The organism is Treponema sp. TIM-1, from assembly GCF_046533115.1.
Classification (GTDB): Bacteria; Spirochaetota; Spirochaetia; order Treponematales; family Breznakiellaceae; genus JAIRMO01.
On the sequence record NZ_JAJQRC010000001.1, the window covers coordinates 230,686 to 323,162 of the forward strand.

General features: G+C 50.2%; 88 protein-coding genes, 3 tRNA genes, 1 other RNA gene and 4 pseudogenes (1 of these 96 running past the window's edge). 53 read left to right on the forward strand and 43 right to left on the reverse strand.

All coding sequences use genetic code 11. The features are described from left to right. The 8 genes from LQZ21_RS01015 to LQZ21_RS01050 form a co-directional block, all read left to right on the forward strand. Positions 1-73, forward strand: the 3' portion of a protein-coding gene (locus LQZ21_RS01015) for a sugar ABC transporter substrate-binding protein (protein ID WP_411042232.1). It extends 965 nt beyond the left edge of the window; 73 of the gene's 1,038 nt are visible here — the last part of the coding sequence; its start codon lies off the left edge, out of view; the stop codon is at positions 71-73. Between the two features lie 123 nt (positions 74-196). Next, positions 197-1,654, forward strand: a complete 1,458-nt coding sequence (locus LQZ21_RS01020) for a sugar ABC transporter ATP-binding protein (RefSeq protein WP_411042233.1) — start codon at positions 197-199, stop codon at positions 1,652-1,654. A gap of 34 nt (positions 1,655-1,688) precedes the next feature. Continuing rightward, entirely contained in the window at positions 1,689-2,660 is a 972-nt protein-coding gene (locus LQZ21_RS01025; protein ID WP_411042234.1) for an ABC transporter permease, read from the forward strand. 13 nt (positions 2,661-2,673) lie between these two features. Beyond that, entirely contained in the window at positions 2,674-3,633 is a 960-nt protein-coding gene (locus LQZ21_RS01030) for an ABC transporter permease (RefSeq protein WP_411042235.1), read from the forward strand. Positions 3,634-4,017: 384 nt separating this feature from the next. Beyond that, positions 4,018-5,154: a sugar ABC transporter substrate-binding protein gene (locus tag LQZ21_RS01035; RefSeq protein ID WP_411042236.1), complete on the forward strand. Its 1,137-nt coding sequence runs from the start codon at positions 4,018-4,020 to the stop codon at positions 5,152-5,154. Between the two features lie 114 nt (positions 5,155-5,268). Beyond that, complete coding sequence (locus LQZ21_RS01040; protein WP_411042237.1) at positions 5,269-6,288, forward strand: ABC transporter permease; 1,020 nt, start codon at positions 5,269-5,271, stop codon at positions 6,286-6,288. Positions 6,289-6,297: 9 nt separating this feature from the next. After that, the gene (locus LQZ21_RS01045; protein WP_411042238.1) at positions 6,298-7,827 is read left to right on the forward strand and encodes a sugar ABC transporter ATP-binding protein; all 1,530 of its coding nucleotides are present in this window, start codon (positions 6,298-6,300) and stop codon (positions 7,825-7,827) included. Positions 7,828-7,846: 19 nt separating this feature from the next. After that, complete coding sequence (locus LQZ21_RS01050; RefSeq protein ID WP_411042240.1) at positions 7,847-8,848, forward strand: ABC transporter permease; 1,002 nt, start codon at positions 7,847-7,849, stop codon at positions 8,846-8,848. Between the two features lie 129 nt (positions 8,849-8,977). Here LQZ21_RS01050 and LQZ21_RS01055 read toward each other — a convergent pair whose 3' ends face one another. Further along, a complete protein-coding gene (locus tag LQZ21_RS01055; RefSeq protein ID WP_411042242.1) occupies positions 8,978-9,742 on the reverse strand; it encodes an SDR family oxidoreductase in 765 nt (254 codons plus the stop codon). A 320-nt stretch (positions 9,743-10,062) separates the two neighbouring features. Here LQZ21_RS01055 and LQZ21_RS01060 point away from each other — a divergent pair, with 320 nt between their 5' ends. The 19 genes from LQZ21_RS01060 (at position 10,063) to LQZ21_RS01150 (ending at position 32,777) form a co-directional block, all read left to right on the forward strand. After that, on the forward strand, positions 10,063-11,208 hold the full coding sequence (locus tag LQZ21_RS01060) for a glycerol dehydrogenase (RefSeq protein WP_411042243.1): 1,146 nt from the start codon (positions 10,063-10,065) through the stop codon (positions 11,206-11,208). 42 nt (positions 11,209-11,250) lie between these two features. Continuing rightward, positions 11,251-12,141: an aldose 1-epimerase family protein gene (locus LQZ21_RS01065; protein ID WP_411042245.1), complete on the forward strand. Its 891-nt coding sequence runs from the start codon at positions 11,251-11,253 to the stop codon at positions 12,139-12,141. 98 nt (positions 12,142-12,239) lie between these two features. Then, complete coding sequence (locus LQZ21_RS01070) at positions 12,240-13,292, forward strand: zinc-dependent alcohol dehydrogenase (protein ID WP_411042246.1); 1,053 nt, start codon at positions 12,240-12,242, stop codon at positions 13,290-13,292. Between the two features lie 18 nt (positions 13,293-13,310). Beyond that, positions 13,311-14,297 carry an SMP-30/gluconolactonase/LRE family protein gene (locus LQZ21_RS01075; RefSeq protein WP_411042247.1) on the forward strand — a complete coding sequence of 329 codons (987 nt, stop codon included), beginning with the start codon at positions 13,311-13,313 and terminating at the stop codon, positions 14,295-14,297. A gap of 159 nt (positions 14,298-14,456) precedes the next feature. Continuing rightward, positions 14,457-16,001: a xylulokinase gene (xylB, locus tag LQZ21_RS01080; RefSeq protein WP_411042249.1), complete on the forward strand. Its 1,545-nt coding sequence runs from the start codon at positions 14,457-14,459 to the stop codon at positions 15,999-16,001. A gap of 107 nt (positions 16,002-16,108) precedes the next feature. Further along, positions 16,109-16,555, forward strand: a complete 447-nt coding sequence (locus tag LQZ21_RS01085) for a YkgJ family cysteine cluster protein (protein WP_411042251.1) — start codon at positions 16,109-16,111, stop codon at positions 16,553-16,555. 19 nt (positions 16,556-16,574) lie between these two features. Continuing rightward, entirely contained in the window at positions 16,575-17,516 is a 942-nt protein-coding gene (locus tag LQZ21_RS01090) for an MBL fold metallo-hydrolase (protein ID WP_411042252.1), read from the forward strand. A gap of 14 nt (positions 17,517-17,530) precedes the next feature. Then, positions 17,531-18,604: an endolytic transglycosylase MltG gene (gene mltG, locus LQZ21_RS01095; RefSeq protein WP_411042254.1), complete on the forward strand. Its 1,074-nt coding sequence runs from the start codon at positions 17,531-17,533 to the stop codon at positions 18,602-18,604. Next, complete coding sequence (gene dnaG / locus LQZ21_RS01100) at positions 18,601-20,406, forward strand: DNA primase (RefSeq protein ID WP_411042256.1); 1,806 nt, start codon at positions 18,601-18,603, stop codon at positions 20,404-20,406. The genes mltG and dnaG overlap by 4 nt, the downstream gene beginning before the upstream one ends. Next, positions 20,403-22,142 (forward strand): RNA polymerase sigma factor RpoD, encoded by a 1,740-nt coding sequence (gene rpoD, locus LQZ21_RS01105; protein WP_411042257.1) that lies wholly within the window; start codon positions 20,403-20,405, stop codon positions 22,140-22,142. The genes dnaG and rpoD overlap by 4 nt, the downstream gene beginning before the upstream one ends. A 185-nt stretch (positions 22,143-22,327) precedes the next feature. Next, on the forward strand, positions 22,328-23,170 hold the full coding sequence (locus tag LQZ21_RS01110) for a zinc ribbon domain-containing protein (protein WP_411042258.1): 843 nt from the start codon (positions 22,328-22,330) through the stop codon (positions 23,168-23,170). Between the two features lie 20 nt (positions 23,171-23,190). Next, positions 23,191-23,624: RNase P RNA component class A (gene rnpB / locus LQZ21_RS01115), an RNA gene on the forward strand. 118 nt (positions 23,625-23,742) lie between these two features. After that, a complete protein-coding gene (locus LQZ21_RS01120) occupies positions 23,743-24,741 on the forward strand; it encodes a tetratricopeptide repeat protein (protein WP_411042260.1) in 999 nt (332 codons plus the stop codon). Between the two features lie 38 nt (positions 24,742-24,779). Further along, positions 24,780-25,808, forward strand: a complete 1,029-nt coding sequence (locus tag LQZ21_RS01125; protein WP_411042262.1) for a rod shape-determining protein — start codon at positions 24,780-24,782, stop codon at positions 25,806-25,808. 46 nt (positions 25,809-25,854) lie between these two features. Beyond that, positions 25,855-26,697 carry a rod shape-determining protein MreC gene (mreC, locus tag LQZ21_RS01130; protein WP_411042264.1) on the forward strand — a complete coding sequence of 281 codons (843 nt, stop codon included), beginning with the start codon at positions 25,855-25,857 and terminating at the stop codon, positions 26,695-26,697. Beyond that, a complete protein-coding gene (gene mreD, locus LQZ21_RS01135) occupies positions 26,690-27,196 on the forward strand; it encodes a rod shape-determining protein MreD (protein WP_411042266.1) in 507 nt (168 codons plus the stop codon). The genes mreC and mreD overlap by 8 nt, the downstream gene beginning before the upstream one ends. Beyond that, complete coding sequence (gene mrdA, locus LQZ21_RS01140; RefSeq protein WP_411042268.1) at positions 27,196-29,076, forward strand: penicillin-binding protein 2; 1,881 nt, start codon at positions 27,196-27,198, stop codon at positions 29,074-29,076. Before mreD ends, mrdA begins: the two co-directional genes overlap by 1 nt. Further along, positions 29,076-30,386 carry a rod shape-determining protein RodA gene (gene rodA / locus LQZ21_RS01145; protein WP_411042269.1) on the forward strand — a complete coding sequence of 437 codons (1,311 nt, stop codon included), beginning with the start codon at positions 29,076-29,078 and terminating at the stop codon, positions 30,384-30,386. Before mrdA ends, rodA begins: the two co-directional genes overlap by 1 nt. A 3-nt stretch (positions 30,387-30,389) precedes the next feature. Further along, positions 30,390-32,777, forward strand: a complete 2,388-nt coding sequence (locus tag LQZ21_RS01150; protein ID WP_411042271.1) for a TIGR03936 family radical SAM-associated protein — start codon at positions 30,390-30,392, stop codon at positions 32,775-32,777. 128 nt (positions 32,778-32,905) lie between these two features. Here the strand turns inward: LQZ21_RS01150 and LQZ21_RS01155 are convergent, their stop codons facing one another. The 8 genes and pseudogenes from LQZ21_RS01155 to LQZ21_RS01190 all read right to left on the reverse strand — a co-directional run bounded on the left by LQZ21_RS01155 (position 32,906) and on the right by LQZ21_RS01190 (position 40,498). Then, on the reverse strand, positions 32,906-33,574 hold the full coding sequence (locus LQZ21_RS01155; protein WP_411042272.1) for a hypothetical protein: 669 nt from the start codon (positions 33,572-33,574) through the stop codon (positions 32,906-32,908). A 1-nt stretch (position 33,575) separates the two neighbouring features. Next, positions 33,576-34,280 carry a tetratricopeptide repeat protein gene (locus LQZ21_RS01160; RefSeq protein ID WP_411042274.1) on the reverse strand — a complete coding sequence of 235 codons (705 nt, stop codon included), beginning with the start codon at positions 34,278-34,280 and terminating at the stop codon, positions 33,576-33,578. A gap of 2 nt (positions 34,281-34,282) precedes the next feature. Next, positions 34,283-35,797 carry a sigma-54-dependent Fis family transcriptional regulator gene (locus LQZ21_RS01165; protein WP_411042276.1) on the reverse strand — a complete coding sequence of 505 codons (1,515 nt, stop codon included), beginning with the start codon at positions 35,795-35,797 and terminating at the stop codon, positions 34,283-34,285. Positions 35,798-35,811: 14 nt separating this feature from the next. Then, positions 35,812-38,169 (reverse strand): annotated as a pseudogene (rpsA, locus tag LQZ21_RS01170) (30S ribosomal protein S1). A 24-nt stretch (positions 38,170-38,193) separates the two neighbouring features. Beyond that, on the reverse strand, positions 38,194-38,784 hold the full coding sequence (gene ruvA / locus LQZ21_RS01175; RefSeq protein ID WP_411042278.1) for a Holliday junction branch migration protein RuvA: 591 nt from the start codon (positions 38,782-38,784) through the stop codon (positions 38,194-38,196). Positions 38,785-38,845: 61 nt separating this feature from the next. After that, positions 38,846-39,430 carry a crossover junction endodeoxyribonuclease RuvC gene (gene ruvC / locus LQZ21_RS01180; protein ID WP_411042280.1) on the reverse strand — a complete coding sequence of 195 codons (585 nt, stop codon included), beginning with the start codon at positions 39,428-39,430 and terminating at the stop codon, positions 38,846-38,848. Further along, positions 39,399-40,139, reverse strand: a complete 741-nt coding sequence (locus LQZ21_RS01185) for a YebC/PmpR family DNA-binding transcriptional regulator (protein WP_411042282.1) — start codon at positions 40,137-40,139, stop codon at positions 39,399-39,401. Before LQZ21_RS01185 ends, ruvC begins: the two co-directional genes overlap by 32 nt. 125 nt (positions 40,140-40,264) lie before the next feature. Next, entirely contained in the window at positions 40,265-40,498 is a 234-nt protein-coding gene (locus tag LQZ21_RS01190; RefSeq protein ID WP_411042284.1) for a hypothetical protein, read from the reverse strand. A 319-nt stretch (positions 40,499-40,817) separates the two neighbouring features. Here LQZ21_RS01190 and LQZ21_RS01195 point away from each other — a divergent pair, with 319 nt between their 5' ends. The 3 genes from LQZ21_RS01195 to hisS all read left to right on the forward strand — a co-directional run bounded on the left by LQZ21_RS01195 (position 40,818) and on the right by hisS (position 44,556). Continuing rightward, entirely contained in the window at positions 40,818-41,936 is a 1,119-nt protein-coding gene (locus tag LQZ21_RS01195) for an N-acetylneuraminate synthase family protein (RefSeq protein WP_411042286.1), read from the forward strand. A 444-nt stretch (positions 41,937-42,380) separates the two neighbouring features. Further along, positions 42,381-43,196 (forward strand): PilZN3 domain-containing protein, encoded by an 816-nt coding sequence (locus tag LQZ21_RS01200; protein ID WP_411042288.1) that lies wholly within the window; start codon positions 42,381-42,383, stop codon positions 43,194-43,196. 55 nt (positions 43,197-43,251) lie between these two features. Continuing rightward, positions 43,252-44,556 (forward strand): histidine--tRNA ligase, encoded by a 1,305-nt coding sequence (gene hisS, locus LQZ21_RS01205; RefSeq protein WP_411042290.1) that lies wholly within the window; start codon positions 43,252-43,254, stop codon positions 44,554-44,556. A 34-nt stretch (positions 44,557-44,590) separates the two neighbouring features. On the opposite strand, the gene LQZ21_RS01210 is transcribed toward hisS, so the two are convergent. Further along, a complete protein-coding gene (locus tag LQZ21_RS01210; protein ID WP_411042291.1) occupies positions 44,591-45,790 on the reverse strand; it encodes a pyridoxal phosphate-dependent aminotransferase in 1,200 nt (399 codons plus the stop codon). Between the two features lie 99 nt (positions 45,791-45,889). Next, positions 45,890-48,343 (reverse strand): bifunctional aspartate kinase/homoserine dehydrogenase I, encoded by a 2,454-nt coding sequence (thrA, locus tag LQZ21_RS01215; protein WP_411042292.1) that lies wholly within the window; start codon positions 48,341-48,343, stop codon positions 45,890-45,892. 145 nt (positions 48,344-48,488) lie between these two features. Here thrA and LQZ21_RS01220 point away from each other — a divergent pair. Beyond that, positions 48,489-48,560: transfer RNA gene (locus tag LQZ21_RS01220), tRNA-Glu, on the forward strand. 272 nt (positions 48,561-48,832) lie between these two features. Here LQZ21_RS01220 and LQZ21_RS01225 read toward each other — a convergent pair. The 7 genes and pseudogenes from LQZ21_RS01225 to LQZ21_RS01255 all read right to left on the reverse strand — a co-directional run bounded on the left by LQZ21_RS01225 (position 48,833) and on the right by LQZ21_RS01255 (position 51,354). Then, positions 48,833-49,237 (reverse strand): type II toxin-antitoxin system HicB family antitoxin, encoded by a 405-nt coding sequence (locus LQZ21_RS01225; protein WP_411042294.1) that lies wholly within the window; start codon positions 49,235-49,237, stop codon positions 48,833-48,835. Then, entirely contained in the window at positions 49,237-49,425 is a 189-nt protein-coding gene (locus LQZ21_RS01230) for a type II toxin-antitoxin system HicA family toxin (RefSeq protein WP_411042296.1), read from the reverse strand. The genes LQZ21_RS01225 and LQZ21_RS01230 overlap by 1 nt, the downstream gene beginning before the upstream one ends. 254 nt (positions 49,426-49,679) lie before the next feature. Next, positions 49,680-49,877: a type II toxin-antitoxin system HicB family antitoxin gene (locus tag LQZ21_RS01235; RefSeq protein ID WP_411042298.1), complete on the reverse strand. Its 198-nt coding sequence runs from the start codon at positions 49,875-49,877 to the stop codon at positions 49,680-49,682. An 8-nt stretch (positions 49,878-49,885) separates the two neighbouring features. Continuing rightward, positions 49,886-50,023, reverse strand: a pseudogene (locus LQZ21_RS01240) (type II toxin-antitoxin system HicA family toxin); the annotation flags it as partial. 143 nt (positions 50,024-50,166) lie between these two features. Beyond that, positions 50,167-50,454 (reverse strand): addiction module antidote protein, encoded by a 288-nt coding sequence (locus tag LQZ21_RS01245; RefSeq protein WP_411042300.1) that lies wholly within the window; start codon positions 50,452-50,454, stop codon positions 50,167-50,169. 2 nt (positions 50,455-50,456) lie between these two features. After that, positions 50,457-50,756, reverse strand: a complete 300-nt coding sequence (locus LQZ21_RS01250; RefSeq protein ID WP_411042302.1) for a type II toxin-antitoxin system RelE/ParE family toxin — start codon at positions 50,754-50,756, stop codon at positions 50,457-50,459. 250 nt (positions 50,757-51,006) lie between these two features. Next, positions 51,007-51,354: a helix-turn-helix domain-containing protein gene (locus tag LQZ21_RS01255; protein WP_411042304.1), complete on the reverse strand. Its 348-nt coding sequence runs from the start codon at positions 51,352-51,354 to the stop codon at positions 51,007-51,009. Between the two features lie 258 nt (positions 51,355-51,612). Here LQZ21_RS01255 and LQZ21_RS01260 point away from each other — a divergent pair, with 258 nt between their 5' ends. Further along, entirely contained in the window at positions 51,613-51,774 is a 162-nt protein-coding gene (locus tag LQZ21_RS01260) for a hypothetical protein (RefSeq protein WP_411042306.1), read from the forward strand. 507 nt (positions 51,775-52,281) lie between these two features. Here LQZ21_RS01260 and LQZ21_RS01265 read toward each other — a convergent pair. After that, on the reverse strand, positions 52,282-52,644 hold the full coding sequence (locus LQZ21_RS01265) for a hypothetical protein (protein WP_411042307.1): 363 nt from the start codon (positions 52,642-52,644) through the stop codon (positions 52,282-52,284). Between the two features lie 118 nt (positions 52,645-52,762). Continuing rightward, positions 52,763-52,942 carry a hypothetical protein gene (locus LQZ21_RS01270; protein ID WP_411042308.1) on the reverse strand — a complete coding sequence of 60 codons (180 nt, stop codon included), beginning with the start codon at positions 52,940-52,942 and terminating at the stop codon, positions 52,763-52,765. A 284-nt stretch (positions 52,943-53,226) separates the two neighbouring features. Between LQZ21_RS01270 and LQZ21_RS01275 the strand changes: the two genes are divergently transcribed. From LQZ21_RS01275 to LQZ21_RS01325, 11 genes and pseudogenes are all read left to right on the forward strand, one after another. Continuing rightward, entirely contained in the window at positions 53,227-53,565 is a 339-nt protein-coding gene (locus LQZ21_RS01275; RefSeq protein ID WP_411042310.1) for a helix-turn-helix domain-containing protein, read from the forward strand. Positions 53,566-53,918: 353 nt separating this feature from the next. Then, positions 53,919-54,953, forward strand: coding sequence for an anthranilate phosphoribosyltransferase (trpD, locus tag LQZ21_RS01280; protein WP_411042312.1), 1,035 nt, complete (start codon positions 53,919-53,921; stop codon positions 54,951-54,953). Next, positions 54,950-55,768 carry an indole-3-glycerol phosphate synthase TrpC gene (gene trpC, locus LQZ21_RS01285; protein WP_411042313.1) on the forward strand — a complete coding sequence of 273 codons (819 nt, stop codon included), beginning with the start codon at positions 54,950-54,952 and terminating at the stop codon, positions 55,766-55,768. The genes trpD and trpC overlap by 4 nt, the downstream gene beginning before the upstream one ends. Then, positions 55,755-56,447, forward strand: a complete 693-nt coding sequence (locus tag LQZ21_RS01290) for a phosphoribosylanthranilate isomerase (protein WP_411042315.1) — start codon at positions 55,755-55,757, stop codon at positions 56,445-56,447. Before trpC ends, LQZ21_RS01290 begins: the two co-directional genes overlap by 14 nt. After that, positions 56,444-57,628: a tryptophan synthase subunit beta gene (gene trpB, locus LQZ21_RS01295; protein ID WP_411042317.1), complete on the forward strand. Its 1,185-nt coding sequence runs from the start codon at positions 56,444-56,446 to the stop codon at positions 57,626-57,628. The genes LQZ21_RS01290 and trpB overlap by 4 nt, the downstream gene beginning before the upstream one ends. After that, positions 57,621-58,412, forward strand: a complete 792-nt coding sequence (gene trpA / locus LQZ21_RS01300; RefSeq protein WP_411042319.1) for a tryptophan synthase subunit alpha — start codon at positions 57,621-57,623, stop codon at positions 58,410-58,412. The genes trpB and trpA overlap by 8 nt, the downstream gene beginning before the upstream one ends. A gap of 111 nt (positions 58,413-58,523) precedes the next feature. After that, positions 58,524-59,174 carry a nucleotide exchange factor GrpE gene (locus LQZ21_RS01305; RefSeq protein ID WP_411042321.1) on the forward strand — a complete coding sequence of 217 codons (651 nt, stop codon included), beginning with the start codon at positions 58,524-58,526 and terminating at the stop codon, positions 59,172-59,174. Beyond that, positions 59,171-60,853: an Hsp70 family protein gene (locus LQZ21_RS01310; protein WP_411042323.1), complete on the forward strand. Its 1,683-nt coding sequence runs from the start codon at positions 59,171-59,173 to the stop codon at positions 60,851-60,853. Before LQZ21_RS01305 ends, LQZ21_RS01310 begins: the two co-directional genes overlap by 4 nt. Then, positions 60,850-61,278: a hypothetical protein gene (locus LQZ21_RS01315; RefSeq protein WP_411042325.1), complete on the forward strand. Its 429-nt coding sequence runs from the start codon at positions 60,850-60,852 to the stop codon at positions 61,276-61,278. The genes LQZ21_RS01310 and LQZ21_RS01315 overlap by 4 nt, the downstream gene beginning before the upstream one ends. A 14-nt stretch (positions 61,279-61,292) precedes the next feature. Further along, a pseudogene (locus LQZ21_RS01320) lies at positions 61,293-61,460 on the forward strand (DnaJ domain-containing protein); the annotation flags it as partial. 1,089 nt (positions 61,461-62,549) lie between these two features. Continuing rightward, positions 62,550-62,630 (forward strand): annotated as a pseudogene (locus LQZ21_RS01325) (SEC-C metal-binding domain-containing protein); the annotation flags it as partial. 87 nt (positions 62,631-62,717) lie between these two features. Here LQZ21_RS01325 and LQZ21_RS01330 read toward each other — a convergent pair. The 12 genes from LQZ21_RS01330 to LQZ21_RS01385 all read right to left on the reverse strand — a co-directional run bounded on the left by LQZ21_RS01330 (position 62,718) and on the right by LQZ21_RS01385 (position 69,625). Then, the gene (locus LQZ21_RS01330) at positions 62,718-62,969 is read right to left on the reverse strand and encodes a hypothetical protein (RefSeq protein WP_411042326.1); all 252 of its coding nucleotides are present in this window, start codon (positions 62,967-62,969) and stop codon (positions 62,718-62,720) included. Between the two features lie 17 nt (positions 62,970-62,986). After that, positions 62,987-65,071 (reverse strand): methyl-accepting chemotaxis protein, encoded by a 2,085-nt coding sequence (locus tag LQZ21_RS01335; RefSeq protein WP_411042328.1) that lies wholly within the window; start codon positions 65,069-65,071, stop codon positions 62,987-62,989. A gap of 104 nt (positions 65,072-65,175) precedes the next feature. Continuing rightward, a complete protein-coding gene (locus LQZ21_RS01340) occupies positions 65,176-65,496 on the reverse strand; it encodes a hypothetical protein (RefSeq protein WP_411042330.1) in 321 nt (106 codons plus the stop codon). Further along, the gene (locus tag LQZ21_RS01345; protein WP_411042332.1) at positions 65,472-65,912 is read right to left on the reverse strand and encodes an ATP-binding cassette domain-containing protein; all 441 of its coding nucleotides are present in this window, start codon (positions 65,910-65,912) and stop codon (positions 65,472-65,474) included. Before LQZ21_RS01345 ends, LQZ21_RS01340 begins: the two co-directional genes overlap by 25 nt. Next, positions 65,909-66,580, reverse strand: a complete 672-nt coding sequence (locus tag LQZ21_RS01350) for an ABC transporter transmembrane domain-containing protein (protein ID WP_411042334.1) — start codon at positions 66,578-66,580, stop codon at positions 65,909-65,911. The genes LQZ21_RS01345 and LQZ21_RS01350 overlap by 4 nt, the downstream gene beginning before the upstream one ends. A gap of 88 nt (positions 66,581-66,668) precedes the next feature. After that, positions 66,669-67,409 (reverse strand): deoxyribose-phosphate aldolase, encoded by a 741-nt coding sequence (gene deoC / locus LQZ21_RS01355; protein ID WP_411042336.1) that lies wholly within the window; start codon positions 67,407-67,409, stop codon positions 66,669-66,671. Next, positions 67,406-68,392, reverse strand: coding sequence for a Gfo/Idh/MocA family protein (locus LQZ21_RS01360; protein WP_411042338.1), 987 nt, complete (start codon positions 68,390-68,392; stop codon positions 67,406-67,408). The genes deoC and LQZ21_RS01360 overlap by 4 nt, the downstream gene beginning before the upstream one ends. Next, on the reverse strand, positions 68,373-68,552 hold the full coding sequence (locus LQZ21_RS01365) for a hypothetical protein (protein WP_411042340.1): 180 nt from the start codon (positions 68,550-68,552) through the stop codon (positions 68,373-68,375). The genes LQZ21_RS01360 and LQZ21_RS01365 overlap by 20 nt, the downstream gene beginning before the upstream one ends. Positions 68,553-68,614: 62 nt before the next feature. Next, positions 68,615-68,696: transfer RNA gene (locus LQZ21_RS01370), tRNA-Tyr, on the reverse strand. 32 nt (positions 68,697-68,728) lie between these two features. Further along, a tRNA-Thr gene (locus LQZ21_RS01375) sits at positions 68,729-68,802 on the reverse strand. 104 nt (positions 68,803-68,906) lie between these two features. Continuing rightward, positions 68,907-69,275, reverse strand: a complete 369-nt coding sequence (gene aroH, locus LQZ21_RS01380) for a chorismate mutase (protein ID WP_411042341.1) — start codon at positions 69,273-69,275, stop codon at positions 68,907-68,909. Further along, positions 69,272-69,625, reverse strand: a complete 354-nt coding sequence (locus LQZ21_RS01385) for a hypothetical protein (protein ID WP_411042342.1) — start codon at positions 69,623-69,625, stop codon at positions 69,272-69,274. The genes aroH and LQZ21_RS01385 overlap by 4 nt, the downstream gene beginning before the upstream one ends. Positions 69,626-69,779: 154 nt before the next feature. Here LQZ21_RS01385 and LQZ21_RS01390 point away from each other — a divergent pair, with 154 nt between their 5' ends. The 3 genes from LQZ21_RS01390 to ybaK all read left to right on the forward strand — a co-directional run bounded on the left by LQZ21_RS01390 (position 69,780) and on the right by ybaK (position 72,256). Further along, positions 69,780-70,574 (forward strand): hypothetical protein, encoded by a 795-nt coding sequence (locus LQZ21_RS01390; RefSeq protein ID WP_411042343.1) that lies wholly within the window; start codon positions 69,780-69,782, stop codon positions 70,572-70,574. A gap of 65 nt (positions 70,575-70,639) precedes the next feature. Then, positions 70,640-71,746, forward strand: a complete 1,107-nt coding sequence (locus LQZ21_RS01395) for a DUF362 domain-containing protein (RefSeq protein ID WP_411042344.1) — start codon at positions 70,640-70,642, stop codon at positions 71,744-71,746. A gap of 24 nt (positions 71,747-71,770) precedes the next feature. Further along, positions 71,771-72,256 carry a Cys-tRNA(Pro) deacylase gene (ybaK, locus tag LQZ21_RS01400; RefSeq protein WP_411042345.1) on the forward strand — a complete coding sequence of 162 codons (486 nt, stop codon included), beginning with the start codon at positions 71,771-71,773 and terminating at the stop codon, positions 72,254-72,256. Positions 72,257-72,272: 16 nt separating this feature from the next. On the opposite strand, the gene LQZ21_RS01405 is transcribed toward ybaK, so the two are convergent. Then, positions 72,273-72,911, reverse strand: a complete 639-nt coding sequence (locus LQZ21_RS01405; RefSeq protein WP_411042346.1) for a thiamine diphosphokinase — start codon at positions 72,909-72,911, stop codon at positions 72,273-72,275. A gap of 47 nt (positions 72,912-72,958) precedes the next feature. Here LQZ21_RS01405 and LQZ21_RS01410 point away from each other — a divergent pair, with 47 nt between their 5' ends. Next, positions 72,959-74,317 carry a CCA tRNA nucleotidyltransferase gene (locus LQZ21_RS01410; RefSeq protein ID WP_411042347.1) on the forward strand — a complete coding sequence of 453 codons (1,359 nt, stop codon included), beginning with the start codon at positions 72,959-72,961 and terminating at the stop codon, positions 74,315-74,317. 48 nt (positions 74,318-74,365) lie between these two features. Here the strand turns inward: LQZ21_RS01410 and LQZ21_RS01415 are convergent, their stop codons facing one another. The 10 genes from LQZ21_RS01415 to LQZ21_RS01460 all read right to left on the reverse strand — a co-directional run bounded on the left by LQZ21_RS01415 (position 74,366) and on the right by LQZ21_RS01460 (position 86,725). Continuing rightward, entirely contained in the window at positions 74,366-75,598 is a 1,233-nt protein-coding gene (locus LQZ21_RS01415) for a tetratricopeptide repeat protein (RefSeq protein ID WP_411042348.1), read from the reverse strand. A gap of 378 nt (positions 75,599-75,976) precedes the next feature. After that, the gene (locus LQZ21_RS01420; protein ID WP_411042349.1) at positions 75,977-76,993 is read right to left on the reverse strand and encodes a flagellar filament outer layer protein FlaA; all 1,017 of its coding nucleotides are present in this window, start codon (positions 76,991-76,993) and stop codon (positions 75,977-75,979) included. Positions 76,994-77,112: 119 nt separating this feature from the next. Further along, positions 77,113-77,601, reverse strand: a complete 489-nt coding sequence (locus tag LQZ21_RS01425; RefSeq protein WP_411042350.1) for a GerMN domain-containing protein — start codon at positions 77,599-77,601, stop codon at positions 77,113-77,115. Further along, positions 77,598-78,641 carry an N-acetylmuramoyl-L-alanine amidase family protein gene (locus LQZ21_RS01430; protein ID WP_411042351.1) on the reverse strand — a complete coding sequence of 348 codons (1,044 nt, stop codon included), beginning with the start codon at positions 78,639-78,641 and terminating at the stop codon, positions 77,598-77,600. The genes LQZ21_RS01425 and LQZ21_RS01430 overlap by 4 nt, the downstream gene beginning before the upstream one ends. Before the next feature lie 38 nt (positions 78,642-78,679). Next, the gene (locus LQZ21_RS01435) at positions 78,680-80,305 is read right to left on the reverse strand and encodes an ATP-grasp domain-containing protein (RefSeq protein ID WP_411042352.1); all 1,626 of its coding nucleotides are present in this window, start codon (positions 80,303-80,305) and stop codon (positions 78,680-78,682) included. Between the two features lie 16 nt (positions 80,306-80,321). Then, positions 80,322-82,208: a methyltransferase domain-containing protein gene (locus LQZ21_RS01440; RefSeq protein WP_411042353.1), complete on the reverse strand. Its 1,887-nt coding sequence runs from the start codon at positions 82,206-82,208 to the stop codon at positions 80,322-80,324. After that, on the reverse strand, positions 82,205-82,906 hold the full coding sequence (locus LQZ21_RS01445) for a cytidylyltransferase domain-containing protein (RefSeq protein WP_411042354.1): 702 nt from the start codon (positions 82,904-82,906) through the stop codon (positions 82,205-82,207). The genes LQZ21_RS01440 and LQZ21_RS01445 overlap by 4 nt, the downstream gene beginning before the upstream one ends. Further along, positions 82,903-83,865 (reverse strand): hypothetical protein, encoded by a 963-nt coding sequence (locus LQZ21_RS01450; RefSeq protein WP_411042355.1) that lies wholly within the window; start codon positions 83,863-83,865, stop codon positions 82,903-82,905. Before LQZ21_RS01450 ends, LQZ21_RS01445 begins: the two co-directional genes overlap by 4 nt. A gap of 7 nt (positions 83,866-83,872) precedes the next feature. Then, the gene (locus LQZ21_RS01455) at positions 83,873-85,402 is read right to left on the reverse strand and encodes a spiro-SPASM protein (protein ID WP_411042356.1); all 1,530 of its coding nucleotides are present in this window, start codon (positions 85,400-85,402) and stop codon (positions 83,873-83,875) included. Between the two features lie 153 nt (positions 85,403-85,555). Continuing rightward, positions 85,556-86,725 (reverse strand): phosphotransferase enzyme family protein, encoded by a 1,170-nt coding sequence (locus LQZ21_RS01460; protein ID WP_411042357.1) that lies wholly within the window; start codon positions 86,723-86,725, stop codon positions 85,556-85,558. Between the two features lie 108 nt (positions 86,726-86,833). Here LQZ21_RS01460 and LQZ21_RS01465 point away from each other — a divergent pair, with 108 nt between their 5' ends. From LQZ21_RS01465 to LQZ21_RS01490, 6 genes are all read left to right on the forward strand, one after another. Further along, positions 86,834-87,544, forward strand: coding sequence for an HAD family hydrolase (locus LQZ21_RS01465; RefSeq protein WP_411042358.1), 711 nt, complete (start codon positions 86,834-86,836; stop codon positions 87,542-87,544). A 381-nt stretch (positions 87,545-87,925) separates the two neighbouring features. After that, entirely contained in the window at positions 87,926-88,564 is a 639-nt protein-coding gene (locus LQZ21_RS01470) for a TerY-C metal binding domain-containing protein (RefSeq protein ID WP_411042359.1), read from the forward strand. Beyond that, on the forward strand, positions 88,561-89,889 hold the full coding sequence (locus LQZ21_RS01475) for a protein kinase domain-containing protein (protein WP_411042360.1): 1,329 nt from the start codon (positions 88,561-88,563) through the stop codon (positions 89,887-89,889). The genes LQZ21_RS01470 and LQZ21_RS01475 overlap by 4 nt, the downstream gene beginning before the upstream one ends. Then, on the forward strand, positions 89,876-90,601 hold the full coding sequence (locus LQZ21_RS01480; RefSeq protein ID WP_411042361.1) for a vWA domain-containing protein: 726 nt from the start codon (positions 89,876-89,878) through the stop codon (positions 90,599-90,601). The genes LQZ21_RS01475 and LQZ21_RS01480 overlap by 14 nt, the downstream gene beginning before the upstream one ends. A gap of 25 nt (positions 90,602-90,626) precedes the next feature. Then, positions 90,627-91,481: a PP2C family serine/threonine-protein phosphatase gene (locus LQZ21_RS01485; protein ID WP_411042362.1), complete on the forward strand. Its 855-nt coding sequence runs from the start codon at positions 90,627-90,629 to the stop codon at positions 91,479-91,481. Continuing rightward, positions 91,426-92,403: a DUF4011 domain-containing protein gene (locus tag LQZ21_RS01490; RefSeq protein WP_411042363.1), complete on the forward strand. Its 978-nt coding sequence runs from the start codon at positions 91,426-91,428 to the stop codon at positions 92,401-92,403. The genes LQZ21_RS01485 and LQZ21_RS01490 overlap by 56 nt, the downstream gene beginning before the upstream one ends. The last annotated feature ends 74 nt before the right edge of the window (positions 92,404-92,477 follow it).

Genomic DNA, 92,477 nt, shown 5'->3' on the forward strand with positions numbered 1-92,477 from the left:
TATCACTAAGGATAATGTCAACGACTTTGATCATAATCAGATGGACTCTTACGATACGCCGTTGTATCATTAGCCGATTGAACAAAACATGGGGGACCGCGTTGAACGGTTCCCCGTGTCCGCCCGGAGAATAAGCTCAATGTCCGATACCGATTTTTTAACAATCAGTAATATATCAAAAAGTTACGGCGTTATTATGGCGTTGCGGGACATACATTTTGCGATAAAAAAAGGTGAAATTCATACTATCCTCGGTGAGAACGGTGCGGGGAAAAGTACGCTGGTAAAAATAATCAGCGGGGAAGAAATACCTGACACGGGTTTTATAGAACTAGATGGTCAAAAACCAAAGTCCTACCGGCCGGCAGTGGCTCATTCGATGGGGATCCACATGGTGCATCAAGAACTGGCGGTCTTTGAAAACCTTACCGTGGCGGAGAATATCTATCCGAATTATGATTTTAAAAAAATGGGGAAGATTGATTATAAAAAACTGTATGAAGAAGCAAAGAAAAAGCTTGAAATGTTCGGGCTTAAAACCATCAAACCCGATACGCCCCTTGCGTCGGTAACTCTGGCGGGGCAGCAGATGGTGGAAATTCTTCGCTGTATTGTGGCCCAGCCCAAGGTGATTATCCTTGATGAACCAACTTCTGGCCTCAACAATCGTGAAACCGATTCTTTGATGAATATTTTGAAACACTTGAAAGATGAAGGTATAACCATTGTATATATCTCTCATCGGCTTAAGGAAATAATGCAGATTTCGGATCGCATTACGATCCTCAGGGACGGAAAACTGGTAACGACCCTGGTTAACGACGGCCGGATTACGGAAAACGATTTGATTAACAATATGGTCGGCAGAGATTTAAGCGGAAGCTTATATAAAATAAAGATAGAACCGGGAAACCCGGGAGGGGCTGTTGTACTCGAAGTGAGGGGGCTGGCAAAGAAGAATGCCCTTAATACGACGGATCTAGCCCTTCACCGGGGGGAGGTCCTTGGGGTGTTTGGACTTGAAGGATCAGGGGTAACCAAACTTTCAAGGATGATGTACGGCCTTGAACATAAAGATACCGGAGAAATTTTTGTCAAGGGGAAAAAGATCAATACGGTGAATCCCCGAAACATGATCCGTGAAAATGTGATGTACCTTAACAACAACCGGAAGCTTGCGGGACTCCTCCTCAATATGGCGGTAACCGATAATTTATCCCTTCCCATTCTTTCAAAAATTTCAACTAAATTCGGCTTTATCAATTTCAGAAACCGTGAAAAAATTTCTTTGGAGTATGTTGATAAATTCTCAATCGCCTTATCCTCGCTTAAAACACCGCCCCGGAATCTGAGCGGGGGTAATCAGCAAAAGGTAATGCTTTCCATGTGCCTTGTCCCGAAACCCGAAATCCTTATTGTCAATGAACCGACTCGGGGTATAGATGTGGGAGCCAAGACGGAGATACAGAAATTTTTGTTTGAGATAGCGGCGAAGGGCGTAGGCATTATTGTATTCAGTTCCGAACTGCCTGAGTTGATGTGCCTCTGTGACAGAATACTGATAATGCGGAATAATTCCATGGCAGGGGAGCTTTCCTGCGGCGAATATACCGAACAGGCGATAATGCGTTATGCAACAGTCGGAACTTTATGAGGGGAAACCGAATTCCCCAAAGGAGCTTGGCCCGATGACAGATTTGGTCCGCCGCCTCTCGGCTAATGGGAAAAGACGGTTTGATTTTGGTTCATGGATTATTATATATCTGACGCTGGTGTTGTTTGTATTTCTCTCCGTGGCGAAAGAAAATTTCTTAACCTTTAATAATGTCCACTCTATTTTATTCAACGTATCTTTTTATTACTTTGCCGCCATCGGGTTTACCCTGCTTATCATCATGGGTGAACTGGATATGTCGGTTGGTTCCCTGTTCGGTTTTGGCGGCGCCATGATGAGTTTTTTCGTTTTTTTATACAGGATGCCGGTGGTTCCCGCCATAATTCTTGCCATGCTTACCGCGGGGCTTATTGGGCTGGTAACGGGTTTTCTGATTGTAAAATTCAAGCTTAACTCCATGATGGTTACCATAGGGGTCATGATGGCGGTACGGGGCGTGGTTTGGATACTGGTGAACCGGTTCTCCGGCAGACAGCTTGCAATGGGGGCCCGGGGATTTGTTTCGATGAACGTTTTCGGCGTCCGCTGGACCATTATCGCGATGATCCTAAGCGCCCTTATCCTGGAGATATTTTTGTATAAGTCAAGGTTTTTGAAACAATTATATTATATAGGGCAAAACGTCAATACCAGTGTGCTTTACGGTCTTAATGCCGGCATTGTCAAATGTGTTTGTTTTGTTGTTTCCGCAATGTTTTCCGCCTTTGGCGGCGTCCTGATGACCGCACGACTTGCCCATCCGAATGTATCCGTAGGCAACAACCTGGAGGTTAATATTATTACCGCGGCGGTTATAGGGGGCGCTAGTATTTTTGGCGGAAGGGGCAGCATGGTCAGAACCATGCTGGGGATTTTCTTTGTCTTTACGCTGCAAAACGGCATGACCTCTTTTAATGTCCATACCTATGTACAGCATGTCATAATGGGCATTGTGCTTATTCTTGCGATATACCTTGATGTCAGCATGAACGTAAAAAGAGCGTAAAGAAGGTAATACCATGATAAAAGCCTTGTTAAAACGTGATGAGTTTATTTCGGCCGTCATTGTTGTTCTTTTGGTGATCTTGCTGACGGTGACGGGCGGCGTGTTCTGGACCCGGGGTAATCTGGATTCCCTGCAGGCAAGCATAGCTCCCATAACCATCATGGCCTTCGGTATGATGTTTCTTCTTATTTGTGGGTATTTTGATCTATCCATCGGTTCCACAATGCTGTTGGCCGGTATTCTCTCCGGTGAATTTTCCCTGGACGGCCTTCCCTTTGCGTTGAATATTACGCTGGTATTATTGGCCGGTCTGGTTCTGGGCTGCCTTAATGGATTTTTCGTTTCGATATTGAAGATTAACGCCCTCATCGCGACCATAGGAACCCAGTTTATCGGTTTTGGCGCCGCCATGACCTTGTGGGATCATGTCAGGACCCTTACCAAATTTTCACCGGATTTTATCGAATTGGGAGAGGGAAAAATAATCGGGCTCTATTATATGACGTGGATCATGCTGATTCTCCTTGTGGTGTTTACTTTATTTCTTAAACAAACGAGAGCGGGAAGGCATTTATACTTTGTAGGGGGCAACCGGGAGGCATCCCGCCTTATAGGCATCAATGATAGAAAGATCATTTTTATTTCTTTTGCCCTGTCAGGTTTTCTTGCCGCCCTGGGCGGTCTTTTAACAACGGCGCGTATTCAAAGTCCCAGCCAATATATTGGGGGGAGTATACATATGACCTGTATAATCGCCTGTGTTGTTGGGGGCGGCAGTTTTGCGGGGGGTAAAGGTTCCCCCCTGGGGGCGCTTTTCGGCGTTATGTTTATGTCCCTCTTGACCAATATGTTCAATCTTTTGCAGATGAAGACCCAGCTTCAGAATGTTATCGTGGGTCTTATTCTGGTGGCGGTGATTGTGATGGACGGTTATCTCAACCTAAAAAATTTACGGGAAATGGGAAAGGTTTAGCGACGATAAAAAATCGCACCCCTTGCAGGAAAAGCCGTATGCCTTTGCCATTCGTATAGACCCACCGAGAAAGCACTCCGGGGCGGATCGTTCCCCAACCTACTTGAAGGGAGGGCTTACCGGCCGACTGTGCCCTTTCCGGCGGGAAAACCGCTTCCCGCCGCCGTATATAATCCCTTGGCCTCCTCCCGAATCGGGAGACTCCGTTAAATACTCCTTGTATCAGGTAAGTTTTCCCCAAAGTGAAGTTTTTGGAAAATTCCATTCGTTTTTAAATTACGATTTCAGGAAAAGACTGTTGACAAAGACAAAAAGTCGTTTTATTATAGTTTTGTAATTATGTTAATATGTAATTACATAAACCTTATAAGGAGAGGAGAAGCAATGAAAAAATTTCTATTGGTTTTGAGCTGCCTTTTGATCATGGTCACGGCGACGGTCTTTGGCGGCGGGAAAAGCGATTCTTCGGCTGCTGGCGCCGGTACCGGTGCCGCCGCGGTTACCCAGACGGATCTGAAAAATTTTACTATTAACCCCGCTAATATTCCCAAAAACAAACTGAATACGACCGTATACCTGGCCGTTTCTATCCGTGGATTGGAGAATCCCTACATCGCCACCATCAATGAGGGCATGAAGATGTTCGGCACCTATCTAAGCAGCATCGGCCAGAAATATGAGATGCAGGTACTGGATTCGGGGGGATCCAACGACAAGGAAGTCGATAATATGCGCCAATTCGCCGCAAAGGCAAACGGCAATGCCATCGTTTATTCCGATCCTAATGAAAACGCCATCGCCTATCCTCTGGCGGAAGCCATGGCGGATTCCGGCGGTTATATCGGTACCGCCTGGAATAAACCCGACGATGTCGGACCCTTGGATCTGACTCCCAACTGGGTTATCCATACCTCCCCGGACAATGTTATAAATGGTTATAACATTTCCAAGGCTCTCTTTGACTATATGGGCGGCCGTGGCAAGATCTTCGTGGTTGAAGGCATGTTGGGGAATACCGCCGCTATTGCCCGTGCCCAGGGCCTTGAAAAGGCGCTTAAGGAATATCCCAATATTCAGGTGGTAAACCGGGATACCGGTAACTGGGCAACCGCCGAAGCCCTTCGGCTGGTTGAGACCTGGCTGACCCAAACCCCCGATGTGGGGGGTATCTGGTGCGCCAACGACAATATGGCCACCGGCGCTCTCCAAGCCCTTGACAAAGTCGGTAAAAAAGGGAAGGTCGGAGTCGTAGGGGTTGACGCCAATACGGACATCGTTGAAGCGGTCCGTGACGGTTATGCCATTGCGACGGTGTCTTCCAACGGCTATCTGCAGGGCGGATATACCCTGGCGATATGCTATGCCGCCTGGACCGGTCTCCTGGATGTCAAGAGCCTGCCCCGGGAGTACCGGGAGTTTGCGACTCCGGCGCTCCTCATTACCAAAAGTAACGCCCAGGAATATCTGACCAGTGTTCCGAAATTTGACTTCTCGCGTCCTTTTGATTGCAAGGCTGACTAAAAACGATTTTTTACGGGGTTTAACCCTCAGATCATGTTGATTCAGGAGGGCAGGGAAAGGTATAATAACCCTGCCCTCTTTTATTGTACATCTATAATATTGGAGATAAACGTCATGGCGGATAAAGCCCTATCTTCCCTGTCTATTACGGAAGAATTTTCCCTAAAAATACAAAAAAGTAACCGGAAAGAACGGATAATGCGGTTTGCGCCGATGATCGTGTTGGCTGTGATGATTCTGTTTTTTTCAATTGTTTGCGGTCATGATTTTGCATCGGTAAATAATTTCAAAGCGATCCTTAATCAACTGGCTATTCCCCTGCTGGTTGCCCTGGGGCTTACCTTTGTTATTATGATCGGTAGTATAGACCTTTCGATTGATGGTACGGTGGGAATGGCCGCTTCCCTATTGGGGGTTTTCGCTCTGAATAGCCGGTTCCCCTTTGATTTTGGGTTCGGCGCCGTTCTGCTGGCAGTCCTTGCCAGCATGATCGTCGGTTTGATCATTGGGCTTATTCATGTCTATTTCAGGATCCCGTCCTTCATGGTTTCATTTGCATTCATGTATGTATGCCGCGGCATCGGCCTCCTGTCCTATTCGGGACAGCCCCCTACCATATTGGATCCGGTTATGGCTCAGCTTCCCAAAATAGCCTTTTTGGGGGTCCCCTTTATAACCTGGGTGGCCCTGGCGATGCTGCTTATCTGTATATTTATTCAGGAATTTACTGCCTTTGGGCGTTATATTTACGCGGTCGGTACCGATGAATCGATCCTCCACGCGGTCGGGGTAAGCGTAAACCGGGTAAAGGTAAAGGTGTTTATGCTGGCCGGACTTTGTTTCGGTATTGCCGGTATGCTGGGGGCCATACGCCTGGGGCAAGGCCAAATTGGAGTCGGTACGGGGCTTATGTTTCCGGCCCAGACTGCAGTGGTTGTAGGCGGTACTTCCCTGGCCGGAGGGAAGGGAGGGGTTATCAATACCATAGTAGGGGTATTGATAATGACGGTTCTGGCCAACGGCCTTTTGATTATCGGGGTTAATCCTTATATCAGAACGGGGATTGAAGGCGTTATTATCCTCGCCGCAGTGGCCCTTACCGTAGCCCACGGTGCCAAGGTTATCAGTAAATAGGAGTACCGCATGAATAACGATAAACAACTGCTTTTCAGTGCAAAAAATATAGAAAAGCACTATGCGGCCACCCATGCCCTTCAAGGGGTAGAACTCGAAGTTTATGAGGGGGAGATTGTCGGGCTTGTCGGCGAAAACGGCGCTGGGAAATCCACCCTTCTAAAAATAATCATCGGTGCCGAAAGTCCAAGTAACGGAACCATGACCATACATGGGGTGCCCTATATTCCTAAAAACCCCATGGATGCAAATAGACATGGTGTCGGTATGGTATTTCAGGAACAGTCCCTGATCGTAAGCCTCTCGGTGGGACAGAATATCTTCTTTGGTCATGAAAAAGAATTCCGTACTCTGGGGGTAATAAACTGGTCAAAGCTCTACAAGCAGGCGGCGGAGGCCCTTGAGGAGATAGATATACGGAACATCAATCCCCGAAAGAAGGTCAGCGATCTGAATTTTGCCACCAGGCAGATGATCGAGGTTGCCAAAGTTATCAATGTAACCAAATCGGCGAATCAAAAATGTCTTATCCTGCTGGACGAACCGACCTCCGTACTCAGCGAGGAGGAAGCCCGGAATCTTTTTGTACAGATGCGTAAAATTGCGGACCGGGGGCACGGTGTTGTATTTATCTCCCACCGGCTGGATGAGGTTTTGGAGGTTACGGATCGAATATACGTTTACAAGGACGGGGCCAGTGTTGGGTCCCTGTCCACCAAAGATGCCGATGAGGCAAAGCTCTACGAGATGATGGTGGGACGTTCCACCTCTACCGAATATTACCAAATGGACAAACAGATCCGGCCCCAGGAAGAAGTAGTTTTGGATGTCAGGAACCTGGGCCTGCTGGGGGTATTCAAAAACATCAGTTTCCAACTCCACCGGGGGGAGATTCTCGGCCTTTGTGGGGTTATTGGTTCCGGTAAAGAGGAGATCTGCGAGGTCCTTTGCGGCGATGAAAAACCCACTTCAGGGGAAATAATCTTTAAGGGTAAACCGGTAAATTTTTCCTCGCCGGCGGTGGGGCTTAAGAACGGCATTCTCATGATCCCCAAGGAACGGCTTGTTGAAGGTATCATACGGACCGCTTCAATCGAAAACAATATCGCCCTCTCAAACCTTGATGAGCTTGCGGTGGCTTCCTTTGTTCCGGCTAAGACGATACGGCGGCAGGCGATGGAATGGATAAAACACATGCGGATAAAAGCTATCGGCCCCAAAGAACTCCTCATCCAGCTTTCCGGGGGCAACCAGCAAAAGGTCGTATTTTCCCGCGCCCTGGCAAGCAAATGTGACGTGTTGATTCTGAATCATCCAACCCGGGGGGTTGATGTAGGTGCCAAGGAAGAAATATATGCCACCATCCGCGATATCATGACGGGTGGGAAAGCGGTGATCCTCTTGGGCGATACCCTTGACGAGTGTATAGGGATGAGTAACCGTATTTTGGTTATGAAAGACGGACTTGTTACCGGTGACTTCGACGCTTCGACGGACAAAAAACCCAGCCAGGTCGATGTTGTCAGTGTTATGATGTAAGAAGGAGAAGAATATGCAGATGACTGAAAAATTAGATATTGGCCGCAGAATGCAGATACAGGATAAATTCATGCGGTACTTCAGCTTCTCCGCTATCGTGATTTTAATTATAGGTTTTACCCTTGCCCAGAACAGATTTTTAGGCCAGGCAAACCTCAAAACTCTGTTAAGCGATTCAGCGCCGCTTATCATCATGGCATCCGGTATGACCGCCATACTGTTGCTGGGTTCCATCGATCTATCCATGGGGGCAGCCTGTTCGGTAGCCAATGTTATCACCGTGCGGGTTCTCAACCTCCTGGGACCTTCCATCGGTTCCCCGATGCTTACCGCACTGGCGGCTCTGGTTGTGGTGCTTGCCTTTGGGGCATTTTCCGGGGTCCTTCTGGGGGTAATCCACGTAAAATTCAAAGTTCCTTCATTTATTGCGTCCCTGGGCTTTATGTCTTTGTGGCAGTCGGTGGCATTGCTCATCAGTAATGCCCCGGAGTCTGTCACCAAAGTCAACTGGGGCAGTGTAGGGTGGTTCAGGATCACCTTTGGAGTAATTGGCCTTCCCCTTGTACTGGCCTTGGTTTGTATTGTAGTACTGTACATGCTACAGAACAGGACCACCATGGGGCGTGCCTTGTACGCCATTGGCGGTAATGAACGGACTTCCCGTCTTGCGGGCCTGCATGTTGACCGGGTCAAGATCATCGCATTTATGATAAACGGTATGTGCGCCGCTCTGGGTGGTTATTTTTTGGCGGCAAAGCTGCGTAGTTCCGCTCCTAAAGTTGGTGACCCCTTTACCCTGTTGATTGTCGCATCGGTCGCCTTGGGCGGTACTTCTCTTACCGGGGGACGCGGTAATATCGCCGGGACTCTGCTTGGGGTGTTTATCGTATCGATCATTCAAAATGGCATGAATTTTATCGGGGTGGACGCTTACTGGCAGAATATTGTTTTCGGCCTCTTTATACTGGCCGCGGTGGCGATAACAGTGGATCGATCCACCCGGGGGCTGATCATTAAATAAGGAAAAGCCTCCAAAAATCGAAGTTTTTAGCGGTTCCCTCTACGGATGGTATGGTGGCGGGGTAGGGGCCTGACCGGCCGGCAGCCGGGAACCCCCGGCGCCGGGTAGCGCTTTAAACCGATCTATCTCTTAAACGAGGCTATAACCGCCGTCAACGATCAAATCAAGACCCGTCGTATAGGTTGAAGAGTCGCTGGCAAGGTAGATAACCGCGCTGATCAATTCCTCAGGTTTCCCCATCCGGTGAAGTGGCATTAGAGGCAGCCATGCGTCCTTTAGTTCCTGAGGCGTCTCGGTGGACATCGGGGTCGCGATGTATCCGGGGCTTAGGCTGTTGACCCTGATCCCCGCATCCGCCCATTCAATGGCCAGGGATTTGGTCATGTGAATGACCCCGGCTTTTGATGCGTTGTAAGAGGCCTGCCACTGGGGAATATTGACGATACTTCCCGACATGGAAGCCATATTAATGATACTGCCTTTGATTCCTTTCTCCATCATAACCCGGGCAGCGCTTCTTGCGACGATGTATTCCCCGGTCAAATTCACCTCGATCACCTGCCTCCATTCCGATATGGATGCTTCCAGGGTTCCCTTATGGATACAGATTCCGGCATTGTTAAAAACAACATCAATACGGCCGGAACGCTCACCTATTTTCGCGATAGCCGTGTCTACGGCTTTTTCATCAGACACATCCGCCTTGACCCAATAGGCGATATTCCCATCATCTTCTATTTCTTTAATGGCTTCCTTAGGCTCACTCCGCTGCAGGATCGCCACTTCCGCACCCGCTTTCGCAAGTCCCCGGGCCACAACTTGTCCAATGCCACGGCCTCCTCCGGTAACCAGGACTACCTTACCCTTTAAACTGAAAAGTTCTTCCAAAAACATACTGATAAACTCCTCCTTGTAATTGGTTCATCAAAAAATACCACAAAATGGAGACTTTCCCAAAATTTCAGTCTGGAGAAAGCAACCTTATATTTAGAAGAAAAAGCGGTCCTTTAGCCACTTTTTCCAAAGTTTTTCCCGAAATCAACCGGGTTTTAGGAAAGACTCAATAATCATATTTAAGGATCATAAATAAGATTTGTCAAGATATAATTACATAGATTGGTATTAAAAAACATTGACATATTTATGGTGTAATGATAGAATGTTATTACATTAAGAAATCTGAAAACTCAGGATACGACAAGGAGCTTATCATTATGAGCATGGAAAGACGCATTAACAATGTCAGATCCTTCGCATCTCCCGGAAAATATATTCAAGGCGAGGGAATTTTGAATAATATACGGGAATTTACCGATGCTTACGGTAAAGCGGTAATATTCATCATAGATATAAATCTGTTTGATGTTATGAAGAAGCGGCTTATAGATTTATATCTTCCCGAATATCGAATTGCCTGTCATGCAAAGGCCGGTGAAATTACGTTGGCGGCTTTGGATGCTTTTGAGAAGGAATTATCAAAAACCCCGGTTGATGTTTTTGTAGGGGTAGGGGGTGGTAAAACCATTGATACGACGAAGGTTCTGGCGGAGCGTTTTTCGACGCCCGTAATTATCGTTCCCACCGTGGCATCTACGGATGCACCCTGCAGCGGATTGTCGGTCATCTATAAAGACAACGGTGAGCATAGTCATGAAATATTTTTGAAAAAAGGGCCCGATGTGGTACTGGTGGACAGCACCGTTATCGCCAAAGCGCCGGTGCGTTTTCTTATATCGGGTATGGGTGATGCCTTGTCCACCTATTTTGAGGCAATGGCTAATGTACATTCAAATTATGTCAATATCGTAAGTTCCGAAGCTGGTTTTAGCATGGGCTCGTCCCTGGCTTCCCGGGAGATTGCACGGCTTTGTTACCGTGCATTACTTGCGAATGGACGCAAGGCCCTAATCGCCGCAAGGCAGGGTATTGTCACGGAGGCCCTGGAAAACATCATCGAAGTCAACACCTTGTTGAGCGGTATTGGATTTGAAAGTAATGGGACCGCCGCCGCCCATGCTGTCAACGACGGTCTAACCGCGATCCCTACTAAAGAAATATATTATCACGGTGAAAAGGTGGCCTTTGGGGTGCTTTGTGAAATGGCGATTGAAAATACGCCTGATGAGATCGTGAATGAGGTATACTCCTTCTGTATTGATGTGGGGCTGCCCGTTACCCTTGCCGGCCTCGGCATAGAGACGATAACCCCGGAGATCCTTGATACCATTGCCGAGGTGGCTTATCATAATGTTATTCATGCCGAACCTAAGGTCATAACCAGAGAAATTATCAAAAGTGCAATTTTGACAGCGGACGGTATCGGCAGGGCGTATCTGAGCGGAAAAAAAATTTTGGCATAAGGAAACTTAAAAAAAACATGAAGCGATGAGGAGAAAGAAACCATGGAGTATAAATTAAGAAATAAAAATTTTACCGCGGTATGCCTTTCACAGGGAGGAGAGCTTGTCTCAATGATCGGTAAAGAAGGGGTTGAATATTTGTGGAAGGGGGATGCCGCCTCGTGGTCCGGCCACTCGCCGAATCTGTTTCCAATAGTCGGTGCTTTAAAAGACGGTAAACACGAAGTTGACGGTAAGGTATACAATCTGCGCAAACACGGGTTTGCCCAATACCATGATTTCAGGATAGTTGAACAAGGGGACGTCTTTATTGTGTTTGAACTCAACGCTACGGAGGAAACCCGCAGGGAATATCCCTTTGAATTCAAATTTCAAATCCGTCACGAGCTGATCGCAGACGGCGCGATTACTACGTATCGTGTTGTTAATACCGGAGATGTTCCTCTTCCCTTTTGTATCGGTGCCCATCCGGGCTTGGCCTGCCCGCTATTTCCCGGGGAGCAGTTCAGCGACTATGAGCTGGTTTTCGGAAAGCCGGTTACCTTGTATACCCTTAAATGTCCCGATCTGAATCCCATTGATCCCGATGATATCCGTTGTTTGTTTGATGACCGCGCTACTCTGGGTTTGGACTATAGCTTGTTTGATTATGATGTACTCATCTTTCGGGATGTACCTTGCCGGGATTTATCGATACGTCACAAAAAGAAAAAGCACGGTATCAGAATGCTTTTCGAGGATTTCCCGGCTATCGGCCTATGGACGGCGCCCCATAAAGAGGCCCCGTATCTCTGTCTGGAGCCGTGGCAGGGTATACCGGCTGTCAAGGGGGAGGGACCTGCTATTAAGGACAAGGCCTATGCCGTTATATTACCGCCCGGCGGTGAAAGACAGTTTAGTTACAGCCTGCATATATTAGGAACCACCGAATAGGACGGGGGTATGCGGTTAGATTTGTTTTATAATATGTAATTACATATTGACAATATTATATTAATAATATTATTATTAATTCGTATTAAGGAGTTGGTATGAAAACGTTAATTGTTGATGAGTCCCATGTTTTATCAATACAAGAGATTCCTATTCCTGCATATAAGGACTGTCAAGCCCTGGTAAAAACCCTCAGCTGCGGGGTGTGTAACGGTACCGATATGAAGGTCATCCATGGCACTTTTAAGAATTTCAGTACCTATCCCGCTGCCCTGGGGCACGAAGGGGTTGGTAAAGTAGTAGAAGTAGGGAGCAAAGTCCGGAACCTCCGGGTAGGTGATATTGTCCTTTTACCCTTCCTTGAGGAGAAATCGGGAGAAATATACCCAGGGTGGGGCGCTTATTCCGAATATGCCGTGGTGGGAGATGCGGAAGCCTATATAGCAAACGGGATGGGACCGGGAACACCGGAATTCTCCGAAGGATACTTTGCCCAGACGGTAATCAAGCCAACGGATAAGGTTGATCCGGTGGAGGCGTCGATGATTGTCACCTTTCGGGAGGTATTAAGCGCCATACGGCGTTTTGGCTTTGAGCCGAATGAAAACGTACTTATCTTTGGTGCGGGGCCTGTAGGTCTCTGTTTTACTAAATTCTCAAAACTTCTTGGGTTAAAGACGGTTATTACCACCGATATTGATGATGAAAAGGTAGATTTTGCCAGACAGATGGGGGCTGATTATGCCTTTAACAGTCAGAAGGGTGATATCAAGGCCGAAGTAAAAAAGATGTTCCCCGACGGTATAGATTATATGGTTGACGCCGTGGGGATCAACCAACTCATCAATCAGGGGATGGAGCTTGTCCGGTATAACGGCAAAATATGCTGTTACGGCATTTCACCTAAACTCGGCATGGACCTAGATTGGAGTAAGGCGCCGTATAACTGGTCCCTTGATTTTATACAATGGCCCTCAAAAAAAGAGGAAGGGGATGCCCATGCCCAGATCATGGCATGGATCAACCTGGGGGTGTTGGATCCAAAAGATTTTATCTCCGATGTTTTTGATTTTGAGCATATTATTGACGCCTTTAAACTGGTGGAAGAACGGAAAAGTTCAACCAAAAAGATAGTGATCCGTTATTATTGAAAACCCAAGGAGGATGCCATGAGAGAATCAAAACTATTTTGTGCCTTGCCGGAATATATAAGTACCCCTGACAGCATGGCCATTGACCGGCACGGTAATCTGGTACTCTCCTGTCCAAATTTTGCGGAGACCGGTAGTTCCGGCTGTGTCGTAAAAATCAGCATGGAGGGTAAGGTTACCAAATGGTTTGACGTACCGGTTCATCCCGAAACCGGCGTTGCCCGGAATATGGGTATTGCCTTTGATGACGATTGGAATGTATACCTTTGCGATAATCAGGGCTGGAGTGAACGTCCTGAGCTTATCTTTAAAGGAAGGATCCTCAAAATTACCGTAGATGATAACGGAGTTATTGGTAAAACAACGGTGGTCGCCAAAAATATGGAACACCCTAACGGTATACGGATAAAAGACGGCTGTATGTATGTAACCAACAGCTACATGCATCCGGTAAAGCGGGATGACGGAAAACTCACCAGCGGGGTATACCGTTTTGCGCTAACCGAAGAAGAGGTCGATATAAAAAACGACTTAACCGACAAAAATCTTTTCGCGTCTTTTGTTACCCAAAATCCCTCCTGCCAATACGGCGTGGACGGGATCGTTTTTGACAGCCGGGGAAATCTGTATATCGGCAATTTCGGCGACGGGGAGGTCTTCCGTATCACCTTTAATCCTGACGGTTCCCTCAAGAGCAATATTTCATTTGCCAAAGATTCAACGCAGCTTCAGACAACCGACGGCATGATATTCGATGCCGAGGGAAACCTCTACATTGCCGATTTCAGCGTCAACGCCATTGCTAAAGTGAGTCTTGACGGCAGGGTAGAACGTATAGCCCAGAGCCCCGATTGTACGGGACTTGAGGGCGGATTGGACCAGCCCGGTGAGCCTATTATCTGGCACGGACGGATCATCGCTTCCTGTTTTGACCTGGTAACCGGACCGGATAAGGTAAATACGGCCCATGAGATGCCTGCAACCCTCGCAGAAATCGCCCTGTAGGGCAGGTGGAAAAGAGCGCGTTTTTTTGATATATTTTTAATTCGTTGTGAGGGTTTTATACCCCGCGGTTTTGCCGTGGTCATAAAGGTATGAAACGAATATAATACCTTATGAGTACAACCATACCTCCTATGCGGGATTGGTTGATTGAGGTGTAGGATGGGAAAATTTATTCTTGCCCATGATCTTGGTACAAGCGGCAATAAGGTTACCCTGTTTTCCCTTGACGGAAAACAGGGGGCGAGCTGTTTGTATGAATATCCGACCCGGTATCCAAAACAGAACTGGGTAGAACAGAATCCCGACGATTTTTGGAAAGCGGTGTGTCTTTCCACCCGGCAGCTTTTGGAGGAGACCCGTCTTTCCGGCAGCGATGTGGCGGCGGTTTGTTTCAGCGGGCAGATGATGGGATGCCTCCTGGTTGATTCCGAGGGTAATCCCCTGCGTCCCATGATCATCTGGGCGGATACCCGGGCGGGTACGCAGGAAGCGGAAATGGAGCAAAAGCTGGGGATGAATTATGTATACCGGACCACCGGGCACCGGATTAGCGCGTCCTATTCTGCGGCAAAACTCCTGTGGGTGCGGGATAATGAGCCTGAAGTTTACCACCGGGCGTATAAGATGCTTCACGCTAAAGATTATATCATCTACAAACTGACAGGAAAATTCGTTACCGATTACAGCGATGCTTCGGGGACTAATCTATTTGACCTCGTAAAGAAAAGGTGGGACAAAAACATCCTGGATACCCTGGGTATTTCGCCGGCTCTGCTCCCCGAGGCCCACCCTTCGACGGACAATGCCGGGGGCATTACGCTGGAAGCGGCCCGGGAAACGGGACTGGTTGAGGGAACTCCGGTCATCATTGGCGGGGGGGACGGAAGCTGCGCCTGTGTCGGCGCCGGCGTGGTGAGCGAGGGCAGCGCCTATAATGTGTTGGGCTCCTCATCGTGGATTTCCCTGGCAAGCGCTGCCCCGGTATATGATCCCGAATTACGGACCTTTACCTGGGTCCACCTCGATCCCGGGTTGTATACCCCCTGCGGTACCATGCAGGCGGCGGGGTATTCTTATAACTGGTATAAAAATACCCTCTGCGGGGGTGAGATCGCGGAGGCCGCCAAAAACGGGGGAAATCCTTACCGTCTCATTGATAATGGCGCATCCGAGGCGGCCCCCGGCGCCGGCGGGCTGCTCTACCTCCCCTACCTTTTGGGGGAACGCTCCCCCCGGTGGAATCATGAGGCCCGGGGCGCCTTTGTGGGGCTTTCTATTACCACCTCTAAGGGGGATATCTCCCGGGCGGTGCTTGAAGGAGTCGGCTTTAATCTCAAGATCATCCTGCAAATTCTTGAACAGGGCGCTGTCGCGCAGGGCGGTATTGATAAGGTGATCATGATTGGGGGTGGAGCCAAGGGCGCCGTATGGCTGCAAATTCTCGCCGATATATGGCAGAAACCCCTTGTCGTCCCCGTCTATACCGAAGAGGCGACAAGCCTTGGGGCGGCGGTTTGCGGAGGGGTAGGTATCGGCGCTTTCAAAGATTTTTCGGTTATCTGTCAATTTAATGGACCAGTCAAAACTATTACACCCCATCAGGAGCTTGCGCCGGTCTATGAAAAATTATTTGGAATTTTTAACCGTACCTATGATTCGCTCCTTGATGTTTACCACCGGCTTGCGTCGTTAAGGACGACCTAGGGAGCTGCAGGAAGATCCTCCGGCGTTAACCTCAAGTTGGGGGTAGTACCGAATCCCTTGTAATTTCTTATCAAAATAGGATACAATTCTGGTATTGGAGAGGGGGTATGCCGGAACAGCCTTTTTATCGCTGTGGGCTTTATTTTACCTGTACCCGTTGTTCGGCTTGCTGCCGGTATCAGCCGGGTTATGTATTTTTATCGAAAAAAGACGTGGAAATTCTGGCGGCGGAAGTAAAAATGGTTTATAATGAGTTCATAGAAGTTTACTGCCGGTGGGTCCCTCAAGGAGGAGGGCTGGAACGGCTTTCGCTGAAAGAAAAGTCCAATTATGACTGTATTTTTTGGAAAGACGGATGTTCGGTTTACAAAGGACGTCCCCTGCAATGTAGAAATTTTCCGTTTTGGTATTCCGTCCTTGTTTCTCGCGAGACATGGGAAACAGCGGCGGCATCGTGTCCGGGTATGGGAAAAGGTAACCATTATAACATGGATTATATCGAAGCATGTTTAGCCCAGGGAAGGGCGGAATCCATTATTACCAGAAAAATCTGATAGCCAGCAGGAGATAAAAATGCGCATCCATTTTTGGGGTGTCCGTGGATCCCTTCCGGCGCCGCAGATGCCGTCCCAGATAAAAAGTAAAATCTCGTCCATCCTGGAACGGTTAAAGCCTTCTGATATTGAATCTTCCGAAAGTAAAGAACGATTTTTGGCAGGGCTTCCCCCATGGCTTTTTGGTACGGTGGGGGGAAATACCCCCTGTGTTTCAATCAAAGTTGACAAATCCGATGGATTTATTGTTTTTGACAGCGGTTCGGGATTACGGGAAATGGGTATGGCCATGATCACGGAAAAGCCCAAGCCGATTCACTACCATATGTTTTATTCTCATTTTCATTGGGACCATATCCAGGGATTACCTTTTTTTAATCCTGCCTATGATCCCTCGGTATCCATTGATTTTTATTCCCCCATGGAAAACCTAAAGACCGCCCTCTGCGGACAGCTGGCCCCTCCCTACTTTCCGGTATCGATGGAATCCATGACGTCAAAAAGAACCTTCCACCGGATAACCGGAAAAGTGACGGTTAATTCGGTGGAAATTTCCTATAAAAAGATGAACCATCCCGGCGGTTCCTATGCTTACTCGGTAAATGACGGCAGGCACCGCTTTATCTATGCCACCGATACGGAATTATCCGCCGCTGATTTTATACGGCAGGATGAAAACACCCTTTTTTTTGCCGGGGCGGATATTATCGCGCTGGATTCTCAATACACCCTGGGGGAGGCAATTGAAAAATACAATTGGGGACACAGCGCTTTCAGTATGGCGGTGGATTTTGCCGCTAATTGGGGGATCAAACATGTGGTTTTGTTTCACCATGATCCTACCTATGATGATAGAAAGTTGGTCAATATCCTGCAATCCGCCCGGTTGTATACGGAGCGGATGGGTATAAAGGATATGGAAATTTCCCTGGCCACGGAAGGCTTGGAACTTACCTTATAACACCTGAGGGAGAAATGTCCCGTATTATTCATATTGTGGTTAGAACCGTATGTGTTTTTTGGGGGATGGCCTTATTATGCGCCCTCTTGGGTCTGGGGGCGGTGATTTATTTCAATGCTCCGCCGTCCCTCCAACCCCCAAGCGGCAGCCACGAGGCGCTGACCATAGAACCGGAGGGGAAGGTAATTTTGGAAGTCCGCAACGGGGAAAGCGCCGCTTCGGTGGGGCGGCGCTTGCTGGAAGCGGGGATTATCCGGAGCCACTATTTCTGGGATCTCCTTTTCTATATCGACAAACGCTACATAAAAGCCGGAACTTATCAGCTGACCCTGCCGGTAAGTCAGCTCGAAATACGGGCTATCCTGGTGGCGGGCCGGCAAATTCTCAAGCGGGTAACCATACCGGAAGGGGTTACCCTGAAAAAAATGGCCCGGATCCTGGCCAACGAGGGGATCTGTGACGAAGCGGGGTTCCTCGCCGCCGCGGCGAACCGGGAAATCCTCAATCACTATCGAATACTGGGGGATACCATGGAGGGCTATCTCTACCCGGATACCTATCTCTTTTCCCCGGGGTATCCTCCGGAACTGGTGGCTAAAGCCATGGCGGATACCTTTTTTAAACGGCTGGCGGAAATCCAACATGACCTGCCGGACTTAAGTCCTGAGGAACTCCATAAACGGGTGATCCTCGCTTCTATCGTGGAGCGGGAGTACCGCCTTGATGAGGAGGCCCCGATAATGGCGGGGGTATTCTATAACCGGCTTAACATAGGAATGGCCCTTCAGTCCTGCGCCACCGTGGAATACGTGATTACCGAAATTCAGGGGAAACCCCATCCGGAGGTTCTGTATACCCGAGATACCGAAATCAGGGACCCCTATAATACCTATATCAGGCCCGGATTACCCCCGGGACCTATTTCCGCCCCCGGTATGGTTGCCTTAAACGCGGTTTTTAACCCCCTTTCCAGCGATTATCTCTATTTTCGCCTGATAGATCCCGCCGTGGGCAGGCATTATTTTTCCAAAACCCTGGATGATCATATCAAAGCGGGAACACTCTATGTTAAGGGTCCTTCCCTATGAGTTATATTGCCGAAACCACCATCCGGGAGCTTAATGACCGGATGGACGCCGTGGCCCTGGTGGGGGATTATGTACGGCTTGAAAAACGGGGAAATCGGTATTGGGGGCTTTGCCCCTTTCATAACGAAAAAACCCCCTCTTTCACGGTGGATCCCGAACGGAAGATGTATTATTGTTTTGGCTGCCACGAGGGGGGAGGGGTGATAAATTTTATCATGGCCATGGAGAAACTCACCTTTCCCGAGGCGGTTGAAATCCTGGCAAAACGGCTGGGGATCGAAGTGGTCTATGAAAATACCGGGGGAAAGCCCAAGGATCCGGGGATTACCACCCGAATAGACGAACTTTCCGAGTTATACCGCCGGGTAGCGGTGAGTTTTAACCATTTTCTTATGGAAAAACCCCAGGGAAAGGCTGCGAAGGATTATATTTTAGCCAGGGCAATAAATAAAGAAACGATAAATCGGTTCCGTTTGGGCTATGCCCCGGCGGATAAGGCCTGGCTGTTCAATTTTCTTTCTCAAAAGGGATATACGGAAAACTTTCTTGCCCAAAGCGGTCTTTTTTTTAAAAATAACCCCCGGACGGCGTTTTTTAGTGACCGGCTGATGTTTCCCATCGCGGATCGGCAGGGGCGGACCACCGCCTTTGGGGGGCGGATCTTATCCGGGGACGGTCCCAAATATATCAACTCCTCGGAATCGGAGATCTATAAAAAGCGGGAAACCCTCTTTGCCATTGATTTAGCCCTGCCGGAACTCAGAAAAACCCGGGAGGTATACCTGGTTGAGGGGTATATGGATGTGATAGCCCTCCATCAGGCGGGGATCATCAACGCGGTGGCCCCCCTGGGAACGGCCTTTACCGATGAACAGGCCAAACTCTTACGGCGCTGGGTGGAGCGGATCTACCTTATTTTTGATACCGATGAGGCGGGGCAGGCCGCGGCGGTCAAGGCCATCATGACAAGCCGGAGAAATGCCCTGGTTTGTTCCGTGATATCCCTAAAAAACAACCGAGACTTAAAGGATCCTGCGGATATTTTAAAAGAAATGGGCCCGGAGGCGTTGCAAAATACTGTAAAATGTTTTATAAATGACCTTGAGTATCTTGTAATGCGCAGTAAGGCGCTATATGATCTTTCCGATTCCGAAGGGAAGGCTCAGGCGGTGGCTTTTCTGTTTCCGTACTTGGAAATTTTGGATTCGGAGGTGTCCCGGGAGGCATCTATAGAAGTTATTGCGGATGCATTTGGGGTTGAACGTCAGGCGGTACTTTCTGACTATGGTCATTATCGTCCCGGGGAACTGCGGTCGAAGAAGACGATGGTTCCCCAACAATCTGCCGGGTCCGGGGTAAAACCGGTTCGGATGAACGAAGAATTGTTTTTGCTGACCGTGGTTTTTTTTAACCCCGGATTGTATCCTAAGTTGCTTTCGGCTTTTACGATTGAGGAATTAAAGGATCCTCACGCTAAAGAGCTGTTTATCGCCCTGGATGAGTGGTATCGGAACGATTCTTCCGGGATGGATGATCTTCTGTCCCGGGTTAAGGACGAGGCTTTACGTAAATTTGTACTGGAACGGGGGACTTCCGAGGCCTTTTCCGTCCATGTGGAACAACTTGTTTCAGACGGAATAAGGCGGATAAAACAGAAACGGCTTGAACGCAGACGGGCCGAAATAGTAACGGAACTGCGTATCATGCGGCAGGGAGATATCGGACACCGGACAGCGGATCTCCTGGCCGAAAAAGTGCATATTGATGCCGAATTACATCGTTTTAAGGAACATAACGAATGACGGATTTGCAGCTTGATCCTGCTGTTTTGAAGTTGATTGAATACGCAAAGGAAAAGAAATCCCTTTCCTACGATGAACTTTCCGATTTTTTACCGGAACATATCGCCAATTCCGATAAAATAGAGCAGGTCCTCGCCCTCCTGGAAGCAAATAACGTTCAGCTTATTGAGGATGACGGTTCCGGAGAGGATGAAACCGAGTCGGATCCGCGTAAAAACGCGGAATCCGAAAAAAAACGGCTCGTATACAACGACAAAGAATCGTCGGTGGATGATCCTATCCGGCTTTACCTCAGGGAAATAGGCCGGGAAAACCTTCTGACCGCCGAACAGGAGATAGAACTCTCCAAACAGATGGAAGATGGGGAAAATATCATCAAGGGGGTGATAAAAAAATCCGGTATGATCATCCCCGAATTCTACCACATTGCGCTCCGGGCCTTTTCAAAAAAAGATCCCCGGGAATTAAGCCTTTCCAAAAAAGAAATCACCGAATACATGACCGAGCGCCGCAGGCTCAACCAATTTTATAAGGAAACCCTTCGGCTTATCGGCGGGGAGCTGAAAAATTATATCGAAATCAAGCGGCGGCTTTTAAGCCGGGGTTTGGACTTTTTTGATGATCAGGAACTCAATGAGATCCGCGGCCGGATTCTGGAGGTTATCGAGATTGCCGAAATCCATCCTGATGAAATTACCAGTTTTTCTGAAAAGTTCATTCAGGCGGCAAAAAAGATAAAACGGTATAAAAAAGAACAGGAACGGATAGAAAAACGGCTCCGGGTGGGATCCTTAAAGGAACTCCGTGCCTTGGGCCGGGGCTTGACCATCAAGGAGGAGCGGGAGCGGCTGGAAGAGGATCTGGGCCTTTTATCGGATGAAATAAAAGAACTTATCCGGCATATCCAGGTGACTGAAAAAAAACTCCGTCAGATGGAATCGGAATTTGAGGAATCCATCGAAAGTATCAACCAAATGGCCAAGGAAATAAGCCGGGGCCGTAATTTAATGAAAAGCGCTAAGGATAGACTTATTAAAGCGAATCTTCGCCTGGTAGTCTCCATTGCCAAAAAATATACCAACCGGGGGCTTCATTTTTTTGATTTGGTTCAGGAGGGGAATATCGGCCTTATCAAGGCGGTAGAAAAATTCGAGTATCAAAAGGGCTTTAAATTTTCCACCTACGCGACCTGGTGGATTCGACAGGCCATTACCCGGTCCATATCGGATCAGGCCCGGACCATCCGGGTTCCGGTCCACATGATAGAGCAGATCAACAAGGTGGTACGGGAATCCCGGCAGCTTATGCAGGTTTTGGGGAGGGAACCCACGGATGAAGAAATCGCCGAGCGCCTCGGCTGGACTACCCAACGGGTAAAATCGGTAAAAAACGTGGCCCGGGAGCCCATATCCCTGGAAACTCCCATTGGAGAAGAGGAGGATTCCCTTTTAGGAGATTTCATTGAGGATAAGGACGTAGAAAATCCGGCAAATCAGACCGCCTTTACCCTGCTTCAGGAACAGCTTTCCGGGGTACTATCCACCTTGCCCGCCAGGGAACAGGAGGTACTTAAAATGCGTTTCGGTCTTGATGACGGATATTCCCTCACCTTGGAAGAAGTGGGGCTGTATTTTAATGTCACCCGGGAACGGATCCGGCAGATTGAGGCCAAGGCCCTCCGCCGGCTTCGGCATCCGCGGAGGAGCCGGCGCCTAAAAGATTATTTGGATCATTAAAAAAGGATTGATTTTTCAAAATTTGACATTTGAGCCGGTTTTAAAACTTAAATTTTTTGAAACCGGCCTTGGGAAAAGCGGCTTAACGTCCGTTTTTTCTCCTAAATTTAAGGTCGCTGTTTCAAAATCACCGGTGCTGCCGGACAAAAGGATTCTGAAACAGCCTCATTTTTAAGGGGTAATCCATGGCTATGGAAGATGTGTTTGATAAGCTGCGTACCTTGCAGGATATTCTTTCAGAAAAAATAAGTTTAGAGCAGGACATTCAGGAAATTCCCAAACTTCTGTCAACCCAGGAGGAACTTTTAGCCCGGCTTAAGAAGACTTTTATTGAAAAAAATCAGGATTATGAAAAGGCAAAAAACGCGGAAATAGAATATCGTAACCTGTTGGTAGAAGCGGAAAGCGCCCGGGAACGGGCCGAAAAAAATATGGATTCCATCAGTACCCAGCGGGAATATGAGGCCCTGGATAAGGAAATTCGGGACGCCTCTGAAAAAGAACAACAATACCGTAAGGATCTTCAGCGGGAAGAGCGTCTTTTGGCGGACTTGGATGAACAAATAAAACAAAATACCGCCCTTATTGAACAGCAGGAACAGGAATTGGCGGAGCGCAAGGCGGGTATTGAGGCGGAGATAGCGGAAAAAACCGCCCAGGTTGAGAAACTGTTGGAGCGGGAAAGGGAGACAACCCCGGGCCTTGATCCGGAGGTGCTTTTTAAATTCGAGCGGATCGTCAAAAATAAAATGGGCCGGGGTATTGTGGCCATCAGGGGGGGGGTATGTATGGGATGCCACATGATCCTACCCGTCCAGTTTGCCAATACGGTGCGGATGGGAGAAGAAATCGTCTTTTGCCCCTATTGTTCCCGAATTCTCTTTTATGAAGAGTCCGAACAGGGGGAGGAAGATTTCTTCGATACCGAAGATGCGGGAAGTCTGTCTGACCTGGATGATATGGACGATGATGAATATGATGAGGATGAGGAGGAGGATGAAAAAATAAATATTGATTACGACGAATAGCCTGAAAACCTTAAGTTATAGCGATGAACCAGGTTGCCGCAGCCTAAAAGGCTCTGTACCCTTTAGGTTGAGGAAAGTCCGGGCTCCGTAGGGCATGATGCCGGGTAATTCCCGGGCGGGAAGATCCCAAGATCTTTCCGACAGAAAGTGCAACAGAAAAAATACCGCCCAGGGGCTTACGGCTTATGCCGTGAACCCTTGAGTAAGGGTGAAATGGCGGGGTAAGAGCCCACCGGGGGGCCGGTAACGGTTCCCGACGGGTTGTTGGGGTTTCCCGCAACCTCTGGCAAGCCTCATCAGGAGTAAAGTCAAGCAGCGGAAAACGGCCCGTTTTTTTCCGCGGGTAGACTGCAAGGATGCCGTATGTAAATACGGCGCCAGATAGATGGCAACCGGAATTTCCGCTTTTGGGCGGAAATTCGACACAGAACCCGGCTTATGGTTCATCGCTTTTTCTTTCCCCACGGCTATTTCAAAAGGTACCGACGGTACGTACGTAGGTTTATTCTGAATTCTGCCCGTTAGCTTTGTTGATTTTTTCTGCAAAAGAAAGTAATATAGTTTGTAATACTATGTTTAAACCACGTTCCTGGTCTGATTATGGCCGTTACGCCCACCGTAATCAGAAGGTTAACCGAGGGGTGATTATTATTTTTTTCAGTATCCTCATACTATCCGGGGGAGTGTTTTTTGGGAGCAGGAGAAGCAGGCTGGGGAATGATCGAAAAGAAATTCTGCGGCTTTGGGAAGAAGCTTCCTATGAAGAAGTTTTTAGGATAACCCAGGATAAATTACAAACGAATCCCCTGGATTATTTTTTGTTAACCACCCATGGTATGGTGGCTTATCAGCTTGCGGTTGCCCAGATCAATAATTATGATACCCTGGTCTATATAGATAGGTGTATCTGGTCATTACGGAAGGCCCTGCTGATTAATGACGGGGCAAAAGACGGCAGAATTTTCTATGTATTGGGCAAAGCTTATTACGAAAAAGGGGTGGGTTACGCGGATTTGGCGGTAAAATTTCTGGAAGCGGCCCGGGAAGTCTCCTACGATGCCCGGGATATTCCTGAATACTTAGGGCTTGCCTATGCGGGGATCCATGATTATCATAGTAGTGTCGCGGCTTTTAGTTTGGCTTTGAACCCGGCCAATGATTTTGAAAGAAGGGTTGAAAATAATTTGGAGGGTCCGCCGAATCCGGCGATTTCCGCTTACCCCCAGGATCTATTACTTTTAGCCATTGCCCGTTCCTATTTGGAGTTGGATGAATCCGATACGGCCAAGGCGTATCTTCTTCGCTGTATAGAAACGTCCATGGATTCCCAGGTTATTATCACTGCCCGGTTCCTTTTAGGGGGGCTTTTTGAAAATTCCGACGATAAGGAAGGCGCCATATCCCAATATCTTACTATTATCGAAGAATCGGGAGAAAACGCGGAAGCCCATTACCGCTTAGGCGAGTTATACGCTTCCATGGGTGATACCGCCAGGTCCCGTTTTGAATGGCGGACGGCTATGAGGATTGATCCGACCCACAAACAGGCAAGGATACGGCTGAATTTATAATTTTGAAGCAATGGGGCCTATGAGGCCCGGGAGGAAATATGTTTGGAAAAAGTTCTTCAGATATCGGCATCGATTTAGGAACCTGTAATACCCTTATTTATATACGCGGGAAAGGTATTGTCATCAACGAACCATCGGTGGTGGCGGTAGAACGGGGTACTAAACGGGTTATGGCCGTAGGAACCGACGCAAAAAATATGCTCTGGAGGACTCCGGGAAATATCATAGCCATCAGGCCCATGCGGGACGGGGTTATTGCCGATCTTGAATCCACGGAAAAGATGATCCGGTATTTTATTTCCAAGGTACTACCCCGGTACCGTTTTATAAAGCCCCGGATGGTTATCGGCATTCCCTCATGCATTACCGAGGTGGAACGCCGGGCGGTGGAAGAAAGCGCCTATAAGGCAGGGGCCCGGGAAGTGAAGGTTATTGAGGAAAGCCTGGCCGCCGCCATCGGCGCGGACATTCCCATCTTCGAACCCGCAGGACACATGATCTGTGATATTGGGGGGGGAACCACGGAAGTCTCGGTTATTTCCCTGGGCGGTATGGTGGTTACCAATGCCATACGTCTTGGGGGAGACGAATTTGACGAAGCGATTATTAAATATGTCCGTAGCGCCCATAACCTTATCATCGGTGAACAGACCGCGGAACGGTTGAAAATAGAGATCGGTAACGCCGCGCCGGATAAAACCATCGAAAAAGTTGAAATTAAAGGGACCGACGCCATTACCGGACTGCCCCGAAAGCTGGAAATTGATTCGGTCGAAGTTCGGGATGCCCTTAAAGACCCCATAACGCAAATAATTGATGAGATAAAATCAACCCTGGGGCAGACCCCGCCGGAATTGGCAGCGGATATTGTGGAGCGGGGGATAGTCATGACCGGCGGTGGTTCCCTCCTCAAGGGGTTTCCAAAACTCATCTCCAAGGAAACGGGGGTGCCGGTGATCCTCGCGGAACGTCCCCTGGACTGCGTTGCTCTGGGGGCGGGTAAATATTTTGAGAATGCCAAGGGTTTTGACAATACCCGCAGTATTTACGATAACCTGAACGGTTAGTTTTATGCGGATAAAAGCGTCTCCAGGACAAAAAAAACGTCCCAATATGGAAAGTTATGTTTTTATTGTCTTGGGCCTGGTATCCTTTTCGGTTCTCCTGGTTTCCACCCGGAGTTTTGTCATTGATTTTCAGGGTATCGGGTTATCCGCGTTTTCCGGCGTCCGGGGGGGAGTCCACTTGGTTGCTTCGTTTTTTTCCCAGACCGTCCTTTCCATACAGGAACTGGCCTCTTTACGGCGGGAATACGCGGAGTTAACCGATCGGATAACCCGGTATGAGCAGCTTGAGCGGAATGCCGCGGAGATCCGGCAGGAAAACAACCGCCTCCGGGAACAGCTAGGGTTTTCAGAAACCCTGGTTTACCGGCACGTCCCCGCCGAACTTATCGGCAGGGACCCGGACAATCTCTTTTCGGCCCTGGTTATCAATAAGGGAAAATATCACGGCCTGGCGAATAATATGCCGGTCATAGCCTTCCAGAACGGGATTCAGGCCCTGGTGGGTAAAATAGTCCAGGCAGGACAATTTGAAAGCCTGGTTATGCCCCTTTACGATACCAGCTCATATGTTTCATCCCGCCTTTCGGATTCCCGGTATGAGGGAATTGTGGAAGGCCAGGGGAGTTCCGATATGCCCCTGATCATGCGTTTTATCAGAAAACGGGCCCGAGACGAGATCAGCTTTGGGGATCTTATCACTTCCAGCGGAATCGGAGGGGTATTCCCTCCAGGAATTACCATCGGAAGGGTGAGTGAAATACATTACGAGGAATACGAAACTTCCATGGAAGTGGAATTGGAGCCCGCCATAGATTTTTCCAGGCTGGAATATGTCTTTGTGATTGAAACTGAAAAAAAGAATGAAGCCGGATGGGAAGGGGATGGGTAGGCGTGTTATTTGGGCGACGGTTTTCGCCCTTATTGCCGCTATTTTACAGTCCACTTTGCTTTCCCGTCTGGAAATTTACCATGCGATTCCGGATCTTGCCCTGGGCATTTTGGTATTCAGCGCGTATAATAACGGTACCATGACCGGACAACTGACGGGATTTTTTTCAGGATTTCTTATCGATTTTTTATCCGCCGCCCCCCTGGGATTTAACGCTTTTATCCGTACCATGGTAGGTTTTTTGACCGGGATTATGAAGGGAACCTTTTTTTTAGATATATTTTTTCTCCCCATGGCTTTATGTGCCGGGGCTACCCTGGTTAAGGCCCTTTTGGTTTTTTTACTCCACCTGCTTTTTGCCGGGGCTATTCCGGCTTATCCCCTCCGGGGACCTACCCTATGGGTGGAATTACTCCTCAACAGCCTTTCCGCCCCAATTTTATTTGGTTTCCTTAAATTTTTCAGATCCCTGCTGGTGATGGATCAGGGAGATCGATAATGGATTTTACCCCCCAATCACCCCCAATCCAGGAAAACACCGAAAAACGGATTAAAATACTCCAGTTTGTTTTTATAGGTATCTTTATCGTCTACGGTATCCGGCTTTTCGGTATGCAGATATTACGGGGTGAATTATACCGTTCCCGGGCTCAAGACATAGCCCGGCGGACCACCGTAATTCCCGCCCAACGGGGAGAAATTTACGACCGTCGTTTTGATCAACCCCTGGTCCTTAATGCCGATTCTTTTGCGGTAAATATCACCCCCGCGGAAGTCCCCCAGGGAAAGATACCGGCCCTTATTGAAGAACTTTCAGTAATTCTGGGAATTCCCCCGGATCAAATCGAAGGGAAGATACCTCCCCAATATTATTATCTTTTTCAGCCCCTGGAAGTCGCTTCCAACGTGGCGTATAATAAAATCGCCGTTATCGCGGAAAATGTAGATACCCTTCCCGGCGTTTCCTGGCAATCCAAACCTATCCGGAACTACATTGAAGCGGGAAGCCTCTCCCATATCATCGGTTATGTGGGGGATATAACCAAGGACGAACTAACCATGTTGTACAACAGCGGGTATAAACAGGGCGATGTTATCGGTAAAGCGGGTATCGAACGGCAGTATGATGAAATTTTGCGGGGCACGGACGGTCTGGAAACCCGTACCGTGGATGTTCGGGGCAGACGGATAACCGGAGGCCTGGCGAATGTCCGGGAACCTCCGGTTATGGGGAAAAATATTGTGCTTTCCATAGATCGTTCCATCCAGCTATTGGCGGAAAAAGCCCTGGGAGAACGGATGGGTTCGGTGGTGGTCATGCGCCCCCATACCGGTGAAATTCTCGCCATGGTTTCTTATCCCTGGTACGATCCGACGATTTTTATCCGTAATGATTCGACCGCCGAATACCAGGCCCTGATCGATGATCCCAACAAACCCTTTTTGAATCGGGCCATACAATCCAGCTATCCTCCGGCTTCAACCTTTAAAGTCATCATGACCACCGGTGTTTTACGGGAAAATGTCTTTTCACCGGATCAACTGGTGGACTGTTCCGGTGAAATACATTACGGGGACCGGCAGTGGCGTTGTCATATCCGAAAGCCCGGTCATGGACATCTTAATCTCCAGCAAGCCATGGCCCAATCCTGTGACATTTATTTTTGGGTGGTTGGCCGGGATTACCTTGGGATTGAACGGATCCTGGAATACGCAAAAGATTTTGGTTTTGGGGAACTTACCGATATCGACCTGCCGGGGGAAATATCCGGTTTTATCCCGACCCCCCAGTGGAAGGATCGCCGGTTTCATGAACGGTGGCTGGGGGGGGATACCATGAATATGTCCATCGGTCAGGGATATACCCTGGTTACCCCTATTCAAATGGCAAATATGATAGCCATGGTGGTTAATGACGGGGTAATTTATAAACCCCATATTCTTAAAGAGGTCCGGGACCCCTTGTCCGGGGCGGTGGAAACTACCATTGCCCCCGCCATCCTGCATAAAAGCGATGTGGAGCCGGCGGTTTTTGAAACCGTCCGCCGGAACATGCGGTCGGTTATCAGCGAAGGAACCGCCCGGTTTCCCCTTAACATACCAACCGTGGAAATTGCCGGAAAAACCGGAACCGGCGAAGTTGGTCTTCCGGATCAGTGGCATTCCTGGTTTGCCGCCTATGCGCCTTACCAGACGGATAATCCGGAAGAACAAATCGTGGTATCCGTTATAGTTGAAGCGGTTAATAAGTGGGAGTGGTGGGCGCCCTATGCGTCGGCCATCATCTTTCATGGTATTTTTTCCGGGCAGACCTATGAAGAATCGGTTTCCGCCTTGGGGCTTCAGTATCTGATGCCTATGCAAGGGCGCCGGGAATAATGAAATTACGGAATTTGCTGGAAATTGATTTTTCCCTTTTTTTTGCGGCCCTTATCCTGACGTTTTTTGGGATCCTTTTTATTTACTCTTCGGGAATCACTTCTACGGGGGTACTGGTTTCCAATGAGTATATACGGCAGATAGTATGGGCCATAGGCGGCACCATGATTGCCCTCTTTCTGGCGATGATAAATTACCGGCGCTTATACGATTTATCCCTCTATTTTTATTTGGGTACCCTCCTGCTACTTGTGTATACCTGTTTTTTCGGCCGCCTGGTAAACGGGGCTAGGGCATGGATAGGGATCGGCTCCTTTGGAATTCAACCGTCGGAATTCGCAAAAATCACCACGATTATTTTGCTGGCCCGGTATCTGGATTCTTCAAAAAAAAATCAAAAGCACCTGGTCCGGTTTGCCGTTTCCTGTATTATTGTTTTTATTCCCATGGGAATCGTCCTTCTGCAGCCTGATTTCGGTACGTCCCTGGTTTTTATTCCCATTCTCCTGGGCATGACCTTTGTTGCGGGCATATCCTTTCGGTATATTGTTTTTTTAAGCGCCTGTATTCTCTTTACGGGAATATTTATGGTACTACCCCTTTGGCAGAGTTACATATTGCAGGGCGCCATGCCCTTCCTCTCAATCATTCAGAATGTCCGGTTTGTGGCTATCAGTGTGGCCGCCTTGTTCCTGGTGATGGTTATCGCCTTGATCGGAGTGCGGTTGTATAAAAAACAATATTTTTTTTGGATTATATACGGAGCGGCGATTATTACCTTTTCCCTCGGGGCATCCTTTATATCCCATAAGGTATTAAAGGATTATCAGATCATGCGGCTCATCGTGTTTCTGGACCCCAATGTAGATCCCCGGGGGGCGGGGTGGAATATTATCCAATCCATTACCGCCATAGGTTCCGGAGGGCTTTTAGGTAAAGGGTATCTCCAGGGAACGCAAAGTCATTACCGTTTTCTTCCCCAACAAAGTACGGATTTTATTTTTTCTATTTTTGCCGAAGAATGGGGACTTCTGGGGGGAATTTTAGTGTTCACCCTGTTTCTCCTTATTTGTCTCAGGCTGATAAGAATTATGAAAACCACCGCGGATGTTTTTGGTTCCTTTATTGCGGCGGGCCTATCCGCCATGTATATTTTTCATTTTTTGGTCAATGTGGGGATGACCATGGGGATTATGCCCATCACCGGAATCCCCCTTTTATTTATGTCCTATGGCGGTTCCGCCCTCCTATCCGCCATGAGTGGTATAGGTTTATCCCTCAGCATCTATATCAGAAGGTATCAACATTAATTTATGGAGATCCGCTATATTGATCCCCTGGTGGAATTAGGCCCCTTATTATTGGAAGTTGAAAAGCCTGCCCGTTATATCGGCGGGGAATACGGAGCCATCATAAAACAGGAGGGGGCGTTCCGTACCCTCATTGCTTTTCCCGATCTTTACGAAATCGGCATGTCCAACCAGGCGCTGAAAATTCTCTATAACCGGCTTAACCGGCTGGAGGGGGTATCCTGTGACCGGGCCTTTGCCCCGGTACCTGACTTTGAAGCCCTGCTAAAGAAACAGGGGATCCCCCTTTACGGCCTGGATACCGGTATAGCCCTAAAGGATCTGGATATGCTCTGTTTTACCCTGGGTTATGAATTGGGTATTACCGGTGTGTTGACCATCCTGGACCTTGCCCATATTCCCCTCCGTGCTGCGGAACGGGGGGATGGGGATCCCATCATCGTCATGGGCGGTCCCTGTGTTTCCAATCCCCGGCCCTACGAGGGATTTATCGATGCTTTTTGGATAGGAGAGGCAGAGGCCGGTTTTTTTGAATTGATCCAAACCCTGGCAGACAAAAAAAAGACGGGGGAGGGGAGGGAAGGGCTGCTTTCCTTGCTTGTTTCCCATCCCCATATATGGACCCGGGGCAAGGCCGGGGCAAGCCGGGCGGTGGACAGCGCCTTTGCCCAACGGCCCCCGGAGGCGGCGGTATTTCCCGTTCCCAGTATGAAAATAATACAACACCACGGGGCGGTGGAGCTTATGCGGGGCTGCCCCAACGGCTGCCGTTTCTGCCATGCCGGGTACTGGTACCGGCCCATGCGTCAGAAACCGGCGGATACGATCCGGCAGGAAATCGCCGCCCTGATAGATCAGGGGGGATTCCGGGAGATAAGCCTCTCCTCCCTTTCTACCGGGGATTACCGGCACATCGACGATCTGGTCACCTCCCTTAACGCCGCCTACGCTTCCCGGTACATCTCCTTCCAGCTTCCCTCCCTCAGGGTTTCCACCTTTTCCCTGCCCTTGTTGGAAAAGGTGTCCGAGGTTAGGAAAAGCGGCCTAACCTTTGCCGTGGAAACTCCGGCGGATGCCTGGCAGCTATCGATAAACAAGGAGGTAAGCCGGGAACAGGTGGTCGCCATCCTCCGGGAGGCGAAAAAGCAGGGCTGGCGGGGGGCGAAGTTCTACTTTATGGTGGGCCTTCCCCTGGGGAACGGGGGGGGATGCGGTACCGAGGAGGGGGAGATCGTCGATTTTATCCTGGATGTCGCGGCCCGGACCGGGATGCACTTCCATATCAATGTGGGTACCTTTATCCCCAAACCCCATACCCCCTATCAGGGGGTCCCCCAGATCAGCGAAGTAGAGGCCCGGGAAAAGCTTGATTTTATCCGATCCCGGCTCAGACCCCGGGGACACAAGGTGGGTATTCAGGACCCCTTTGTTTCCACCCTGGAGGGGATCATATCCCGGGGAGACGAAAGGGTAGGGGACTTGATCGAAGACGCCTACCGTGAAGGCTGCCGTTTGGACGCCTGGGCCGAATACTTCCAGGGAGACCGCTGGACTTCCCTCCTGGAAAAGTATCGTCCCCTGGGGGAGGAGATCCTCGGGGCCCGTAAATCGGGAACCGCCCTTCCCTGGGATTGTATTGATTCCGGCACTAGCCGCGGTTTTCTTACCGAGGAATGGAAAAAATCAGCAGAAAAAGAAATTACTTTACCATGTATGAATAATTGTACTCATTTTTGCGGAAATTGTCATGGCGATAACAAGATAGTCGAAAATAATATACATAGTAAAGTAATTTCTGATGGTATTTCTCAGGGGTTTACGGCCCCGCAGATTAAGAAACCGGCTCCCGATACCTACCGAATCCTCTTTTCCTTTTCCAAGACCGGAAAGGGGGTGTTTCTTTCCCATCTCGGCGTAATAGAGGTCTTTTCCATGGCCTTTATCCGCTCCGGTATCCCGGTTCTTTTTACCGGAGGCTTCAATCCCCTCCCCAAACTCGACTTTGCCTCCCCCCTGGCCATGGGGATCGCCGGGGAAGGGGAGATCGCCAGCCTGGACACCGACTATCCCTTTGAGGCGGAATGTTTTAAGGATACCCTGAACCGGGCGCTTCCCCAGGGTTTTTCCGTGATCGAGGCGGTAAATCTCCTCATCCCCGGGGGGCTCAAGAAACATTCCCTGGCCTCCTTGCTCTGGGGTTATGAATACGAAGCCCCGGATTCCCACGGGCCGGACCTGGTTAAGGCAGGGGATGAAAAATCATACCGCCTTACCCAAAAAGGCCTCTACGGCCTTCGTCGCCGGGCCGTTCTGGCCAAGCCCCCGGGGGAAGATATTTCATCATCCTATTTTACCGTATACCGCGGCCTCTATCCGGAAAAGGTCCTCTGATTCTGCTAATTCTTTATATTATAAAGAATTAGCGATATGTTATAGTAGACAGAATATACATTATGAATAGTAATGAAGATTATGATTGGACGGTTCCAGGTTTTAAAACCGCCCTCTTCTTTTAGGGTTTAGGGTAAACGGAAAACACCGATAAACGTAGGCTTACTGTAAATAGTTGAATAATTATCACTTACCCCGACGGCGACAACATACATGGCGACATAGGTATACATGGGCCCGCTTCCGCCGGTGGTGGGCTGGACATCGCTATTTCTGGATGCGTTTTCGGCACTGTAAAGATCCGTTTGGTTCCGGAATAAGCGATCCGGGGCCGGGTTATATACCGCGGATGAACGTTGTATGGGATTGCCGTTGATTACGGGCGGATCTTGACCGAAATCAATGGTATAGGTTCCCGGCAAAAATTGAGTATCCAGGGTATAATACTTCCGATTGGTAAAGAGGGTTCCTACGTTGGTCGACGTGGAGGTATCGGGGTTTGTATACGGCTGTATCGTCGAATAATCACTATATAAATAGGAATTAACAGTAGAAAGCATTCCCTCTTCTATGGTTACTTCCAGTAAATTGCCGCTTACATATATCCGGTAATAAATAGCATAATTTCTAAAATAGTCCTCTACGCGTTGGGGAGGAGGCGGAAGCCTTACCGTTGCCAGGGTGTTTAACGTAATAGTGATCTCAGACCGATCAACCTGCTCAAGATAGATATAGTCATCCACACCGCAGCTTAAAAAAACAACGGTTATGCCTAGGATATACAGTAATTTTTTCATCTCAATCTTGTTCCTCGGATCTCAAAATATTCAGAGCTATCAGCCGGCTCTGTGCTAAATTTACCCAATCTCCCTCGCTTTGCCAACTGTTAATTACCCCTTGATAGGCTTCTATAGCGGCATCGTAGTTGTTTAAGGATTCTTCCAGCCTTCCTATGGCAAACTGAGCCCTATGGGCGGCGGGGAATTCCGAAAAGCCGGTACATTCGGTATAAAGGGCTATGGCCGTTTCTATACTCCCCTGCTCCTCCGCCGCCACCGCGGCATTATACAGCGCCACCGGGGCCAGATAGGTTTTCGGCGCTTTCCGGGCGGCATTGGTCCAGGCTTCCTGGGCTTCGGCCCAGGATTTTTTATCCCCATAGATGTTTCCTAACAGGGAATAGGCCCGGGCCCCGGCATAGGAAAAGATCCCCGACGCAAAAGTTTTCAACTCATCCTCCAAAGCCCGGACCTCCTCCTCCTTGGAAGGTTCGTTGATCTCGGAGCGAAGGGCCTCGTAGCGTTCCCTAAGACCTTCGACCTTGCCTATGGCCTTAGTTTGCAGGGTATCCCGGATGGCAATGGCGGCGATGAGCCCGCCGAAAATAACAATGATACCCAGCAGTACCGTAAATAAAATTTTACGATTATTTTGAACAAAGTCAACCAAAGTGTCATTTATTTTTTTATCCCGTTCCGCCTTTTCATTAATAGATGTTGCCATATTCAATGCTCCTTAGGATTAATATCGAGTTCTTTAATCAGCCTGGATAAATAGGTCCGTTGAATATCCAGGGCTTTAGCGGTTTCTGTCTGATTCCAATGGTTTTCTTTTAATATTTTTTGAATAAAATGGGCTTTAAATAGATTGATCGCCTTTTTCAGATTACGGTTTCCTCCCTCTCCATATTCCGATGAGGAAGGTTCGTTCTTAAGAAAAAGGACATCCCGCGCTATCCGCGGAGGTTTTCCGATAACACAGGCCCGTTCAATACAATTCTCCAACTCCCGGACGTTTCCCGGCCACGAATAGGACAACATGGCTTCCATGGCCTCGTCGGAAAAACCGTCGAATTGTTTTTTAATGGTACGGATACACTTTTTAAGAAAAAAAGCCGCCAGTTCCGGAATATCCTCAGGGCGCTGCCTGAGGGGAGGAATATACAGGGGCAGCACATTAAGACGATAATACAGATCACTGCGGAATTCCCCTTTTTTTACCAACTCGTCAATATCCTTATTGGTCGCCGCCAAGATTCTTACATTTACCCGCTGGGAAATATCGGATCCGACCTTTTCAAAGGTTTTTTCCTGAATTACCCGGAGCAGCTTTGCCTGTAACGATAGGGGTAAATCTCCAATTTCATCCAGAAATATGGTTCCCCCGTCGGCCATTTCAAACCGTCCCCGCCGGTTTCCCAGCGCATGGGTAAAGGCGCCCTTGACGTGCCCGAAGAGTTCACTCTCCAGGAGGCCCTCCGGCAACGCGGCGCAGTTTACCCGGATAAAGGGTTCCTTGCTCCGGGGGCTGCGGAGGTGTATCTGTTCGGCAAAAATCTCTTTACCCACCCCGCTTTCCCCCAAAATCAGGACCGACGAATCGGTTTTTGCTATCCGGTCAATAAGCTCAATTTTTTCCAGGGTCACCGGACTTTTCGCGATGACAGGATGGTACCCCTCTTCCGTATACAGCTCGTCCTGTAATAAACGGATCTCCTCCCGGGCCCGTTCCATACTGCGGGCATTTTGCAAGGCGATGGCCGCCTGGTTGGAAAAAATTTCAAGCCACTCCAATTCGTCCTGGATAAAATATTTATCGTTTTTTTTATTGATAAGCTCAATGACCCCGATACATTCATCTTTAACCCGCATGGGAACCGCCATCATGGTCTTACAGGGATACCCAATTTGCTTAAAAAGTTCAATAAGGTACCGGGCATCATTTTGCACGTCGTTAACGATAACGGATTTATTATGTTCAACCACCCATCCGGCAATACCCGCTCCGGCTTTCATGGTGTATTTTTTTACCTCCGCTCCCAAGCCCAAGGCGACCTCAAAATAAAGCTCCCCCGTCTCCCGATTAAGGAGCAGCAATGAGGATGCTTCTCCCTCACAGAGACGAGCCGCCGAATCAATAATCTGGGTCAAAAGCATATGTACATCAGAATAATCCGAATTAATAAGATTATTGATCTCGATTAGAGTATTAAATTTTTGGACATCAATGGTTGACAGCATACAAATGCGGTCTTCTAATTGGTACCCTTAGACTTTAAAAAATCTCCCAGGGTATACTTGGAATCCTCCGCCTCCTCCGCCGCCATATAACGGGAAAGTTCGTCCCGCTGAACCTTTTTTTGATAATCCCTGATTGAGAAGGCTACCATTGATTTTTCAGGCTGCAATTCCAGAACCACTGCCTTTATCTTGTCTCCAACCTGATATTTTTTAAGAGCCTCATCGGGATTTTCTTCCCGGTTCTCCGGGAGGTTTGATTTGTGGATAAGTCCTTCGATACCGCCGGGGACTTTAACAAAAATACCAAAATCCTTGATAGAAGACACTTCTCCTTCGACTAAACTTCCGGGTTTATAGGTTTTGGCAAAACTTTGCCAGGGATCTTCCGAAAGCTGTTTGATTCCAAGCCGTATATGGTGGTTTTCCTGGTCCACATCGATAACCATTACCTCCACCTCCTGGCCCACCGAGAGTTCGCTGCCGGGACGTTTCTTTTTGGTCCAGGAAAGATCATCCCCATGAAGGAAGCCGTCGATCCCCTCTTCCAGGTTGACAAAAGCCCCCGCATTGGTAATTTTTACGACCTTGCGGGAAAGCCTTGTACCCACGGGGTACTTTTCATTGATATCGTTCCATGGATTGGTGGTGACCTGTTTCAGCCCCAGGGACACCCTCCCCGCCTGGAGATCATATCCCAGGATCATACATTCCACTTCATCCCCAATGGCCAAAACTTCGCCGGGCTTCTGGATCTTCCGTACCCAGGAAAATTCCGAAATATGGGCTAAACCTTCGATGCCTTCCTCAAGCTCAATAAAGGCGCCGAAATCGGTTAATTTAGTTACCCTGCCCTTGACGATGTCATTGACATGGTATTTATCCTCAAAATGCACCCAGGGATCATCGGTAAAATGTTTGAGGGATAAGTTAATCCGTTTTTCCACCGGATCGATTCTGATAACCTTTAGGCGTATCTCCTGGCCTTTTTTTACAAAGTCCTTGGGCCGGGTTACATGGCCCCAGCTCATATCGTTGATATGGAGCAACCCGTCGAATCCCCCCAGATCAATAAAAGCGCCAAAGGAGGTAAAACTCTTTACCGTCCCGACAACCTCAGCGCCTATGGGGGTATTCACAAAGAAATCGGCCCGTTTACGCTCAATTTCTTCTTCGATCCATTTACGGCGGTTTATCACGATATTGACTTTACCGTCGGAATAAAGCCGCTCCACATAAAAAGAAGTCTTTATTCCCAGGAGTTTTTCCGGTTTATCGACCTTTTGGGCGTCTGATTGACTTATGGGGAGGAAGGCCCGTACTCCGGCCCCCAGATCCACGTCGTATCCGCCCTTAACCAGCTTTTCGATGGTTCCCTCAATAACCGTATGATCCTGAAAAGCCTGCCGGAGATTTTTCCAAAACAACTTAACATCCGCTTTTTGCTTGGAAACAATCACTTCTCCATGTTTATTCTCTTTGGTAATGAGAATAACCGAAACCACATCCCCGACATTGGGGATTTCGGTAAATTCCGCAATGGGAATCTTTCCCTCCGATTTGTAGCCCACATCGATAAAGACCTGGTCTGGGGTAACCTGGATAACAGATCCGTCGACCAGTTGTCCTTCTTCGAGCTGTTCAAGGGATTTAAGATACTCTTCCTGTAATTGTGTTTGGATATTGTCCGCGGAATTTTTAGACTCATCCATTTCCACTTCCATCTGAGCCATGGTTGATCCTTATAACTGTATTTTCTCTATTAATTTGTCATAAACTTGACTTATGGTCAAGTACGAAGTATCAAAATAAATTACTTCCGGGGCAATTTTAAGGCTTCCTTCGGCTTTATTTTTATCAATTTCATCCCGTTCCAGGATGGCGCGTTTTATTTCTTCAAGGCTGAGTTTGGAAACCCCCTGGTCATACCGCCTTTGGGCACGGGCATCCGCCGAAGCGTCCAGAAAAAAGCGGTATTCCGCCTGGGGAAAGACCACGGTGGTCATATCCCTCCCCTCCACCACCACGTTAAGTCCCTCGGCGAGCTTCCGGATAAGATCGTTTACCACGTGCCGGATGGGAACAATGGCGGATAGGGGGGCGGAATACCGGTCGATCTCGTCGGTATGGAGGAGGGAGACCACATTTTCCCCTTCCAGGTATACATCGTCGTTCCGGTAGTCAATCCGGGCTTTTTTCGCGTATTCCAGCGCCTTTTTTTCGTCCGTGGGATTGATATTATTCCGCAAACACCCCAGGGTAATGGCCCGGTAAAGGTTCCCCGAATTAATATAGGTAAACCCAAGACCCGCCGCTACCAGCCTGGCGATGGTACTTTTTCCTGCCCCTGCCGGTCCGTCTATGGCAATAACCATGCTCCTCCCCTCCTCCCTGGCCGGTCACATACCGCTGCTTAAATACATAATTGCCTGTTTAAAAAGCTGTTTTTCCTTTTCCGCTTCCGATACACCCGGGGTAAGGGCAGCCTCTGCCCTGCCTAGGGCCTCTACCGCCGCTTTTCGGTCATAACCCATGCCGATCAACGCCTCGGCCAACTCCCCGTAGACGGTCCGGGGCGCCTCCGCCGGGGAGGTGAGGCGGCCCTTTAAGGCCAGGATCATCTTTTGGGCGGTTTTTTTCCCCAGCCCCGGTACCGCTTCAAGCCGGCCGAGGTCCTCATTTTCCAAGGCCCGCTCCAGTTCTTCCTGACCTATCCCCCCCATGATCTTAATCGCCCCTTTGGGGCCTATCCCCTCTACCTTGAGGAGTTCCAGGAAGGTACTCCGGCGTTTATCATCGGAGAAGCCGAAAAGCCGCAGCTGATCCTCCCGGTGGTACAACCAGGTAAAAACCCTTCCCTCCTCTCCCACCGGGGGAAGCCGGCTTATATCCGTGGCGGGGACCGTAATATCCCATTCCATGCTTCCGGAGAGGATATAGAGGGCATCGGCATGTTTTTCGGTAATAATTCCCCGAATGCTGTTGAACATATCTCCACTATACCCCAGCGGAAGGGCCCATTTCAAGGAGTTTCCGGGGATTCTGTTTTCCTTAAAATAAGGATGAATGGGCGCAGCATACCGCCGCCCCCAGGGCATCCGCGGCATGATCCGGGGTGGGGATGGCCGCCAGTCCCAGGATCAAACGAACCATTTCCTGAATTTGCCCTTTGTCCGCGCTCCCCCTGCCCACCACGGCCTGCTTGATTAAGCGGGGGGTAAACTCCCTGACCGGTATTTCCCGTTCCGCCAGGGCCATAGCGAGTACCCCCCGGGCTTCGGCTACCGGCATGGCGCTGGTGATGTTCCGGCCAAAATAGAGGGTCTCGATGGCGGACTCCCCGGGTTTATACATATCCAATACGGAGCAAAAGGCTTTATAAATACAAAAAAGCCGTTCCGCTCCGGAACGGTCCGGGTGAGTTTCAATACAACCATGGGCAACATAAATAAGCCGCTGCCCATCAAAATCAACAATGCCCCAGCCGGAAGCGGCCAGTCCGGGGTCAATTCCAATGATCCGCCGGACCCGGCCTCCTGATATCCCCGGGGCCGGTAGAACCCTCGGCCCTTCCGCGGATTCAAACTCCGGAGGCGGGTTTTTTCTATTCCGCTTCAAAACCTTCGGGGATTTCAATATTGGAATATACGTTCTGCACGTCGTCGTTTTCTTCGAGCCTATCAATCAAGCGCAGGATTTTTGCGGTGGCATCATTGTCCAGGGTTACTCCCACTTCGGGAACCATGCTGATTTCGGCGTTGAGGGTTTCCAGCCCCTTCTCGTTCAGGGCGTTTAAGACCGTCTCAAAATCCTCGGGGACGGTGGTAACCTCAATGATCCCATCGGAAAGGGCCACATCCTCCGCCCCTCCCTCCAGGGCAGCCTCCATAATCTGATCTTCGGTGTACTTTTCCCCGTCAAAGGTAATGATGCCCTGCCGTTTAAAAAGCCGGGACACGGCGCCGGCGGTAGCCAGGTTACCGCCCGCCCGGGTCAGGATATTCCGCACATCTGCGGCGGCCCGGTTTTTGTTATCCGTAAGGACTTCGATTAGAATCGCCACTCCCCCCGGGGCATAGGCCTCGTAGGTAAGTTCTTCGTAATTGACCCCTTCCAGCTCCCCGGTACCCTTCTTGATAGCCCGGTCGATATTATCCTTAGGCATATTTGCCCCCCGGGCCTTTAAAACAGCGGTTCTTAACCGGGGGTTACCCTCAGGATCACCCCCGCCCATTCGGGCGGCAATAGAAATTTCTTTAATCAGCTTGGTGAACATTTGGCCGCGTTTTGCGTCCGCGGCGCCCTTCTTGTGTTTAATAGTCGCCCATTTACTGTGGCCGGACATGATAACTCCTTCTCCTGGATACGAATTTTCCGTACCCCTTTTATTTAGCATACGGGGTGTATACTCCCCGTACTTAAAACTTCTATAAAACTGAAGTTTTGGGAATGCAGCGATAACCTTCAAATTTACCGGGTTTCAAATTTACCGGTCTGCATAGCCTTTTCAATAGCATCTTTCACTAAACGATCGTACCATTCGTAGGTGAAGGGCTGTTTTGTCCTGATCACCGGTTTTAACGATAATTCCAGCTGATCTTTGCAGGATTCACAGAGCTCCCTATGGGCTAAATGAAAATAATTACGTCCCGCCACCGGTTGGGATATGTTTTTTTTGCAAACATCACAGGTTAAGGTCTTCATTACCATCTCCTTATTATGACGAATCGGGCTTGTCTCAAAATCCGGTTAAAACCGGCTTGAGAAAAAGCGGTCTAAAAGCCCAAATTAAGCCCGCCCGCTTTTCCCTTTAAATTTAAGGCCGCTTGACAAGCACGGCGTATATTTCAAAATTTGACCTTCTGAAACAAGCTCTATTTTATAATATCCTAATAAGTTTAAAATGTCGAGATATTATCAGGGATTTAAAAAAAATATATTGAAGCTTTTTTAAAAATGTCCCCTTTTGAAAAAAGCTCTATTTCCATCCCTCAAAACGACCGATTATAGGGGAAGATACCCGATGAAACCTAGAAACGATCCCCCCCATTTTATCATCAATACCATCCCCTATAACCGGAAAAAGGTACTGATCATCGCCGAATTAGGTACCTCCCATGGCGCGGACCCGATAAAAGCCAAAGAGCTGATCGATGCCGCGGCCAAAGCCGGGGCGGATGGTATAAAATTTCAAATTGTTTATGCCGATGAGATCCTCCATCCCAATACCGGTGAAGTTACCCTGCCCGGCGGAAAGATCCGCCTCTATGACCGGTTTAAACAACTTGAAACAAGCCCGGATTTTTACGCGGAATTAAAGGAATATGTGGAATCCCGGGGACTTTTGTTTCTGGCAACCCCCTTTGGCCTCCGAAGCGCCCGGGAGTTACGGGCCTTGCATCCGCAGATCCTCAAGGTCGCTTCGCCGGAACTCAACTATACCGCCCTGCTTGGTGAATTGGCTTCGTATCGTATACCGATGATGCTCTCCACCGGCGTATCCAAACTGGCGGATATTGAGGCCGCCCTGGATATTACCGGTCACGACCAGGTCTGTCTGCTCCACTGTGTTACCTCCTATCCCGCGCCGGAACGGGATTATAACCTCCGGGTCCTTCCGAATCTCGGCGTCCTCTTTGGGGTGAGTATGGGGATAAGCGATCACAGCCCGGATCCGGAGTTGGTTCCCGCCCTGGCCGTGGCTATGGGGGCGGCGGTGATTGAAAAACATTTCTGCCTGTCCAGGAACGATCCGGGACTTGATGACCCCATAGCCCTTCCTCCGGCGGAATTTTTCCGGATGACCGGGACCATTCGACGGGCCTCATCCATGGAAACCGGGGATATCGCGGACGCCCTCTCTAAAGAGCGGGGTAGCGAAATAGTGGAAGCCATCCTGGGGGACGGGGTCAAGCGGCTTGCCCCTTCGGAGGCGGCCAATTATGAAAAAACCAACCGCTCGATCCATGCCGTCCATGATATTCCCCGGGGAAAGATCATACATCCCGGGGATCTGGCCATCCTGCGGACAGAAAAAATACTCCGTCCCGGCCTGTCCCCTTCCTGGGAACCCCAGTTATACGGCAGAAAAGCCCTGAATTTTATTCCCGCCGGTCAGGGGGTACGCTTTGAGGATATATAATCGACCGTAAAGAACGCCGCTTTTTAGCCCCCGGTAGCATCCCTTGAAAAATTTCTAAATATCGACAAAAATATACTTATAGAAATTGAGGCTTTTTCCTATATTTAGTTAATTTGTCTTTTAAAATCATGGCCCGGGTGGGTTATAGGATTTTGAAGGGGCCCCAATTTTTTCACTTGAGTCAATTTCAATTCTTGGTTATTTTAAAATTAGGGATATTTCCCCCAATTAACTGGGTTTTGGAGATGGTTCGTGGTTTGTGAAAACCGGACATGAGACTGCTTTTTTTGAGATTTTTTCCAAAACCAACCGAGGTTTCGGAGAAGTTTTTTGTTTTATCGCCAATGAACCTTGATTCGCCGGCGATGAAATTGTAATGTTTTAGCGGAAATTGTTTGGAAACCGAAGGGTCCGGACAATTCCAATAAATTTGGAGCATATGATATGGCAAATTCTCTGACCGGACCGGCTCACTATTTAGAGAAATTTGGCGATCAGAGTGTCGTATGTAATAAATTCGCTTTAAACAAATTGGGGGTAGCCCAGGGGCAGTGTTTTTTAAAAATAGGTGAATATGTTATTCTCTGTGTGCCCTTTCAATTTGGGTTTAAACGTTCATTGTTTTTCGCCTCCCTTTCAAAGCAGGAATTACTCTTTTTTAAGCGGTATGTAAATGAAATTATAGGGCTTTCCATAACCTTTACCCGGGCCGGGAGGGGTGAACCGCTTAAATTTTTTATCCGCTGTAACCTGACTACCATAGGACATATGAAGGGAAGGGAAAATGTGGGGCTATTTGTGGTGGATTTTAAAAATACGCCTAATGATTTCGTTGTCATTATGGGGGAATTTTTGGAAAACCAGGAGCGGATGAAGGCCCAATATGAAGATTATGGCAAAACCGCTATACGAATAACCCCGTTAACCGCAAAAATGTTGGGCTACAATCTGTATGCCGCTGTTGTTGAACCGAATGCGGAGGTCCGGCGTATTCAAATTTCTAGTTTAAGTACCAAAACCATCGAACACCTGGAAGCGGCCGGTTCTTCCTACCGGTTCCCCGGAACCTCCGTGGCATACCAGCTTTTCTTTAAAAAGCACCGGATCATCATTAGCGGTACCATTGTTTCCGTAGTCACCCTCCCCCAGGGTATCATAAAAACCGTCTCAACCCTGGCATTTAGTCCGGAGCTGGTGGAAATAATAAATGATTATTGGTATAATTTTCATTCGAGCCCCGCGTTGGAAAAAGTCCGGTGAGTTTTTAAAATTTCCCCGGTGCCGGGGAAATCTGTTTTTCTGACGTGGGGTAGTTATGGCTGACCTTATCACACCAAAAATACTTAAGGGGTTTCGGGATTTTTTACCGGGGGCGGAGATTAAACGCCGGGATCTGGTTGAGCAGATAGAAAAGTCTTTTCGGGCCCATGGTTTTGTTCCCATTGATACGCCGGTATTGGAATATTCGGAGATACTCCTGGGAAAAGGAGGGGGGGAAACGGAAAAACAGATATACCGTTTCCATGATCACGGCGGCCGGGATGTGGCCCTGCGTTTTGATCTTACCGTACCCTTTGCCCGGTTTTTAGCGGAGCACCGGCCGGAACTTACCCTTCCCTTTAAGCGTTATCATATCGCCAAGGTGTGGCGGGGCGAAAACACCCAGCGGGGCAGATACCGGGAATTTACCCAATGTGACTTTGATATCGTGGGTAGTGACAGCCCCGCCGCGGATTTTGAGATCCTCCTGCTGATGCGGAATACCCTGTTGGCTGTCGGCGCCGGGGAGGCAACCATCCGCCTGAATCACCGGGGCTTTTTTAACCGGTTCCTTGCAAAAATCGATGCCGGAGAAAAATCGCCGGAAATTCTGCGGATCGTGGATAAACTTGCCAAAATAGGCAGAGACGAGACCGGGAAACTTCTGGCGGAGCTTTTGGGGGAAGAACGGGCCCGGGCGGTACTCGGCTATATTGAAACCAAGGGTTCCTATGAGGATACGTTACAGGCTATGATCCGCTTTGTCGGGGAGGACACCCCCGAATCGGACCGGCTTTGGATGCTCCGCCGTTTTATGAAGGATACCGGAACCACCGCTTCCTTTATGCTGGATCCTTCTATTACCCGGGGACTTGATTATTATACCGGGGTGGTTTACGAAACCTTTTTGAATGGGCTCCCGGAGATAGGTTCGGTGTGTTCCGGCGGCCGTTATGATAATTTAGTGGGCTTGTATTCCCGGGAAAAGATCTCCGGGGTTGGTTCCTCTATCGGTTTAGACCGGCTTATCGCCGCTTTAGAAACCCTGGAAATGACCGTGGAAAAAAACACCTACGCCCCCCTGGTGATTGCCTGTATCCGGGAAGAGGATGCCGGGGCATATCAAAGTTTAGCCGCTAGATTTCGCGGGGCGGGCATTGCCTGTGAGGTGTTTTTTGAACCGATAAAGCTTACCCAGCAGTTTATTTTAGCGGAAAAAAAAGGCGCCCCATGGGTTGTCATCCCCGACGGAGCGGCCCCCCTTGACCGTCCGCTTACGCTGCGGGAAATCGCCCAACGGCAAAACCGGGAGGGTCTTTCCTGGGAAGAGGCGGCCCGGATCATACAAGAAGACCGGTAGGGCCCTCAAAACCTAAAGGCCCCCTTGCACCGGATCAGAACCCGGCGGCCTGCCACTCGGCGGCGGCTTTTTTAAAGGCCCCCGCCGAGGCTGTTATCACCCCTTCGTCCACACAATAGGCAAAACGGACCCAGCCGGGTTTTCCAAAGCCCCTCCCCCCTACTCCCAGGATGAGGTGTTTTTTTAGATGGTTTACAAAGGCCCCATCATCCCCGCTTGTTCCGGGAACCTGGGCGAAGAGGTAAAACGCCCCCTCGGGTTCGGCATAGGAGATACCCGCGTCATCCAGCACCTTTTTAAAGGCATCCCGCCGCCGGGCATATACCTCCACATCCACCCGGGCATCGGTAAGCTCCGCCACGATCCGCTGCATCAAAGCCGGGGCGTTAACATAGCCCAAAACCCTGGTGCCGTAAATAAGGGCGGCCAGGACCTGATCCTGATCCCGAATCCCCGGATTTACCGCAATATACCCAATCCGTTCACCGGGCAGCGAAAGACTCTTGGAATAGGAGGTTACCACCAGGGATTCCTCATAGGCGGAAAGTATCGGGGGAACCCGGATTTGATTATAGGCGATCTCCCGGTAGGGTTCGTCGGCGATAAGATAGGGAAAACGACCGGTTTTTTTTCCGTGGTTCCGTAAAACATCCGCCAAGGCGGCGATGGTTTCTTCCGGGTAGATCCTGCCGGTAGGATTATGGGGGGAATTGATCAACACCGCGGCGGTTTTTTCCGAGAGTCCGGCCGCTATGGCAGGGATATTGAGGTTAAAATCGGGCAGGGAATCTACCTCGATGAGACGTCCCCCATGGTTTGCCGCATAGGCCTTGTATTCCATAAAATAGGGCCGGGAGACCACCACCTCATCCCCGGGATTGAGCAGGGCCTTGAGGACCACATTGAGCCCCCCCGCGGCCCCGACCGCCATGATGATATGGGCTCCCCCCAGGGTTACCCCCTGTTCCCGGGATGCTTTTTTTGCCAAGATTTCCCGTACCTCGGGAAATCCCGCATTGGGCATATAACCATGGGAACCTTTTTTATCCTCCTCCGCGAGTTTTACCAATATGTTATGAAACGCGGGGGGGGGATCAATATCGGGGTTTCCGATGGAAAAATCAAATACCTTATCGGCTCCGTATTGTTTTTTTAGCTGGGCCCCCTCTTCAAACATTTTTCGAATAAGGGATGATGAACTTAACGCTTCTTGTACCGCATTGGCTATGGGCATACTATCCTCCGTTTTATTTTTTCTGCTAAGGGGCGGTTTCAAAACCCCTCTGAATTTTGAAACCATCCCTATGAGGTATGAATACCTCTGGGCGGCTCCCTATACTAAGGTCCGGGCGATCCGAACAATATCGGCGAAGATCCCCCCGGCAGTTACCTGGGCCCCCGCGCCGGGGCCCTTTATTACCATGGGAAGGGCCGTATACCGATCCGTGGTGATCACCACAATATTGTCCGAATCGACCAGGGAACGAAAGGGACTGCCCTCGGGCTCGGCCCGGAGGGAAAGCCGGGCGGAACCTTCTTCTATATTTGCCACATACCGCAGGACCTTACCCTGGGTAGCCGCTTCGGCCCGGCGCTGTTCAAAGAGCCGGTCGGCTTTTTCCAGTTCCGTGAAAAATTCTTCCACCCCGGAGGCTTCAAAACACGCCGGGGGCAGGATGGGTTCGATGGAAACCGCGGAAAATTCCAGGGACATATCACATTCCCGGGCCAGGATCAGGGCTTTCCGGGCGGCATCCATGGCGTTAAGATCATCCCGGGGATCCGGTTCGGTATAGCCCTTGGCTTTTGCTTCCCGGACCAAGGCGGAGAAGGGTTTGGACCCGTCAAAGTTATTGAAGATAAAACTCAAGGTACCCGACAGAACCGCTTCGATCCGCCGGACCTTGTCCCCGGAAACCGCCAGATCCCGCAGGGTCGAAATGACCGGAAGGCCCGCGCAGACCGTGGTCTCATACAGATAGGGGATGCCCCGATCCCGGGAATAGCCGGTAAGGACCTTATAATAATCCAGGGTGCCGGAAACTCCCCGTTTATTGGGGGTGATCACGGGAATTGATGACCGCAGGATCTCGGCGTGCCGGGAAGCAATTTCATCACTGGCGGTACAATCGCAAAAAGCCGTATTGGGCAGGTTAAAGGCCTTCATCTTTTCCAAAAAAAAGGATAAATCAAAGGCTTCGGCCCCATCCAGGAGGGTTTTGGCCTTTCCCGGATCGATCCCTTCGGTATTAAAAAACATCTTCCGGGAATTGGCAATCCCCACCAGGTTGATACGGATCTGATGTTCATCGGCGAGGATTTCCCGGTGGACCGCGATTTGTTCCACTAAGGTTCCCCCGATAAGCCCGGTCCCCATGATGAAGAGGTTCACCGAACGGACCCCGGAAAGGAAAAAAGCCTCATGGATGGCGTTGAGGGCCTTGGCTTCATCCTGCCGGGATACTACGGTCGAAATGTTGAGTTCCGATGAACCCTGGGCAATGGCGATAACATTAACCCCATTTCTTCCCAGGGCATGAAAGACCTTTCCGGAAATTCCCGAAGTATTTTTCATCCGGGAACCTACCACGGCAATTATGGAAAGATCCTGCTCCACCACCGGCGGTTCAATAATCATGGAGGATATTTCCCAGGTAAGCTCATCTTTTATGGCTACCGAAGCGGCCTTTCCGTCCTGGGGCAGCACCGCAAAACAGATGGAATATTCGCTGGACCCTTGCGAGATGAGGATAATATTTATCTTTCGTTTTGCCAGGGCCCCGAAAAGACGGGAAGAAAACCCGGCAACCCCCGCCATACCGGAACCTTGCACCCTGACCAGGGCTACGTTTCCGATGGAACTGATCCCCCGGATGGGAAAGGGGCTGGGCTCCACTTCGTCCCGTATGATTGTTCCGGTTCCGGTAGGATTAAAGGTATTCCGGATTCTGATGGGAATACCCTTTTCCAGGGCCGGCCGTATGGTGGGAGGATGCAGAACCTTAGCGCCAAAATGGGAAAGCTCCATGGCTTCCACATAGGATATCTCTTCAATGGTAAAGGCGTTTTTTACCAGCCGGGGATCTGCGGTAAGAATACCGTCCACATCGGTCCATATTTCCACCATGTCGGCGTCTAGGGCGGCGCCAAAAATGGCCGCGGACAGGTCCGAACCGCCCCGTCCTAAGGTGGTGGTATGCCCCTCGGCGCTGGCCCCGATAAAACCGGTGGCTATTTGCAGGGCAGGCCTTTTTGCCAGGGCTGATTTGATATTAAAAAAACTTTCCCCCAAGAGAAAACGGGCGGACCCGTATTGCTCATCGGTGGTTATGAGGGTACGGGTATCAAGGTAATCAGAAGGAATCCCCGAAACCGTACATATCCGGGCAATCAAAGGCGCCGAAAGCCGTTCCCCAAAGCTCATAATCGTATCAAGGATCCGGGGAGAAAGTTCCCTGAGGATCATCACGCCATCCAAAATACGGTTCAGATCGGCAAAACAGGTATGGGTATACTTGTCCGCCTCCTCACGGATATCGCCTGTAAGAAAAAGAGCGCTCATATCCAGATGCCGCTTTCGCATGGTTTCTATGGTGATGGTATAGGTATTATCCCCCCGGGCGGCCTTTTCGGCAATCTCGATTAACTCGTTGGTTACACCGGAAAAAGCGGAAACCACCACCACCCGGACTTTACCGGAATGTTCATCATCCTTTAAAATCTCGATAAGTTTGCCTATCGCATCGGGGGAACCAACCGAGGTACCTCCGAATTTTAAAACGAGCATATAATCTCCCTTGACATGATCAACATAATTGATAGCCCTTTTCAACCGATTTATCAAGATGGGAGCATTCTGTAAAGCAGGGGACCATCAAATCCCATCCTTGACATTGCTCATCAATTTTTGTATGGTACTTTTAATTGTTTTTGTCTCCTTCGTCTAGTGGTTAGGACATCGGGTTTTCATCCCGACAACGGGGGTTCGACTCCCCCAGGAGATGGGAAAAACCGCCCCTAGGGCGGTTTTTTTATGGGTTTTGTTGCTATCGGGGAGTCGAAACGGAGCGATCCGCGGATCAGGCCAAGGCGAAAGCCTTGCGGGAGAGCGGCGGCGCACGGAAGCGCCGGGATTGCGGAGACGGCCTTCGGGCCCGAAACAGGATGTTGCGGGCCGGAAGGCGACTCCCCCAGGAGATGGGAAAAACCGCCCCCGGGCGGTTTTTTTATGGGTTTTGCAGGTTATCGGGGAGTCGAAACGGAGCGATCCGCGGCCTCAAGAAGCGGCATGCTCCCGTTCATAGATTGCGGTTAAGGAATCTTGTAGCACCTGGGAAAAATTAATATGCTTCCTTTCCGCAAAAGTATTGAGCCAGGCGGGTATGGTTAGGTTTTTCCGCACCGCCTTGTTGCCGTACTTTTCCGTATAGGCGTCTATATCCAGTACCAGAATACTGACAAAGCCCCCTGATTCGGGATGGATCGCTTCAATGGGGCTTGCCTTGGGAATGGGCTTGCCGTCCTCAAGTTCGGTAAGTACCCAGCCGGAAGCGGCATCGGTTCCCATGATGATAGCTTCGGCGAGAGAGGCCCCGCCGCTTACGCAGCCGGGAAGATCGGGAACCTCTACGGCATAGCCGCCTTCACCTTCATAGAAAATTGCGGGATATGTAAGTTTCATTATTTGCCCCCTATTCCTGCTTGTTTCAGGATAAATCTGATAATCACCGGCGCAATATCCCCGGAATGATACGGGATCGTTACCTTGCCCAGCTTTTTCGGGTGGATGTATTGATGATGGGAACCTTTAATGGTTTTCAAGGTCCAGCCATCGTTCAAAACCATCCTTTCAATTTCCTGAAACTTCATATTCTAAGCATACGCATTATGCGTATAAATAACAAGAGGTTTTTAGAATGTTTTTACCGGTCCGGGGGATACCTCCACGTTATATACCTGTTCCAAATGGCTCTGGATATCCCGGTTGGTCATCCCATAGGCATACTTCTGGTGCTTTCTGACCACAGACAACTACTAGGACGCGGTATTGAAGGCCGTCAACCTTGGCAGTGATACCGATACCACAGCGGCGGTAACGGGGGGTAACGAACAGCTTGAGGTAATCAAAGAGGCCCAGCCGGGAAATTGACTTTGGGCGCATAACAGTGTCCTTTACCGGCCTCCAGACAACCGTCAAGGGCTTCCTTTGCCATTGCCAGGGCTTCTTCATGGGAAAACCCACAGGTAACGATATTGGTCATATCGGGAAATTGAGCTATATATTCATCCCCGTCTTTCTCGATGGTGCAGTAGTAGGTCATATACCCCCCTATTCTATCCCCGCTTCTTTGAGAATTCTTTTTGCAAGATGCCCTATGTCTTTATTCCCATGAAAAGGAACCGAAACAGGACAGCAGCCGGCTTTGACAAAGACATGGTGGAAACTGTTGATTCTATCCAATGCCCATCCTACACCTTTAGCTTGTCTATAACTTCCCGTGCCGTCATATTTCTATAATTTAGTAACTTTACACGGTAAATTGTGCGAGGAAATAAAACCCGGTCGGGGTAAGAAATGCCTCTTTTTTGTTGAGATATTCCGCTGCTTTCTTATGGCGAAGTAATGCGTATACCGAACCCCAAAGAAGACAGAACCTTCAGGATTGTCCCAAAGGAGGGATTGCCGCCCGGTGAGAGGGACTTATAGAGACTTTCCCGGCCTCGGCCGGCATCATCGGCAATCTTCGACATACCACGGGCACGGGCAACGTCCCCGATTGCGGTAACGATAAGATCGGGATCACCGCTCTTGAAAATATCATCCAGATAGGCGGTTATTTGTTCCTCCGTTTCCAGATATTCCGCCGGATCCCATACGGTTGTTTTGATTGGTTTCATGCTTATACCTCCTCAAGATTTTGAATAATCTGTTTTGCGGCTTCTATATCCCTGCTCTGGGTTGACTTGTCGCCACCGCAAAGCAGAACAATCATTTCTTGCCCCCGCTGAGTGAAGTACACCCGGAAACCGGGGCCGTAATCGATACGCAATTCAGAGACACCATCCCCTACCGGCTTGCTGTCGCCAAAGTTGCCAGCCGAAATACGGCGGATACGGGCGTTGATAATCGCCTGTGTTACCTGGTCTTGTAAACTCCGTATCCAGGTTTTGAATTGTCCTGTTTCCCGTATCGTTATCATATCTTCATTGTATCCTATGGAATACTAAAGTCAATGGTTTTTTTCAGGGTTTTCCGGGGTATGGGAGGCCATATGGGGGGCCAGTCCAGGGCTTCTTTATGGGGGACTATAAACCCCTTCGCAATGAATCAATGCTTGCAAAAGCACTTTACAAGCCAAAAAACATCATATGCGGAAGGCGACGCACCTAGGAGATGAAAAAACCGCCCCCGGGCGGTTGAACATGGGAGATATAAGAATTGAAAACGGATTATTCTAAATTACTTTGTTTCTTATATTGTTTTAATAGTAGGCTTGACTGTTCAATTAAACAATCTTGTAGCCATTCGGGAAGTTGAGTATATATTTCAATAAGTCTTTCACGTCTAATATCGGGCGGCGGCGAATTGAAAATCTCTCCGTTCCCGGTTTTAATCCATTCTTTGTTGACATTGAATTGAGTTGATATGAGTTGCATTATCCTGTCGTTTAATTTTTTCTTTCCCAGTTCAATGTCGCCGTAGAAACTTTGGGTTATATATATTCGTTTGGAAAATTCCCTTTGGGACATACCTAATGACGTTCTAATCTGCTTTAACCGTTCATTTACGGTGTCCATGACTTTAATAATAACAGACCATGAGGAATTACTCAATGACAGGATTTGACCAAAAATGTATGAAAAAGTAGACGATTTCTGTTTCTGATAACTATCAAAAAGAATATTTTTTTGTGGATAACTCTATTGACAGACCTCTTAGATGTCTATACTATGACAGCATAGAGGTTTTTTTGAAAAGGGGGTAAATTTTGAACAATTTGAGGATTTTTTTTATATAATATCCGACCCCGAAAAAAGACTAGGGAGGAGTAGTCTATGACAGACAGAATTGAAGTTCTTCTGAAGAATTACGACCAAATGACTGACGAAGGGAAGGACGAACTATTGAGTATCGGGGAAAGGTATCTAAGAGATGTTGACCAGTTAGAAAATGATAAATTGAAGTTTGAGAATGGGAATATAAAAATATCAGGTTAAGTAAACTTTTCGTATGAGAGTTTGAAAATAGTCTGTGGAGACGTTACTACGATCGTATAGAAACCATTTCTTTTACAAGATATTTTGGTTATTTTACTCTTCCCGCAGGAGATTATACCATAGAGGTGTATGCAGTTGATTCCAAAGGCAATCAAAGCAATACCAAGAGCGTAGGTTTTGCGGTAAAATAAAACAAGTCTTATGGGGTGGTCTCACGCCGCCCCGTAATTTGAAGTTTTGGCCTGTCATATTTTGAGCGGTTTTTCTTCCCCTTAATTTTTCTTTACGATATTTAGGGCTGGGCAAGCCGGGTAAGTTTCTCGTAATTCTATATCTGGCAAGGAATTAAGAAAACCATTTTCTATTCAAAAAGGGATATGGATTTCAGGGTTAAATTTTAGAAGGCCATTTACACAAAAAATATGACAGGCTCTACCCCGAATTGCTCCGGGGTTGTTCATTTTTTTCAAAGTATTTCAATATATTTGAAATAGTCACAAATTTCTATTATTGCTTTTCAAATTCACCATACCACCAAAAACATCCTGTTCCGTTTTCAAACCGTATAGATGTTTTAGATTTGAATTCATAGGTTGTTGACCATTTAGTACCATCGTTTACAGAAAACACGATATTGGTGTCGTCATATGTAAAACTTCCATTTTTGCTTCCATTGTCCCAAGAATATACAAATGAATCACTGGTAAATTTAATTGTAGCATTTTCCGATGATGGATTAGGATGCTTCCATGTCCCTTCGAACTTTCTTGTCTGTGAATTGGATGTTGTTCCGTTATCACATGAACCAAGCATCAAACCCAATGCCAGCAAAGTTACCAACATGACCAAAATAGTAAGTTTCTTATTCATGATAGAAACTCCTTCGCGTTTTATGTCCGTCGACATATTTTTAAACTCTCATACGAAAGTTTAATTTAAAAATACTTCAGTTATGCTTGAACTTGACTTATATCAAGTAAATGAAATGTTATGGTTTTTCATTCTCAAACGTTCCTTTCCGTATTCCCTTTCTTGACTTCTCATCCATCACCAAACTTTTAATACTTAAAAGTTTCTTCCCGACTACTAATAACTTCTCTTTATTCTCATCCTTCAAGTTCGCGAAATTACTGGTCAAATCTATAACCTGTGTGTCTTCATTTTTCATAATCACCCCCTTCATTGGTCTCCGGTCTGTAAACAAACCGGGTATTATATAAAAAAAAACCGGAAAATATTCAAAATTAACGGTGGTATCCCACAAACACCCGCTTAGAGGGAATTTATCACCCGCCTATATAACTGTCAACCCCCTGATACCAGCCTGGATAAAATGAATATTTCTAACAATTTTAGTCATATATAAACTGTATAAAATATCATACGCATTCGATAAGTCTTGTTTATATCCTGTTTGTCTGGTATCTTAAGCTGTGGGAACTATGATTATATATGAAGACCATATATGAGCGGATAAAAGAAATCAGAGCCAGACTGGGAATATCTCAAGTTGAATTTTCGGAACGGATATTTGTAAGTAAAAGTTTTTACGGTGATATTGAAATTGGGAAAAAGAAAGTAAATGATAGGATTATTTTCATTGTCTGTAAACAGTTTAACGTCAATGAGGACTGGATTAGAACTGGAAAGGGTGATATGTTCATAGACACGCCTCCGGATATTAGATTGGAAAAGTTATTGGATATATATAACCGTCTTGACGGTTCATTACGGGATTGTCTTGTTGAACAGTCGAGAATATTATTGAAGTTACAGAAAGATAAAGAATAAAAAAGATAGTTTAAAAGTGAATGAAAGTTAGAATATATTATTGCTCACATAACTGCTACCCCCGGCTTTTACGTTATCAGCCAATACCGACCAGCAACGCTAATTCTTTATAGGATAAGGAAATAACACATTTTATCACTCCCCAGCATCAGGGGAATCCGCAAATTTGCATTTTTTAAGAAATTTTTCCCAGGTGCTTGACAAACAAGTTTTGTTACTATATAAAGAAACACATTAGATTGTTTCTGTTTATAGAAACAATACGCAAAGGGTGCTAGGATCTGTCAGCCCGATTTGAACGGCGTGGAGGTCCTAGCCGGGGAGTATAAAAAAACAGGTATAAGGAGTTTTACGTGATCAAAGAAGCGATTGCTCTGGCGGCCCGGCGGGAGAACCTGAGTTACGACATGGCCGAGGCGGTGATGGATGAAATTATGGGGGGAAGGGCCAGCGGGATTCAGATGGCGGCTTTTCTGACGGCCATGGCGGTGAAGGGGGAAACTATCGAGGAGATCACCGCGTCGGCGGCAGGGATGCGGAAGCACTGTATCCGTATCCTCCACGACATGGATGTACTGGAGATTGTGGGGACCGGCGGGGATTTTTCCAACTCCTTTAATATCTCTACGACATCGGCGATGGTTATTTCCGCCTCGGGGATTCCCGTGGCGAAGCATGGGAACCGGGCTGCCTCCAGTAAGTCCGGGGCCGCGGATGTGCTGGAAAGTCTGGGGGTGGATATTACCGTTTCCCCGGAGCGGAGTTTGGAACTGCTCAAGGGTATCGGCCTCTGCTTCCTCTTTGCCCAGAACTACCATATCTCCATGAAGTATGTGGCCCCGGTACGGAAGGAACTGGGGATTAGGACGATCTTTAATATCCTGGGACCCCTGGTGAATCCCGCAGGGGCGAACATGGAACTGCTGGGGGTCTACGATGCGGACCTGATTGAACCCATGGCCCGGGTACTTGCCAATCTGGGGGTGAAAAGCGCCCTGGTGGTCTATGGTCAGGATGGCTTTGATGAAATATCCGTCAGCGCCCCTACCAGCGTGTGTGAATTGCGGAACGGGGCGCTTAGGTCCTACACCATTGAGCCTGAACAGTTCGGCCTGAAACGCTGCAGTAAAGAAGACCTGGTCGGGGGTTCCCCGGCGGATAACGCGGCGATAACCAGGGCGATCTTATCCGGGGAAGAGGGGCCCAAACGGGATGCGGTACTGCTCAATTCCGCGGCGGCGATCTACATTGCCCGGCCCGGTCTGAGCATGGATGAGGCGGTGGGGATCGCCCGGAAAACCATCGACAGCGGCAGGGCCCGGGCCCAGTTGGAAAAGTTTATCGAGCTTTCTGTTGTCCCGGAACGGGAACAGGCGGGGGTTCTGTGATCCTGGACGAGATTGCCGCCGCGGCCCATAGGCGGGTTGCCCGGGCCAAGGAGACGCTGCCCCTGGGGGCGCTGCGGGAGGCCGCGTTGGCGGCGGACGGCACGCCATCGGGGAATACCGCGCCTCCCCTACTTTTTGACCGGGCCCTTTCCGCACCGGGACTCTCGTTCATCTGTGAAGTGAAGCGGGCCTCTCCCTCCCGGGGGCTCATTGCCGAAGACTTTCCCTACCTACAAATTGCCGGAGAATACGAGGAGGCTGGGGCGGCGGCTATTTCGGTGCTTACCGAACCGGAGTTTTTTTTAGGCAGCGACGCTTACCTGCGGGATATCGCCGCAACAGTGAAGGTCCCCCTGCTCCGCAAGGATTTTACCGTGGACCCCTATCAGATTTATCAGGCAAAAATCCTGGGGGCCTCGGCAGTTCTGCTGATCTGCGCCCTCCTTGAAACCTCCTCTTTACGGGAATATATTACCATTGCGGATACCCTGGGCCTTTCCTGCCTTGTCGAAGTCCATAATGGGGAGGAAATACAATCCGCTCTGGACGCAGGGGCCCGGATTATCGGAATCAACAACCGGGACCTTAAAACTTTTCAGGTTGATCCGGGGATTACCGGCCGGCTTCGGAAACTTGTCCCGCCGGATTGCCTGGCGGTTTCCGAAAGCGGCGTTAGGGCGGCGGCGGATATCCAGGTTCTGCGGGAACTGGGGATGGATGCGGTACTTATCGGCGAGGCCTTGATGCGCTCACCGGACAAAAAACAATTCCTGACGGAACTGCGGGGCCGGGGAAGCGATTATGACGAAAATTAAGATCTGCGGTCTCTTCCGGGAGGAGGATGTCGAGTATGCCAATGAGGCCGGCCCTGATTTTATCGGCTTTGTCTTTGCCCCCAGCCGCCGCCGGGTTAGTGCGGAACGAGCCGCCCGGCTGCGGTCAAGGCTGGCGGCGGGGATTATTCCGGTGGGAGTTTTTGTCCGGGCCCCGCCGGAGGAAATTACCCGCCGCTACCAGGAGGGACTTTTCGATATGGCCCAGCTTCATGGTGATGAGGACGGGGCCTATATTCGCCGGCTCAAGGAACTTTCCGCCGGGACCGGCCGGGGTCCGGTCCCGGTGATCAAGGCGGTGCGGGTGGAGGGCGCCGCCGATCTTGAACCTTGGCGGGATACTTCCACCAGCCCGGAGGTCAGGGACGCCGGAACGCCGGATTACCTGCTCCTTGACCGGGGAGGCGGCGGTACGGGGCAAGCCTTTGATTGGGACCTGTTGGGCCCCGGGACGGGGGAACAGGCCGGAGGGGACCGCGTTCCGGTCCTTGGACAGCCCTGGTTTTTGGCGGGGGGTGTTTCCCTAGATACCCTTGACCGGGCGCTGATATACCGGCCCTTCGCCATCGATGTCTCGAGCGGCGCGGAAACCGGCGGGATAAAAGACCGGGAAAAAATGATAGCGTTGGTCAAACGAATACGGGAGGAGTTAAAGCGGTGACAAAAGGCAGATTTGGTGATTATGGCGGGCAGTATATCCCCGAAACTTTGATGAACGAGATCATCAGGCTGGAAAAGGTATATAACCACTATAAGGAAGATCCTGATTTTCAGGCGGAACTGAGGGGGCTCCTAAAGGACTATGCCGGCCGGCCATCCCTTTTGTACTATGCCGAAAAGATGAGCAGGGATCTGGGGGGGGCGAAGGTTTATCTGAAGCGGGAGGACCTGAATCACACGGGGTCCCACAAGATCAACAATGTTCTGGGTCAGACCCTGCTGGCAAAGAAGATGGGAAAGACCCGGATCATTGCCGAAACCGGGGCGGGACAACACGGGGTTGCCGCCGCCACCGCCGCGGCCCTTTTAGCTATGGACTGTGAAATTTTCATGGGGAAGGAGGACACCGAGCGGCAGGCCCTGAATGTGTACCGCATGAAGCTCCTGGGGGCCAAGGTGAATGCCGTTACTTCCGGTACTCAGACCCTCAAGGACGCGGTAAACGAAACCATGCGGGAATGGGTCAGCCGGGTCGCCGATACCCACTATGTGCTGGGATCGGTGATGGGCCCCCACCCCTTCCCCACCATAGTCCGGGATTTCCAGAGCGTCATAGGCCGGGAGGCCCGGGGACAGATCCTGGAACGGGAGGGGAAACTCCCCGCCGCGGTGATCGCCTGTGTGGGGGGCGGCAGTAATGCCATGGGACTTTTTTATCATTTTATCCCCGACACGGCCGTACGGCTCATCGGCTGCGAGGCTGCCGGGAGCGGGATCGATACGGAACAGCACGCCGCCACCATGGCCCGGGGAAGGGTGGGGATTTTCCATGGGATGAAGTCCTACTTCTGCCAAAACGGGGATGGGCAGATCGCCCCGGTGTATTCGATCTCCGCGGGGCTGGACTACCCGGGGATAGGACCGGAACACGCGTATCTTCACGACACGGGGCGGGCGGAGTATGTGCCGGTCACCGACGAGGAGGCGGTCTCTGCCTTTGAGTACCTGGCCCGCAGCGAGGGGATCATCTGCGCTATCGAAAGCGCCCACGCTCTGGCCCATGCCAGGATCCTGGCGCCCAAATTGGGCAGGGACGAGAATATCATCATCTGTCTTTCCGGCCGGGGGGATAAGGATGTTTCGGCAATCGCAAAGTATCGCGGGGAGTTAATCAGTGAGTAGTATTACTAACGCTTTTCAAAACGGCAAGGCCTTTATCGGATTTGTGACCGGCGGGGACCCCGGCATCGAAAAGACCGAAGCCTTTGTCCTTGAGATGGTCAGGGCCGGGGCGGATCTGGTGGAAATCGGTATCCCCTTTTCGGACCCTATCGCCGAAGGCCCGGTGATCCAGCGGGCCAATATCCGTGCCCTTTCCTCGGGAACCACCACGGACAAACTCTTTAACCTGGTAGAAAAGCTGCGGCGGAACATCGAAACGCCCCTGGTGTTTCTTACCTATCTGAATCCGGTGTTCAGTTATGGTTATGACCGCTTTTTCAAAAGATGCCGGGATACCGGGGTGGATGGGATCATCATCCCTGACCTGCCCTTTGAGGAACAGGGGGAAGTTCGGGACATATCCGCCCGCTACGGGGTGGACCTTATCTCCCTTATCGCCCCCACATCGGAGGAGCGGATTCTGGAAATCGTCCGGACCGCCTCGGGATTTCTGTACCTGGTGTCGTCCCTGGGAGTCACGGGGGTTCGCGGGGAGATCACCACCGACCTGGCCGCCATTATCGCCCTGGTGAAGAAGGCTCAGACCCAGGGCGGCGCACCGCGGCTGCCGGCGGCCGTGGGTTTCGGCATCCATACACCCACCCAGGCGGCGGAGATCGCCCGCATCGCCGATGGAATCATCGTGGGAAGTGCTATCGTCAAAATTATCGAGGACCATGGCGAAGCCGCGGGGAAACCTATCTACGAATATGTTAAGGGAATGAAAGAGGCGATTGGATCCTAGGGACCCGTATACGGGAATAATTATGAGGTAATACGCCACTTGAGCATAATTATTCCTTCTGATAAAATTAAGATCATGTTATCCGCTCCGGTCAAAGGCTTGTTTTAGCCTATGTTGGACTTTGAAGCCGAACTTAACAAATTACTCTCCGGCGAGACCGGGAGACTCCCCCAATACGAACTTGTGGAACTTGCGGCGGCAGGTCAGAACCTGTTGACGGAACTCAACAAGCGGCAAACCGATGTTTCCCTGCAAATCGAAGAAATTTATGATTTGGTAAAAGAGCAGGAGGGCTTGCAGAAGCGGGTGGATGCCGAAAAGGCCCGGGCGAACCAGTTGGTTCTGGCGGCAATAGGCCTCGTCGACCTGCTTGAAGATTTTTGTACCTATGCGGGGCAGAGTGGCAGCGAAGAACTGAACCATCAGGCGCGTATTCTGTGGGAAAATGCCGGATCCATCCTTTCAAACTGCGGTATATTCCGCTTTGGGGAGGAAGGACAGCCCCTGAATCCGCAGATTCATACGGTCAAGGCAAGCGTCGAATCGCCGTTCCCCCCCGAGCAGGTGGTTCAGGTACTGCAAAGCGGCTACCTATATAGGGACATTCTGGTGCGGAAGGCCGCGGTAGTGGTGAGTCAAGGGCAGCAGGATGGGGCGGGGGAAACGGAAGCAGCGAATGCCGAAGCCGGGGATTACGATCCGGATAAAATCGAAGATGAAATTGAGTATCAACATAAACCAGAAGGAGAATTCGGCGAATGAGCAAAATAGTGGGCATAGATTTAGGAACCTCCACATCGGAAATTGCCTGTATTGTTGATGGAATCCCAAAGCTGCTTCCTAATACCCAAGGAAAGCTGGTTACCCCTTCGGTAGTGTATATCGGGCAGGATGGAACGGTTCTCGTAGGCGAGGAAGCCGCCGAATATCTTTTTACCCGGCCCGACTGTACCTTTATGGAGGTAAAGCGCCTCACCGGCAGCGGTAAAAAACTCAAAGCCCATGGCAAGGAGTACGCGCCGGAGGAGATTCAGGCCATGCTTCTTTCCTACCTGGTTCGATGCGCTGAAAGCAGCTTGAAAGAAAAAATTGACCGGGCGGTGATCACCGTACCGGCCTATTTTACCGATGTACAGCGGCGGGCAACCGCAAAGGCCGGGGAGCTTGCGGGCCTGCATGTGGAACGGATCATCAATGAACCCACCGCGGCGGCCCTGGACTACGGCCTTTCAAATCTCAAGGAATGTAAAAATGTGTTGGTCTACGATCTGGGTGGCGGTACCCTGGATGTTACGGTCCTTGAGCTTTTTGAAGGGGTCATTGATGTGAAGGCAAGCAGCGGCAACAATCACCTGGGCGGTAAAGATTTTGATGAAATCATCATGAGCCATCTCGCCGATCCCGCGAAGGATGAACGGGCCCTCATGCGGCTGAAAAAAGCTGCGGAGGACTGTAAAATCGCTTTGAGCAGCCAGGATGAGTATAAGGTTTCCCTCCCCTTTCTTTTGACCAGCAAGGACGGAAAGCCGGTTTCGGTAGAAAAGACCGTTCGCCGGGAGGATTTTGAAGCTTGGGTGTCGGAGAAGGTCAATTCCACCCGGGACCCCATGAAAAGCGCCCTGGAGGATGCGAAATTGACCCCCCAGGATTTACAGGTTATTCTTCTGGTAGGGGGTTCCACCCGGATCCCCTGTATAAAAAAACTGGTGGAGGAAACCCTTGGTGCGGTTCCCCGCTCTCTGGTGGATCCGGATTTGACGGTGGCCCGGGGTGCGGCGATTCAGGCAGGGCTTCTTGAGGGCAGCATTAACAACGAAGATCTGGTACTGACCGATGTCTGCCCCTATACCTTGGGGACGGCACCATTGCAGGATGGCCTCCTCGGTAAGCGGCCGGTCTTTGATCCCCTGATTCCCCGGAACACCACGATTCCCACGGAAAAAGTGAAGATCTACACGACCGCCGCCGATTACCAGACGAAGGTAATCATCGACGTGTATCAGGGGGAGTCCTCGGATCCGGATAATAACGAGCGGCTCGGGGAGGTCAGCCTCAAGGGAATTCCCCCCGCCAAGCGGGGAAAGGAACAAATTGAAGTAAGCTTCGGCTATGACATGAACGGTATCCTCCAGGTAAAGGCAAGCGTAGTTTCCACAGGCAAGCAGGTTTTCGCGGAAATCAGTACCACCGGGGTAAAGGCCAAGCCTCTTTTGGATCTGTCGAAATGGGAGCAGGCGGAGGGCGCCCGGCAGTTTCGTCCCCTGATACGTAAAGCGGAAAAGCTTATCGCTTCGGGCAAAGATCTGGGTGACGACGTGAGCCTCCTCGTGCGGCGGATCAAGGAGGCGATTCTGTTAAAGAACAAAGAACAAGCCGAAGAGTATCGGGACGAATTACTGATTATGGTTGAAGCGCTGGAAAAATTGGAAAAACTGTTATGACCACTACGGAGGGGATTGGGAGGCGCTATTACCTGCTGGGTCTTGCGGCGGCGGAACAGCGAAATTTGACTGCCGCCCTCCACTATGGGTCCTTTGCCCATATCCTGGATCCGGGGCTTGGTGATGCGGCGCGTCTTGCGGAAATTTGCCGGTATGAGCTTGGGGGGATGCCGGAGCCGGAAAGGTTTACTATACTTGCAGGGCAAAAGAAGTGGAAGGCGGCGGCTTTGGCGGCGAAAGGGGTTCCCCATCAAAGTGTACGGCTTCTTAACATACAGGGCTGCCTTTGGGCGCTGGCAAAACATTATGGCCGGGCGGCGGATTGTTTTGCCAGGGCATTAACAAAAGACCGCGGTAACCGACTTGCCGCGGATGCCCTCGCCGAATTTAGCCGGCGACGGAAGTGCTTTTGGAGGTTTTTTTGACCCTTTTTACTGAAGTGAAAAAAAGCCATTATGAAACGCTGGGTGTCGCAAAAACCGCTGCGGATGATGAGATAAAGCGGGCGTACTTCGGCTTGGTACGCAAATATCAGCCCGATCGTTTTCCCGAAGAATTCAAGGAAATCCGCGCCGCCTATGAAACCCTCAGCGACAAGGAGCAACGGGCTGAATACGATGCTATCGGTGATCTGCCATCTTCCGTTGCCCCCCTTTTCTACGAGGCGCAATGGTTCGATCGCTTCGGCAAGTACAATAAAGCGGCGGAATTTTACCAAATGATACTGAAACGTCATCCCGAACTGGACAATGTCAGGGAACAGTATGCCGAATCCCTCTCGGCGGATGACAAAACCGGTAAAGCTGCCGAAGTTTGGGAAGAACTCTGCCGCAGGCATCCTGAGAATCCCCGTTATGCCCGGGAACTGAGCCGCAGTTATATTGACCGCGGCTGGAACAAGAAAGCCCTTGCCGAAATACGGCGCGCCCTCACGTTGGACCGTACTTCCATGGACAGCTGGTTTTTGCTTATTTCCTGTACCATCCTGGGTTTAAGAAACGATCCGAATTCTTGGAATGAACTGCAACATGTTAGCGATGAAGCTCTTGAGGCAGTCAAAGACACCAAAACCGATGAATGGAAAAAAATCATCCTTTATGCCCATGCGTTTATGAGCGGTGGCATTGAAAAAAGTGAAATTGCCAGAGGCCATTTGCGGGAGATTATCCGCCTGATCCGTGACTGTGGTCAGAATGGGCGGGATGAAGGCCTGTATGCCTTTAAAGAAATACTGAAGCTTATTCCAAGCAACGGCCTGGCGGGTTTTTATCCTGAACTAAAGGAAATAGCCGATTTACTTTCGGATATGGATGTTGAACCAGCCTGGAGTAAGCTTGAGGTGATACGGCTGAATTTCGAAATCGAAGGCTTGGTGAAAAAAAAGTATTCTGAAATTTTCCGCGATCTTTTCAGAATATTAAATGCTGAATTTGAAGAAGATGATGACGAGCTTGAGATTATGACTATAGAGTGCATCATTCTCGAAGAAAGAAATATCTATGAGCCGCAGATTAGGCGTTTAAGACAGGAGTTTCCCGAACTCTACGCGCTGCACTATTCTTTTTTTCAGGAAGTGCTGCGTACCCGCGATCCGGATAAGATGTTGTATCAGCGTTTAAAAAAACATAACAAATTAAAAACTCAAGCCGGTATAAATGATGAAGATCCGGAATCTGCGCAGGAACAGCCTATCCGCCGCACCCAACCAAAAGTGGGCCGTAATGACCCCTGCCCCTGCGGCAGCGGCAAAAAATATAAACGATGCTGCGGGGCGTGAAGCTGCGGATCGTATCGTAAAGGACTGTTCCCCGGTAAAGCCTGCGGGGCTTTGTTGACTAGAATCCGCACTACTGATGGATTTTTTTCACGCCGTCCCCGCCGCGGCGAATTTCCCGCTCTTTGCCTTTTGCTGTTCCTGCCACATCCGGGCGTAGATTCCGTCCCCTACCGCAAGCTCATCGTGGGTTCCCTGTTCCGCCACCCGGCCTTCTTCCAGCACGATGATCCGGTCCGCGTTTTTTATTGACTGGAGCTGGTGGGTGATGACCACCAGGGTCTTGTTCGCCACCAGGCGGGACAGGGCCGCTTGAATTAAAATCTCGTTTTCCGGGTCCATGGTTTCCGGAAACTCCTTTAACCCCTCACCTTAAAAGGACTCACGGAATCTTCCAGGTCCCGCACCCCCGTCCTGGCGTGTTCCGCCGCCTGAACCACCAATTCCGAATTGGCGCCCAGCGCCCCGGCGCCTTCCTCGCACCGGGATACCTTGTCGTCCACACTCCGGCTCAACTCCGTAAGGTCCCGGCACGCTTCTACCGCGCTGGCCGCGCTGTTCTTCATCGCCGCCGCCCCGCTTTCCACATCCCGCGTTATGGCGTTAAGAACGTTAATGGTCTCCAATAACTGCCGGGAGCCGCCGTCCTGTTCTCCGACAGCGTTTTTCAAATCCCCGGAGAGCTTCTCCACCTGATGAATCAGATCGATCATACCGTCAAAGGACTGCTCCACATGGGAGGAGGATTCGGCGATTTCCTTGATCCGTTTCTGTACCGATAACAACGCTTCCCCGGAACTTTTTGCCTGCTGCGCGGTGGTTTCCGCCAGTTTGCGAATCTCCTGGGCCACCACGGCAAAGCCCTTCCCCGTTTCCCCCGCGTGGGCCGCCTCTATCGCCGCGTTCATCGAAAGCAGGTTTGTCTGCGTCGCCACATCGGAAATAACCTTGTTCATTTCCGCCAGGGCCTGGGATTCCTGTTCCACCAGCCTTGTGGCCGCCGCCGTTTCGGAAAGCCGCCGCTTTTCCTCAAGGGAAGAACGAACCAGTTCCTGAATATGGTTGTTGGTACTCACCATGTTGTTTTCTATGGAATGTATGCTCGCCGCCAATTCCTCTACCGCCGAGGAGGCCCCCCCGATTTGCCCGCTCTGTTCCCGGATCTTTCCGTCCAGGCGTTCTATTTCATCCATCACCTGGGTTACCGATGATTCGTTTCGGATGATGGACTCGTTTTCCCGGATGATATCCGTCCGTATCGATGCTACCGCATCTTTTACCGCGGAAACCGTTTCCTGTGTCACGGAAATTGACCGGGAAAGGTCGTCCGCCACGCTGCCGATTCGCCGGGAAGAGTCCTTGATCCTTTTTACGAGGGCGCTGATCCCTTCGGCAAACTGGTTAAACCCCGTGGAAAGGGCGGAAGCCTCCCGAGAGGCATAGTCCGGAGGCGCGGCGGTCAAATCTCCCCCGGCGATAACATTAAAGGAACTTACCAGATGCTTAAAGGGAGCCGTCAGGGCACGGCTGAAAATCAGGGCGGCCACACTGGCAATGAGGGCCAACATCAACACGATAAGGATCACCATCCGCAGAAGCCGGGCAGAGGCGTCACGGAGGGAAACCAAAGACCCTTCGGAAACCAGAAACCACCTGGTTCCCGGCACCGGAGCGGAACAGACAAACATATCCCCATAAAAAGAAACCCGCACATCCGCCGATAGAATGTTATCCTTCTCAAGGGCGTATCCGGATTCCTCAAAATAATTTTTTGCCATCACATAATCCGCATGGGGGTGGACAATAAAGGTTCCCTCCCCGTCAATCAGATAGGTGTTTCCATCCTCCGTGATTTTCCGGGAACCCACAATATCCCGCAGTTTATCCAGCAGCACATCCGCGGCGGTAACTCCGATGATCTCCCCCGCGGGGTTTCTGGATGTCCGGGCAAGGCTAATGATGATGCCGCCGGTGGACGAATCAAGAAAAGGTTCGGTCATAATGGTGGTATCCGGATTTTGCAAGGCCATAATAAACCAGGGGCGTATGGTCTGATCCCAGTCGGAAGGGGGCGTCCATCCACTGCCGTCCACAAAGTAGCCGTCCGGCCGGGTCTGGGATACCAGGGTGGCAAAATACAGATCTATGGCGTCAGGATTGTCCCGTAATATGTTTGAAAAAATGTCAAACATCAGTTCGCGGCCGGGAATAGCATGGGCCGCGGCCGCGGTATGGCTGGTCATGGCAAGAGACGGAGAAAGGGCATGCTGTATATCCGCATTGAGATACCGCATGGTTATCTCCGCCGTGGAACGGAGATTCTCCTCGGTAATTCTGTTGATATTGGACATAAAAACGGCTGAAAGAACAATGGAGATAAGAATCACCGGAATCAAACACAATACCAAGATCTGAAAAGCCAGGGATGCGTGTTTCTTTGTCATGGACAGCTCTCCTTTGCAACAATGACTGAAACCATCATAACAGGAAAGGAGAAAATGTACCAGACAGAACAAAAGTATGTATATCGGCCTTTGCCGTCATGCGTTCAAGAAAAAGGCATTGCCGCGGCGAATTTCCCGCTCTTTGCCTTTTGTTGTTCCTGCCACATCCGGGCGTAGATTCCGTCCCCCGCCGCAAGTTCGTCGTGGGCGCCCTGTTCCGCCACCCGGCCTTCTTCCAGCACGATGATCCGGTCCGCGTTTTTTACCGACTGGAGCCGGTGGGCGATGACCACCAGGGTTTTGTTCGCCACCAGGCGGGACAGGGCCGCCTGAATTAAAATCTCATTTTCCGGGTCCAGGCTGGCGGTGGCCTCGTCCAGTAAGATGACGGGAGCGTCTTTCAAAATGGCCCGGGCGATGGACACCGCTGTTTCTCGCCCCCGGAAAGGGTGCTGCCCCCCTCCCCCACTACGGTGTCGTAACCCCCGGGGAGGCGGCTGATAAAGTTGTGGCAGTGGGCGGCTTTGGCGGCGGCTTCAATTTCTTCCCGGCTGGCTTCCGGGCGGCCCAGGGCGATATTGGCGGTAATCGTATCGTGGAAAAGGTACACGTCCTGAAATACCACGGATATTTGGGAGAGGAGCCCTTCGCCGGTCATGTCTTTGATGGGGACGCCGCCTATGGAAATGGTTCCGCTGTCCGTGTCCCAGAAGCGGGCGATAAGCCGTGTCATGGTGGACTTGCCTGAACCAGACGGACCCACCAGAACGGTCATGCCGCCCGGCTTCATCTCGCAGGAAACATCGAACAGAACCTGCTTTTGGTTGTAGACAAAATTCACCCGGTCAAAATGGATCGTGTAATCGTTGTTGGAGCGGGGGTCGCCGGTTCGCTCAGGGGCTTTTCGTCCATCACTTCCTGAATACGCCGGGCGGAAACGGTTATGTAGAGCATCTCGCTGATAAAAACAAAGGCCATGAGCAGGGGATCGCAGATCCGCATACACACCACGAGGAACATGATGAGGACTTCCGCGGAAAGGTTCTGTCCGGGAACTTGCCCTAAAAGAAACCAGGTTCCCAGGACCATCACCGCGGGCAGGGCGGCGTGGAGTATGGCCCCGGCCAGCCCCGCAACGGGCCCGATCAGGGCTTCCTGCCGTATGCTTATCCGCTTTAAGTTGTCCGCCGCCTCCCGGAAGTTTTGAAACTTGCCGCCCCCCATGTTAAAAGCCTTAATCGGCTTGATACCCCCTATGTACTCCAGCATCTGGGAGTTGGCCTCGTTGATCGCCGCGTGGTGTTTTTTCCCGATGTGGTTTATCGCGTACCAGCCCAGCAGGGTCAGGGGCACCGAGATCAGCACCACCGCGGCGATGATCAGGGCAAGCCGCCAGTCGATAAAGCAGAGGGCCCCGATACCGATGAGCGGATTACCGTATCGGCCGGCAGTGAAGGTCTTCGGGGTGTTTTTGGGGAGGACCCCGGTGGAGGAGCCGAAATCCACCATGGCGTAGAAGGGCTGGTAGTTGTAGTTTGCTGTCCTCGCTTAAGAGGCGCATACCCGATACTTCTACTATTTTGATTATCCGGTTTGACTATCTGAGGTAAGCCAACTCCTGTACATTATCGGCGGCGGGAACGATAAGTTCTCCTCTGGCCTCCCGTTCCCGTGCTTCCTGTATCATCTTTGCTGTCGTGGTACAACCGAAACGGCTGACCCCTACGGCCCGGACCGCCAAGGCATCGTCAAGCTGCCGGACCCCGCCGGCGGCCTTTACCTGCATACCGGGCGGGGTATGGGCCCGCATGATCCTAAGGTCGGCGATCCTCGCCCCATAGGGGGCGTAACCCGTGGCAGTCTTGGTAAAATCCACTTTGGCGGCCACCGCAAGTTCGCAGGCTTTCTTTATCTGCTCCGCTGTAAGATAGGCGTTTTCAAAGATAACCTTTACCAGGGCCCCGGCCCGGTGGGCTTCCGCGCTGACCGCCTGAATATCATCCTGCACCAGATTATAATCACCGGAAAGGAAGCGGCCTATATTCATCACCATATCTACCTCGCCGCAGCCCTGTTCGATGGCCCGCCTGGTTTCCAGAACCTTTATTTCCGTCAGGCTGCTCCCATGGGGAAAGCCGATGACGGTGGTGGTAATTATCCCCGAATCCTTCAGGGTACCATAGGCCAGGGAGACATCACAGGGTTTTACACATACGGTGATGCACTTATATTCCATCGCGAGATGGCAGCCCGCCTCTACTTCCTGCCGGGTAAATTTCGGGTTGAGTAAGGAATGGTCGATCATCTTTGCAATGTCCAAAGCGGTAATGGTATTCATGGCGACTCCTGGGTAATATTTTCAAGAATATCGATAAGGGTGCTTATCTCGTCCCGGCGGTACAAGGTTTTATCCCCCATCCGGATGCGGTTCAGAAACAGACCCAACTCCTCATAGAAGATACCTGTGGGGGGAAGGTTGATCCCCGTGGAAACCTTGATCTTCTCCTCAATGTCGAATTCCTCTGGCGGACCCTCATCCTTATATGCGATAAGCTTATTACCATCGTATATTACCAGGGCCTTTTCAAAATACACCCGCCAGGAAGCGGTAAAGGGTATATCTGCATTGTACCAGGCCGCCTCAGCACAGACATTGAGGCCTTGATAACGGTAAAGGAAACGGTAATATTCCCGGTAGCCGATCCCCTCACGGCCGCCGGAAAAGACCTCGCAGCTTTCCGGCTTTCCAAAGAGGCTTATGATGAGGTCCAAATCGTGGATGTGGAGATCAAAGGGGAGGAGGCCACTTTTTTTCTTGTCGAAGATCCAGCCGCCGGCGGCCCATTGGGGACAGGCAGAGAGACGCAGGAAAACCGCGTCCAGGGCCTTGCCAAAACGGCAGTCCTCCACCATGGCATGAAGCACCTGGGAAGCGGGCTGAAACTGTACCACATGGCCCACAAAAAGAGGTACCCCCTTCTGTTCCGCCAGGCCGTACATCTCCCGGACATGGGCGCCGCTAAAGGCCAGGGGCTTTTCACAGATCACCGGGAGGCCCCGTCCCAGGGCCTCCATGACGCAGTCCCGGTGAAGAAAGGAGGGAACACAGATGTCCACCACATCGACGGTCTCGGCCTTGAGCAGAGACTCCAGATCTTCATAACAGGGGATACCCTTGGCCTTCGCCCGATCCCGTCCTGCTTCCGAGGGATCGCAGATCGCCGCCACTTCGCAGTCCTCCAGGTGTTGATAGGTAGCAAGATGTACCTGCCCTATGCCGCCCAGACCGACCAATCCAATCTTAAGTATTCCGGTCTTCATCAGGATAACTGCAGAGACCAGTGGTTCTGGCGATTTTGGCTGAACGGGGACTTTCAGGCAAACCATTCAGGAGCCATTCCTGGGCTATGGTGTCCGCTTTCTTCTCATCATTGGTTCCGGTATACCGGGTTTTGATAATTTTTTGGATAATAGCATCCATATGGTAGGGTAACATTATCTATGTCCATCTAACTCCTTATACCTCAAGGAATTAGCCTGCATTGGGGAGTGGAGGATTCGAACCTTCGAAGGCTGAGCCAACAGATTTACAGTCTGCCCCATTTGACCACTCTGGAAACTCCCCCAATTATAAACAATACGCCGTCCACTTAAACTAGCCATCTCCCGGAGTTGAACCGGGGACCTCGAGATTACAAGTCACGCGCTCTAGCCGGCTGAGCTAAGATGGCGTAAGTTCTTATATATGGGAGATATCCATGGATATATACCCATATAATGCTTTTATAAATACACTAAAAAATACCTAATGTCAAGGGAAAAAGGTGTTTTTTTGTCATGCCCGGTCCGGTCTAAGGATTTCGGCGCCGTTTCGGTATACGTGGCAAGGCCGGGCGGCCGGGGACAAATAACCATGGATAAGGACCCGGATAGTCCGTTCCAATCCCCCCCGGACAACTGCCTCCTGGAGGGCAAAAAGGGCTAAGTCCGCGGCCCGGCCGGAAAAACGGAGGGCGGCAGCGGGGTTTTTCGCGTCGATATCCCCGGTGACGGAAAAGATAACCGATACAATATCCGCTTCCCCCAGGTTATTTTTTGACAATAACTCATCATAAAGAGCCGAAACCTGCCGGATGATATCATCTTCCTCATTTTTACATTGGGTCGCCCCCCGAAGGGCAAAAAGCCGCCTTTCTCCCGTCATATACCGTTACCCCCGGAAATTACCACAATAAAGGTCGCCAATGCGGCTATGACCGCGCCAAAGGCTCCCATGCCAATATACCCCCCTATCCCCCAGAAAAACCGGTAATTTCTCCGGCGAAAAATAAACCAGAGGTCTAAGAGGATGCCGTAAATCGAACCTACCGCGAGAGAAAAACCCATTATTATGGCCAAACGGAGCATTATATACTGGGTAGTATCCATAAACCCCTGAATTGTCCCTATCCCGTATAAAAATACCGTAAAAATACACATGGTAAAAAAAAAGAAAACCGTCCGTTTGACCAAAATCGCGAGGATAGGTTTCTTTTTGGGTCGGGAAATACCCATCCCCAAACTCCTTTTTTCCAAAGCCTTTCCCAAAACCAACCGGATATTGGGGAAAGGCTCCGATTACTCCAGAAAATATTCCTGGGTTGTTGTTTTTAATATCATTTTAGCGTATCATATTATATATTATACCGAAAGGTTCCAGGAAAAGACCATGAAAAAATTATTGATAGTGCTGTTTTTTATTATTATCCTGGGGGCAGGAGCGTTCTTTTTGGGCTGGGCCCAATTAACAGTCCCGCCGGGTACTTATGGGGTAATGCGTTCCAAAACCCATGGGGTAGATTCGGAATTGATTCAAGAGGGTAAATTCCGCTGGGTCTGGTATAAATTAATACCGACCAATGTAGTTATCAGTAATTATTCCCTTAAACAGATCAATGTTTCCATTCAGTTTGAAGGGACGCTGCCATCGGCCTCAACCTATACGTCCCTATCGGGCCTTACGGCGGATTTTTCCTACCAATTGAGCGGTTCCCTTTCCTGTACCCTTAAGCCCGATGCCCTTCCCTCCCTCATAGCCGCTAAAAATATTACGGACGAAGACGATTTACGGGCCTATGAAAATAGCGTTGCGGAAGAATTGAAGAATTTTGTTATACAACGGCTCAGTTCCTATGCGAAAGAGGAAGAAAAGGTTGAGGAACTTTTGGGATTTGAATCCACGGACCGCCTGAAAAAAGATATAGCCGAGGCTTTTCCGGATTTGGATAATCTGTCCTGCTCCATTTATGCGGTCCATTTGCCGGATATAACCCTCTATCGTTCTATCCAGGCCTTGTCAAAGGATTACCTGGAACGGCAGCGTTATCTTCTACAGCCGGAAATAAACGTCCTGGCGGATAAGCACCTTGATTCCCTCCTGCGGTTCGACGAACTGACCAGGTACGGTGAATTACTCACCAAATATCCGGTATTACTGCAGTACCTCGCCATTGAAAACGACTAAGGTGGTATCCCGCAAAATCACCAGTATCCCCCCCTGTGGAGGAGAAAATCGCCGGGGAGATACTGATGGAGAAACATGAAATTCTGGTTTCCTACGGGGATGACCCGTATGTTATGACCTGCCATATCGCGGAGGCGGCAGGTTTGGCGGAACTTATCGGCGATAAAAAAAAGCGGGTGGGACTCAAACCGAACCTGGTGGTTTCCCGCCCGGCGGATGAAGGGGCCACCACCCATCCGGAGATTGCCGCGGGGCTTATCGCCTATTTAAAAGAAAAGGGCTTTCAAAACCTCGTGATCCTGGAAGGCTCCTGGGTGGGGGATAGGACTGCCGATGCCTTCGGCCTCTGCGGTTACCGAAAGCTCGCTCAAGAAACCGGGGTGGAACTTATCGACACCCAAAAAGATCCCTTCAATGCGTATGACTGCCGGGGTATGAAAATTGAAATTTGTGATAGCGCCCGGGCGGTGGATTTTATGATCAACCTTCCGGTGATGAAGGGCCACTGCCAAACCCTGCTGACCTGTGCCCTCAAAAACAACAAGGGAATCATGCCGGACCGGGAAAAACGGCGCTTCCACAGCCTGGGGCTCCACAAGCCTATCGCCCATCTCAATACCGTGGCCCGGAACGACTTTATCCTGGTGGATGGGATCTGCGGGGATCTTGATTTTGAGGAAGGGGGGAACCCCGTACCCGCGGGACGGATCTTCGCCGCCCGGGACCCGGTACTCTGCGATGCCTGGGCGGCGGAACAGATGGGCTACCGGGTGGAAGATATCCCCTATATAGGACTGGCGGAAAAACTCGGGGTTGGATCCGGCGATCTGAAAAAGGTCCTGATCCGGGAACTCTCCTCCCCTGACGCGTCCCGGTCCCTTGCGGCCGCCACCGGCCTTCCCCGTCCCGGCGGCAAGGTCCGCGGGCTCACCCCCTTTATTCAGGAGGACGCGGCGTGCAGCGCCTGTTACGCGGGCCTTATTTTCGCCCTTTCCCGGATGCGGCGGGAAGAACTGGCGCGGATCCGGGAAAAAATTGCCATAGGCCAGGGTTTCCGGGGGAAAAAGGGAAATATCGGAATAGGGCGCTGTACCGCGGGTTTTAACGCCTCCTGTCCCGGCTGCCCTCCCTCGGGGGCGGCGGCATTGTCCTTTTTGCGGGGTCTTGGTTGATCTGATCGGAGGGGGCGTAGCAGCATGGCAAAATCCGGTGCCAAGAGAACCAATGTCCTCCGCCTCCTGGATGCCGCGGGAATTCAGTATACGATAAGGGAGTACCCCGTGGATGAGTCCGACCTATCGGCCCTTCATGCCGCGGAAAAACTGGGAATGCCCCCGGAACGGGTTTTCAAGACCCTGGTTTTACAGGGAAGTTCCGGGGTGTATTGGGTATGTTGTATCCCCGCCGGGGAAGAATTGGATCTGAAAAAAACCGCCCGGGCTATGAGGGAAAAAAGCGCCGCCCTTATCCCCATAAAAGACCTGGAACCCCTAACCGGTTATATCCGGGGCGGCTGTTCCCCCATCGGCATGAAGAAGAAATTCCCTACCCTCATTGACGAAACCGCGGAACTTTTTGAGACCATCGGCGTCAGCGCCGGGACCCGGGGTATGCAGATTATCCTCAAGCCCGGGGATCTTATCCGGTTTACCGGATCCCTTACGGCGGATCTGACGGGATAGGGACCGGCGGCGGGGACTATTCCATACGGGAAAACTTGTTTTGGGGAAGGACCACCAGGAGCCGGCCTGCGGTTACTTTTATGGAAAAAAGCCCTTCCTGGGCGATATTACTGATACCGAAAAAACCCGGAGCCCAGGGTTGATCATCCAAGGGCCACCGCAGGCCCCGGCTTTCCACTTTCCAGGGACCGGCGCCCAGGGGAAAAACCGACACCAGGCTTCCCGGGGGAAGTTCCTGGGATAAAGTCCCGGCAACGGCGCGGATGTCCTCTTCCGCGGTGATCCAACGGACGGGGCTTGGGTCCCGTTCAAAAAGGGAACGGATGGCAAAAAGATGATCGATCCTCCCCCCTCCCCCGCCTAAAAGCCAGGTTTCGTCACAGCCCTTGTCCCAAAGGAGCCGCAGGGCCAGTTCCGTATCGGTATAGTCCTTGTCTTCCGGATACCGGAGGATCCGGCCCGCAGGATATTTTTTTAAACGCCCCAGGTCCGTAAGAGAATCCATGTCCCCCACTATCCAGTCGGGATGAATACCCGCATCCTCCGCGGCGATAAGCCCTGAATCGGCGGCAATGATAAGATCCGCCCCCCGGCTTAACCTGCGGCACTGCCCTGCCCCGGGCCCCAACCCTCCGATAAAGACGATACCCCGCAACGATCCTCCCTTTCCCTGAGAAATTAATTATAGTATAGTGCTTAACCATGGGCAATCCGTTTATTCATCCCATCCTTAAAGAGGTGGCCGCCGTATTTAGGGGGCGGGGAAAAAAGGTATATCTCGTGGGCGGAGCGGTTCGGGATCTGTTCCGCCATCACCGGGCCCAGGATTGGGATCTTGCCACCGATGCCCTACCCGAGGAAGTTATGACCATGTTCCGGCGGGTCATTCCTACGGGAATAAGCCACGGGACCGTTACCGTACACTATAAGGGACGTTCCCTGGAGATTACCACCTTCCGTACCGAGTCCGCCTATACCGACGGGCGCCATCCGGATCAGGTCCGGTATGCCGCGGCCATAGAAGAGGATCTGTCCCGCCGGGATTTTACCATGAACGCCCTGGCCTTTGCCCTACCCCAGGGACCGTTGGTGGATCCCTTTGGCGGGAGGGAGGACATCAAAAACCGGATTATCCGCTGTGTAGGATCGGGAGAAGAACGGTTTCGTGAGGATGGACTCAGGCCGCTCCGGGCAGTTCGGTTTGCCGCGCAACTGGGTTTTGAGGTGGAACCCCTCACCCTGGCGGCCATTCCCGGTGCCCTGGGGATCACCGCCCGGGTCGCCCCGGAACGGATCCGGGATGAACTGGACAAAATCATCGCCTCCGGGGAACCCTCCATTGCCTTTTTGCTTATGGAAAAAACCGGGCTCCTGGAACTTTTATTGCCCGAATTGGGATGCTGCCGGGGTATCCTTCAGAAGGGATTTCACCGCTTTGATGTGTTGGACCATTCCCTCCTGGCCTGTGATTATTCCGCCCGGAAAAAGGCCCCCGCCCAGGTACGGCTGGCAAGCCTCTTCCACGATATCGGTAAACCTCCGACCAGAAAAATGGATGAATCGGGAATATGGACCTTCTACCACCATGACCGGGAATCCGCCCTGCTGACCCGGAATATCCTCAGACGGTTCCGTTACCCCCATGCCTTCATAGAAGAGGTGGTTCACCTGGTGGCGGAACATATGTTTTTTTATGAAGAATCCTGGAGTGATGCGGCGGTACGACGGTTCATTATCCGGGTGGGGGAAGATAAAATCCGGGATCTCCTGGAAGTAAGAAGAGCCGATACCTATGCCACCGCCGGAATAGAACCCGGCGGGGACTTCCTGGTTCCCTTCATCAACCGCATCGATGGGGTATTGGCCCAGGGCCGGGCCTTTACCCTCAAGGACCTGGCGGTATCGGGCAAGGATTTACAGGATATCGGGGTAAAACCGGGGCCCCATATGGGGATAATCCTTCGGGAACTTCTGGAAACGGTAATAGACGACCCGGAACTCAATAACCGGGAAAGACTTTTGGAGATAGCGAAAAACATCAACCGCCGGTATACGCCCTAAAGACCGGTCCTCACGGGAAAAACATTATAAAAACTCAGGCCGGAAAACCTACATTTTCAACTTTTCCACGAGTAAGGCCTTGAATTTTTTAATCTGCTCGGAATCAGGATCCAATACCTGGGCGGCTTCGCAGTCCGCCAATGCCTGGGGATAGTCGCCCAGGTGGTAGTAGGCTTGTCCCCTGCGGTAGAAGCAGAAATTTTGGTAGGGGTTTATCTTGAGGGCGAGGGTAAAATCGTCAATAGCCGCGGCATATTGCTGTTCCACCGATCTGACCACTCCCCGGTAATAGGCGGCCTTATAAGATTTAGGGTCCAGTTCCAATGATCGGGAAAAATCTTCGACGGCGTCTTCATAATAGGATTGGGCAAAATTCGCCATCCCCCGGTGTTTATAGATAAGGGCGGCAATAAAATTATTGGGTTTCATTTCCAGAATACGGCTGTAGAACCGTATCGCATCATCAAATTTATTTTTATTATGGGCATAGAGGGCATTGAGGAGCAGATCATCAATGGATGCCTTTTCGGCCGGTAAAGATTCCATCCGGTATTCTTTTTCTTCTTCCACCTGCTGTTCTTCGCTGAATAAACGGTTGTCAATGGATTCCTCAATTTTTTTAAAAAAAGAACCCCGCCGTTTCTCCAATTCCTCGTTGAGCTGCCGTTGATAGTTTCTGATCTCCTGAAAAGTGATATCCGCCAGGGCGAGACTGGCATTAACCGCCGCCAATTTACGCTTCATCGGTTCGTCAAAGGGGGTAAATTCGGCCTTATATACCAGTTCATGTTCCACCTCCGCCCAGGCCTCTTGAAGAATGGTACGGATCTGGATCTCCACCACCTCTACTCCGCAAAATCCCCGTTCCTCCAGGATCGTATCGGGAACAGTTATCAATAAATGGGTGGATTCATATCCGAATTCTTTGAAGGTATAGTCGGCGCCCTTACGATCCACCTCAATCACATCGAACTTCTTTTTGATAACTTCCTCTACTATGGGGATATCATCGATAAACGGACATACGATCCGGATTCCGATCAAATCGGTAATCAGGGGCGGATCCTTAGAATGGGCATTTTCTTTGAGAAGTTTTATATATTTTTTATAATAACTGGAAAAATCTTTGATCCGTCCCTTAACGGTAGGACGGGACGGCAGGCGGAAGACCGCTTCTTCGATGAGATCCTCCAGATCCTTGGAAACCATGGCCCGAATTTCTTGGTGTTTTTCATAAATCCCCTGTAAGCTATTTCTATCAGGTAATCCGGTATTATTCATTGCCCTATTCCTAGCCGAAGTATTAAAAGCCCTGATTCGTTGCGAAGGGTACATACCCAAGAACCCGCTCACGCGGGGGAGCCTTGGGGCGGAACTAAGGGTATGTACCCTGAGTCAAATACCTTATGAGAACAACATACCCCGACCGCTTGCGGTGGGGGTGTTGATTACAAAAAAAACTGTCCAAAAAATCAAAGTGATTTTTTGGACAGTTACCTCCGTTTCAAATCCGGTGGGATTTGAAACTAACCTGGGAAAAAGCACCTAAACCAGTCATTACGTCAGATCGCTCTTCCACTTTATAAAAGCTTTCCCAAAACCTGAAGTTTCGGGAAAGCCTCTCCGGTTCAAAATTTGACCGTTTGAAACAACCCTACCCTATTCGTTGTTTGTTGGGGTAGGAGTAAAGGTACTCTCGGTCGCTTGTTTCTGAGATTCCAGATACCGCAGTACCTGCTCATGCCCAAAACGCTCCATTTCCCATACCTTTTTGGCGGTTTCCCGTTCTTTGATGATGTTCCATAGGGCTTCATCATCAATATCCCGTTCGGTATCAAGCACCGCTTTATCGTAGATGATCTTAACATCCTTAAAGTAACCGATAAAATCCCCGCCTTCCTTAGCGCCGTCCCGCTGGATAAGGAAACCGCCGAATTTTACAAAGGGAGTCGATTGGGGATAGAGGGGATACAAGCGTAATTCCCGGTTTCGAACTTCGGTAATATAGCCGGGATTATCCCACCGGAGCTCTCCCCAGCCGTCATAGTTTAAGTAACCCATAAACACCGTCTGGCTGTTTCCCTGGGCATCAATAAGAATGGCGGACACGGAATGGGGGAAATTAAGACCATAGGCATTAACCGCTACGGATTTAATGGTCCCCACATTTTTTACGACCCCATAACCATCTTCAAAACGGCTTGGACCGGTAATCCCGTCTCCTTCCGCCGCCTGGACATTACCATCATCGTCAACTTCCGCTTGGGGTTCAAAGGCCGGAATATCAAAGGGTGGCTTTATAATGGCCCAGGAATTCCAATTTTCCACGGGAAAATGGATCCGGACGCCCATCACCGTACCCCACTGCTTGGAAGGGGCTTCCTGAGTATAGCTACTGACCTGATTCCCCACCGTACGGGAGGAGGACGCAAGTACCACATCCCAATTGGTTATGGCAAGGGAGGTTTTCATCACCGATTTTTGTTCGGTAGTGAAACTGCCGCCGGCGACATTGGCATAATCCATCGCGGTCGCACGGTTTTGAGTTGGTTGATTATCCTGATTGGCAACGATATCCGCCGTGAGTTTAGAGAAGTCAATTAATATGGCTTCTTCGGCAAATAAAGATCCCACGATAAACAACGCGATGGCGACAAGAATGAAAATCCGTTTCATTCAAAGCTCCTTTAATTCATAGAATTCCGTAATCTTAATAATAAAAGTATACGAGAAATGTTTAATTTGTCAACGCTTTTTCGTGTATTTCCCCCTTTATATATAAAATTCTTCCAAAATCACCGTAAGAAAACTTCGTTTCCTTTAATAAAAAATTTAACATCTTTTATATATCGGAAATTTTGTTGAATTTCTGAATATAAAGTCTGAAGATTCGTAAAAACATTTCCCCCTTCCAAGGGCGGCAACGCCGCGGTTTCAGACAGGCCGACATACAGGGTATCTCCCCGGTATAAAAGGGACTCAAGTTTGGTTTCCCGGGGGAAAAGCGGAGCCACATCCGGAGTAGCCGGACCCAGAAGGACGTCTTCTATATATCGCCGTATATCAAGTTCCCGGGAACCGGATCGGGGAAAAAACCGCTCTTCGACCACCACCTTTCCCTTCTCAATAGTATAAAACATTAGGGTCTTTCTGACAAGCCCATTTTGAACAAATTCAACCAGGGCAAAGCAGGCTAAAATGAAAAGATATATCAGCCGCCTTTTAGGTTTTTCCGCGAAAAAACGGAAGGTTTTTAGGTAAATTCCCGTGATTGCCCTCTTCATGGAATGGCGGTAAATCCTCCGGATCGTTCAAACATGGTCACAAAATCTATAATACCACTATATATGGATCCTGAAAACTTCTTCAAGTGGCCATCGTCGATCATAAGCCGGACGTCCTCTTCGTTGGTGACAAAGCCCAATTCCACCAGTACCGAAGGCATCCGGGCATTCCGGACCACAAACCATTCTTCCGCCTTGATACCCCGGGACGGTAACAGGGACCCCACCTGCTCGTTAAAACGGTCCATGATGAATTGGGCCATCATGATACTTTCGGTGGTAAATTCCTCCTCCAGCATGGCGTTGCGGATGGATAAAATTTCAGCGGGATCCCCGGATTTTTCTTCATCAATGAGGGTTCGGCGGTATTCCGGAGTAAGATACCATACCTCATATCCCCGGGCTTTTTTATTCATCGAGGCATTGGCGTGGATCGATATGAATAGAATGGCCTCGTTCTCCTTGAGGGAAACCGAATTGGCGATGGTTACCCGTTTTTCCAGGGTGGGATAGGTATCGTTATCCCTGGTGAGGAGGATCCGTTTATCAGGAAAAACCGCCGTCAACCGGGAATGAATATCCCGGGCAACCTTGAGGGTAATATCCTTTTCAACGGCCTGGACCTGCTTTCCGTCGATAATATGGTTCCCCACCGCCCCGGTATCCTTACCGCCATGACCGGGGTCCAGGATGATCGCGGCAATCCGGAAGCGGCTGCTTTCTTCCCGAAGGACCGTATCCAGCATATCCTTGAGGGAAACCACAAAGGCTTCAGGGAACCAGAGGGCGTCCCTTTCCAGGTACGGGACGGGAACCCGGAGGAGTTCCCTGCCGTCAACCAGGAGAAACCCCTCCTCCCCGGCATTCCCCGCCTCAAAAACGGCGTAATGTCCGGAAATCGATAAAATCCCGGAATAAAAAAAGGGATCCCAGGAAAGTTCCGCCCCAAGCCGGCTCAAAGTTTCGTCCAGGGCGAGAATTTTTTCAGGGGGCTTCCGGTCCGCGCTTTGGGCGGCAAGAAATACCCCGGGGAGTATCATAAGGAGTAAAAATATACCACACCCTCTTTTTAGACCGGTCATGATGACTCAAGGATCCTCCCGGTCTTTATTTCGTAAACCAGACGATCCACCCGGTATGCCCCGCCCTGGTAGCCGCCGCGGATCAGGGCTGCCCAAAAGCTTCGGCCCAGGGGGATCCGGCCTTCGCGGTTTTCCGCCCCCACAGGGAGAGAAACCCCGGTTAAATTCCGTACCATGGCGAGGGATGTTTCCACGGACCTGCCCATAAAATCCAGGATACCCGATTCGGTGAATTCCGGGAAGGGAAGGATGAAAAAATCCCCTCCCCCGCCGGGGGGAACCACCGGGTCCGGCAGCAGGGAAAGACGGTCCAGGATACGGGGGGAAACCCGGAAGGCAGGGGGAATATGGGCCGTCGGATTTTTTGCCCCGGGGAAAGGACCTCCGGCGAGGAAGATTTCTGTTTCCTCATCCGGCGCTTCCAGGCGGATCCCGATGAAACCGGCCGCCCCTTCCGCCGCGGCAACGGCGGCTTCCCGGGAAGGGGCGGCGCTGATGACATTACCGCATTTACCCACGTTGTTTTCGGGGAAACGGACCCGATCCCCGGTTTTGACCCTGAGGAACAGGTCCCTGATATGTTCGGCGGCTCCCGCTTCCTCCAATCCCCGGATGGACCGGATCCTGCCGGGGATAGAGATAAAGGCCCGTTCCGCGCTGGTCCAATTCCGGCATGGGACCAGGGCTTCGGGTTTTTTCCCCAGGGCGGCGAGGATTGCCCCCCGGGTAGATTCCACCCCGGAGGCATAGGGATAGGTCCAGCCCGACATATACCCCCCGGAAAGACGGGCGGCGATTTCGCCAATCATAGGTCCCCGGGAACTGAGTTTGAGATCCCCCTTGGCCGCTCCCAGGGTAATGCCCAGGGCCCGGATCCCCGCAATAAAAACTTTTAGTACCTGCGCCTGCAATGTATCCTCAAGACCGCTGGGCATGGTATGGCCCATTTCAATAAAATAGGGGGGAAAATAGATATGCCGGTCCGCAAAGCCGCAGAGGGTGACTTCCCCCTGATATACCACGGCGTCCAGTGAAAATTCCGGCCCGTCCATGTATTCCTCCACAATGACCCTGCCGGATCGGGAAAATCCGAAGGCGTCTTCCACCGCCGGTTCCAGGCCCGAGGGAAAATCCACCCGGCGGCAGCCCCGTCCCCCCATATTATCCACCGGTTTTACCACCACGGGATACCCAAAGGGAAGGGTAAAACCCGGCCGGGGATGCTCCCGGAGGACCATAAATTCCGGGGAGGGCAGCCCCGCCTGTTTAAAGCATTGACGCATCCGTTCCTTGTCGGAGGCGTTGAGGGCCGCTTCATAGGGGATCCCCGGCAGGCCCAATTTTTCCGCGGCATAGGCAACGGAGGCGGAAAAGTCCGTTCCCGCAGTCATTATCCCCGAAAGCCCTCCTTCAGCCTGGAGCATCCGTCCGAAAGCGGTGATCTTCTCCGTATCTTTTAGATCAATACACTCAAAACGATCCGCCCAGGAGACGCAGGGCGCCTGGGGATCCCCGTCTACGGCCACGGTTTTAAGCCCCATTTCCCTGGCTGTTCTCAGGGCGGGGCCTTGCATAACTCCCGCACCCAGGATCAAGATCCGTTCATTGTGGGTAAAGGTCATGGAACTATTCTCCTTCTTATTCTTCCGTTGCTTTTATCGCGTATACCTCAAAGGTATCCCCCAGGCCAAAAATCACGCTGATCCGATAAAAAAAACCATAGGCCCAGCCGGTCTTTTTGGTCAAAAAAGGCCCCACCAGGGGGAATCGTTCAGGGTGATGGCCGGTGATCAGAATTTTTTTTACGTCAAACCCAAAGGAACCCAGAATTTTTTCGCATTGGCGGGGATGCCAAAGGGTCCAGTGATCGGAGGGACTTTTTTCAAGAAATTTTTTTCGGGACTTCAGACGGGAAATTCCGCCAAAAGAGGGGGTTGCCAAGGCCATGACTCCGCCGGGTTTAAGGAGACGGTTTATTTCGCGCAGTGCCCGCTGGGGATCTTTAAAGTGTTCGATCACATACCAGAGGGTGATCACTTCAAAGCTCCGGTCCTGGAATTCCGGGGGTGAATCCGGGAAAAGGCCCTGAAAAGCAGAGAAACCTAATTCATCCCGGACATACCGGACGGCATCTTCCGCGGGGTCCATGCCCACCGGGGAAAATCCCCCCTCCCGGGCAGCGGTAAGAAAGGGACCGTAGGCACAGCCCAGATCCAGGAGCCACCTTTCCCCCGGTCGGGAGAGCAGGGATTGGATCCGCCGGAGCCGGGATTTTCCCATCCTTACCAAATTGGAAAAATCCTCAAGATACGTCTTTCCGTATTGTTGTTTATACTCACCGAAAAAATAATCGGTTTCATATTTTATAGAAGGTTGTGATAACCGGAGCATATAGACCATACCGCAGCGAGGACAGGAACGGTAGGTTCGCCGGGGAAACCGGGCGAGGACCCGGTGATCCCGGCAATCCCTGCCGCCGCAGACCGGACAGACAGGAGGGAGGATTGGACTAAGGTCCCGGAGAAGGGAGGCGAGACTTTGCCGCTGATCTCCGTCCAGATTATAACGGCGGGCGATTTTTTCAGATGCCAAAGCGATGGCATGCAGCTTTTGGGGATCCAGCCGGTTTTTCGTATATAAAAAACCGGCAAGCCGGCTCGTCCCCTTTTTGCCGATCCCCGCGGAAACAAAGCCCCCCCGGCGGCCCAGCTTTTCGTGGTAAGGACCGGGAGCCACCAGGAGTACCGGTACCCGGGCATGGAGGGCTTCAAAGGCGGTAAGCCCCAAATGGGTAATCAGAAGTTCATATTCGGCGAGTTTTTCCCGGAGTTCTCCGATTTTTTTCAAAACCCGGATCTCCCCATGTTCCACCGGGGCTTGCAGGGCAGCGGCCTTGTTATGCAAGCCGCCCAAGAGGAGGGTAATTTCTACCCCGGGATTGACCAGGGCTTGGGCGGCGGAAAGGGAAAGCCCTGCGGGGTCTTCGGCACCGAAACTTATCAGAACCTTGAGGGAGGCCGGGGAATCTTCCCAGACCGGTCCCGGTACTGCATGGGGGGAGGTAAAAAAAGAAGGACGCCGGTTTTTCGGCAGCGGGAGGAGTTCCGGGGAAGTCATATTGGGCGGGGAGATCCCCGGAGGACCGGGAAGCAGATCCAGGAGAAAATCAAAATAATCCCGTCGGTCCCCCCCCTCATCGATACCCAGCAGGGGCCCCCAGGCCGACCAGATCCGGAATTCCTCGGGGGAAACTTTGAATCTATCCACTATGACCAGATCCCATTTTTTTTCTTCCGGCCTTTGGCGGGCATCGATCATCCAGGCGGGATCAAAGGATGCTACAAAGCCTGCGATATCCCCGGGATAATCCGGGTCAGCCCTTTCCCCGGAAATAACCGGCAGATAAAGATAGGCTTCCCTGCCGAGGGAACGGAGATCCCGCACCAGGGTGAGGGACCGGATCAGATGTCCCCCTCCCCTGCCGGTTTCAACGGCGGGAATCACCAAAACCGGTCCGGCCTTCATGAAAGCCCCCCTGTTTCCCGAAAGAGTCTTTTCGATATACCGATAATAGTCTCCCCCCGGTACCGGGCCCTTCCCGGGGCAGCCTTTGTCAAGGCTTGGGAGAGGGCCTGGGCTTGTTGATAATCCTCCGGGGTATCCACCGTAAGCCGCAGGGAGGGCTCCCGCCAGATCAACGGAGCCAGGGGCCGGTGGAGGAGGAACCATTCAGGATGGCCGTAGAGGTACGGGCAGACGTGTTCCCGTTCGGCCTGGGCAGCGGCTTCCCGTTCCGCTCGAAGCAGGGCTTCGGCGGATACCGATTCTACCCCGGCCCCATAGGGAAGACCGCTATACCCGGCATAGTCCGCGCCAAGCTCTGTCCCCTCTTGGTTTATGGCGGCGGCGGCATCGGCAAATACAAAGGGATTATCCCCGGTTGCCCGGATGATCCGGTCCGGGGAAAAACGACGGATTACCTGGGCGTAACGGCCTAAAACATCTTCCTTGAGACCGGAAACCAATTCAAATCCCTCCGCCTCCGCCAGGGGGAGGAATTCCCGAAAACTATCCTCAGGACAGGCGAGGATATGCAGATCACCGGGAACGGTTTTTAAGGCTTCCATTACCAACGAAATGAGGGGTCTTCCGTCCAGGGGCAAAAGGGCCTTGCGGTACAGGCGGCTGGAATCAAGTCTCGCCTGAAGAACCAGGGCGGTCATGATTCGGGATGGACCCAGCGGTCGGTTATCACCCGGGCGTCGGTTCGAAAACGGAAACGGTTGGTCTTGACCCAGCGCCGGGCCGCGGAAAAATCTTCCCAGGCGGAAAAGGGATCAAATCCGGTTCTGAAGAGGTATCCCGGAAAACGCCGTAAGGGGATATGGGCGCTATCCCCCCTGAATACCGGCGCCAAATTTTTGAGATAAAAACGCCGGTAACTTTCTTCGGCGGTACTATCCTCCGCCGGAACTTCTCCGTCATAACACAAGCGGACCAGCTGGGTACATTGGATTTCCTCGCCCCAAAGATAGGCCCGAAAACCAAAATCCATAAGCTGCCAATGAAGATTTTTTAAGGTTCCGTCAAATCCCCCAAGCATGACAAAACGATCCCGGTCATAAATTCCTACCCCGTCAAAAGGATAGAGGGTGGACAGGCCTTCCTTGAGGGGGGCCACCGGGAAGGTTTTAAGGTTTTTTTGTAAAAACGCCGGAACAATCAAGGTTGGGAGGGTTTCAAACTGGGAATTCTGAATAACCGGGACCGTACAAAGCCGATGGCCGGTATTTTTTTGCTGCCCGGGGGATACCTGCTCCGAATTATACAAAAAACGATTCGCGATTTTTTCCGCCCCTCCCCCATAGAGAAGACGCAGATCATTCCAGAGTACAAAAAAGAGGGGGCTAGTTAATTCGGAGACCGCCAGGTTTATCTGTTCCCCGGGGCTTATCATTTTTTTAAGGAGGATAAACCGTACCGAGGGAAACCTGCCGGATAATTCTTCTATATCATACCGCTCCTGGGGGCCTTCCATGGAAATGATATAATCGAACCCTATTTTTTCAAGTTCCTGAAACAGGGTTCGCCGGGGGTATCGGCCGTCCCGGTTGAGAAGTATCGCCGAAAGTCCGGTGGAAGCGCTCCGTTCTACACCGCCTACGGCGGTATAGGAAGGCATGGTATCATTAAAAATTGTAGGTATAGTATTCATCACACCTCGCACACAATCCCGAATATTCCGGAATACACTGTTCCATATAGAATTTTTCTCCCCGGGACCAAATAAGCTCCAAGGGATCCCTTAATGCGTTTCCCAGGCTCCTTCCGGAGGAAAGTTCTTCCCGGCACAGGGGAACCGTCCCGTCCAGGGTTATGGCCATGTCCCGCATAAGGTGCCAGCAGGGCCTGCGCTGTATGGGGGAAAGGTCTGATGCCTGTAAATCCGGGAGAAAACCGCAAAAACTATCGTATTTTTGGATAATGATACGGGCCCCGGCTTTTTTCCAGGTCCGGTAAAACTGTTCTATGTCATCCTCAAACCCTTTAACCCGGACCGCTTGAACATAGGCGTCCCGCGGGAAGAGGGTTACGAGCTTTTTGGCACATTCCATGGCTTCGGTATAGCCCTGGCCCCGGAGTTTCCGGTAGTGTTCCGGGTCCTGAGCGTCCAGGGAGACTATCCAGGAAAGCGGGGCCAGGGAGGTCTTCCGTTTTTTCGCCTGGGCAGACTCCGCGGCCAGGGCTTCCAGCCCCTCCGGTTTCCAGCCGATACCGGAAGTTTCAATCACCAGGGAGAGGCTGGGCCGATCTAAGACCAGGCGGATCAACTCCTCCTTATGGGGATGGAGAGATAATTCACCCCACAGGGAGAGATCTATCACCCCATCCCCGGAGAAGCCTATGATTTTATCCAGCAGTGACTCAAACTGGCGGATATCCATGAAGCCTTCTTGGGGACCGAGCCGGGGATAGGGACAGAGCTCGCATTGCTGGGGGCAGGGACCGGAAACCTGGATGGGGTAAAAATTCGGGAGCGTCCTGAGGAGTTCGGGTTTTTCAGCGAGGATCCCCTCCACCCCCTGGACGCCGGAAAGTCCCGCTCCAATCAGGCGGGTTAGGATCAGCAGGTTCCGTTTTGAATCCGCCGTGAGGTTCAGCCTATACTGCCGGAGATCCACCGGGGAAATCTCGGTTTCTATATCAAAAGAATTAATATCCCGCTGGATTACGGAAAAGATTGCGTCCCGTTCCACCGGTTCATCGGAATCTCCCAGGATTTTTGAAAGGATCCCCGCCGTACCCGGGGAGAGGAGTTCCGGAGCCAGGCCATAGGGCCAGCCGTCGGCATAGGAGTATTCCGCCCCATAACGGGTATGCCGTTCCTGGATGGTCCCGGCAAGAATGGGGTCCAGCAGGGGACAATCCGCCCAGGCATAATAGGTAAGGTCAAAACCTTGGGAAATATCGGCCAGGGTATCCAGGAGGAGCTTTTTGGTCCATACCGGCCGGGTAATACCCTCAAAATACCTTTGGCCGGGGATCGCGGAAACCTTTCCGGTTTCCAAGTCCTCCCCTGCCAGCAGGACAATTTTATTCACCCCCGGAAAAGATCCGGCCCTTTCCAGAGCGCACTCCAGGGCATTTTTACCGGAAAAAACATTTTCCAAGGCCGCCTCCGAAAGGCTGCCTCCATATAAGACGGCAAGGGCATTCATACGATAAGAATATCGGCATTTTTTATAAAGGGGGTTAGACATGATACCCAGGGCTGTTTCAAATCCAGGACCTGCTTACAAAAAATGTGAAGGCAAAAACAGGGGGAAACTGGGGTGTTTTGTCCCTTTCTAAAGAACTTAATCCCCCACGGTTTACTGGTAAGCCGGTTCGGTTTTGATCTGCGATCCGGTCTCGGGCCGAAGCCGTTCACAGATCGCCGCGGTTGTATCCAGGATCGCCTGCCATTGGGCATCCATGGATTTGATAAGGGCAATCTGGTTGCGGCAACGATCCAGGTTATGATCCTGCCGGGCAATATGATAGTAATGATCCCCCTCAAGATAGTCGGTCAAGAAACGAAGCCCCATAATCTGGGTAATGTTCCGTCCCGATTCAGGGATGAGGGCCTTTTCCTCCTCCAGGAGAAATCCCAGAGCCTCCGACAGATACCCCTCCAGCAGGGCCTCAAAAAAACAGAGGTCAAATTTAACTTTAGAGAGATCCCGTTCATCTTCCTCCGCCCGGGTAGTAACGGTACGGATCAGATCTCCGACATCGAAAAGGCTGGTTCCGGGCATAACCGTATCCAGGTCTCCCACACAGAGGGCCTGGGAGTGTTCATCGTCGATGAAAATATTGTTCATCTTGGTATCGTTGTGGCATATCCGTTCAGGGATTCGTCCTTCCCGGAGGGCCCGGATAAGGATGCCTCCCCGTTCTTCGTTTTCTTTCATAAAGGCGATTTCTTCCTGCACCTGCCCTACCCGGCCAAGGGTGTCCCCGGAAACCGCCCCATAAAAACGGCGGTACCGGCTTTCCATATTATGAAAGTCCGGAATCGTTTCGTAGAGCCGCTCCCCGCCAAGGTCCGCAAGCTGCTTCTGGAAATTGCCGATGCTCTTTCCCAAAAACCGGGCTTGGTCCGGGGAGGAGGCTAATTCCAGGGTATGGGTTCCTTCTATAAATAGATAGGTCCGCCACCAGCCGCCCTCGGCATCCCGGACCCAGGACTTGCCATCCCGGGAATGAACCACCGTTAAGGTCCGGCGGCTCCTCCCGGAAATACCGGCGGTGGCGAGCTTCTTCACAATATGACCGGTGACCCGCTCAATATTCTCCATTACCTCGTCGGGATGGACAAATACCCCTTCGTTAATCCGTTGATGCAGATATCGTATCCTGGTCCCCGCCTGGTTCCACTGGGACACAAAGGTATCGTTGATATGGCCGGACCCAAAGGGTGCGGCGGTTTCAAATTCCCCATATATAGAAAATTGATGTACCAGGTCTAACAATAGGGATAAACGAGGACTTCCTGCCATTACACCCCCGATTGGTTCTTCATAATTAAGCTTGTTTTATTATAGAATGAATAAGTACTCTATATCCATAGCGGGATAAGTAAAAATTATATAATTTATGGAGAAATCATGGAGAGACAGACCGATCAGGGAATAATTTTCGATATGGACGGGGTTCTTACCGATTCGGAGTGGTTTATTGCCGAAGCAGCGCGGCTGATGTTTCAGGAGATCCACCACCAGGTGGTTACCCACGGGGACTTCCTTCCCTTTGTGGGACTGGGGGAAAACCGCTTCCTCGGCGGAGTAGCGGAAAAATACGGCATAGAAGCCTTCGACATTGAGCGGGATAAGGCGAGGACCTACGCTATTTACGGTGATATTGTCAGGGGAAAACTCAAGGCCCTGCCGGGTTCGGTGGCCTTTGTCCGCCGCTGCCGCATCCTGGGATTCAAGACCGCCCTGGCCACCAGCACGGATTATACCAAGATGATGATAAACCTGACCGAAATAGGACTAGCCGGGGATAGTACCATCAAAGACGGAAGGACCAGGGAAGAGGGGGCCGCCGACTTTTTCGACACCTTAGTCAACGGCCTTGATGTGGAGCGGCGCAAGCCCTTTCCGGATATTTTCCTGGAAGCGGCCCAGCGCATCAAGGTCGATCCCCGCCAATGCTGGGTAGTGGAGGACTCTGTCGGAGGAATCGCCGCCGCAAAGGCTGCGGGGATGCGCTGCCTCGCCCTGCTTACCACCTTCCCGGAAAATGAGATCCGGGCCGCCGGGGCGGATAGGGTTGTACGGGATCTTTCCTTTATAAAGCCGGAGGAGCTGAGGTAAATACGGACAAAGAAAATCATTTTATATTGGGGGGGAGTTTCCTTGAGCGGGCATAAGGCTGCAAAGACAGTCATAAAAAGCGGCCGGTATGATTCACGTTTCCCCACCGGGTGGGTAGAATATTCCTTGCTGTCCCTAATAACTCGGGGATATTTATCAATAAAAGCCCCCTGCGTGATGAGACATTTCAAAATGCAACCGAAACCTTGGAGGTAGGACATTTAGGAAATGTAACTTTCGCCTTTACCGAGTCGGCTCTTTTTCTTTCTTACCCGCTTTTTGGTATGCTCCTCTGATTTCTCGTGTTACCGATTTTCGTTCATGAGCAACCCCATTTTGACCTCCGGCCTTCTCAGCTCTCGGAAAGTCTATAGATTTGGGTTGCATTTTCAAAATATTTCAACCCCTCTTTTCGGTCGCTTTTTCGATGTCTTACTGCGCCGTCTTGTCGATACCTATAATTTTCGATACACTAATCAACGTGGGAAGGGGGTGAAAGACCTGTCCATACCCTGCGAAAAACAGGAAAAAAGGCCAAAATTGGCGTATTATGAGGTGTTTTATGAGTTACATAGCTCTTGGAACATTGGTATTATTGGGTATTTACCTTATCCCTCATATCATCAATTGGGTTTATACCGTCCATTGGCCCAAGTGATGAAGAAAATACCCAAAATCAACGCTAATGTCGTTCTCTGCAAATGCCCTTCCTCAAAAGGCGTGTTTGGCATCCGTATAGAAGAAAGGGAGCATGATTGGGTTCGTACCTGGGCCTTCAAAATAAATGAAAGCAAAGCCAAACGGGAAGGTTTTGATAAAGTAAAAATTACCAGTTCAATGATCGCTGCTTCTGAATATCCTGGTTGCCCATACTGTGGGACAATGAATATAGCATTGTGTTCTTGTGGTAAATTATTTTGTTGGTCTGGTGAAAGTGGACAATTAACCTGTCCCTGGTGCGGACAGCGGGACGATTATCATACAGTAGACACTATCGAATTTGAAGGAAAGGGCTTATGATTGAATTCAAAAAAGGTGAAGAGGTAAATCTTCTGGGTGGGGCATCAGCCAAAATCGAAAACAAACTCGGTCAGGGAGGGCAAGGTATTGTCTATTCCATAAGAATTGATGGAAAGCCCTATGCCCTCAAATGGTATACCTGTAAATTCAAAGACAAAGACGCGTTCCGAAAAAACATGGAACGGAATATTACCGAAGGACCGCCGGATAATAAATTTCTCTGGCCGCTTTTTATGACCAACGAACAAAACGGAAGCTTTGGTTATGTAATGAATCTTCGTCCAAAAGAGTATTCCGAATTTTCCGACATCCTTAATAAAACTGTCGAATTTCCATCAACTGAAATGGTAATCAATTCGGCCCTAAATATTGTAAATGGTTTCCGTTCCCTGCACCGTAAAGGATTAAGTTACCAGGATTTGAATGATGGAAATTTTTTCATCAATGTAAAGAATGGCGACATTCTCATTTGCGACAATGACAATGTTACCCCCGATGGCAAGAAGAACAGTGGTAACATTGGCGGGAAACCCGGTTATATGGCACCGGAAATCGTGTGTGGAACTTCACATCCCAACTCTTTGACCGATTGCCATTCGTTAGCCGTCATATTATTTAAACTATTCTGCCGCCATGACCCGCTTATGGGGGAACAATATGTAAAGAGCGTCTGCATAACGGAACAATGTGAATTTGAACTTTATGGTAAAAACCCCATTTTTATTTTTGATCCAAACAATGCGATGAACCGCCCGGTAAAAGGCGTACATCCCAACCCCATAAAACTGTGGCCTCTGTATCCTGATTTTTTACAAAGTGCCTTTGTCAAGTCCTTTGCGGAAGGCATGAAAAACCCCAATGCCCGTTTGCCGGAAAATGAATGGCAGAAAATACTGGTTCGCCTTCGGGATGAACTACTTGAATGTCCGTCTTGCGGAGATGACCTGTTCCTTAACCATTTTCCGGCAGGTGAAACAATCAAGTGCGGCTGCGGACATTCCTACAGTTATCCGCTCCGCCTTGCCTTGGAGAAATACAACGTTCCCCTGTTCCCCGGCGTAAAATTCTATGCCTGCCATACCAGAGGCGGTAATGACGATTATACCACCGTGACAGGCGAAGTAATAATGAATAAAAACAATCCTTCCCTATGGGGAATAAAAAACCTTTCAGGTGATTCATGGTTTATGACCCCTGAGAATGGAGAAGGAAAAAACATAGAAAACGGTTCGATTGTTCCCATTGTGGCCAATCTGGAACTGCAATTCAAAGAAACAGCCGGAAAAATCATAAAGGTTAAAGGAGGACAAAGTGGGTATTTTTGACAAAGTTGAAGGCATTGTAAAACGTCAGATGGTTTTGTTTTTTATTGTTGACACATCAGGCAGCATGGAAGGAACTAAAATCGGCGCCGTGAATACGGCAATCCGTGAAGTGCTTCCTGAATTACAGGGAATTGGCGGCTCAGACGTTGACCTCAAAATAGCCTGCTTAAAATTTTCTTCCGGTTGTGAATGGATGCATCCTTCGCCCATTCCGGTTGAAAATTTTCAATGGAATACTCTTGCCGCAAACGGTGTTACGGATATGGGTGCGGCCTTTAAGGATTTGGCCTCAAAACTGTCAAAAGACAAATTTCTTAACGCTCCCTCGGCTTCGGTAGCTCCTGCAATTTTTCTTATGTCTGATGGTGAACCGACAGATGATTACAAAAGCGGACTTGTGGCTTTGCAGCAAAACAACTGGTATAAATATGCCATAAAAGTCGCTGTTGCTATTGGCGATGACGCAAACATTGACGTGCTTCGGGAATTTACCGGAAATATCGAAGCGGTGATAACTGTTCATACCCCGGAGGCGTTGCGGAAGATGATACGCTTTGTTTCGGTAACATCGTCTCAAATTGGCAGCAAGAGCCAGCCCATGCAAAACGGACAGGTAGAATCCAAGCAGGATGCGATGATTGACCAGTTAAAAGATTTACAACAAACAGAACCTGACTTGAGCAAAATTTCAACCAGTGCCGACGATTGGTAGAATACGGCAAATTTGGGACAAAAAGATGTTTATAAAATTCAGCGCAAAAGCCCAGGGTAAAAGCCATATCGAAAAAAATATCCCTTGCCAGGATGCTGCCGAGGCTATTTTGGGTTCTAACATTGGTATGGCTTTTGTTGCTGATGGACATGGCGGCGCAAAATACTTTCGTAGTGAAAGAGGCTCTGAACTTGCCGTTTCCGTTGCAAGGAAATCACTTTATGATTTTTATGGTAAAATCCTACGGCAAAAAACAGCTTTTTTTGACAAGAAGGCGGTAAGTATTGAACAAAAAAACAAGGAAATAACAGACTTTCTGAAACAGCTTGAAGGAAATATCATTTATCAATGGCGCAATTCGGTGATTGAACACCTGAATACAAATCCATTGACGGATGCCGAAAAAGAAATTTGCATTTCCAATAAAATAGATATGGACGATCCTTCAAACCTTATTCTTTTATATGGAACTACATTGCTTGCTGCATTTATGTCCGGCAGCTTCTGGTTTGTTCTTCAGATAGGCGATGGCCTTATTGTTGTGCTTGATAATGATGGTATCGCCAGTTTGCCAGTACCGGAAGATGAACGCCTGGCTTTCGGCAGAACAACATCCTTGTGCGATTCGGACGCAATAAAGAATTTTCGTGAAAATTTTGGTTTTGAATCAATAAAAGGCATAACCGTAGCCACAGACGGTGTTGCAGACTCTTTTGAACCCGAAAAATATCTCCGGTTTAACGAGGAATTGCTTGAAAAATTTACCCATATTCCCGTTAAAGCCGAAGCGGATTTACAGGAATTCCTACCGAGATTGTCAGAACGTGGCAGTGGTGATGATGTGGCCATCACAGGAATTTTTAGGCAGGAGGAATGTTGAATATATGGGTATGCCCCTTCCAGACGCATTAAAAATCATCCTCATTGATTATGGCGAGGATATACTCAATGATCCCAGGCTAACAAAAGCATATCTCAGCGATTATACCGGTGATGAAAGTCGCGTGGAAATCAAGATGCTGTTACAGCTATTTGAAAATAATATGCATTTTGAGATACTCAAATTAAAAGAGTTTGATGATCAAACACAAATGCAATTTGTCCGGCAGACTGCACTAAAATATTTTATGGGAAATTATAGTTTAGGCGTTTCAATTACTGAATTATTGTTTACCGTATTTTACGACCTCGGTTTTATTAAACGAAAAACATCGAAAAACACAAGCGTAAATATTATCGATCAAAAAATGGATTTGTGGAAAAAGAAACTTCTCGACTTGGGTAAACGAAACAGACTTCTTAATTATCGGGACACAAAACGGTCAAGTTTAAGAATTGAGACTCCAACCCTTGATGAAATATGGAATAAAGTAGTCGTTAAAGGAAGGACATTGGAATTTCCCTATATTGACGAGTTTGACGAAGAAAATGCTAACCCTGTCAATCTCAATACCAAGAAATTATTGGTAAATGTTATTACAACAAACCAGCCTCCCAGGGAACAGCAGAAAACTTTGAGAAACCTGAAATCAAAGAAAAAAAGTATCATTGAAGAACAAGGTGTAAATGTACTCCATCTGGCTTTTGGCTTTATAAACTGGACAGAGCAAACCAATTCAAATGATATTTTCTCATCTCCGATGATACTGGTTCCGGCATCCTTGACCCAAAAATCTATAACCTCGCCTTTTATGCTTACCATAGATGAAGATGACGTTGTAATGAATCCTACACTTGCTTACAAGATGGAACATGATTTTGGTATAGTCTTTCCTGATTTTGATTCAATGTCAACAAGTTAAGCCCCTCCGGTCAACAATTTGATTTATGATTATGATGAAACTTCACCTTCCGAGGGGTTTTCCGCGGTGTTGAC

What these genes read in the sequence shown, in the direction of transcription:
- LQZ21_RS01190 (WP_411042284.1), bottom strand. Translation starts at nt 40,498, where the DNA reads ATGAAGACCTTAACCTGTGATGTTTGCAAAAAAAACATATCCCAACCG.
- LQZ21_RS01310 (WP_411042323.1), top strand. Translation starts at nt 59,171, where the DNA reads ATGAGCAAAATAGTGGGCATAGATTTAGGAACCTCCACATCGGAAATT.
- LQZ21_RS01430 (WP_411042351.1), bottom strand. Translation starts at nt 78,641, where the DNA reads ATGATACTCCCCGGGGTATTTCTTGCCGCCCAAAGCGCGGACCGGAAG.
- LQZ21_RS01305 (WP_411042321.1), top strand. Translation starts at nt 58,524, where the DNA reads ATGTTGGACTTTGAAGCCGAACTTAACAAATTACTCTCCGGCGAGACC.
- LQZ21_RS01455 (WP_411042356.1), bottom strand. Translation starts at nt 85,402, where the DNA reads ATGAATGCCCTTGCCGTCTTATATGGAGGCAGCCTTTCGGAGGCGGCC.
- LQZ21_RS01315 (WP_411042325.1), top strand. Translation starts at nt 60,850, where the DNA reads ATGACCACTACGGAGGGGATTGGGAGGCGCTATTACCTGCTGGGTCTT.
- LQZ21_RS01270 (WP_411042308.1), bottom strand. Translation starts at nt 52,942, where the DNA reads ATGAAAAATGAAGACACACAGGTTATAGATTTGACCAGTAATTTCGCG.
- hisS (WP_411042290.1), top strand. Translation starts at nt 43,252, where the DNA reads ATGGCTGACCTTATCACACCAAAAATACTTAAGGGGTTTCGGGATTTT.
- LQZ21_RS01330 (WP_411042326.1), bottom strand. Translation starts at nt 62,969, where the DNA reads ATGGACCCGGAAAACGAGATTTTAATTCAAGCGGCCCTGTCCCGCCTG.
- LQZ21_RS01230 (WP_411042296.1), bottom strand. Translation starts at nt 49,425, where the DNA reads ATGAAGTTTCAGGAAATTGAAAGGATGGTTTTGAACGATGGCTGGACC.
- LQZ21_RS01365 (WP_411042340.1), bottom strand. Translation starts at nt 68,552, where the DNA reads ATGGATGCTATTATCCAAAAAATTATCAAAACCCGGTATACCGGAACC.
- LQZ21_RS01445 (WP_411042354.1), bottom strand. Translation starts at nt 82,906, where the DNA reads ATGACCGCCCTGGTTCTTCAGGCGAGACTTGATTCCAGCCGCCTGTAC.
- LQZ21_RS01465 (WP_411042358.1), top strand. Translation starts at nt 86,834, where the DNA reads ATGGAGAGACAGACCGATCAGGGAATAATTTTCGATATGGACGGGGTT.
- LQZ21_RS01025 (WP_411042234.1), top strand. Translation starts at nt 1,689, where the DNA reads ATGACAGATTTGGTCCGCCGCCTCTCGGCTAATGGGAAAAGACGGTTT.
- LQZ21_RS01090 (WP_411042252.1), top strand. Translation starts at nt 16,575, where the DNA reads ATGCGCATCCATTTTTGGGGTGTCCGTGGATCCCTTCCGGCGCCGCAG.
- LQZ21_RS01070 (WP_411042246.1), top strand. Translation starts at nt 12,240, where the DNA reads ATGAAAACGTTAATTGTTGATGAGTCCCATGTTTTATCAATACAAGAG.
- LQZ21_RS01265 (WP_411042307.1), bottom strand. Translation starts at nt 52,644, where the DNA reads ATGAATAAGAAACTTACTATTTTGGTCATGTTGGTAACTTTGCTGGCA.
- LQZ21_RS01045 (WP_411042238.1), top strand. Translation starts at nt 6,298, where the DNA reads ATGAATAACGATAAACAACTGCTTTTCAGTGCAAAAAATATAGAAAAG.
- deoC (WP_411042336.1), bottom strand. Translation starts at nt 67,409, where the DNA reads ATGAATACCATTACCGCTTTGGACATTGCAAAGATGATCGACCATTCC.
- aroH (WP_411042341.1), bottom strand. Translation starts at nt 69,275, where the DNA reads ATGACGGGAGAAAGGCGGCTTTTTGCCCTTCGGGGGGCGACCCAATGT.
- LQZ21_RS01060 (WP_411042243.1), top strand. Translation starts at nt 10,063, where the DNA reads ATGAGCATGGAAAGACGCATTAACAATGTCAGATCCTTCGCATCTCCC.
- LQZ21_RS01245 (WP_411042300.1), bottom strand. Translation starts at nt 50,454, where the DNA reads ATGAAACCAATCAAAACAACCGTATGGGATCCGGCGGAATATCTGGAA.
- rpoD (WP_411042257.1), top strand. Translation starts at nt 20,403, where the DNA reads ATGACGGATTTGCAGCTTGATCCTGCTGTTTTGAAGTTGATTGAATAC.
- LQZ21_RS01385 (WP_411042342.1), bottom strand. Translation starts at nt 69,625, where the DNA reads ATGGGTATTTCCCGACCCAAAAAGAAACCTATCCTCGCGATTTTGGTC.
- LQZ21_RS01200 (WP_411042288.1), top strand. Translation starts at nt 42,381, where the DNA reads ATGGCAAATTCTCTGACCGGACCGGCTCACTATTTAGAGAAATTTGGC.
- LQZ21_RS01485 (WP_411042362.1), top strand. Translation starts at nt 90,627, where the DNA reads ATGTTTATAAAATTCAGCGCAAAAGCCCAGGGTAAAAGCCATATCGAA.
- LQZ21_RS01260 (WP_411042306.1), top strand. Translation starts at nt 51,613, where the DNA reads ATGACAGACAGAATTGAAGTTCTTCTGAAGAATTACGACCAAATGACT.
- LQZ21_RS01415 (WP_411042348.1), bottom strand. Translation starts at nt 75,598, where the DNA reads ATGAATAATACCGGATTACCTGATAGAAATAGCTTACAGGGGATTTAT.
- LQZ21_RS01250 (WP_411042302.1), bottom strand. Translation starts at nt 50,756, where the DNA reads ATGATAACGATACGGGAAACAGGACAATTCAAAACCTGGATACGGAGT.
- mreD (WP_411042266.1), top strand. Translation starts at nt 26,690, where the DNA reads ATGGGTAGGCGTGTTATTTGGGCGACGGTTTTCGCCCTTATTGCCGCT.
- LQZ21_RS01050 (WP_411042240.1), top strand. Translation starts at nt 7,847, where the DNA reads ATGACTGAAAAATTAGATATTGGCCGCAGAATGCAGATACAGGATAAA.
- thrA (WP_411042292.1), bottom strand. Translation starts at nt 48,343, where the DNA reads ATGCTCGTTTTAAAATTCGGAGGTACCTCGGTTGGTTCCCCCGATGCG.
- LQZ21_RS01150 (WP_411042271.1), top strand. Translation starts at nt 30,390, where the DNA reads ATGGAGATCCGCTATATTGATCCCCTGGTGGAATTAGGCCCCTTATTA.
- LQZ21_RS01055 (WP_411042242.1), bottom strand. Translation starts at nt 9,742, where the DNA reads ATGTTTTTGGAAGAACTTTTCAGTTTAAAGGGTAAGGTAGTCCTGGTT.
- ybaK (WP_411042345.1), top strand. Translation starts at nt 71,771, where the DNA reads ATGGCAAAATCCGGTGCCAAGAGAACCAATGTCCTCCGCCTCCTGGAT.
- LQZ21_RS01255 (WP_411042304.1), bottom strand. Translation starts at nt 51,354, where the DNA reads ATGGACACCGTAAATGAACGGTTAAAGCAGATTAGAACGTCATTAGGT.
- LQZ21_RS01195 (WP_411042286.1), top strand. Translation starts at nt 40,818, where the DNA reads ATGAAACCTAGAAACGATCCCCCCCATTTTATCATCAATACCATCCCC.
- LQZ21_RS01065 (WP_411042245.1), top strand. Translation starts at nt 11,251, where the DNA reads ATGGAGTATAAATTAAGAAATAAAAATTTTACCGCGGTATGCCTTTCA.
- mreC (WP_411042264.1), top strand. Translation starts at nt 25,855, where the DNA reads ATGGAAAGTTATGTTTTTATTGTCTTGGGCCTGGTATCCTTTTCGGTT.
- LQZ21_RS01110 (WP_411042258.1), top strand. Translation starts at nt 22,328, where the DNA reads ATGGCTATGGAAGATGTGTTTGATAAGCTGCGTACCTTGCAGGATATT.
- ruvA (WP_411042278.1), bottom strand. Translation starts at nt 38,784, where the DNA reads ATGTTCAACAGCATTCGGGGAATTATTACCGAAAAACATGCCGATGCC.
- LQZ21_RS01035 (WP_411042236.1), top strand. Translation starts at nt 4,018, where the DNA reads ATGAAAAAATTTCTATTGGTTTTGAGCTGCCTTTTGATCATGGTCACG.
- LQZ21_RS01290 (WP_411042315.1), top strand. Translation starts at nt 55,755, where the DNA reads ATGACGAAAATTAAGATCTGCGGTCTCTTCCGGGAGGAGGATGTCGAG.
- LQZ21_RS01075 (WP_411042247.1), top strand. Translation starts at nt 13,311, where the DNA reads ATGAGAGAATCAAAACTATTTTGTGCCTTGCCGGAATATATAAGTACC.
- LQZ21_RS01475 (WP_411042360.1), top strand. Translation starts at nt 88,561, where the DNA reads ATGATTGAATTCAAAAAAGGTGAAGAGGTAAATCTTCTGGGTGGGGCA.
- dnaG (WP_411042256.1), top strand. Translation starts at nt 18,601, where the DNA reads ATGAGTTATATTGCCGAAACCACCATCCGGGAGCTTAATGACCGGATG.
- LQZ21_RS01435 (WP_411042352.1), bottom strand. Translation starts at nt 80,305, where the DNA reads ATGACCTTTACCCACAATGAACGGATCTTGATCCTGGGTGCGGGAGTT.
- LQZ21_RS01165 (WP_411042276.1), bottom strand. Translation starts at nt 35,797, where the DNA reads ATGCTGTCAACCATTGATGTCCAAAAATTTAATACTCTAATCGAGATC.
- LQZ21_RS01210 (WP_411042291.1), bottom strand. Translation starts at nt 45,790, where the DNA reads ATGCCCATAGCCAATGCGGTACAAGAAGCGTTAAGTTCATCATCCCTT.
- LQZ21_RS01120 (WP_411042260.1), top strand. Translation starts at nt 23,743, where the DNA reads ATGTTTAAACCACGTTCCTGGTCTGATTATGGCCGTTACGCCCACCGT.
- xylB (WP_411042249.1), top strand. Translation starts at nt 14,457, where the DNA reads ATGGGAAAATTTATTCTTGCCCATGATCTTGGTACAAGCGGCAATAAG.
- LQZ21_RS01160 (WP_411042274.1), bottom strand. Translation starts at nt 34,280, where the DNA reads ATGGCAACATCTATTAATGAAAAGGCGGAACGGGATAAAAAAATAAAT.
- LQZ21_RS01360 (WP_411042338.1), bottom strand. Translation starts at nt 68,392, where the DNA reads ATGAAGACCGGAATACTTAAGATTGGATTGGTCGGTCTGGGCGGCATA.
- LQZ21_RS01020 (WP_411042233.1), top strand. Translation starts at nt 197, where the DNA reads ATGGCGTTGCGGGACATACATTTTGCGATAAAAAAAGGTGAAATTCAT.
- LQZ21_RS01410 (WP_411042347.1), top strand. Translation starts at nt 72,959, where the DNA reads ATGGGCAATCCGTTTATTCATCCCATCCTTAAAGAGGTGGCCGCCGTA.
- LQZ21_RS01235 (WP_411042298.1), bottom strand. Translation starts at nt 49,877, where the DNA reads ATGACCTACTACTGCACCATCGAGAAAGACGGGGATGAATATATAGCT.
- rodA (WP_411042269.1), top strand. Translation starts at nt 29,076, where the DNA reads ATGAAATTACGGAATTTGCTGGAAATTGATTTTTCCCTTTTTTTTGCG.
- LQZ21_RS01225 (WP_411042294.1), bottom strand. Translation starts at nt 49,237, where the DNA reads ATGAAACTTACATATCCCGCAATTTTCTATGAAGGTGAAGGCGGCTAT.
- LQZ21_RS01350 (WP_411042334.1), bottom strand. Translation starts at nt 66,580, where the DNA reads ATGGTGGATTTCGGCTCCTCCACCGGGGTCCTCCCCAAAAACACCCCG.
- LQZ21_RS01155 (WP_411042272.1), bottom strand. Translation starts at nt 33,574, where the DNA reads ATGAAAAAATTACTGTATATCCTAGGCATAACCGTTGTTTTTTTAAGC.
- LQZ21_RS01460 (WP_411042357.1), bottom strand. Translation starts at nt 86,725, where the DNA reads ATGGCAGGAAGTCCTCGTTTATCCCTATTGTTAGACCTGGTACATCAA.
- LQZ21_RS01275 (WP_411042310.1), top strand. Translation starts at nt 53,227, where the DNA reads ATGAAGACCATATATGAGCGGATAAAAGAAATCAGAGCCAGACTGGGA.
- LQZ21_RS01420 (WP_411042349.1), bottom strand. Translation starts at nt 76,993, where the DNA reads ATGAAACGGATTTTCATTCTTGTCGCCATCGCGTTGTTTATCGTGGGA.
- LQZ21_RS01085 (WP_411042251.1), top strand. Translation starts at nt 16,109, where the DNA reads ATGCCGGAACAGCCTTTTTATCGCTGTGGGCTTTATTTTACCTGTACC.
- LQZ21_RS01390 (WP_411042343.1), top strand. Translation starts at nt 69,780, where the DNA reads ATGAAAAAATTATTGATAGTGCTGTTTTTTATTATTATCCTGGGGGCA.
- LQZ21_RS01440 (WP_411042353.1), bottom strand. Translation starts at nt 82,208, where the DNA reads ATGAAGGCCGGACCGGTTTTGGTGATTCCCGCCGTTGAAACCGGCAGG.
- mrdA (WP_411042268.1), top strand. Translation starts at nt 27,196, where the DNA reads ATGGATTTTACCCCCCAATCACCCCCAATCCAGGAAAACACCGAAAAA.
- mltG (WP_411042254.1), top strand. Translation starts at nt 17,531, where the DNA reads ATGTCCCGTATTATTCATATTGTGGTTAGAACCGTATGTGTTTTTTGG.
- LQZ21_RS01450 (WP_411042355.1), bottom strand. Translation starts at nt 83,865, where the DNA reads ATGCCTTCCTATACCGCCGTAGGCGGTGTAGAACGGAGCGCTTCCACC.
- LQZ21_RS01425 (WP_411042350.1), bottom strand. Translation starts at nt 77,601, where the DNA reads ATGAAGAGGGCAATCACGGGAATTTACCTAAAAACCTTCCGTTTTTTC.
- LQZ21_RS01030 (WP_411042235.1), top strand. Translation starts at nt 2,674, where the DNA reads ATGATAAAAGCCTTGTTAAAACGTGATGAGTTTATTTCGGCCGTCATT.
- LQZ21_RS01395 (WP_411042344.1), top strand. Translation starts at nt 70,640, where the DNA reads ATGGAGAAACATGAAATTCTGGTTTCCTACGGGGATGACCCGTATGTT.
- LQZ21_RS01040 (WP_411042237.1), top strand. Translation starts at nt 5,269, where the DNA reads ATGGCGGATAAAGCCCTATCTTCCCTGTCTATTACGGAAGAATTTTCC.
- LQZ21_RS01335 (WP_411042328.1), bottom strand. Translation starts at nt 65,071, where the DNA reads ATGACAAAGAAACACGCATCCCTGGCTTTTCAGATCTTGGTATTGTGT.
- LQZ21_RS01185 (WP_411042282.1), bottom strand. Translation starts at nt 40,139, where the DNA reads ATGTCCGGCCACAGTAAATGGGCGACTATTAAACACAAGAAGGGCGCC.
- LQZ21_RS01125 (WP_411042262.1), top strand. Translation starts at nt 24,780, where the DNA reads ATGTTTGGAAAAAGTTCTTCAGATATCGGCATCGATTTAGGAACCTGT.